Annotated in this window: 93 protein-coding genes and 3 pseudogenes; 29 read left to right on the top strand and 67 right to left on the bottom strand. The window is 71.8% G+C overall.

Features of this window, described 5'->3' with window-relative positions; translation table 11 throughout:
* Positions 1 to 411 (bottom strand): annotated as a pseudogene (locus ACWC2T_RS29415) (ABC transporter permease subunit); the annotation flags it as partial.
* Between ACWC2T_RS29415 and ACWC2T_RS29410 the strand changes: the two are divergent.
* Together ACWC2T_RS29410 and ACWC2T_RS29405 are read left to right on the top strand one after the other, a co-directional pair.
* Positions 299 to 694: an ROK family protein gene (locus ACWC2T_RS29410; protein WP_450673370.1), complete on the top strand. Its 396-nt coding sequence runs from the start codon at positions 299 to 301 to the stop codon at positions 692 to 694. The pseudogene ACWC2T_RS29415 and the gene ACWC2T_RS29410 sit on opposite strands and share 113 nt — an antisense overlap.
* Positions 645 to 1,928: an SGNH/GDSL hydrolase family protein gene (locus ACWC2T_RS29405; RefSeq protein ID WP_450673369.1), complete on the top strand. Its 1,284-nt coding sequence runs from the start codon at positions 645 to 647 to the stop codon at positions 1,926 to 1,928. Before ACWC2T_RS29410 ends, ACWC2T_RS29405 begins: the two co-directional genes overlap by 50 nt.
* A gap of 34 nt (positions 1,929 to 1,962) precedes the next feature.
* Here ACWC2T_RS29405 and ACWC2T_RS29400 read toward each other — a convergent pair whose 3' ends face one another.
* The 4 genes from ACWC2T_RS29400 to ACWC2T_RS29385 form a co-directional block, all read right to left on the bottom strand.
* A complete protein-coding gene (locus tag ACWC2T_RS29400) occupies positions 1,963 to 2,802 on the bottom strand; it encodes a class I SAM-dependent methyltransferase (protein WP_450673368.1) in 840 nt (279 codons plus the stop codon).
* Positions 2,803 to 2,836: 34 nt separating this feature from the next.
* Positions 2,837 to 3,820 carry an XdhC family protein gene (locus ACWC2T_RS29395; protein WP_450673367.1) on the bottom strand — a complete coding sequence of 328 codons (984 nt, stop codon included), beginning with the start codon at positions 3,818 to 3,820 and terminating at the stop codon, positions 2,837 to 2,839.
* A gap of 81 nt (positions 3,821 to 3,901) precedes the next feature.
* Entirely contained in the window at positions 3,902 to 4,945 is a 1,044-nt protein-coding gene (denD, locus tag ACWC2T_RS29390; protein WP_450673366.1) for a D-erythronate dehydrogenase, read from the bottom strand.
* Between the two features lie 327 nt (positions 4,946 to 5,272).
* On the bottom strand, positions 5,273 to 5,545 hold the full coding sequence (locus ACWC2T_RS29385) for a hypothetical protein (protein WP_450673365.1): 273 nt from the start codon (positions 5,543 to 5,545) through the stop codon (positions 5,273 to 5,275).
* Between the two features lie 312 nt (positions 5,546 to 5,857).
* On the opposite strand from ACWC2T_RS29385, the gene ACWC2T_RS29380 reads away from it, so the two are divergent.
* The 4 genes from ACWC2T_RS29380 (at position 5,858) to pyrF (ending at position 10,784) form a co-directional block, all read left to right on the top strand.
* Positions 5,858 to 7,030 (top strand): NAD(P)/FAD-dependent oxidoreductase, encoded by a 1,173-nt coding sequence (locus ACWC2T_RS29380; RefSeq protein ID WP_450673364.1) that lies wholly within the window; start codon positions 5,858 to 5,860, stop codon positions 7,028 to 7,030.
* Positions 7,031 to 7,114: 84 nt separating this feature from the next.
* A complete protein-coding gene (gene hglS, locus ACWC2T_RS29375; RefSeq protein ID WP_450673363.1) occupies positions 7,115 to 8,509 on the top strand; it encodes a 2-oxoadipate dioxygenase/decarboxylase in 1,395 nt (464 codons plus the stop codon).
* Positions 8,510 to 8,532: 23 nt separating this feature from the next.
* Complete coding sequence (gene amaB, locus ACWC2T_RS29370) at positions 8,533 to 10,062, top strand: L-piperidine-6-carboxylate dehydrogenase (RefSeq protein ID WP_450673362.1); 1,530 nt, start codon at positions 8,533 to 8,535, stop codon at positions 10,060 to 10,062.
* A gap of 26 nt (positions 10,063 to 10,088) precedes the next feature.
* The gene (pyrF, locus tag ACWC2T_RS29365) at positions 10,089 to 10,784 is read left to right on the top strand and encodes an orotidine-5'-phosphate decarboxylase (protein ID WP_450673361.1); all 696 of its coding nucleotides are present in this window, start codon (positions 10,089 to 10,091) and stop codon (positions 10,782 to 10,784) included.
* A gap of 459 nt (positions 10,785 to 11,243) precedes the next feature.
* Here the strand turns inward: pyrF and ACWC2T_RS29360 are convergent, their stop codons facing one another.
* From ACWC2T_RS29360 to ACWC2T_RS29335, 6 genes are all read right to left on the bottom strand, one after another.
* Positions 11,244 to 13,628 carry a phosphoketolase family protein gene (locus ACWC2T_RS29360; protein WP_450673360.1) on the bottom strand — a complete coding sequence of 795 codons (2,385 nt, stop codon included), beginning with the start codon at positions 13,626 to 13,628 and terminating at the stop codon, positions 11,244 to 11,246.
* Between the two features lie 259 nt (positions 13,629 to 13,887).
* Complete coding sequence (locus ACWC2T_RS29355; RefSeq protein ID WP_450673359.1) at positions 13,888 to 14,082, bottom strand: hypothetical protein; 195 nt, start codon at positions 14,080 to 14,082, stop codon at positions 13,888 to 13,890.
* Positions 14,083 to 14,409: 327 nt separating this feature from the next.
* Positions 14,410 to 14,928 (bottom strand): DUF3291 domain-containing protein, encoded by a 519-nt coding sequence (locus tag ACWC2T_RS29350; protein ID WP_450673358.1) that lies wholly within the window; start codon positions 14,926 to 14,928, stop codon positions 14,410 to 14,412.
* Positions 14,929 to 14,997: 69 nt separating this feature from the next.
* Positions 14,998 to 15,285: a metal-sensitive transcriptional regulator gene (locus ACWC2T_RS29345; protein ID WP_351213386.1), complete on the bottom strand. Its 288-nt coding sequence runs from the start codon at positions 15,283 to 15,285 to the stop codon at positions 14,998 to 15,000.
* A gap of 153 nt (positions 15,286 to 15,438) precedes the next feature.
* Positions 15,439 to 15,732 (bottom strand): hypothetical protein, encoded by a 294-nt coding sequence (locus tag ACWC2T_RS29340; RefSeq protein WP_450673357.1) that lies wholly within the window; start codon positions 15,730 to 15,732, stop codon positions 15,439 to 15,441.
* A 162-nt stretch (positions 15,733 to 15,894) separates the two neighbouring features.
* Complete coding sequence (locus tag ACWC2T_RS29335) at positions 15,895 to 16,083, bottom strand: hypothetical protein (protein ID WP_450673356.1); 189 nt, start codon at positions 16,081 to 16,083, stop codon at positions 15,895 to 15,897.
* A 191-nt stretch (positions 16,084 to 16,274) separates the two neighbouring features.
* Between ACWC2T_RS29335 and ACWC2T_RS29330 the strand changes: the two genes are divergently transcribed.
* Positions 16,275 to 16,718, top strand: coding sequence for a universal stress protein (locus ACWC2T_RS29330; RefSeq protein ID WP_450673355.1), 444 nt, complete (start codon positions 16,275 to 16,277; stop codon positions 16,716 to 16,718).
* A gap of 52 nt (positions 16,719 to 16,770) precedes the next feature.
* Here the strand turns inward: ACWC2T_RS29330 and ACWC2T_RS29325 are convergent, their stop codons facing one another.
* Both ACWC2T_RS29325 and ACWC2T_RS29320 read right to left on the bottom strand, forming a co-directional pair.
* Positions 16,771 to 17,211: a CBS domain-containing protein gene (locus ACWC2T_RS29325; protein WP_450673354.1), complete on the bottom strand. Its 441-nt coding sequence runs from the start codon at positions 17,209 to 17,211 to the stop codon at positions 16,771 to 16,773.
* 60 nt (positions 17,212 to 17,271) lie between these two features.
* Positions 17,272 to 18,261 (bottom strand): Acg family FMN-binding oxidoreductase, encoded by a 990-nt coding sequence (locus tag ACWC2T_RS29320; protein WP_450673353.1) that lies wholly within the window; start codon positions 18,259 to 18,261, stop codon positions 17,272 to 17,274.
* Positions 18,262 to 18,644: 383 nt separating this feature from the next.
* On the opposite strand from ACWC2T_RS29320, the gene ACWC2T_RS29315 reads away from it, so the two are divergent.
* Complete coding sequence (locus ACWC2T_RS29315; protein WP_450673352.1) at positions 18,645 to 19,049, top strand: Hsp20/alpha crystallin family protein; 405 nt, start codon at positions 18,645 to 18,647, stop codon at positions 19,047 to 19,049.
* Between the two features lie 105 nt (positions 19,050 to 19,154).
* Here ACWC2T_RS29315 and ACWC2T_RS29310 read toward each other — a convergent pair whose 3' ends face one another.
* On the bottom strand, positions 19,155 to 19,859 hold the full coding sequence (locus ACWC2T_RS29310) for a response regulator (protein WP_450673351.1): 705 nt from the start codon (positions 19,857 to 19,859) through the stop codon (positions 19,155 to 19,157).
* 79 nt (positions 19,860 to 19,938) lie between these two features.
* Positions 19,939 to 20,619, bottom strand: a complete 681-nt coding sequence (locus ACWC2T_RS29305) for a CBS domain-containing protein (protein ID WP_450673350.1) — start codon at positions 20,617 to 20,619, stop codon at positions 19,939 to 19,941.
* Positions 20,620 to 20,805: 186 nt separating this feature from the next.
* Between ACWC2T_RS29305 and ACWC2T_RS29300 the strand changes: the two genes are divergently transcribed.
* Both ACWC2T_RS29300 and ACWC2T_RS29295 read left to right on the top strand, forming a co-directional pair.
* Complete coding sequence (locus tag ACWC2T_RS29300) at positions 20,806 to 21,711, top strand: universal stress protein (RefSeq protein ID WP_450673349.1); 906 nt, start codon at positions 20,806 to 20,808, stop codon at positions 21,709 to 21,711.
* Between the two features lie 23 nt (positions 21,712 to 21,734).
* Positions 21,735 to 22,595, top strand: coding sequence for a universal stress protein (locus ACWC2T_RS29295; protein ID WP_450673374.1), 861 nt, complete (start codon positions 21,735 to 21,737; stop codon positions 22,593 to 22,595).
* Between the two features lie 147 nt (positions 22,596 to 22,742).
* Here the strand turns inward: ACWC2T_RS29295 and ACWC2T_RS29290 are convergent, their stop codons facing one another.
* Both ACWC2T_RS29290 and ACWC2T_RS29285 read right to left on the bottom strand, forming a co-directional pair.
* Positions 22,743 to 23,315, bottom strand: a complete 573-nt coding sequence (locus ACWC2T_RS29290) for an Rv1733c family protein (RefSeq protein ID WP_450673348.1) — start codon at positions 23,313 to 23,315, stop codon at positions 22,743 to 22,745.
* On the bottom strand, positions 23,315 to 23,713 hold the full coding sequence (locus tag ACWC2T_RS29285; protein ID WP_450673347.1) for an STAS domain-containing protein: 399 nt from the start codon (positions 23,711 to 23,713) through the stop codon (positions 23,315 to 23,317). Before ACWC2T_RS29285 ends, ACWC2T_RS29290 begins: the two co-directional genes overlap by 1 nt.
* A 279-nt stretch (positions 23,714 to 23,992) precedes the next feature.
* Between ACWC2T_RS29285 and ACWC2T_RS29280 the strand changes: the two genes are divergently transcribed.
* The 3 genes from ACWC2T_RS29280 (at position 23,993) to ACWC2T_RS29270 (ending at position 27,733) form a co-directional block, all read left to right on the top strand.
* A complete protein-coding gene (locus tag ACWC2T_RS29280) occupies positions 23,993 to 25,063 on the top strand; it encodes a zinc-dependent alcohol dehydrogenase family protein (RefSeq protein WP_450673346.1) in 1,071 nt (356 codons plus the stop codon).
* A 78-nt stretch (positions 25,064 to 25,141) separates the two neighbouring features.
* The gene (locus ACWC2T_RS29275; RefSeq protein ID WP_450673345.1) at positions 25,142 to 26,887 is read left to right on the top strand and encodes a sensor histidine kinase; all 1,746 of its coding nucleotides are present in this window, start codon (positions 25,142 to 25,144) and stop codon (positions 26,885 to 26,887) included.
* Positions 26,888 to 27,031: 144 nt separating this feature from the next.
* Entirely contained in the window at positions 27,032 to 27,733 is a 702-nt protein-coding gene (locus ACWC2T_RS29270; protein WP_450673344.1) for a CBS domain-containing protein, read from the top strand.
* 85 nt (positions 27,734 to 27,818) lie between these two features.
* Here ACWC2T_RS29270 and ACWC2T_RS29265 read toward each other — a convergent pair whose 3' ends face one another.
* Both ACWC2T_RS29265 and ACWC2T_RS29260 read right to left on the bottom strand, forming a co-directional pair.
* Positions 27,819 to 28,472 (bottom strand): CBS domain-containing protein, encoded by a 654-nt coding sequence (locus tag ACWC2T_RS29265; RefSeq protein WP_450673343.1) that lies wholly within the window; start codon positions 28,470 to 28,472, stop codon positions 27,819 to 27,821.
* A 339-nt stretch (positions 28,473 to 28,811) separates the two neighbouring features.
* Complete coding sequence (locus ACWC2T_RS29260) at positions 28,812 to 29,327, bottom strand: DUF2231 domain-containing protein (RefSeq protein ID WP_450673342.1); 516 nt, start codon at positions 29,325 to 29,327, stop codon at positions 28,812 to 28,814.
* Positions 29,328 to 30,019: 692 nt separating this feature from the next.
* Here ACWC2T_RS29260 and purU point away from each other — a divergent pair.
* Complete coding sequence (purU, locus tag ACWC2T_RS29255; RefSeq protein WP_450673341.1) at positions 30,020 to 30,892, top strand: formyltetrahydrofolate deformylase; 873 nt, start codon at positions 30,020 to 30,022, stop codon at positions 30,890 to 30,892.
* A gap of 122 nt (positions 30,893 to 31,014) precedes the next feature.
* Entirely contained in the window at positions 31,015 to 31,812 is a 798-nt protein-coding gene (locus tag ACWC2T_RS29250; protein ID WP_450673340.1) for an IclR family transcriptional regulator, read from the top strand.
* 340 nt (positions 31,813 to 32,152) lie between these two features.
* Here the strand turns inward: ACWC2T_RS29250 and ACWC2T_RS29245 are convergent.
* The 13 genes and pseudogenes from ACWC2T_RS29245 to betA all read right to left on the bottom strand — a co-directional run.
* Positions 32,153 to 32,338, bottom strand: a pseudogene (locus ACWC2T_RS29245) (chorismate-binding protein); the annotation flags it as partial.
* Positions 32,339 to 32,471: 133 nt separating this feature from the next.
* Positions 32,472 to 33,074 (bottom strand): sarcosine oxidase subunit gamma, encoded by a 603-nt coding sequence (locus tag ACWC2T_RS29240; protein WP_450673339.1) that lies wholly within the window; start codon positions 33,072 to 33,074, stop codon positions 32,472 to 32,474.
* Positions 33,067 to 36,345 (bottom strand): sarcosine oxidase subunit alpha family protein, encoded by a 3,279-nt coding sequence (locus tag ACWC2T_RS29235; RefSeq protein ID WP_450673338.1) that lies wholly within the window; start codon positions 36,343 to 36,345, stop codon positions 33,067 to 33,069. Before ACWC2T_RS29235 ends, ACWC2T_RS29240 begins: the two co-directional genes overlap by 8 nt.
* 11 nt (positions 36,346 to 36,356) lie before the next feature.
* Positions 36,357 to 37,589, bottom strand: coding sequence for a sarcosine oxidase subunit beta family protein (locus ACWC2T_RS29230; protein WP_450673337.1), 1,233 nt, complete (start codon positions 37,587 to 37,589; stop codon positions 36,357 to 36,359).
* Positions 37,586 to 38,872, bottom strand: coding sequence for a serine hydroxymethyltransferase (glyA, locus tag ACWC2T_RS29225; RefSeq protein ID WP_450673336.1), 1,287 nt, complete (start codon positions 38,870 to 38,872; stop codon positions 37,586 to 37,588). Before glyA ends, ACWC2T_RS29230 begins: the two co-directional genes overlap by 4 nt.
* Positions 38,869 to 39,729 carry a bifunctional methylenetetrahydrofolate dehydrogenase/methenyltetrahydrofolate cyclohydrolase gene (locus tag ACWC2T_RS29220; protein WP_450673335.1) on the bottom strand — a complete coding sequence of 287 codons (861 nt, stop codon included), beginning with the start codon at positions 39,727 to 39,729 and terminating at the stop codon, positions 38,869 to 38,871. Before ACWC2T_RS29220 ends, glyA begins: the two co-directional genes overlap by 4 nt.
* A gap of 22 nt (positions 39,730 to 39,751) precedes the next feature.
* Positions 39,752 to 42,190 carry a GcvT family protein gene (locus ACWC2T_RS29215; RefSeq protein WP_450673334.1) on the bottom strand — a complete coding sequence of 813 codons (2,439 nt, stop codon included), beginning with the start codon at positions 42,188 to 42,190 and terminating at the stop codon, positions 39,752 to 39,754.
* A gap of 208 nt (positions 42,191 to 42,398) precedes the next feature.
* On the bottom strand, positions 42,399 to 43,364 hold the full coding sequence (locus ACWC2T_RS29210) for an ABC transporter substrate-binding protein (RefSeq protein ID WP_450673333.1): 966 nt from the start codon (positions 43,362 to 43,364) through the stop codon (positions 42,399 to 42,401).
* Between the two features lie 13 nt (positions 43,365 to 43,377).
* On the bottom strand, positions 43,378 to 45,354 hold the full coding sequence (locus ACWC2T_RS29205; RefSeq protein WP_450673332.1) for an ABC transporter permease: 1,977 nt from the start codon (positions 45,352 to 45,354) through the stop codon (positions 43,378 to 43,380).
* A complete protein-coding gene (locus tag ACWC2T_RS29200; RefSeq protein WP_450673331.1) occupies positions 45,354 to 46,457 on the bottom strand; it encodes a quaternary amine ABC transporter ATP-binding protein in 1,104 nt (367 codons plus the stop codon). Before ACWC2T_RS29200 ends, ACWC2T_RS29205 begins: the two co-directional genes overlap by 1 nt.
* Positions 46,458 to 46,477: 20 nt before the next feature.
* Positions 46,478 to 47,947, bottom strand: a complete 1,470-nt coding sequence (locus tag ACWC2T_RS29195; protein ID WP_450673330.1) for an aldehyde dehydrogenase family protein — start codon at positions 47,945 to 47,947, stop codon at positions 46,478 to 46,480.
* Positions 47,948 to 48,067: 120 nt separating this feature from the next.
* Entirely contained in the window at positions 48,068 to 48,904 is an 837-nt protein-coding gene (locus ACWC2T_RS29190; RefSeq protein ID WP_450673329.1) for a 5,10-methylenetetrahydrofolate reductase, read from the bottom strand.
* A 3-nt stretch (positions 48,905 to 48,907) separates the two neighbouring features.
* On the bottom strand, positions 48,908 to 50,578 hold the full coding sequence (betA, locus tag ACWC2T_RS29185; protein ID WP_450673328.1) for a choline dehydrogenase: 1,671 nt from the start codon (positions 50,576 to 50,578) through the stop codon (positions 48,908 to 48,910).
* Positions 50,579 to 50,729: 151 nt separating this feature from the next.
* Here betA and ACWC2T_RS29180 point away from each other — a divergent pair, with 151 nt between their 5' ends.
* Positions 50,730 to 51,527, top strand: a complete 798-nt coding sequence (locus ACWC2T_RS29180; protein WP_351213326.1) for an IclR family transcriptional regulator — start codon at positions 50,730 to 50,732, stop codon at positions 51,525 to 51,527.
* A 63-nt stretch (positions 51,528 to 51,590) separates the two neighbouring features.
* Here the strand turns inward: ACWC2T_RS29180 and ACWC2T_RS29175 are convergent, their stop codons facing one another.
* The 9 genes from ACWC2T_RS29175 to ACWC2T_RS29135 all read right to left on the bottom strand — a co-directional run bounded on the left by ACWC2T_RS29175 (position 51,591) and on the right by ACWC2T_RS29135 (position 58,881).
* Positions 51,591 to 52,724, bottom strand: coding sequence for an aromatic ring-hydroxylating oxygenase subunit alpha (locus tag ACWC2T_RS29175; protein WP_450673327.1), 1,134 nt, complete (start codon positions 52,722 to 52,724; stop codon positions 51,591 to 51,593).
* 49 nt (positions 52,725 to 52,773) lie between these two features.
* Positions 52,774 to 53,937 carry an NAD(P)/FAD-dependent oxidoreductase gene (locus ACWC2T_RS29170; RefSeq protein ID WP_450673326.1) on the bottom strand — a complete coding sequence of 388 codons (1,164 nt, stop codon included), beginning with the start codon at positions 53,935 to 53,937 and terminating at the stop codon, positions 52,774 to 52,776.
* Positions 53,934 to 54,296 (bottom strand): bifunctional 3-phenylpropionate/cinnamic acid dioxygenase ferredoxin subunit, encoded by a 363-nt coding sequence (locus ACWC2T_RS29165; RefSeq protein WP_450673325.1) that lies wholly within the window; start codon positions 54,294 to 54,296, stop codon positions 53,934 to 53,936. Before ACWC2T_RS29165 ends, ACWC2T_RS29170 begins: the two co-directional genes overlap by 4 nt.
* A 257-nt stretch (positions 54,297 to 54,553) precedes the next feature.
* Positions 54,554 to 55,198 (bottom strand): MBL fold metallo-hydrolase, encoded by a 645-nt coding sequence (locus ACWC2T_RS29160; protein WP_450673324.1) that lies wholly within the window; start codon positions 55,196 to 55,198, stop codon positions 54,554 to 54,556.
* Positions 55,198 to 56,283, bottom strand: coding sequence for an S-(hydroxymethyl)mycothiol dehydrogenase (locus ACWC2T_RS29155; RefSeq protein WP_450673323.1), 1,086 nt, complete (start codon positions 56,281 to 56,283; stop codon positions 55,198 to 55,200). Before ACWC2T_RS29155 ends, ACWC2T_RS29160 begins: the two co-directional genes overlap by 1 nt.
* 174 nt (positions 56,284 to 56,457) lie before the next feature.
* Entirely contained in the window at positions 56,458 to 56,883 is a 426-nt protein-coding gene (locus ACWC2T_RS29150; RefSeq protein WP_450673322.1) for a CBS domain-containing protein, read from the bottom strand.
* Positions 56,884 to 56,918: 35 nt separating this feature from the next.
* Positions 56,919 to 57,221: a DUF5133 domain-containing protein gene (locus ACWC2T_RS29145; RefSeq protein WP_450673321.1), complete on the bottom strand. Its 303-nt coding sequence runs from the start codon at positions 57,219 to 57,221 to the stop codon at positions 56,919 to 56,921.
* 155 nt (positions 57,222 to 57,376) lie between these two features.
* Positions 57,377 to 57,670: a hypothetical protein gene (locus ACWC2T_RS29140; protein WP_450673320.1), complete on the bottom strand. Its 294-nt coding sequence runs from the start codon at positions 57,668 to 57,670 to the stop codon at positions 57,377 to 57,379.
* 89 nt (positions 57,671 to 57,759) lie between these two features.
* Entirely contained in the window at positions 57,760 to 58,881 is a 1,122-nt protein-coding gene (locus ACWC2T_RS29135; protein ID WP_450673319.1) for a CapA family protein, read from the bottom strand.
* 279 nt (positions 58,882 to 59,160) lie between these two features.
* Here ACWC2T_RS29135 and ACWC2T_RS29130 point away from each other — a divergent pair, with 279 nt between their 5' ends.
* On the top strand, positions 59,161 to 60,195 hold the full coding sequence (locus ACWC2T_RS29130) for a sphingomyelin phosphodiesterase (RefSeq protein WP_450673318.1): 1,035 nt from the start codon (positions 59,161 to 59,163) through the stop codon (positions 60,193 to 60,195).
* 213 nt (positions 60,196 to 60,408) lie between these two features.
* Here the strand turns inward: ACWC2T_RS29130 and ACWC2T_RS29125 are convergent, their stop codons facing one another.
* From ACWC2T_RS29125 to ACWC2T_RS29100, 6 genes are all read right to left on the bottom strand, one after another.
* Positions 60,409 to 61,272: an LLM class flavin-dependent oxidoreductase gene (locus ACWC2T_RS29125; protein ID WP_450673317.1), complete on the bottom strand. Its 864-nt coding sequence runs from the start codon at positions 61,270 to 61,272 to the stop codon at positions 60,409 to 60,411.
* 116 nt (positions 61,273 to 61,388) lie between these two features.
* Entirely contained in the window at positions 61,389 to 61,664 is a 276-nt protein-coding gene (locus ACWC2T_RS29120) for a hypothetical protein (protein WP_450673316.1), read from the bottom strand.
* Positions 61,665 to 61,710: 46 nt separating this feature from the next.
* On the bottom strand, positions 61,711 to 62,304 hold the full coding sequence (locus ACWC2T_RS29115; RefSeq protein WP_450673315.1) for a CBS domain-containing protein: 594 nt from the start codon (positions 62,302 to 62,304) through the stop codon (positions 61,711 to 61,713).
* Between the two features lie 24 nt (positions 62,305 to 62,328).
* Positions 62,329 to 63,234, bottom strand: a complete 906-nt coding sequence (locus ACWC2T_RS29110; RefSeq protein ID WP_450673314.1) for a universal stress protein — start codon at positions 63,232 to 63,234, stop codon at positions 62,329 to 62,331.
* Positions 63,235 to 63,411: 177 nt separating this feature from the next.
* On the bottom strand, positions 63,412 to 64,050 hold the full coding sequence (locus tag ACWC2T_RS29105; protein WP_450673313.1) for a hypothetical protein: 639 nt from the start codon (positions 64,048 to 64,050) through the stop codon (positions 63,412 to 63,414).
* A gap of 23 nt (positions 64,051 to 64,073) precedes the next feature.
* Positions 64,074 to 65,102, bottom strand: a complete 1,029-nt coding sequence (locus ACWC2T_RS29100) for an alcohol dehydrogenase catalytic domain-containing protein (protein WP_450673373.1) — start codon at positions 65,100 to 65,102, stop codon at positions 64,074 to 64,076.
* Between the two features lie 192 nt (positions 65,103 to 65,294).
* On the opposite strand from ACWC2T_RS29100, the gene ACWC2T_RS29095 reads away from it, so the two are divergent.
* Entirely contained in the window at positions 65,295 to 66,215 is a 921-nt protein-coding gene (locus ACWC2T_RS29095; RefSeq protein WP_450673312.1) for a pyridoxamine 5'-phosphate oxidase family protein, read from the top strand.
* Here ACWC2T_RS29095 and ACWC2T_RS29090 read toward each other — a convergent pair.
* The 7 genes and pseudogenes from ACWC2T_RS29090 to ACWC2T_RS29060 form a co-directional block, all read right to left on the bottom strand.
* Complete coding sequence (locus ACWC2T_RS29090) at positions 66,196 to 67,647, bottom strand: FAD-binding oxidoreductase (protein WP_450673311.1); 1,452 nt, start codon at positions 67,645 to 67,647, stop codon at positions 66,196 to 66,198. The two genes, ACWC2T_RS29095 and ACWC2T_RS29090, sit on opposite strands and share 20 nt — an antisense overlap.
* Positions 67,644 to 68,396, bottom strand: a complete 753-nt coding sequence (locus ACWC2T_RS29085) for a class I SAM-dependent methyltransferase (protein ID WP_450673310.1) — start codon at positions 68,394 to 68,396, stop codon at positions 67,644 to 67,646. The genes ACWC2T_RS29090 and ACWC2T_RS29085 overlap by 4 nt, the downstream gene beginning before the upstream one ends.
* A 91-nt stretch (positions 68,397 to 68,487) precedes the next feature.
* A pseudogene (locus ACWC2T_RS29080) lies at positions 68,488 to 68,670 on the bottom strand (transcriptional regulator); the annotation flags it as partial.
* Between the two features lie 251 nt (positions 68,671 to 68,921).
* Complete coding sequence (locus tag ACWC2T_RS29075) at positions 68,922 to 71,672, bottom strand: alkaline phosphatase family protein (protein WP_450673309.1); 2,751 nt, start codon at positions 71,670 to 71,672, stop codon at positions 68,922 to 68,924.
* A 4-nt stretch (positions 71,673 to 71,676) separates the two neighbouring features.
* Positions 71,677 to 73,047: an ABC transporter permease gene (locus ACWC2T_RS29070; protein ID WP_450673308.1), complete on the bottom strand. Its 1,371-nt coding sequence runs from the start codon at positions 73,045 to 73,047 to the stop codon at positions 71,677 to 71,679.
* The gene (locus ACWC2T_RS29065; protein WP_450673307.1) at positions 73,044 to 74,030 is read right to left on the bottom strand and encodes an ABC transporter ATP-binding protein; all 987 of its coding nucleotides are present in this window, start codon (positions 74,028 to 74,030) and stop codon (positions 73,044 to 73,046) included. The genes ACWC2T_RS29070 and ACWC2T_RS29065 overlap by 4 nt, the downstream gene beginning before the upstream one ends.
* Positions 74,031 to 74,211: 181 nt before the next feature.
* Entirely contained in the window at positions 74,212 to 75,192 is a 981-nt protein-coding gene (locus ACWC2T_RS29060) for an asparaginase (protein ID WP_450673306.1), read from the bottom strand.
* 327 nt (positions 75,193 to 75,519) lie between these two features.
* Between ACWC2T_RS29060 and ACWC2T_RS29055 the strand changes: the two genes are divergently transcribed.
* Positions 75,520 to 75,999: an HIT family protein gene (locus ACWC2T_RS29055; RefSeq protein ID WP_450673305.1), complete on the top strand. Its 480-nt coding sequence runs from the start codon at positions 75,520 to 75,522 to the stop codon at positions 75,997 to 75,999.
* Between the two features lie 60 nt (positions 76,000 to 76,059).
* Here ACWC2T_RS29055 and ACWC2T_RS29050 read toward each other — a convergent pair whose 3' ends face one another.
* Positions 76,060 to 77,469 (bottom strand): hypothetical protein, encoded by a 1,410-nt coding sequence (locus ACWC2T_RS29050; protein WP_450673304.1) that lies wholly within the window; start codon positions 77,467 to 77,469, stop codon positions 76,060 to 76,062.
* Between the two features lie 196 nt (positions 77,470 to 77,665).
* On the opposite strand from ACWC2T_RS29050, the gene ACWC2T_RS29045 reads away from it, so the two are divergent.
* On the top strand, positions 77,666 to 78,574 hold the full coding sequence (locus ACWC2T_RS29045) for a hypothetical protein (RefSeq protein ID WP_450673303.1): 909 nt from the start codon (positions 77,666 to 77,668) through the stop codon (positions 78,572 to 78,574).
* A gap of 48 nt (positions 78,575 to 78,622) precedes the next feature.
* Here the strand turns inward: ACWC2T_RS29045 and ACWC2T_RS29040 are convergent, their stop codons facing one another.
* Entirely contained in the window at positions 78,623 to 79,186 is a 564-nt protein-coding gene (locus ACWC2T_RS29040) for a hypothetical protein (protein WP_450673302.1), read from the bottom strand.
* 107 nt (positions 79,187 to 79,293) lie between these two features.
* Between ACWC2T_RS29040 and ACWC2T_RS29035 the strand changes: the two genes are divergently transcribed.
* Positions 79,294 to 79,947, top strand: coding sequence for a M15 family metallopeptidase (locus ACWC2T_RS29035; RefSeq protein ID WP_450673301.1), 654 nt, complete (start codon positions 79,294 to 79,296; stop codon positions 79,945 to 79,947).
* A gap of 62 nt (positions 79,948 to 80,009) precedes the next feature.
* Positions 80,010 to 80,981: an alpha/beta hydrolase gene (locus tag ACWC2T_RS29030; RefSeq protein WP_450673300.1), complete on the top strand. Its 972-nt coding sequence runs from the start codon at positions 80,010 to 80,012 to the stop codon at positions 80,979 to 80,981.
* On the opposite strand, the gene ACWC2T_RS29025 is transcribed toward ACWC2T_RS29030, so the two are convergent.
* The 5 genes from ACWC2T_RS29025 to ACWC2T_RS29005 all read right to left on the bottom strand — a co-directional run bounded on the left by ACWC2T_RS29025 (position 80,965) and on the right by ACWC2T_RS29005 (position 83,830).
* Positions 80,965 to 81,123, bottom strand: a complete 159-nt coding sequence (locus tag ACWC2T_RS29025) for a hypothetical protein (RefSeq protein ID WP_450673299.1) — start codon at positions 81,121 to 81,123, stop codon at positions 80,965 to 80,967. The genes ACWC2T_RS29030 and ACWC2T_RS29025 overlap by 17 nt on opposite strands.
* Positions 81,124 to 81,275: 152 nt before the next feature.
* Complete coding sequence (locus ACWC2T_RS29020) at positions 81,276 to 81,542, bottom strand: hypothetical protein (RefSeq protein WP_450673298.1); 267 nt, start codon at positions 81,540 to 81,542, stop codon at positions 81,276 to 81,278.
* Positions 81,543 to 81,579: 37 nt separating this feature from the next.
* A complete protein-coding gene (locus ACWC2T_RS29015) occupies positions 81,580 to 82,437 on the bottom strand; it encodes a 5-oxoprolinase subunit C family protein (protein WP_450673297.1) in 858 nt (285 codons plus the stop codon).
* The gene (locus ACWC2T_RS29010) at positions 82,434 to 83,081 is read right to left on the bottom strand and encodes a 5-oxoprolinase subunit B family protein (protein ID WP_450673296.1); all 648 of its coding nucleotides are present in this window, start codon (positions 83,079 to 83,081) and stop codon (positions 82,434 to 82,436) included. Before ACWC2T_RS29010 ends, ACWC2T_RS29015 begins: the two co-directional genes overlap by 4 nt.
* Complete coding sequence (locus ACWC2T_RS29005) at positions 83,078 to 83,830, bottom strand: LamB/YcsF family protein (protein WP_450673295.1); 753 nt, start codon at positions 83,828 to 83,830, stop codon at positions 83,078 to 83,080. The genes ACWC2T_RS29010 and ACWC2T_RS29005 overlap by 4 nt, the downstream gene beginning before the upstream one ends.
* A 169-nt stretch (positions 83,831 to 83,999) precedes the next feature.
* Between ACWC2T_RS29005 and ACWC2T_RS29000 the strand changes: the two genes are divergently transcribed.
* Genes ACWC2T_RS29000 through pcp form a run of 3 tightly spaced genes read left to right on the top strand, consistent with a single transcriptional unit; the run spans position 84,000 to position 86,388 of the window.
* On the top strand, positions 84,000 to 84,719 hold the full coding sequence (locus ACWC2T_RS29000; protein ID WP_450673294.1) for a DUF969 domain-containing protein: 720 nt from the start codon (positions 84,000 to 84,002) through the stop codon (positions 84,717 to 84,719).
* The gene (locus ACWC2T_RS28995; RefSeq protein WP_450673293.1) at positions 84,716 to 85,690 is read left to right on the top strand and encodes a DUF979 domain-containing protein; all 975 of its coding nucleotides are present in this window, start codon (positions 84,716 to 84,718) and stop codon (positions 85,688 to 85,690) included. Before ACWC2T_RS29000 ends, ACWC2T_RS28995 begins: the two co-directional genes overlap by 4 nt.
* Positions 85,691 to 85,737: 47 nt before the next feature.
* Positions 85,738 to 86,388 carry a pyroglutamyl-peptidase I gene (pcp, locus tag ACWC2T_RS28990; protein ID WP_450673292.1) on the top strand — a complete coding sequence of 217 codons (651 nt, stop codon included), beginning with the start codon at positions 85,738 to 85,740 and terminating at the stop codon, positions 86,386 to 86,388.
* 262 nt (positions 86,389 to 86,650) lie between these two features.
* Here the strand turns inward: pcp and ACWC2T_RS28985 are convergent, their stop codons facing one another.
* The 5 genes from ACWC2T_RS28985 to ACWC2T_RS28965 form a co-directional block, all read right to left on the bottom strand.
* On the bottom strand, positions 86,651 to 86,989 hold the full coding sequence (locus tag ACWC2T_RS28985; protein WP_450673291.1) for a GNAT family N-acetyltransferase: 339 nt from the start codon (positions 86,987 to 86,989) through the stop codon (positions 86,651 to 86,653).
* Between the two features lie 42 nt (positions 86,990 to 87,031).
* Positions 87,032 to 88,021: a pirin family protein gene (locus tag ACWC2T_RS28980; protein ID WP_450673290.1), complete on the bottom strand. Its 990-nt coding sequence runs from the start codon at positions 88,019 to 88,021 to the stop codon at positions 87,032 to 87,034.
* Between the two features lie 240 nt (positions 88,022 to 88,261).
* Complete coding sequence (locus ACWC2T_RS28975) at positions 88,262 to 89,254, bottom strand: NADPH:quinone reductase (protein WP_450673289.1); 993 nt, start codon at positions 89,252 to 89,254, stop codon at positions 88,262 to 88,264.
* A gap of 51 nt (positions 89,255 to 89,305) precedes the next feature.
* Complete coding sequence (locus ACWC2T_RS28970; RefSeq protein WP_450673288.1) at positions 89,306 to 90,193, bottom strand: MBL fold metallo-hydrolase; 888 nt, start codon at positions 90,191 to 90,193, stop codon at positions 89,306 to 89,308.
* Positions 90,194 to 90,368: 175 nt separating this feature from the next.
* Positions 90,369 to 91,559 (bottom strand): acyl-CoA dehydrogenase family protein, encoded by a 1,191-nt coding sequence (locus ACWC2T_RS28965; protein ID WP_450673287.1) that lies wholly within the window; start codon positions 91,557 to 91,559, stop codon positions 90,369 to 90,371.
* A gap of 322 nt (positions 91,560 to 91,881) precedes the next feature.
* On the opposite strand from ACWC2T_RS28965, the gene ACWC2T_RS28960 reads away from it, so the two are divergent.
* On the top strand, positions 91,882 to 92,268 hold the full coding sequence (locus tag ACWC2T_RS28960) for a DUF2267 domain-containing protein (protein WP_450673286.1): 387 nt from the start codon (positions 91,882 to 91,884) through the stop codon (positions 92,266 to 92,268).
* Between the two features lie 57 nt (positions 92,269 to 92,325).
* Here ACWC2T_RS28960 and ACWC2T_RS28955 read toward each other — a convergent pair whose 3' ends face one another.
* Entirely contained in the window at positions 92,326 to 92,994 is a 669-nt protein-coding gene (locus tag ACWC2T_RS28955; protein ID WP_450673372.1) for a dienelactone hydrolase family protein, read from the bottom strand.
* A gap of 200 nt (positions 92,995 to 93,194) precedes the next feature.
* On the opposite strand from ACWC2T_RS28955, the gene ACWC2T_RS28950 reads away from it, so the two are divergent.
* The 3 genes from ACWC2T_RS28950 to ACWC2T_RS28940 form a co-directional block, all read left to right on the top strand.
* On the top strand, positions 93,195 to 93,656 hold the full coding sequence (locus ACWC2T_RS28950; RefSeq protein WP_450673285.1) for a MarR family winged helix-turn-helix transcriptional regulator: 462 nt from the start codon (positions 93,195 to 93,197) through the stop codon (positions 93,654 to 93,656).
* A 56-nt stretch (positions 93,657 to 93,712) separates the two neighbouring features.
* A complete protein-coding gene (locus tag ACWC2T_RS28945) occupies positions 93,713 to 95,434 on the top strand; it encodes an MFS transporter (protein WP_450673284.1) in 1,722 nt (573 codons plus the stop codon).
* A gap of 116 nt (positions 95,435 to 95,550) precedes the next feature.
* A partial coding sequence (locus ACWC2T_RS28940; protein ID WP_450673371.1) for a mannosyltransferase family protein occupies positions 95,551 to 96,250 on the top strand: 700 nt, incomplete at its 3' end.

The following is a 96,250-nucleotide window of genomic DNA, read 5'->3' as shown; positions in this document are numbered from 1 at the left end:
AACGAGGACGCGAAGACCTTCCTGGCCTGGTTGAAGCCGTCCATGTCGCTGATGTCGTCGGTGGCGACGTTGCCGGTGACCAGCTTGGTCACGGCCAGGTTCACGCCCTGCAGGATCAGGAAGGTACCGAGGGTGATCAGGAAACTGGGCAGGCCCGTCCTGACCACCATCCACCCGTTGAAGGCGCCTGTCCTCAGTGGCACCAAGAACCGCCGGCTGACAGTCGAACTCGCCGCCGATCATCAGCAGGGCCACTGGGAGCGCCATGATGCCGATGGTCGAGGACTGGTAGAGAACCGTGGCCATCGCGCCGCCCTCGCGCACCGGCCCGCTGTGCCACTGCGGCAACCGGGCGTGTGTGGAGGCGATCTCGGCGGATCCGGCGATACTCCGCGCAGTGCGCGCGGCCACGGGCAGGCAGGTCAGCGACGCGGCCGAGGTGCTGGCGCCGACCCACGGCGAGGACCCCGGGGGCAGAGAGGTCTGCACACGAGCGGGCGAAGCCATCGGCAAGGCCATCGGCTTCCTGGCGAACATCCTCGGTCCCGCACGTTGCGGAGGATCAGCCTCAAGCCTGGAGAGTCGGTCACGTTGGGCAGATTCGGGTGAGGAAGCGGACCTCGAGAAGAGCGGAGAGATCGAGCATGTCCCAGGAAGAGAGATGCGCGACGGCGGGTCGCCGGCCGCGCCGTAGCACCCTGCTGGTCGTGTTCGGCGCGCTGACCGGCCTGGCCCTGACGGCCGTTCCGCCGGGCACCGCGTATGCGGCGAGCGCCGCCACGCCCTCGTCGCAGGGCAGGGGCACCCGGGTCAGCGCCTGGTCGCCCAGCATGACGACCGGCGGCTGGTCCTTCACCGACCGGACCATCCGGATGGTGGTCCACAGCAGCGTGGCGGGCTCGGGCGCACGCATCACCCTGTCCAACCGGTACAGCGCCACCGCGCTCGTTGTCAGTGCCGTGGACGTGGCCGTTCAGGCGAGCGGTGGCGGGGCGACGCGCGGCACCACGCGCAAGGTCACCTTCAGCGGGTCCCGCCACGCCACGATCCCGGCGGGCGAAGAGGCGGTCAGCGACGTCGTCCCGGTATCGGTCGGCGCCGGGGAGAACCTGCTCGTCAGTCTCTACGTGCCCGGTACGACGGGGGTGTCGACCTGGCACTCCGACGCGTTCGACACCACCTACATCGCCTCCGGGAACCACACCGGTGACGACAGCGCCGCCGCCTTCGGCACCACCACGACCTCCTGGTACTACCTGGCGGGGCTCGACGTCGTGTCACCTACCGCCCGCGGCACCGTCGTTGCTTTCGGTGACTCCATCACCGACGGCTACCACTCCTCGACCGGCACCTACAGCCGCTGGCCCGACTTCCTCGGGCGCCGGTTGGGCGCCGGACCGGGCCCGCAGAAGCTGAGCGTCGTCGACGCCGGCATCGGCGGCAACCGGGTCCTCACCGATGGACCGAACCCGCGGCAGGGCATCAGCGCCCTCAAGCGGTTCGGACATGACGCCCTCGGCCAACCGGGCGTCAAGGACGTGATCCTCTTCGAAGGCATCAACGACATCGGCAACAACGCCGGCCCCGGCGGCCGCCCGTTGACCGCCCAGGACGTCATCAACGGCTACCGCAGGCTGATCCACGAGGCGCATGCCGCCCACGTCCATGTCATCGGCGCGACCCTGATGCCCGACGAGGGCAACGGCTACTACACCCCTGCCGCCGAGACGATCCGCCGGAGCGTCAACCGGTGGATCCGCAACAGCGGCGCCTTCGACGGCGTCATCGACTTCGACCGGGCCATGCGCGACCCGGCGAACCCGGCCGCCCTCGACCCGGCGTACGACTCCGGCGACCACCTCCACCCCAGCGACGAGGGTATGAAGGCCATGGCGGACGCGACGGACCTGCGACTCCTGCGCACCTGACGCCCAGCCCGCCGGGCGCGCGGCCCAGGGGCGGTCACCGACGCCGTGACACGCCCAGGTCGATGAGGTAACGCTTGGTCACCCGGCCGCCGAACCGGCTGTCGATCAGTGCGGCGATGCACTCCAACAGCCCGGTTCTGGCGGCTTCCGGGAGAGCCCGGTGGCCCGAGTAGGTGCGCAACAGTTGGAGATAGTCCGCCGTGGCGTAGGTGAGATCCTGCTCGTAGCGGCGGATGACGGTGGGACCGAAACGGCCGCTGCGGGCCACCTCCTCCGCATGGTCGGAGCCGTCGATGTCCGCGGCCGCGGGAGGCCGCAGCCCGGGCGGCGTCCCGGGCTCGAAGCGCTCGTAGCAGCGCTGGACCGCCAGGAAGAACTCCTCGGTGCCGCCCCGCACATGCTGGGTGCGCACCACGGCGAGCGCGCCCCCCGGACGCAACGCGTCGGCGGCCTTGGCCACCCGCACCGCCGGGTCGATCCAGTGGAACGCCGTCGCCGAGAGGACCGCGTCGAACGGCTCGTCAGGCAGCGACCACTTCTCGAACTCCGCCGTCACCACCTCGGCCGTGCCGACCCCGGCCAGGTTGCGGCGGGCCAACGCGGCCATGCTCGGTCCCGCCTCGACGGCCGTGATCCGACAGCCCCGCCGGGCCAGTGGCACGGTCACCTGGCCGGTCCCGCAGCCCACTTCCAGTACGCGGCTGCCGGGGCGGACACCCGCAAGGTCCGCGAGGTCGTCGTACAGCTCCGGCGGATATCCCGGCCTGGCCCGGTCGTACAGCTCCGCGTCCTCGTCGAAGGTCCGGCTCAGGCGTACCCGACTGGATTCCTCGGGCCTGTCGTCGCGTCGCGCGTACGTGATGTCGTCGGCCACACGCAACAGACTAGCCAGATCCGCGCGGTGGCCGTCAGCGCGAGCGTCCCTCGCGCAGCACGCGGACCTCGCTGCCGTCGAGGGCGGCGAGCACCTCGGCGCAGATCGCCAGTGCCGTCTCCGCCGGAGTGCGAGCGCCCAGGTCGAGGCCGATGGGGCCGTGGATGCGCCCGAGGAGTTCCTCGTCGAGGCCGGCCTTGGCGAGATCCGCGGCACGGCGGGACTGGGTATGGCGTGAGCCCAGCGCACCGACGTAAGGGACGCCGGTGGTCAGCGCGGCGGACAGGACGGGGACGTCGACGTCCGGCTCATGGCTGAGGACGATCAAGCAGGCGGCGGCCGGACGCCGGGCGAGCAGCCGTACGGCGTCCTCGGCGCCGGACTCCACCGTGGCGTGCCAGTCGAGCAGGCGGGCCTGCGCGGCGAGCAGTTCGGCCAGCTCGCCGCCTCCCACGACAACCAGATGGGGTACGGCCGGGAACGTCTCGATGAGGACGAGTCCGTCGTCCGTGGAGCGGATGTCCCGGCCGGTCCGACGGCGGCCGAGGAGCTCACGGGCGCGTTCGATGGCCTCTGCGGGCCCGTCGGCATCCTCCGGCGCGGGTGTCGCGACGGTGCTGGCCGCCCGGGTCCGCGCCTGGTCCACCCGGGTGATCAGCGCGGCGTCGGCTCCCTCCGCCAGCAGGTCCCACCAGCGGGCGGGCACGGTGTGCAGCGACTGCAGCAGCACCTCGGCCCGGCCTCCGCAGGTCAGCCCCGCCCGCTGCACCTCGTCGTCGTGGACGGACACCGCGCGCACGCCCGCGGTGTGGTCCGCGGGCAGGGCAGCGGCCTCCGCCGCCAGGTACGCGTCGAACGCGCCGCCGTACAGCGTCCCGTGGCACTGACGGTCCTGGTCGATCAGGAGGGCGTCGGCAGGGCGCCGGGGGCCGAAGCCCTGCTCGGTGAGAGGGCGGGCGAGGACGCCCGTACGTCCCTGGGCCGCCCACTGCCGTGCCGTCTCGGCCAGTTCACGCATGATCGCGCCCCTCCTCGGGTGGGGGTCGGCACCGGGAGCCGTCTGGTCGGTGATGCCACCGTGACCGGAATTCTAGAATGATCACGGATTTCGGTGCTGCACCTGCCGCGAGTAGGAGTCGATGCGGACCGCGTCGCCGTGCTCGGCGATGTAGTCCTGTACGACCGACAGGAAGCTCGGGTCGGGCTGCAGACCGAGTGCGGCGGCGCGTCTGTTGTCGAAGGCGGCGGGCCATGAGGCCACGATGGCTTCGACCGCCGGGTCGGGCCTGATGCTCACCAGGTCGGCGACGGCGTCACCGGCCACCTGTCGCAGGGTGGCGAGCATGGTGGCGACCGAGACCGTGAGCGCCGGAAGGTTGACCGGCGCCGTCCCTTCGAGCCGTCCCGGTCCGGTACCGCGCTCTGCCCCGGCGATGCGGAGCAGTCCGTCGACCGTGCGGCGTGGTGAGGACAGGGCCACCCGCAGTTCGGGGCGCACCGGGCAGGTCGCCGGGAGTCCCGCGAGCGGTTCGCGGATGATGCCGGACAGGAAACCGGATGCGGCGGCGTTCGGTTTCCCGGGCCGTACCGAGACGGTCATCAGGCGGGCGATGCGTCCGTCGAGGAAGCCGTGGCGGGTGTGGTCGGCGATCAGGTGCTCGCAGATGAGCTTCTGTGTCCCGTAGCTCGACTGCGGCACGGGCAGGGTCGATTCGTCGACGACCGGGGGCAGGGGCAGTTCGGGGCTGGCGCCGTAGACGGCGAGGCTGCTGGCGAACACCACCCGCGGCCTCGGGCCGCCGGAGGCCGACTGTGCCCGGGCGGCGTCGAGCAGGGCGCGGGTGGTGTCCACATTGGCGCGCATGCCGAGATCGACGTCGGCCTCGCACTCGGCCGACACCGCGGCGGCGAGGTGGAACAGCACATCGACCGGCTCCGCGAACAGGTCGTCCAGGCGATCGATGAGGTCGCCGTGCACGACATCCACGAGGGGATCGGTGGCCGGTGGTGAGCCGAGCTGTACGGCCCGGTCGGCGAGCACCAGTCGTTCGATCGGTGTGCCGCCGAACGTCCGCGTCCGCAGCAGCGCGGTGGCGAGCCGACGGCCCAGGAAGCCGAACCCACCGGTGATGACGACCCTCACTGACGACTCCTCGTAGTGGCCCGGCCGTCCGGGCCCCCTGTATTTCTGCCCGTCCGCGCCCGGCCGTAAAGGCATTCAGCCGACCGGCCGGGCAGGGGGGCGGAGGGTGGGTCCGGTTCCGGGTCTGAGGGCCTTCAGCGGGCGCGGACGCTGGTGAGCGAGTCCGCCGGCACCGGCGGGGTCGTCGCCCACCTGCGTGCCGGTACTCAGGGAGGCCGCGCGCCTGATCGCCTTTCCGCTGTCCGCCGACCGAGGCCGTTCACGGACGCGCGCGGCTCGCCGACCGCAGGCTGCTGCGAAGGGTGCGCGGCGACCGGGCAACGGCGGTCACGGGGCATCCCCGTCCCAGTCGAAGCGGCGGGGATCGCCGGGGCGCGGGGCGTACATCGCCCGGCCGCCGGTACCGAACCGCCCCAGCTCGGTGGGGAGGGCCGCGCCGGTGGCGATCTCGTGCTGCTCCCAGTCGGTTGTGTCGAGCAGGAGCCCGTCCAGCGGCCCGCCGACCAGTTCGACATACCGCCGTCCCGGCCGCGGGCCCGGACGGTCGTGGTCCTGGCCGTAGACCCGGCCGCGCAGCAGTTGCTCGTCGTCCCTGTCCATCTGGCCAGCCTCGCAGCCACCACTGACATCGCCGGGATCCGGGTGCGCTCCAGTGCTTCCACGGCCTCGGCTTCCGCGACCGCGGTGATGGTGCCACGTCTGGTCAGTGCCACCAGCCAACGCAGCTGCGCACTCGTCCAGTCCACAGAGCAACCCCAAGAAATCGGAAGCACCAACCGTTGATGGACGTCAACGGTTGGTGTGCTGCACGATGACGCACAGACAGCTGATCGGCATCGCTCTGTCACTGACAGTCCCGCCGTCCCGGAGACGGACCGTCCGGCCGGGCGGCCTCCGGAAGGGAGTGGCCCGTTGTCCTCCTCCGCCTTCCGCACCGTTCCGCCCTCCGCCGATGTGGTGATCATCGGTGGCGGCGTCATGGGTGCGAGCACCGCGTTCCACCTCGCCGAAGCCGGCGTGACCGACGTCGTCGTCGTCGAGCGCGGCGATCTCGGCTGCGGCAGTTCGGGCAAGCCGATCGGCGGCGTACGGGCCCAGTTCTCCGACCCGCTCAACATCGAGCTGGGCAGCCGCAGCCTGCGCGCCTTCCAGGACTTCCCGCAACATCCCGGCGCCGACATCCGGCTCGATGCGGTCGGCTACCTCTTCCTGCTCGACAGCGAACAGCAGGCGAGCGACTTCGAGGCCGGCGTCAAGCTGCAGAACGGTCTGGGCGTGCCGAGCCGCATGATCAGTCCCGCCGAGGCCCGGCGCCTGTGTCCCTACCTCAGCACCAACGGACTCGTGGCCGCCGTGTACGCCCCCACCGACGGGCACGCCCGCCCCGGGCTGGTCGTCCAGGGGTACGCGCAGGCCGCCGCCCGGGCTGGCGTCGCCATCGCCACCCACACCGAGGTCCGCGGTATCGACACGGCCGGGGACCGCGTCGTCGGTGTGCACACCAGCCGGGGCCGCATCGCCTGTACCACCGTCATCTGCACGGCAGGGGCCTGGTCGGCGCGGATCGGCGAGATGGCGGGCGTCCCCCTCCCGGTGCGGCCCGTGAAACGGCAGTTGGCGTTCACCGCGCCGCTCACGCCGCCCGCTCCGCGTATCCCGTTCACCATCGACTTCTCCTCGACCGCCTACTTCCACAACAGCGACGACGGCCTGCTGTTCGGGCTGGCCGACCCCGGCCAGGAGGACGGCTTCGACACCACCTGGACCCCTGAGTGGCTGGAGTTGTTCCGCACCGTCGCCCGCCACCGCGCCCCGGCCCTGGCCGGCATGGAGACCGTCGCGGGATGGGCGGGCCTGTACGAGGTCACACCGGACCACAACGCGCTGATCGGCCGCTCCGGCGAACTGCACGGCTTCCTGTACGCCACCGGGTTCTCCGGCCACGGCTTCCTGCAGGCGCCCGCGGTCGGCGAGGTCATGCGCGACCTGTACCTGGAGCGCGAGCCGTGCACCGACATCTCCCCGCTCAGTGCCGACCGGTTCCGCCACGGCGCCGGCGTCCGCCCCGAAGCACACGTGGTGTGACCAGAAGACCCAGGCGGTGCGACTGCCGATGGCTCGCTTGGTGTGAACCCCGATGGGTGTGAACCCCGATCGAAAGGCCGATTCATGTCGACGATCAGTCAGTGGCAGCTGCGGGCCGCATTCGCAGAACGGCTGTCGCACATGTACGGGCAGGAGGTCCCCGCCTACACCACGCTCGTGGACGTCTCCCGCGAGGTCAACGAGGACGTCCTGCGCGCGCAGGGAGCCGACGCCGAACGCCTCGGCTCCATCGGCCGGGTGACCGCCGAGCGGCACGGCGCCATCAGGGTCGGCACGCCCCGGGAGCTGCAGCAGGTCGCCCGCGTCTTCGGCGCCCTCGGCATGCACCCGGTCGGGTTCTACGACCTGCGGGAGGCCGCGGCCAGCGCCGTACCCGTCGTCTCCACGGCGTTCCGGCCGGTCGACGGCGAGGAGCTGGCACGCAACCCCTTCCGGGTGTTCACCTCCCTGCTCACCCCGGCCGACCCGCGTTTCTTCGACGCCGACCTGCGCACACGCCTCGAGTCCTTCCTCGCCGACCGCGAACTCTTTCCGCCCGAGCTGCTCACACTGGCCGACCGTGCCGCAGCCGAGCGGGAACTGCCCGAGGACGAGGCCGAACGCTTCCTCCAACTGGCCGTGCGGGCATTCGAGTTGTCTCCCGAGCCGGTCGACAGGGCCTGGTACGAGACCCTGGAGCGGATCTCCGCCGTCGCCGCGGACATCGGCGGCGTGCGCAGTACCCACATCAACCACCTCACCCCGCGCGTCCTGGACATCGACGAGCTGTACCGGCGCATGACCGAGCGCGGCATCGAGATGATCGACGCCATCCAGGGCCCGCCGGCCTGGAAGGGCCCCGACGTGCTGCTGCGGCAGACCTCCTTCCGGGCCCTGGCCGAGCCCCGCGCGATGCGCACCCCGGACGGCAGCGTCGTCCGCGGCGCCCTGCGGGTCCGTTTCGGCGAGGTGGAGGCCCGTGGCATCGCCCTCACGCGCGAGGGCCGCGCCCTGTACGACGAACTCCTCGACCACGTGGACGAGCAGGCGTCCCAGCACCCCTCGAAGGCCCGCAGCGACATCGCGCGGGCCGTGTGGGAGCGGCACATGCCCGGCAGCGAACAGGAACTCGCCGCCGAGGGACTGGCCTACTTCACCTACCGGGTCCACCCCGACCGGCCGCGTGACCGTCGGCCACCCGCGGACCTCGAGGGTCTGGTGCGGGAGGGCTGGGTGCGCGCCGAGCCCATCGTCTACGAGGACTTCCTGCCCCGCTCCGCCGCCGGCATCTTCCAGTCCAACCTCAGCGGCGAGGGCACCCGCGACAACGACCGGCAGGGCACGGCCTACGACGCCGTCTGGCTCTCCGGCGCCCTCGGCCGCGAGGTCCTGGACCCCTTCGACCTCTACGAGCAGCAGCAGAACCGCTCCCTGGCCCACGTCGCCCGGGAACTCGACCTCCCGCGCGCCATCGGCTGACTCCTCACACCTCAAGGACCGCCATGACCACCACCGCACTGCCCACCACGGACGACCTCCGCGCCCGCGCCCGTGCCGCCCTCGAGCACATCGGCGTCGAGGTGGCCGAGGGCACCGGCTTCCCCGCGCGCACGCCCGTGACCGGCGAGAACCTCTTCGGTCTGCCGGCGGCCACGGCCGCCGACGCCGAAGAGGCCATCGCCGCCGCCCGCACGGCCTTCCTCACCTGGCGCACCACCCCGGCCCCGCGCCGCGGTGAACTCGTGCGCCGTCTGGGTGAGTTGCTGCGCGAGCACAAGAGCGAACTGGCCGACCTCGTCACCATCGAGGCGGGCAAGATCCGCTCCGAGGCGCTCGGCGAGATCCAGGAGATGATCGACATCTGCGACTTCGCCGTGGGCCTGTCCCGTCAGCTCTACGGCCGTACGATCGCCTCCGAACGCCCCGGCCACCGGCTGGCCGAGACCTGGCATCCGCTCGGTGTGGTCGGTGTCATCTCCGCCTTCAACTTCCCCGCCGCCGTGTGGTCCTGGAACACCGCCGTCGCCCTCGTCTGCGGTGACACCGTGGTCTGGAAGCCCTCGGAGCTCACCCCGCTGATCTCCCTGGCCTGCGACCACCTGCTCGCCCGTGCCGCGGCGGAGGCCGGAGCGCCGCGTGACGTCCACCGTCTGCTCCTCGGTGACCGCGCGGTCGGCGAGAGGCTGGTCGACGACCGCCGCGTGGCGCTGGTCAGTGCCACCGGCTCCACCCGCATGGGCCGCGAGGTCGGTCCCCGCGTCGCCGCCCGCTTCGGCCGCAGTCTGCTGGAACTCGGCGGCAACAACGCCGCGATCGTCGCTCCTTCTGCCGACCTCGACCTCGCCGTCCCGGCCATCGTCTTCGCCGCGGCCGGCACCGCGGGGCAGCGCTGTACGACGCTGCGCCGCCTCATCGTCCACCGCGACATCGCCGACACCCTCGTCGAGCGCCTGACCGCCGCCTACACCAAGCTGCCCATCGGCAACCCGTTCGACGACGCCACGCTGGTCGGCCCGCTCGTCTCCACCGCGGCCCTCGACGCCATGCGGGGCGCCCTGACCCGGATCCAGGCCCAGGGCGGCAAGATCCTGGCCGGCGGAAATCGGCGCCTCGCCGAGGCCGCGCCTGCCGCGGCGTACGCCGAGCCCGTCCTCGTCCGCGTCGACGAACAGACCGACGTCGTACGGGAGGAGACCTTCGCCCCGATCCTGTACATCCTCACCTACGACACCCTGGACGAGGCGATCGCCCTGCACAACGACGTCCCCCAGGGCCTGTCCTCCAGCATCTTCACCCGCGACCAGCAGGAGGCCGAGATCTTCCTGTCCGCCGCCGGCTCCGACTGCGGCATCGCCAACGTCAACATCGGCACCTCCGGAGCCGAGATCGGCGGTGCCTTCGGCGGCGAGAAGGACACCGGCGGCGGCCGGGAGTCCGGCTCGGACGCCTGGAAGTCCTACATGCGCTCGGCCACCAACACCATCAACTACTCCGGCGAACTCAACCTGGCCCAGGGAGTCAGGTTCCTCTGAACAGGATGAACGGGCACAATGCCGTCGTGGATCGAGAGAACCGGGTCATCGTCGCCCTGGACTGCGACAACCGTGGCACCGCCGAGAGCATCGTCGATCAGCTGGGCGAGGAGTGCCGTTTCTACAAGGTCGGCCTGGAACTGCTCACCACGGCCGGTCCCGGCTTCGTCAAGCGCCTTGTGGCGCAGGGCAAGGAGGTCTTCCTGGACCTCAAACTCTTCGAGATCCCCCACTCGGTCGCCGGTGCGGTCCGCGCCGCAGGGAACCTGGGCGTCTCCATGGTGACCGTGCACGGCATGGGCGGTACGGGCATCCTGAGCGCCGCCGTCGATGCCGCCCGCGCCTTTCCGGACCTGCGGATCCTCGCCCTGACCGTGGTCACCAGCATGACCGACGAGGACCTCGCCGACATCGGCGTCAGCGGCCCGGTCGACGAGCAGGTCCTCAGACTGGCCCGCCTGGCGGGCAAGGCCGGCTGTCACGGGGTGATCGCCTCGCCCCAGGACGTCGCGGCCCTGCGCGGCACACTGGGGGCCGATCCCCTGATCGTCACTCCGGGAGTCGCTCTCCCCGGTGACGATCCGGCCGACCATGCCCGCCCCGGAACACCGCGTGCCGCCATGGCCGCCGGAGCCTCGCACGTCGTCGTGGGGCGAACGGTCACGCGTGCCGGGGACCCGGCGGCCGCCTTCCGTGTCGTCCGCGGCAGTCTCGTACCGTGAGCGCCATGTGCTCTCTCGGCGCACGGCGTTCTGCCGTGGGCCAGGATCGTCGCACCGCGCAGGGTGTGAGGGACAGGATCGTCGCATGCAGCCGGTCTTCGTTCTCCTGCACAGTCCTTCCGTGGGCCCCTCGACGTGGCGGCCTGTGGCCGAACATCTGACGGCGGAGGGGTACCAGGTCCGTGTGCCGTCTCTGCTGCACATCGGCGCCGGTGCTCGGCCGTTCTGGCCCCGCGTCGTCAGCGCGGTCCGCGACGACCTCCGGCAGGTCCCGGCCGACCGTCCTGTGACGCTGGTGGCACACAGCGACGCCGGGCTGTTCCTCCCGACCGTTCGCTCAGCTCTCGACCATCCGGTGACCGGCTCGATCTTCGTCGACGCCGCACTGCCGGCGCGGACCGAGCCCGCAGCCCACCCTCCCGCTCTCCTGCTACGAGCAGCGCGTCCCGGTTCGGCGGTTCAGCCGTCCCACGACCAGTCGGCCACCTCGGGCAGGTCCGCGCCGTGTTCATGGATCCAGAGGTGGTGGCGCTGCCGGGCGTCCGCCATCCGCTGACGTACGGCCGCCGCCCGCACCGCCAGACCGGGGACGCGATCGATGACGTCCATCACGAGCCGGTAGCGGTCGAGGTCGTTGCGGACCACCATGTCGAACGGCGTCGTCGTGGTGCCGATCTCCTTGTAGCCGCGCACATGCAGGTTGCGGTGCCCGGTGCGGCGGTAGGCGAGACGGTGGATCAGCCACGGGTAGCCGTGGTAGGCGAAGATCACCGGCTTGTCGGCGGTGAAGAGACCGTCGTACTCGAAGTCGGTCATCCCGTGCGGATGTTCCTCGCTCGGCAGCAGACGCGCGATGTCGACGACGTTCACCACCCGTACCGCCAGCTCGGGCAGTTCCCGGCGCAGCACCTGGGCCGCTGCCAGCACCTCCTGGGTGGGCACGTCACCCGCGCAGCCCAGTACCACATCGGGCTCGCGGGTGCCGTCCTCGGTGCCGGCCCACTCCCAGATGCCGGCGCCCCGCGCGCAGTGCACCTTCGCCTCCTCCATCGACAGCCAGTCGAAGCACGGCTGTTTGCCGGCCACGACGACGTTGACGTAGTCACGGCTGCGCAGGACGTGGTCGGCCACCGACAGCAGGGTGTTGGCGTCCGGCGGGAAGTAGACCCGTACCGCCTCCGGGCTCTTGTTGAGGACGTGGTCGACGAACCCGGGGTCCTGGTGGGAGAAGCCGTTGTGGTCCTGGCGCCACACGTGCGAGGTGAGCAGGTAGTTGAGGGAGGCGATGGGGGCGCGCCAGGGCAGACGACGGGTGGTGCGCAGCCACTTGATGTGCTGGTTGACCATCGAGTCGACGATGTGCACGAACGCCTCGTAGCAGGAGAACAGCCCGTGCCGGCCGGTGAGGAGATACCCCTCCAGCCAGCCCTGGCAGGTGTGTTCGGACAGGATCTCCATCACCCGGCCGTGCCGGTCGAGGTGTTCGTCGACGGGCAGGATCGCGGCCTGCCAGGCCTTGCCGCTCGCGCCGTAGACGGCCTGCAGGCGGTTGGAGGCGGTCTCGTCGGGGCCGACCAGGCGGAAGTCGCGGCGGTGGGCGGTGGCCGCCATGACGTCCTGGAGCAGGTCGCCGAGGACGCGGGTCGGTTCGTGCAGGGTGGCACCGGGCTTGTCGACCGCCACAGCGTACTTCTCCAGCGGCGGCAGGGGCAGCTCACGCAGCAGCAGCCCACCGTTGGCGTGCGGGGTGACCCCCAACCTCCGGGCTCCCTCGGGGATGCAGGCGACCACCTCCGGGCGCGGGGAGCCGCCCTCGTCGAACAGTTCCTCGGGCCGGTACGACCGAAGCCACTGCTCCAGCTGCCGCAGGTGCTCGGGGTTGTCCCGGACGGCGGCGAGCGGCACCTGGTGGGACCGCCAGGTGCCCTCGACCGGCTGCCCGTCGACCTCGGCCGGGCCGGTCCATCCCTTCGGGGTGCGCAGCACGATGACGGGCCAGCGGGGCCGGTCGGTGACCCCGTCCTCACGGGCGGCGCGCTGCAGGGCGGTGATGCGGTCGACGGCGGTGTCCATCGCCGCGGCCATCGCGCGGTGCACGGCCGCCGGGTCGTCGCCGGTGACATGGATCGGCTCGTGGCCGTAGCCCCTGAGCAGGTCGTCGAGTTCCGTCTCGGGGAGCCGGGACAGCACGGTCGGGTTGGCGATCTTGTAGCCGTTGAGGTGCAGGATCGGCAGGACCGCACCGTCGTCGACCGGGTCGAGAAACTTGTTGGAGTGCCAGGAGGCGGCCAGTGGCCCGGTCTCCGCCTCGCCGTCACCGATCACGCAGGCGACCAGCAGGTTCGGGTTGTCGAGGGCGGCGCCGTAGGCGTGGGAGAGCGAGTAGCCGAGCTCGCCGCCCTCGTGGATCGAGCCCGGCGTCTCCGGTGCGACATGGCTGGGCACCCCGCCGGGAAAGGAGAACTGCTTGAACAGCCGGGCCATGCCCGCCGCGTCCCGCGTGATGTCCGGATAGGTCTCGGTGTACGAGCCCTCCAGCCAGGAGTTGGCCAACACGGCCGGACCACCGTGACCCGGTCCCCAGATGCACAGGGCGTCCAGGCCGCGGGCCTTGATGACACGGTTGAGGTGGGTGTGCACCAGGTTCAGGCCGGGCGACGTACCCCAGTGGCCCAGCAGCCGCGGCTTGACGTGTTCCGGGCGCAGCGGTTCGGTCAGCAGCGGATTGGCCATCAGGTAGATCTGGCCGACGGAGAGGTAGTTCGCGGCGCGCCAGTGTGCGTCCAGCGTGGCGAGCTCCTGGTCCGTGAGCCCGGCGGGCGCCTGCTGCGTGTCGACGGACATCGGGGTTCCTTCCGGATCGGACGGCGGTCGGGCGTGACACGTGCCCGGGCGGGCACAGCACCCACCCTGGGGCGGACCGCCGGGTACCCGACAGGGCCGTTCGGGGTACGGCCGCCGGCAACACGGCCTCTTCGCGCCGGCACAGGGCTGAGGTCCACCCCGTACAGCGTCCGTCCGCCCCCGACCGTCGGCCCGGTGACCGGCTCCGACTGGGTGTACGGCCGCTGTTGGCGGGACGGGGTCTTGGACCGCCCCGGTCCTACGGCACGTACGACATCGCGGGACGGGCTCGGCGCCTCAGCTCGTAGGCCCGGGCGGGGTCACCGGCGGCCCGGTCGAGCCGTGCGGCGTGGCGGGCGGTCAGCACGACGGTGCGGGAGCGCTGCAGGTCGACGCCCGCCTGGCGCCATTCCCAGCTCGGGAGGGTCCGCCAGACCTCGGGTGCGGGCGGCACCCGCATGCCCATCGGCGCGGGACCGGGCGCCGGCTCCGCATCGGCCGGACCAGACGGCCGAAGGACGCGGCGGCGTCGGGGCCGATCAGGCGCTGTTCGATGATCGCCGGGACGATCGCTTCGACACGCAGGCCCGGCATGCGCCGGCGGGCGGCCCGGAGGACCGGATGCCGGGGTCGGAACAGGTCGGGCCGGTCGCTCGCGCCCAGTTCGGCCAGTTCGGTGCGGATGCGGTCGACGAGTTCGGCGGCCCGGCTCCCCATGCGTCGATGTGGAGGTCGTCCAGGCGCTGCTGGCGGATGCGGTACGTCACCGGTCCGGAGGGCGTCAGCGCCGTACAGCACAGGGCGCCCTCGGCCTCGACGCGGTGCGTGGGGTCGTCACGGCCACGGCGGAGACCCTCCGACGCCCGCCCGGTCGCGCACGGCCGACGCCGGCCGGGGGCACGGCGGCGGTATAGGGCAGGGACACCACACCCAGTCCAGCATCAACATGCAGGTCCGCCAGCCGTTCCATGGCCTCGTCGAGGGTCGGGAGGTGACCGGCGGGGACCCACCAGAGCACCAGGTGCGCCTCGACGTGCCGTTCGAACCAGTCGCGGCGCCGCTGCATCGGCTCCAGGTGCCCGCTGCGGTAGGTGAAGTCCCACAGTGCCTGCTGCGTCTCCCACACGGACACGGTGACGATGACGTTCTCGCCCGCCGGGCGCAGGCCGGTGGCGTCGGCCTTCCCCTCCTCCACGAGCCGCCACACGAAGCCGGGCGCGCCGTCGGCGGCGGCGTTGACCGGTTCGCGGCTGCCGGGCTCGGCCCCGCCATGCTGGGCGTTGACGGCCGCCTTCGCCACCCGCCCTGGCCAGCGCCCTCGGCATGCGGATACGGGCGGCGGTGCGAGGACGTCCGGAACCGCGATCGCCTACGCCAGCGACAGGAACAGCTTCTCCAGCCGCGCGCGCATCGCCTCCGTGTCCTCACCGTTCCGGCGGCCCGATTCGATGTCGGCCACGCACTGCTGCAGACCGGTGGCGATGATCGCGAAGCCGGCCCGGTCCAACGCGCGCGAGGCGGCGGCCAACTGTGTGATGACGTCCTCGCAGTCCCGCCCCTCCTCGATCATCCGGATCACGCCGGAGATCTGGCCCTGCGCACGCCGCAGCCGGTTCAGCACGGCCCTCAGGGACGCACCCTCAAGCTCCAGTTCCACGATCACTCCTCGAAAAATACCCCTAGGGGTACTGTACGTCCCGGTTCGGGACAGCGGCGACGATTGAAGATCGCGGCCCTCTCACCGACGGCACCAGCGCCCGGGCCGGCTGGAGCCTGGAGCGGCAGGTGGACGTCACCGCCGACTCGCGTGTTACGCAGTGCTGTTGCGCGGCCCGGCGTCGGCGGGCCGGTCGGCCGCGCCGATCCGCTGAAGGAGCAGGCGGGCCAGACCCCGCGCCTCGTCCGGGGTGAGTGCCGCCCACACTCCCGGTTCGCCGCCCTGGTCCTCCCCCACGGCCAGAGCGATCCGGCTGACGGGCCGGTCCGGATGTCCGAGGCTCAGACACCGTACGTCGATCCTGCGTCCGCACCTCGTCACCAGAGGGGTCTGTTCGGTACGGCTGTCGTCGGTCCTGTAGAGCCGGTCACTCCCTGCCGTCGCCATCGGTCTCACGCTCCTCCGCCGCTCGGTTCCCTCCCCAGCAGCCGCCACTCCAGCGGCTCTCATACCCGGTCGGGTATCAGTGACAGCACCTGGTGCGCAGGAGTTGTTCCCGCTCGGATTCCTCGGACCGTGGCGACAAGCCATGGGGGCGCCACCGTGTACTCAGCCGAACAGACTGCGCACCCTGATCGTCTCGACGTGCCGCCACGAGCCGCCGGGCAGCAGCAGCCAGTCGCTCTTCGGCGACGAGGCCCTGCGTACGACGGGAGTGCGCGCCGCCCTGCGCGTCGGCAGCCGAGAGCCACAGCCTTCCACCGCGACCCGCGGCCTGGCGAACGCCCCCTTGCTCATGGCTCCTCCCACCACGTGAGGCGCGGTACTTCGCCCGCGTTGCCCTGCCGGAGCACTCACCTCATCATCGTCCCTTTCACCGGGGATCGCCCTCGGACGCGTTGCCCTGGCGAGATCGAGCGACCGCGTGCAGCGTGGAAACGAGCGTGGCCGATCGGCGGGGTGGAAGAGCCGTAGGAGAGGTGGGACACATGGACAGGGATGCCTCCGAGCCCCGGGTGGTCGTCGGTGTCGACGGATCGCCGTCCTCGTACGAGGCGCTGCGCTGGGCCGTCCGGTACGCGGGCCTCGTCGGCGGCACCGTGGAGGCGGTCGCGGTGTGGGAGCTGCCGGGGCTGTACGGCTGGTCGGCGCCCGCCGTGGACATGGACGTCGACGAGGAGGAGACCCGGCAGCGGATGCGGAAGGAGCTGACCGACGTGCTCGGCGCGGCAGCGGCCGACTCGGTCCACAGCCACGTGGTGCACGGCAATGCCGCCGATGTGCTGCTGCGGGCCGCCGAGGGAGCCGAGGTCCTGGTCGTCGGCAGTCGCGGCAGGGGCGGATTCGCCGCCGCCCTGCTCGGCTCGGTCAGCCAGCATGTGTCGCAGCACGCGAGCTGCCCGGTCGTGATCGTGCGCGCTCGGCAGCAGTGACCTGCTCCGGCAGGCGACGACCTGCTGCCCGGCGCCGGGAAACCCCGCCTGTTCAGCGCACGTACGACGCCGTTTCCGCTCCCGGCGGTCCCGGCGGTTCCCGCAGCACGCTCCAGGCGACCGGACCCAGCAGGTCGGCCAGCCGCCGGAAGACGTCCAGCAGGAGGTCGTCGATCGTCACCACGCCCACCAGGCGCTGCCCGTCCAGCACCGGCAGGCGGCGCGCGCCGATACGGCGGAAGGTGCGATAAGCCTCCTGGACGTCGTCCGCGGCGTCGACCGTGACGACCCCCGCGGACATCACCGCTTCGACCGCTGTGGTCGGGGGCAGCCCGCCGCCCAGCCCGCGGACCGCAATGTCGCGGTCGGTGACGATGCCGCGCAGCGTCCCGTCCTCGACGACGAGGACGGAACCCACGCCGGACTCCGACATCCTCCGGGTCACCTGCGTCAGGGAGACGTGCGGTGGGACGGCGACCGCGGGAGCGGTCATCACCTCGGACACCTTCACCCGGATCCTCCCTCCGGTCGGACGCCCGTGGGCATCGCCGTCTCAGACGACGTCCAGCACGTCGGCGACGGGCCGACGGGGACTCGGTCGTCCTTCGGGCCCGTAGCCGAGCCGGATGACCATCTGGACGTGGGCCATGGCCGAGCCGGGGTCGCGGACGGCCCACCGCAACTCGGCCCATTCCAGGGGCTGGGACGTCAGCGAGGCGACGAGTCCGTCCGTGGTGGCCCGGAGCAGGACGCGCTCCAGCGCCTGGCCCGCGCACAGCCAGTCCGCAGGCCGGTCGTGGGCGGTGCCGAGCAGAGCTACCTGGGGGTTCCGTTCGAAGCCCGCCCAGCCGCGACCGGGTACCACCCGCCCCGCGGCGAGATCGCGCACCGGAGCGGCAGTGCGGCGGCTGCGGGGCCCGAACGCCTCCGCGGGGATGCCGTCCCGGGCCTCGGCTCCGCTCGTGGGTCGCGTTCCGGTCCAGCGCGCCGTCTCACCCCGTACGCCGGGATCCGCGGCCTCCCGGCCCTCGGCGTCGCGCACCAGCTCCAGCAGCAACGCCACATGCCAGGGGCCCGGGAACAGCAGCTCCGCTCCCTCGGCACGGGCCGCCTCGCGCAACCGGTCCTTGAGCGCGCCCGGTATCTCCTCCTCGTGGTAGGGATGACGGCTGGAGTGCCGACGGCTGATCGCCGGCTCCAGTACGGCGAGGGCCTCATCGGGGTGGGCCGGGCCGCCGAGGTCCAGTTCGGCCAGCAGCTCCGGATCGGCCGGGTCGGGCAGCAGCCGGACCACCGGATCCAGGCCGGCCGCCGCCGCGGCCACGCGCAGATTGAGCAGCGCCGCGCCGCAGCCCAGGTACAGGCCGCGGTTGTCCGGGTCGGTTCGCGGCAGGGCGCGCTCCAGGTCGGCGAAGAGGCACAGGACCCTGCTGTCGCGCCGGTAACGGAACCTCCAGGGTTGCGCGTTGTGCAGCGAGGGGGCTGCCGCGGCGTCGGTCACGAGGGCGGTGATGTCGTACGAGGTGCGGGGTGGCGTGATCACGATGGCCTCCCTGGATGGCTGGCCCGGCCGTCGTACGGGGCGACGACCCACACCGGGCTGCAGGCCGGCATACCGGGTCCTCTCCCCAGCCTGGGTGACGCTCACCGTCCTCGGCAGGGGCCGCCCGGACCCGGCCCAGGGCCGAACGGCCCGAGGCACAGAACCCGTTGCGCACGGAAAGGACCGATCCGCCCATCGGCTCGTCGCGTCGACGCTGTGAGCCCGAGAGACACTGCGCACCCGCCTGTCCCCCTCCCCCGGCGTGTAGGCCATGGTCACTTCGCAGAAGGGACCTCGAGGGCCATGACAGGGCCTGTTGGACTCGGCACGCGAATGCCGGGCGCGTTGTACTGGAAGCAGGCGAAGACCGAGGAGGTACGGTCATGGGCACACTCACCCGCAGGCAGAGGATCCCCTTCCCGGACATGACGGACTGGTTCGAGACCATTCCGAGCAGGTTCGCGATGCCCTCTGTCCGTATCGAGGACTACACGGAGAACGACCGTTACATCGTGCGTGCCGAGCTTCCCGGCGTGTCTCCCAAGGACATCGACGTCGCCATCGGCGACGGGGTGCTCACGGTGAAGGCCGAGCGCACCGAACGGGACGTCGACAAGAACCACAGCGAGATCCGGTACGGCGCGCTGAGCCGCAGCGTGACGCTGCCGGCCGGCGCCGACGAGGAGGACGTCACGGCCGACTACACCGACGGCATGCTCACCGTCAGCGTGGGCCTGGGCGCCGAGAAGGCGGAGGCCAGGCATGTCGAGATCAGGCACCACGGCTGACGGACCTTCCCTTCACCGGCGGACCTCGCGTGGGCCCGCCGGTGTGATGGGGCGGCGAGGTGCTCCGCTGGGAGGGCCGAGTGCCCTCAGCCCTCGACTCTCCTTTCAGCCCCTCAACTCTCCTTCCCCGGAGCTCGGCGGCTCCAGGTGGGACGCGAGGACCGCAGCCTGGACCCGGCGCTGGACTCCCAGCTTCGCCAGCATCCGCGAGATGTGGTTCTTGACGGTCTTCTCCGACAGGTACAGCCGCTTGCCGATCTCGCGGTTGGTGAGACCGTCCCCGATCAGGGCGAGGATGTCCCGTTCGCGCGGCGACAGCGTTGCCAGCTCGGACGGCGGCGACGGTGACCTGGCCGGGTCGGTGCGCAGGGAGCGCATCAGGCGGGCCGTGGTCGCCGGGTCGAGCATCGACTGTCCCGAGGCGACGGTACGCACGGCGGAGACGAGGTCGGAGCCCTTGATCTGCTTCAGCACATAGCCGGAGGCGCCTGCCATGATGGCGTCCAGCAGGGCGTCCTCGTCGTCGAACGAGGTCAGCATCAGACACGCCAGCTGCGGGATCCGGCTGCGCAGCTCCCGGCAGACCGAGATGCCGTCGCCGTCCGGAAGCCGTACGTCGAGCACGGCGACGTCCGGGCGCACCGCGGGCCCGCGGGTGAGGGCGTGCTCGGCGGTGTCGGCGTCACCGACCACGCAGATGTCCGGTTCGGCGTCGAGCAGGTCGGCCAGGCCGCGCCGTACGACCTCGTGGTCGTCCAGCAGGAACACCCGGATCGGGTTCTGCTCGGTGAAAGTGCGCGTCTCGGTCATGACGACCTCTCGTTCCCCGGGAAGGGCGGACCGCGCCCTGTCCACAAGGCCGATCATCCGTCCGGCGGTGCCGTTCGGACTAGGGCCGAGCGGCCCCAGTCACTCCGTGGTCGTGGTGGTCGTCGTGTGCGAGGTCGAACTGCACGTCCACCACGCCCTCCACGGCCCGCACCAGGCGTGCGGCCACCGGGATCAGGGCGGGATCGTGGACCCGGCCCGTCAGCGTGACGACTCCGTCGTGCACGTCCGCCTGGATCGCCGAGGCCGGCGGCGGGAAGAGGTACGACACGATCTCGCGCCGGACCTCCTCGGCGATGGCGTCGTCGTCGCGCAGGAAGACCCTGAGCAGGTCGCCGCGGCTCACGATGCCCGCCAGCAGACCGGACGCGTCCACCACCGGCAGCCTCTTGACGCCCTCCTGCGCCATCGTGCGCGCGGCCTCGGCGAGAGTGGCGTTCGCCCGGACCGTGACGGCGGGCGACGACATCAGGTCAGCCGCGGTCAGTGCGCCGGCCTTCGCCATGTCGGCCGGCCGGCGCCGCAGGTAGCCGGTCTCCGGGTCGTCCCGCAGTTCCTCCTTGGGCAGCAGGTCGGCCTCGGAGACCACGCCGACCACCCGGCCCTCGCCCTCGATCACCGGCAGGGCGCTGACCTGCCAGTCCTGCATGAGCCGCACGATCTCCTTGAAGGGGGCGCGACGGCCCACGGCGGCGACCGTGTGGGTCATGACATCGCTGACGATGTGCGGGACGCCGTACATGGTGACCTCCGTACGGTCCTGTCGGCCGGTCCGTTTCCAGCATGTGCCGGTGCCGGAGGGCCGGCCAGGGGCCACCGGTCCCCTGGGTGGGCCGTTCGGACCTGTAGGGGGACGTGCGGCCCCTGATCCCGCGGGCGCGGCGGCACCACGCTGGAGCTGGATCCCTCGCCCCGGGAGGTGGAGACGATGAATCGAACGGTCACGGTAGGTCTCGACGGCTCGCCCGAGAGCCGGGCCGCCGCCGAGTGGGCGGCCCGGGAAGCGGCGTTGTGCGGTCTTCCCCTGAAGATCGTCCACGTCTGGGAGCCGGTGCCCGAACCCGTGGCCCAGGCCCCGCTGCTCGGCGGCGAGACCCGGCAGCACTGGACCGAGGAGGTTCCCCGTGAGGCCGCCGAAGGGCTGCGGCTGCGCCATCCCGGCCTGGAGGTGGTCACCGACCGGCTCACCGGGAATCCCGCCCGCGCCCTGACCGAGGCGGCCGACTCCGCCGAGCTGATGGTGCTGGGCTCACGCGGCTTCGGCGGGATCACCGGCTTCGTGGTCGGCTCGGTCAGCCTGGCCGTCCTCGCCCACGCCGAACGTCCGGTCGTGCTGGTCCGGGCCGGAGAGCAGGCCGCCGACGAGCACAAGCCGGACCCGGCGGGCGTGCCGTCCGCAGCGACCCCCTTCCGGCCGGTCGTCCTCGGCCTCGACCTCGGCACCCCCGACGAGACCCTGCTCGGATTCGCCTTCGACGCCGCCGCCCGGCGCGGTGCACCCCTGCGGGTCGTGCACGCCTGGAGCGAGCCGCCCACCTCGTTCTACCGCTTCTACGGTGACGCCGAGCTCGCCGAGGAGCTCACCCGCGGGCAGGCCAAGGCCCTGACCGAGCTGCTGCGCTCCTGGCGGCAGAAGTTCCCCGACGTGCAGGTGATCGAGGCGAGCCGGTGCGGCAGCGCCGCACAGGTGCTCGTCGATGCCTCGCGCGAGGCCTCCCTCGTCGTCGTGGGCCGGCGCGTCCGAACCAGCCCGCTCGGCGCCCACATCGGCCACGTCACGCATGCCGTGCTGCACCACGTCGTGGCCCCGGTCGCCGTCGTTCCGCACGTCTGATGCCTCGAGGAGCGATGAACACGATGGACCTTCCGATCGTCGTCGGTGTCGACGGGTCCGAGCCGAGCCTGCGGGCGGTCGACTGGGCGGCCGACGAGGCCGCCCTGCGCGGGGCCCCGCTCCGGCTGGTGTACGCCTCCCTGTGGGACCGCTACGAAGGCGCCCTGCTCGCGCAGGAGCTCGACAAGCCGCTGGAGGAGGTGATGGCCCGGGACGTCGTCGGTGCCGCGCAGGAGCGCGCCCGATGCCGCCGGCCGGAGGTGAAGGTCACCACCGAGGTGCTGCCCGAGCAGCCGGAGCACGGGCTCGTACGGGAGAGCGGCAGCGCCCTCGCCCTGGTGCTGGGGTGTCGTGGCCGCAGCGGCATGGCCGAGGCGCTGCTGGGTTCCATCAGCCTCGCGGTCGCCGGACACGCGCACTGTCCGGTGATCGTGCTGCGCGGCAGCCACGACAACGAGGCCGGCACCGGGATCCGGGGACGGATCGCGCTGGGGGTGGGCGAGCAGCCGGCCGGCTCGGCCGCCGTACGGTTCGCGGTCGAGGAGGCCCGCCTGCGCAAGGTGCCCCTGGAAGCCGTACGGGCCTGGCGGCAGCCCGCGCACGCGGCCACTGGTCACCGCGAACCGGCGCAGTTGCAGCGTCGGCAGGCCGTCGAGCTGCTGGCGGAGGCCCTGCACGACGCACCGGCCGGGCTGGAGGTGGACCGCCGCACGGTCGAGGGCCATGCCCGCGACGCCCTGATCGCCGTCTCCCGCGAGGCCGACCTGCTCGTCGTCGGCGCCCGGCGCAGGCACGGTCGCTTCGGCCCCCGGCTCGGGCGCGTCGCCCACGGGGTGCTGCACCAGGCGGCCTGCCCGGTGGCCGTCGTACCGGAACCCGCCTGACCTCCTGGAGCACACGATCGCAGCCACCGGGTCGGGCCACGGCGCCGTACGAGCCGTTCGCTCACCGCGCGTGCGGGCGGCTCCTTGGCGCCATGTCGGCGGCAGGTGCGTGCGGCGGCACGCCTGCGCTTACGACGGCGGTCCGGATCAGCCCGTCCTGTGGCCCCAGCGGGGTTCCACCAGGTCCCACTCACGCTCCCAGCGGGCCATGCGCCGCCGGTCGAGCCACAGCCGTCCGAGCGCTCCTGCCCCGTACACCGGGGCGGCGGCGGCCAGGGCGGCCGCGACGCCGAAGACACCGGCCTCGATCGCGCCCTCGGTGGGGTTCGTCGGCTTCGCCGGAGTGAGGCTTCCGTGGTCGTCCTGCCAGGCGGCCACCCGGGCGCCGGCCCTCAGCCCGCTGCCGACCAGCGTGTCACCGGTGCGGGGAGTGCCGTCCGGTGCGCTCCAGCGCACCCTCGCCCGGACCAGGCCGTCCGCCGGCCAGGCGGATGCGGCGCCATGCGGTGGGTCGGCGAGCAGAACGGCGCGGACGGGATGCCGGTGGGCGCGCTGCGCCGCGAACACGTCCCCGGCGGCACGTGCCGTCAGCACCCCGGCCACGGCCCCGGCGACCACGACGAGCATCCATACGGCCAGGACGAGCCAGGCCTCCACCACGTCCTCGCGTCGCCGCAGCGGATTGCACCGCCAACGCCACAGCCCCGGCTTCGCGTTCATCACGCCGCTCCTCCCTGGGCCCCCGGCAGCGGGTGGGGCAGTCGTGTGTGCACCTCGAAGACGTCCCCCAGTCCCGTGACCCGCAGGATCCGCCGGAAGCCCGCGCTCTCCGTGATCAGCCGCAGCCGGCCCTGCCGGGCCGACGTCCGGTTGCGGGCGCGGCACAGGACCCCGAGTCCGGCGCAGTCGATGAACGTGACGGGCCGCAGGTCGAGCACCAGATCGGGCCGGGAGCAGGCGGTGAGCGCGTCGAGCCGCCGCGACAGCGCGGGAGCGGTCAGCAGGTCGATCTCGCCGTGCAGGACCACGACGGTTGCTCCGTCGGCCACCCGGTGGGCCGCGAGTGCTTCCGGTGCGGTGCGGTGCTCTGTCCCGCGGGCCGCGTCGTTATCGGGCATGTCTCGAGCGAAGCGGGCGTGGTGGACGGGACGGAAGGGCCGTCCGGCCCCGGCTGCGGGTCCGTACGGGGCACCCGCCCGCCCGGATGACCGCCGCGACCCTGCTCGCGCTGCCTGGCCCCGGGGCGAGCCGGGCGGCCCAGGCGCGCCCCGGGCGAGGGCCGGACGGCCCAGGCGGCACCGGTGCCCACCGGCCAGACTGAAGGTGCGGGCGATCCCGGCATCGTGCCGGAACCGCGATGCCGCGGCGGAGCCGACGAAGACCGACGAGGAGCTGCCATGAAGGGCTTCGTGTTCCACGGTCCGGGGCAGGCGTCCTGGCAGGACGTCCCGGACCCCGCCATCAAGGAACCCACCGACGCCATCGTGAAGGCCGGCGTCGTGACCATCTGCGGGACGGATCTGCACATCCTCAAGGGCGACGTGCCCGAGGTCCGCTCGGGCACGGTGCTCGGGCACGAGGCGGTCGGTGAGATCGTCGAGGTCGGCAGCGATGTGCGCACCGTACGGCCGGGGGACCGGGTGCTGGTGTCCTGCATCACCTCGTGCGGCCGGTGCCGGTTCTGCCGGGAGGGCTCGTACGGCCAGTGCCGGGGCGGCGGAGGCTGGATCCTCGGCCACCTGATCGACGGCACGCAGGCCGAGTACGTCCGCGTTCCCCACGCCGACCTGTCCGTGCACCCGCTGCCCGCCGCCGTGCCCAGCGAGGACGCCGTCCTGCTCGCGGACATCTTCCCCACCTCCTACGAGGTCGGTGTCCGCAACGGGCGGGTGCGCCCCGGTGACACCGTCGCCATCGTCGGCGCCGGACCCATCGGACTCGCGGCCGTCGCCACGGCGCGCCTGTTCGCCCCCGAACGGATCATCTCGGTCGACCTGGCACCGGCCCGGCTGGAGGCCGCCCGGCGGCTCGGCGCCGACGCCGTCGCCGATGTCCGCGAGGAACCCGCCCAACTGGTCGCCGATCTGACCGAGGGGCTCGGCGCGGACGTGGTCATGGAGGCGGTCGGCGCCCCGGAGAGCTTCGAGCTGTGCACCCGCATGGTCCGCCCCGGCGGCCACGTGGCCAACATCGGGGTGCACGGCAAGCCCGCCACGCTGCACCTGGAGGACCTCTGGATGAAGAACGTGACCATCACGACCGGCCTGGTGGACACCTCCTCCACGCCCACCCTGCTGCGGATGGCCGCCGCCGGCCGGCTGCCGACCCGGCAACTGGTCACCCACACCTTCCCGTTGGGCCACATGGAGGAGGCCTACGACGTCTTCTCCGAGGCCGCCGAGACCGGCGCGCTCAAGATCGTGCTCGGCGGGGAACAGCACGCGGAGGTGGCCGTTCCCGCGGCCTGACGGAGAGGTTGCCGGATCGCCTGCCCGCCCGGCCCGGGAAAGGGATACGGTGTGCAGGGAACCCCTCGGTTCGCAGCCATGAGCCGATGGGCGCTGGAGGGCGTGGTGACCGGTGCGGAGGAACCCCGCGTACGACTGCCCCAGCTGAAGCTCGACGAGCTGCTGGAGGAGTTGCAGGCCCGGATCGACGCGGCCCGTGGCACGCAGGACCGCGTGCAGGGTCTGCTGGAGGCGGTCCTCTCCGTCGGCCGGGAGCTGAACCTGGAGCAGGTCCTGCACTCCATCGTGGAGGCGGCAGCGGTGCTCGTCTCCGCCGAGTACGCGGCCCTCGGCGTCATCGGACCGGACGGCACCCGGCTGTCCGCCTTCCACACGGTGGGCGTCACCGAGCAGCAGATCGCCGTGATCGGCCCCTACCCGGAAGGGCACGGCATCCTGGGTGAGTTGATCCGGCACCCGCAGCCGCTCCGGCTCGGCAAGATCTCCGAACACCCCTCCTCCTACGGCTTCCCGCCGGGCCACCCGCCGATGAACAGTTTCCTCGGCGTCCCGATCCGGGTCCGTGACCAGGTCTTCGGCAACCTCTATCTGACCGAGAAACGCGGCGGGCGGGAGTTCGACGAGGAGGACGAGTCGGTGCTGTCCACGCTGGCTGTGGCGGCCGGCGTGGCCATCGACAACGCGCGCCTGTACGAGGACTCCCGGTTGCGCGAGCGCTGGCAGCGGGCGAACGCGGAGATCGGCCACAGCCTGATGTCCGGCACCGACCGGGCCGAGACCCTGGGCCTGATCGCCGAACGTGCCCGGGAGATCTCGGGCTCCGCCCTGGCCGCTGTGGCCATGCCCATGGAGGGCACGAAGTCGCTCACCGTCGAGATCGCCGTCGGCGTGGACGCGGAGGCGCACCGGGGACTGGTGCTGCCCATGGACGCAAGCCTCATGGGGCTGGCGTACACGGCAACCGCCCCGGTCACCAGCGACGACGTGATCCATGACGCGCGGATCACCCCCGAGCCCCCGCGCTTCGAGGGGCTCGGCCCCGCCGTGGCCGTCCCGATCGGCTCGGACGAGAGCGGCGTGCGTGGCGTGGTGCTGGTGGCCCGCGAGGTCGGCCGGCCACCCTTTCTCCAGAAGGAGACCGAGTTGCTGCAGGGGTTCGCCGCCCAGGCCGCGATCGCGATGGAGCTGGCCGACCGCAGGCGGGACGCCCAGCAGATCGCGCTGCTGGAGGACCGCGACCGCATCGCCCGGGACCTGCACGACCTCGCCATCCAGCGGCTGTTCGCCACAGGGATGACCTTGCAGAGTGCGGGCCGCTTCATCGAACATGCCGAGGCCTCGGAGCGGGTGCTGCGGGCCGTGGACGACCTCGACGAGACCATCAAGATCATCAGGTCGACCATCTTCGGGCTGCGGTCACGCACGGGCGTCGTCGGCAGCGGGCTGCGGGCGCGGGTCGTCCGCGCCACCGGTGAGGCCGCCCCGGTGCTGGGCTTCGCCCCCAGCGTGCGCATGGAGGGGCTGGTCGACACCGATGTGCCGCCGGAGATCGCCGACCACGTCGTGGCCGTGCTGACCGAGGCCCTCACCAACGTCGCCCGGCACGCCCACGCCGACCGAACCCAGGTCGTCCTGACGGCCGGCGGCGGCGAGGTGCGCCTGAGGGTCTCGGACAACGGCGTGGGCATCCCCTCCGGCGGTCGGCGCAGCGGGCTGCTCAACATGGCCGAACGGGCGGAGAACCTCGGCGGAGGGCTCGAGGTGACCAGCCCGGAGGAAGGCGGTTCGGCACTGGACTGGCACGTCCCGCTGCCCGCCGAATAGGCCGCGTCCCTCCTCGGTCCCCTCGCGCGCGGCGGCAGGGCCGACGGGGCACGGGATCGGGACCACTCGGCCCATGCCGGGAACTGCTCCGCCGTCCCAGCCTGAAGGTGTCCGACGACGGCACCCCCGCCCCTGGAGGACGCCATGAACGGCACTCCGGCCCTCGTGAACGACGTGATGACGCACCAGGTCGTCGCCCTGCGCGCGGGCGCCGCCTTCAAGGACATTGTGAAGGTCATGCGCGAGTGGCAGGTGAGCGCCCTGCCGGTGCTGGACGACGCCGGCCGGGTCGTCGGCGTCGTCTCCGAGGGCGATCTGCTGGCCAAGGAGGAGTACCAGGACGGTGGCATAGGCCGGTACGAGCAGGTGCGGTACCCCGCCGAGGCCGGCAAGGCGGACGCGGTGACCGCGGCCGGGCTGATGACCGCCCCGGCCGTCACCGTCGCGCCCGGGGCCACGCTCGCACATGCCGCGCGCCTCATGGCCCGCACCGGGGTCAAGCGGCTGCCGGTCGTCGGCCGTGACGGCACTCTGCGTGGCATCGTCAGCCGCTCCGACCTGCTGAGGGTCTTTCTCCGGGACGACGAGGACATCGCCGAGGAGGTCCGGCGCGAGGTCGTCGTACGCCTCTTCGGTCCGCGCGCCGTCACCGTCCGGGTGGAGGTGCGCGACGGTGTCGTCACGCTGGCGGGCGGGGTCCGTGAGACGGCCCTGGTCCCGCTCGCGGCGCGGCTCGCACGGGCTGTGCCGGGCGTGGTGGACGTGCACTGCGCGCTGGCCGGACCGCCCCGCCGTCCGGACCTCGACCCCGACCACCCCGAGGCCGACAGGACGCCCACGCCCTGACAGACCGACTCGGCGCCAAGGCACACGACGGCGGTGCGGCCCTCGGTTCGTCACCGACGGCCGCACCGGTCTCTCCTCGCTCGGCTCACTCGACGTCGGCCGCGGTGAGCCGGCAGTCCACCCCCACGACGCCCTCGACGCCGCGTGTGAGGCGTGCGGCGAGCGGGATCCGCGCGCCGTCCCGCACCCGCCCGGTCAGGGTCGCGACGCCGTCGGTGACCACGACATGGACCGGCTCGACGGGGGCCGGGAAGAGCGGGTCGAGGACCTCGCGCCGGATCTCGTCGGCCAGGTCGTTGTCCGGCCGCAGGAACACCTTCAGCAGGTCCCCGCGGCTGACCACGCCCTCCAGCACACCCTCCGCGTTCACGACGGGCAGCCGTTTGACGTGCCGCAGCGCCATGATGCGTGCGGCCTCGGCCAGCGTGGCGTCGGCGTGCACGGTGACGGCCGGGGTGCTCATCAGCTCCTCGGCGCACACGGCCCCCGCCTTGGCGAGGTCCCCCAGTCGGCGCCGTTGCGTGAACCGGTCCGGGTCGCTGTCCCGGAACTCCTCCTTGGGCAGCAGATCGGCCTCGGACACCACGCCGACCACCCGGCCGTCGCCCTCCAGCACGGGCAGGGCGCTGACCTGCCACTGCTCCATGCGCTCCACGATGTCCTTGAAGCGCGCCGTGCGGCCCACGGCGACGGCGGCTCGCGTCATCACGTCACTGACCCGGTGCGGGCTGTTGTCCATGGCGTTCTCCTCACAGGACCCGGTCAGGTGAGACTGCCGCTGCCGTAGGGGGCGTAGAGGTCGATGCGCATCAGCCGTTCGCGGTGCCCGGGTCCAAGAGCCGCGCTCATGGTGGTGGAGGTCATCGCACCGGCTCCCTTCGGGTTTCTGCACCCAGCGTGGGCGCATCCGGCACAGAGCGCCACGGGCCACTCGGGCCGGGCCTGGGGTCCTTCGGCCCCGAGCCGGAGGAGGGGGTGGGCCGTGGTGCGCCGGGCACCTGCACGCGCCGAGAGCCCCGGCGCGGAGTTCCGCACCGGGGCTCTCTCGGGTGGTCCGGGCCGACGGGTGGGCGCCGGATCAGTCGCCGTGGCTCTGCGAGCCCGTCGCCGTCTTGGAGTAGGCGTCGTGCCAGGCGGCCTTCGCGCCGGAGTCGCCGATCCGGTAGACGTCCACGACCGCTCCCGCCGCGACGGCCAGCGAGAGCACGCCGACGACGATGCGCACCGGCAGGGCGGCCCAGCGCGTGCCGCTGCCCTGTCCGCGCTGCTCCGCAGAGCGCCGCCCCGCCCACCACACGACCGCCGCCAGCACGAAGAGGCCCAGGGCCCATGGCAGCAGTCCGTCGCCGAGCTCGGTGTGGCGGCGAACCAGGGCGTCATCGGCCACGTGCCGTTCGAGCCACTCGCCGGCGTGCGTGGTCACCGGCACGCTGGCCAGGGCCAGGAAGGCGAGCACCGGCAGCAGGACGCCCAGCCGCCGGGCGACGCGCGGCCAGAGCGCGGCCGTCACCAGGGCCAGCGCGGTGAGGGGTATCAGCACGACGACCACATGGACGAACAGGACATGGGCGGGCAGACCGTTGATCAGAGTCATCCAGGGGCTCCTGAAGGGGGGTGTGGGCGCGCGCCACCCTGGCACAGCCACCTCTCAGTCAGCTCTGAGCCACCTCTTGTCGTCGGGGCGCCGGAAGACATGCGGCCGTCATAGCCGTCATCGGGCAGGCGGCCCGGGGAGGCGGCGCTCGTGCAGGGCCGCGGCGTACACGTCCGCCGTCGTCGCCGCGGCCGTGTCCCAGTCGAACCGACGGGCGTGCCGGGCCGAGCCGCCGAGATGATGCTGAGCAGATAGCCGTCGAGGAAGGGGCCACCTGCGCAGGCCCAGGTGAGTTTGCCGTGGAATCTGCTCAGCGGTGCCTCGTCGATGCACGGATCGACATCGGATCTCCTGGTCTGGGGACCGGGACCAAGTTGCGCCAACTAAAACGCGTCTCTATATACGCAACTGAACATAGATAGCGTTTCGACGTCAAGACAAGCGACGGAAGCTCTCGTGACAGCAGCGGCGTACGGCGGCCCAGCGGGAGGCCGCCGCACTGGTACGGAAGGCAGCCCAGGACATCTCCGGCCGGCTCGGCCATCTCGACCGCCCCTGAGGCCCGGATTGTTGCGCATGGCGCATCTTCTCGCACCTTTGGGAACAAGCCTCTTGACCGGCCGCCGTCCACGCTGGACGATGTTGCGTATCACTCTCATCGTTGCGTATTACGCGCTCATGGAGGATGTGCCATGTCCCCTCGCCCGCAGCCCGGCCGCGAGTTCGTCCTCACCCTCTCGTGCCCCGACCGGGCCGGCCTCGTCCACGCGGTCACCAGCTTTCTCGTGAACCAGTCGGGCAACATCCTTGAGAGCCAGCAGTTCGACGACCGGCTGCAGGACCGCTTCTTCATGCGGGTGCACTTCGAGGTCTCGCATCCGGCCACGTCCCTGGAGCAGCTGCGCACCGCCTTCAGCCCGGTCGCCGAGGCGTACCGGATCACCTGGCAGCTGCACGACGTCACGACCCCGACCCGCACCCTGATCATGGTGTCGAAGTTCGGCCACTGCCTGAACGACCTGCTCTTCCGCCAGTCCACGGGCTCGCTCAACATCGAGATCCCGGCGATCGTCTCCAACCACCGCGACTTCGAGCCGCTGGCCCGCAACTACGGAATCCCCTTCCACCACATCCCGGTGACGCGGGAGACCAAGGCCGAGGCGGAGGCCCGGCTGCTGGAGCTCGTCGCCGAACTCGACGTCGACCTGGTGGTGCTCGCCCGCTACATGCAGATCCTCTCCGACGACCTGTGCAAGCGGCTCGACGGCCGGGCCATCAACATCCACCACTCCTTCCTGCCGAGCTTCAAGGGCGCCCGGCCGTATGTGCAGGCGCACCAGCGCGGCGTGAAGCTCGTCGGAGCCACCGCGCACTACGTCACCCCCGACCTCGACGAGGGCCCGATCATCGAGCAGGACGTGGTCCGCGTGGACCACTCCCACACCCCGGACGAACTCGTCACCATGGGCCGCGACGTCGAGGCCCGGGTCCTCGCGCGCGCCGTGCAGTGGCACAGCGAGAGCCGGGTGCTGACCAACGGCCACTGCACGGTCGTCTTCCGCTGAGACCGCCGTCGCCCGGCCCGCGATTACACCCACGACGACGGCTCCCCTGCCCGAGGAGCCGTCGTATACCCTCCCTCTGCGAACCACGGACCCCAGCGGTCGGCAGTGCGTATAGTTGCGCCATGAGCAACTACACCGCAGATGGCGAAACAACGGCTCCGGCGGTGAGCGGGGTGCAGTCCGTCGACCGTGCCGTCAGCGTCCTGGAGATCCTGGCCCAGCGCGGGGACGCGGGTGTCAGCGAGGTCGCCGCCGAGATCGACGTGCACAAGTCCACCGCGTTCCGGCTGCTCGGGGCGCTGGAGGCGCGCGGTCTGGTCGAGCAGACGGCCGAACGCGGCAAGTACCGGCTCGGCTTCGGGATCGTGCGCCTGGCCGGCGCGGTCACGGGGCGCCTCGACATCACACAGCAGGGCCGCGAGGTGTGCGAGCGGCTCAGCGAGGAGATCGGCGAGACCGTCAACATCGCCGTCCTGCAGGAGCACTACGCCGTCAACCTCTACCAGGTGCGCGGCCCTGGCGCCGTCGGCACCCACAACTGGGTCGGGCAGCTCACCCCGGTGCATGCCACGTCCAGCGGGAAGATCCTGCTCGCGCACCTGCCGGCGAAGGAACGCGCCGAGGTGCTCGCGGCCTCCGGGCTGCAGGGGCTCACGCCGCGCACCCTGACCACGCGGACGAAGCTGGAGAAGAACCTCGCCGAGGCACAGGACCGCGGGTACGCGGTGACGCTGGAGGAGCTCGAGATCGGGCTCCACGCCATGGCGGCCCCGATCCGCTCGCACCACGGCGAGGTCGTCGCCGCCCTCAGCGCCTCCGGCCCCGCGTACCGTTTCACCGAGGAGCGCATGCACGAGTTGGCGCCCCTGCTGCTCAAGGGCGCGGAGCAGATCAGCCACCGGATGGGGTACGTGGGCTGAGTCCCCCGGGGTCGCCTGGACCGGCATCAGACACCCAGGTGTTGCCGGTGAAGCTGTGCCGGGCCGTCGGCTCGGCGCCCCAACGGGCCGTCACCCGTACGGCGTCGAGGGTGGAGCCCACGTCGTGTGTCGGATCGGCCGGCGCCTGGCCCAGGAACGACTTGCGGGAGACGCCCACGAGAGCGGGACGGCCCAGCGCGCGGACCTCCCCAGCCGGGCGGCAGCTCCCAGTTGTGCCCGGGCGCGCGCGGACACTCCGCAGGCATGCAGGCGAACGCCCGCTACGACGACGCTACCGACGTGGTCGACGAGCTGCGGCTGAGGATCGACGCCCCACTGGAGGGGGCGGCGCGGGCACCGGCTCCTCGCGTACGTCGGCGAAGCGGGCGCAGGTCAGCCGCCCCTCGAAGTCCGCGCACACGGCCCAGAAGCCCGCGGAGTCCAGGGCGGCCGGATCGCTGGTCACATCGAGCAGGCCGGTGGCGGCCCGGTCGCCGAAACCGGCCAGGGGGACCATGTCGCGCACGGCTGCGTGCCTTTCTCGTGCCGTTACGTCAAGCAGGCGGCCCGGGGGCCGTGGGCAGGGAACGGCGGTGCCGGGCCGACCGTCCGCGTCGGCCCGGCACCGCCGGGTCATCACCACTGCCCTGCCGGGCCGCTCACCGGTATTCGACGGCCGCATCCAGCAGCCAGTCCGCCAGGTAGCCGGCGAAGGAGGAGCGCACCAGCACCCAGAATCCGGCCCTGGGCTCGTCGCGGGCCACCAGGACGACCTGGGTACGGGCCAGCGTCGTCTGGGCGCAGCGGCCGGGGCCGAAGGCACGCGGGTGCAGGTCCAGCGCACAGCCGTGGGCCAGCAGGTCGCGGGCGCGGGGTCCGCCGACCAGGAGGGCGGTGCGCTGGGCGGAGACGTCGGTGACGGAGACCGGTTCGTCCCCCGCCGCCGAGCGGATCCGGCCCTCCAGGTCCCGCTCGGTGCCGGCCAGGCCCACCACGAGCCATTCGTCGGGGCCGAGCCACATCGCGGTCACGTCCCCCGCGTGCACGACGGTGTTGGGTTCCAGGGGCAGTTGCAGTCCCAGGGCCAGTCCGACGGCGTCCGCCGCCGGGCCCTTGGCGTCGAGGCGGACGTTCACCTGTGCCAGGAAGGGGAGTTCGGCCAGCCGGATCGCGCCCCGGGAGGAGCGGGTCGCGGCGGCCAGGCGGTGGGCGGCGTCGGCCAGGGGGCTGCGCTGCCATGCGGTCAGGACGGTGTCAGCCATCGCGGCGGGCTCCCTCGGGGTCGTAGAGGACGGGGCCGGCGACGGTCACCGGGACCAGCCGGTCGCCCACGGGGGCGTACAGCCGCTCGCCGATGCGGTTCCGGCCGCCCTTGATCAGGGCGAGCGCGAAGGTCCGGCCCAGCGCCGCGCTGCGGTAGCTGGAGGTGACGTGGCCGAGCATCGGCACGGGCGGGGCGGGCAGTTCGCCGTCGGCGACCAGGTGCGTGCCCTCCGGGAGGAAGACGGCCGGGTCCTCGGGGAGGAGCCCGACGAGGTGCTTGCGGTCGGGGCGGACGGTGTCGGCGCGGGCGTAGGAGCGCTTGCCGATGAAGTCGGGCTTCTTCTTGGAGACCGCCCAGCCCATGCCGAGGTCCTGCGGGGTGACCGTGCCGTCGGTGTCCTGGCCGACGATCGGGTAGCCCTTCTCGGCGCGCAGCACGTGCATGGTCTCGGTGCCGTACGGCGTGATGCCGTACGGGGCGCCGGCCTCGTACAGCGCCTCCCACAGGGCGAGGGCGTGCCACGGTGACACGTTGATCTCGTAGGCGAGTTCGCCGGAGAAGCTGATCCGGCACACGCGCGCGTCGATGCTGGCGACGGTGGTCTCCCGCCACGCCATGAACGGGAAGTCGTCGTTGGACACGGCGAGTTGAGGCGCGACCGAGCCGAGGACCGCGCGGGACTTCGGGCCGACCAGGGCCACGGTCGCCCACTGCTCGGTGACCGAGGTGCAGTGGACCCGCAGGTCGGGCCACTCGGTCTGCAGCCACTCCTCCATCCAGTCCAGGACGGCCGCCGCGTTGCCGGTCGTGGTGGTGACCAGAAAGCGGTCCTGGGCGAGCCGGATGACCGTGCCGTCGTCGAAGATCATCCCGTCCGGGCGGCACATCACGCCGTAGCGGATCATGCCGACTTTCAGGGTGCTCATCATGTTGGTGTAGAGCCGGTCGAGGAAGAGCGCCGCGTCCGGGCCCTGCACGTCGATCTTGCCGAGGGTGGAGGCGTCCATGAAGGCCACGCCCTCGCGGGCGGCGCGGCACTCGCGCAGCACGGCGGCCTCCATGTCCTCGCCGACTTGCGGGTAGTACCAGGGCCGCTTCCACTGGCCGACGTTCTCGAACAGGGCGCCGTGCGCCACATGCCATGTGTGCAGCGCCGTCGTGCGGACCGGGTCGCTCAGCGCGCCGCGGTCGCGCCCGGCGAGGGCGGCGAAGGAGACCGGGGTGTACGGCGGCCGGAAGGTGGGCAGGCCGAGCGCCGAGATGTCCACGCCGAGGAGTTCGGCGACGACTCCGCTGGCCAGGACGCCGGCCGTCCTGCCCTGGTCACCGCCGGTTCCGGCGGTCGTGTACCGCTTGGTGTGCTCCACCGAGCGCAGTCCCGCGCCGGTCGCCCGCGCCAGGTCGTCCACCGTGACGTCGCGCTGGAGGTCCACGAACCGGGGAGCTCCGGTGTCGGTGGGGATGGTGAACACCTGCATGGGCGGGGTGTACGGCTGGTCGGCCACGGCCGGGAGGGCGGGCGTCTCGGCCGTGTAGCCCTCCGCCTCGACGGCGCGGGTCCCGGCCGCCGCGCCCTCGGCGAGGCATCTGGCGAGGTCGAAGGCACCGTTCGCGCTGCCCGCGACCTCCACCGCCTGACGGCCGATGTCGGGCACGAACGCGCCGAGGGCGTCGTCGTGGCGGAGCTTGCCGCCCGCCTGGCTGAACAGGTGCGCGACCGGGTTCCAGCCACCGGAGACCAGCAGCAGGTCGACGGCGAACTCCCGCCGGCCGGCGGACTCCCCGTACGGGGCGACCGTCACGGCGGTGAGGCGGGCCCCGCCCTCCGTGCCGGTGACCGCGTGCCCGGCGAGCACCTCGATCCCGGCGGACCGGGCGCGCTCGGCCCACTCCCCCGGCTCGGGCCGGGTGTCGACGATCGCCGCGATGTCGACGCCTGCGGCCGACAGGTCGAGTGCCGCAGCGTAGGCGCTGTCGTTGGTGGTGAACACGACGGCGTGGCGGCCGGGCAGCACGGCGTACCGGTGGAGGTACGTCCGGGCCGAGGACGCCAGCATCACTCCGGGGCGGTCGTTGTCGCCGAAGGCCAGCGAGCGCTCATGGGCGCCTGTGGCGAGTACGACGTGCCGGGCGCGGATCCGCCAGACGCGCTCGCGGGACACGTTCGCCGGGGCCTCGGCGCCGAGGTGGTTGGTGCGGCGCTCGACGGCGAGGAGGTGGTTGTCGTCGTAGTGGCCGAACACGGTGGTGCGGGGCAGGACGCGCACCTCGGGGGCCGCTTCGAGCCGGGCACGCGTCGCCTCGACCCAGTCGAGGTGCTCGCCGGTGCCGAGCAGGCTGCCGCCGAGCTCCGGCTGGTCGTCGGCGAGGATGACGCGGGCACCGCTGCGCGCGGCCGCCGCGGCGGCGGCGAGACCGGCCGGGCCCGCGCCTACGACCAGCAGGTCGCAGTGGGCGTGGACGGCGTCGTAGCGGGCGGGGTCCGGTTCGGTGGCGAGGCGGCCCTGTCCCGGGAGACTGCTCGCGACCAGGCCGTCGTAGAGCTCGATGGTCGTCGCGGGGAGCATCGGCTCGGGGAAGGGTTCCTCGATCTGGACTACCGCGTTGGGTTCTTCGACGCCGGCCGAGAAGATGCCTCGGGGGCGGCCGAACTTGATGCTGGTGGCGGCCTGGATGACGCCGCCCGCGAGGAGGGCGGAGGCGAGGGTGTCACCGCGGCAGCCCTGGTATTCGGTGCCGTCGAAGGTGAAGGTGAGGGGGGTGTCGCGGTCGATGCGGCCGCCGGTGGGGGTGCGGAAGGGATGGTCGCCCCCGCCGCCCCTACCCGTCCCGTCCTGAAGGGGCTCCGCCCCTTCGACCCCGCCAGGGGGCTGCGCCCCCTGGACCCCCGTCGGCCCTGAACAGGCCTTGTCCTCAAGCGCCGGACGGGCTGGTACTGCCGGACCCGGCTGAGACGTGACCGTGCGCGGCTGCGAGGTGATCGGACGCGGTTCCGGCGTCTCCGGACGCAGCTCCCCCGCCTTGTACACGGCGAGGATCTCGTTCGTCGCCGTGTTCCGCACGGCGTTGAACCATCTGCGGCAGCCCGCCGCATGGCTCCAGCGCTCGGCAAAGGGCCCCTTGGGGTTGTCGCGGAAGAACAGGTAGCGCGCCCACTCCTCGTCGGTGAGGGCGGCGGGGTCCTCGGGGTAGGGGACGTGGGCCTGGCCACCGTAGTGGAACTCGGCCTCGTCACGGGGCCCGCACCAAGGGCAGGGGATGAGCAGCATGGTTCGGCTCCCTAGTGGGCCACCGCGGCCGCGCCGTGCTCGTCGACGAGCGCGCCGGTGGTGAAACGGTCGAGCGAGAAGGGGGCGTTCAGGGCGTGCGGGGTGTCGTGGGCGATGGTGTGGGCGTAGACCCAGCCGACACCCGGGGTGGCCTTGAAACCGCCGGTCCCCCAGCCGCAGTTGAGGTACAGGTTGTCGACGGGGCTGAGGCCGACGATGGGGGAGGCGTCGGGGCTGACGTCGACGATGCCGCCCCAGGTGCGGAGCACATGGGCGCGGGCGAACACCGGGAAGAGCTCCAGGGCCGCCGACATCTGCTCCTCGATGATGTGGAACGCGCCGCGCTGGGTGTAGGAGTTGTAGGCGTCGATGCCCGCGCCCATCACCAGTTCGCCCTTGTGCGCCTGGCTGACGTACACATGCACGGCGTTGGACATCACCACCGTGGGGTGCACCGGCTCCAGCAGTTCGGAGACGAGGGCCTGCAACGGGTGGCTCTGGATGGGCAGTTCGATGCCCGCCATGGCGGCGAGGACCGAGGTGTGGCCGGCCGAGCACAGGGCCACCCTGCCCGCGGCGATGGGGCCGAGCGTGGTCTGCACGCCGACGACCCGGCCGCCGACCACGTCCACTCCGGTGACCTCGCAGTTCTGGATGATGTCGATGCCGGCGGCGTCCGCGGAGCGGGCGAAGCCCCAGGCGACGTAGTCGTGCTTGGCGATGCCGGCGCGCGGCTGGTAGGTGCCGCCGAGGACCGGGTAGCGCACGTCGGGTGAGGTGTTGACGATCGGGCAGACCTCTTTGACCGCTTGCGCGTCGAGCCACTCGGCGTCGACGCCGTTGAGCCGGTTGGCCTCGGCCCGGCGGACGCTGTCGCGGACGTCCTGCAGGCTGTGGGCGAGGTTCAGCACGCCGCGCTGGGAGAAGAGGATCGGGTAGTCGAGCTCCTCCTCCAGTCCTTCCCACAGCTTGAGGGCGTGCTCGTAGATGCCGGCGCTCTCGTCCCACAGGTAGTTGGAGCGGATGATGGTGGTGTTGCGGGCCATGTTGCCGCCCGCGAGCCAGCCCTTCTCCAGGACCGCGACGTTGGTGATGCCGTGGTTCTTCGCCAGGTAGTGGGCGGTGGCCAGGCCGTGGCCGCCGCCGCCCACGATCACCACGTCGTACGACCGCTTGGGCTCGGGGGTGCGCCAGAGCCAGTCGGGGTGGTCGGGCAGGTCGGCGCCGGGGGTGCGAGGAGTCATCGGGCGTCTCCTGAAGGGCCGGAGAGGTGCGGGTAGAGCGGGTGCCTGGCCGCCAGCGCCTCGGTGCGGGCGCGCAGGGCGGCCACGTCCGGCTCGGGCTGGAGGGCCAGCGCGATCACGTCGGCGACCTCGGCGAAATCCGCCTCGGTGAAGCCCCTGGTGGCCAGGGCGGGTGTGCCGATGCGCAGGCCGGAGGTGACCATGGGCGGGCGCGGGTCGAAGGGGACGGCGTTGCGGTTGACGGTGATACCGATCTCGTGCAGGAGGTCCTCTGCGCGCTTGCCGTCGAGTTCGGAGTCGCGCAGGTCGACGAGGACGAGGTGGACGTCCGTGCCGCCCGTCAGCACCTTCACTCCTGCCGTGGCCGCGTCGGGGCGGGTGAGGCGTTCGGCGAGGATGCGGGCGCCGGCCAGGGTGCGGGCCTGGCGCTCGGCGAACTCGGGCGACGCCGCGACCTTGAAGGAGACCGCCTTGGCCGCGATGACGTGCTCCAGCGGGCCGCCCTGCATGCCCGGGAAGACGGCCGAGTTGATCTTCTTGGCGAGGTCGGCGGCGTCGGTGAGGATCACCCCGCCGCGGGGACCGCCGAGGGTCTTGTGCGTGGTGGTGGTGACCACGTGCGCGTGCGGGACGGGGCTCGGGTGCAGTCCGGCGGCGACCAGGCCCGCGAAGTGGGCCATGTCGACCATGAGGAGGGCACCGACCTCGTCGGCGATACGGCGGAAGGCCGCGAAGTCCAGCTGCCTGGGGTACGCCGACCAGCCCGCGATGATCATCTTGGGGCGGTGCTCCTTGGCGAGCCGCTCCACCTCGTCCATGTCGACGAGGTTGTCCGCCTCGGCGACGTGGTAGGGCACGACGTTCAGCATCTTGCCGCTGTAGTTGATGCGCATGCCGTGCGTGAGGTGGCCGCCGTGCGCGAGGTCCAGGCCGAGGACGGTGTCGCCGGGCTGGAGGAGGGCGAAGAACACAGCCGTGTTCGCCTGGGCGCCCGAGTGCGGCTGGACGTTGGCGTAGGCCGCCCCGAAGAGGGACTTGACCCGCTCGATGGCCAGGCGCTCGGTGACATCGACGTGTTCGCAGCCGCCGTAGTAGCGGCGGCCGGGGTAGCCCTCGGCGTACTTGTTGGTCGCGACCGAGCCCTGCGCCTCCATCACGGCGGTGGGCGCGAAGTTCTCGGAGGCGATCATCTCCAGGGTGGACTGCTGGCGGTGCAGCTCGGCGCGGAGGGCTGTGTGGACCTCCGGGTCCAGCTCGGCCAGGGGCGTGTTCAGGGCGTTCATACGGCGGTCGCATTCCTCTCGGCGGCCTCGACGACGTTGGCGAGCAGCATGGCCCGGGTCATGGGTCCCACTCCCCCGGGCATCGGTGCGAGCCATCCGGCGACCTCGGCGGCCTCGGGGTGGACATCGCCGACGAGCCCGTGCTCGGTGCGGGTGATGCCGACGTCCAGGACGGCCGCGCCGGGGCGCAGCATGTCCTTGGTGATCAGTCCGGGCGAGCCGGCCGCCGCGACGACGACGTCCGCCTCGCGTACGTGCCAGGCGAGGCCCTTGGTGCCGGTGTGGCAGAGGGTGACGGTGGCGTTCTCGGAGCGGCGGGTAAGCAGGAGTCCGATGGGCCGTCCGACTGTGATGCCCCGGCCGACGACGCACACCCGTGCTCCGGCGAGCGGGACGTCGTGGCGGCGGAGCAGTTCGACGATGCCGCGCGGGGTGCACGGCAGGGGCGCCTCGACGCCGAGGGTGAGCCGGCCGAGGTTGACCGGGTGCAGTCCGTCGGCGTCCTTGGCGGGGTCCATGCGCTCCAGGACGGCATTGGTGTCCAGGTGGCGCGGCAGCGGCAGCTGGACGATGTATCCGGTGCAGGCCGGGTCGGCGTTGAGTTCGTCGATGACGTCCTCGACCTGCTGCCGGCTTGCGTCGGCGGGCAGTTCGCGGCGCAGGGAGGTGATGCCCACCTGTGCGCAGTCGCGGTGCTTTCCGGCGACGTAGGCGTGGCTGCCGGGGTCGTCGCCGACCAGGACGGTACCGAGGCCCGGCGGGCGTCCGGTGGTGGCGGTCAACTTGGCCACGCTTTCGGCGAGTTCACGACGGATGGCGGCGGCGGTCGCCTTGCCGTCGAGGAGTTGTGCGGTCACCGGTGGTGTTCCTTCCCCTCGGCTAGCCACGGAGGCGGGACATGGACGGGTCGAACAGCGGCTCCTCGGTCACGACCGCCTCGATGCGCTGGTCGAAGTAGCCGATGTGCACGGTCGTGCCGGGCTCGGCCAGTTCCGCCGGGAGCCAGGCGTAGGCGATGCCCTTGCCGATGGTGTAGCCGTACGCGGCGCTGGTGACGTAGCCGACGGCGCGGTCGCCGTCGTACACCGGCTCCTTGCCCATGACGACCGCCCGCGGGTCGTCGATGGTGAGGCAGCTCAGCCTGCGTCGCACGTCGCTCTTGCGCCGCTCCAGCGCGGCCTTGCCGATGAAGTCGCCCTTGTCGAGCTTGACGGCGAAGCCGACACCGGCCTCGTACGGGTCGTGCTCGTAGGTCATGTCGGTGCCGAAGGAGCGGTAGCCCTTCTCCAGGCGGAGGCTGTTGAAGGCGCCGCGGCCGGCGACGATGCCGCCCAGCGGCTCGGCCGCCTGCCACAGGGTGTCCCACAGCTTCAGGCCCTGGTCGGCGGTCGTGTAGAGCTCCCAGCCCAGCTCGCCGACGTACGACAGACGCATCGCCGTGACCGGGACGCTGCCGATGTAGGCGCGCTTGGCGCGGAAGTACTTCAGGCCGTCGTTCGAGAAGTCCTCGTCGGTCAGCGGCTGCAGCACCTCGCGGGCGAGCGGGCCCCACAGGCCGATGCAGCAGGTGCCGGCGGTGATGTCGCGGACCTGGACGCGGCCGTCGGCCGGCAGGTGGCGGGTGAACCAGTCGAGGTCCAGGTTGCCGTTGGCACCGACCTGGAAGAGGTCGCGGGCGAGGCGGGCGACGGTGATGTCACTGCGGATGCCGCCGTCGTGGTCCAGGAGCAGGGTGTACGTCACCGAGCCGACGGACTTGGCGACCTTGCCGGTGACCAGGCCCTCCAGGAAGTCGGCGGCTCCGGGGCCGCTGACCTCCAGGCGCTTGAGGGCGGTCATGTCGTAGAGGGCGACCTTCTCGCGGGTGACCTGGGCCTCGGCGCCGACGATCGGGGACCAGTACTGCGCTGCCCAGTCGTTGGGCGTGGGGATGGAACGGCCCTGCACCCGGCCCGCGTTGGCCTCGTACCACTGGGGCCGCTCCCAGCCGTTCGCCTCCAGGAAGAACGCGCCGTGCTCCTGCTGGCGGACGTAGAACGGGCTGGTGCGGATCGGGCGCGGCTCACCCGAAGGCTGGAGGGGGTGGAGGATGTCGTAGACCTCGACGAAGTTCTGGCAGTCGCGGGCCAGGACGTACTCCGGGGAGAGCTGGTGCGGCTCGAAGCGGTTGACGTCGCACTCGTGCAGGTCGAAGGAGGAGCAGTAGCCGTCGACCAGCCATTCGGCGACGGCCCGGCCGACGCCCGCGGAGTGGGTGACCCAGACGGCCTCGGCGACCCAGAAGCCCTTGACGTCCGGGGACTCGCCGAGCAGCGGGTAGCCGTCGGTGGTGAAGGAGAACAGGCCGTTGATGCCCTCCTCGACCTTGGCCTCGCGGGTCGCGGGCAGCAGGGACTGCGTCTCGGTCCAGGCGGGCACGAAGTCCTCCTCGGTGAACTTCAGGACCGAGGGCATCTGTTCGGCCTGGTCCACGGAGAGGATGTCGTCGGCGGAGACCGGCATCGGGCAGTGTCCGTAGTAGCCGATGCCGAGGCCGTCGAAGCGGTCGCGGTAGTAGAGGTCGGCGTCCTGGTGGCGCAGGATCGGGCGGATGGCCTCCTCGGTCTGGCCGGCCATGGCGGGGACCGGGCCGGTCCAGGCGAGCTGGTGGGCGAGCGGGGTGAGCGGCAGGTTCATCCCGACCATGCGGGCGATCTTCGGGCCCCAGATGCCGGCGCAGCACACGACGATGTCGGCTTCGATCTCGCCCTGGTCGGTCACCACCGCGGTGACGCGGCCCTCGCTCTGGCGCACGTCCAGGACCTCGTGGCGGGCGAGGAAGCGCACGCCGCGCTCGGTGGCCCGGCGGATCTGGGCCTCGACGGCGAGGACGGCCTTGGCGAGGCCGTCGGTGGGGACGAGGAGGCCGCCGAGGATCTTGTCGCGGTCGACCAGCGGGTGCTTCGCCACGCACTCGTCCGGGGTCAGCAGGCGCGCCTCGATGCCCCAGGCGGTGATCCAGCCGTGGCGGCGCCTCAGTTCGGCGAGGCGCTCGGGGCCGGTCGCCACCTCCAGGCCGCCGACCTGGAGGAAGCAGGGCTTGCCGTCCACCTCGAGGGAGCAGAACTTCTCGACGGTGTACCGGGCCAGCTCGGTCATGGTCTTCGAGGGGTTCGTCTGGAAGACCAGGCCCGGGGCGTGCGAGCTGGAGCCCCCGGTCGCCGGGAGGGGGCCCTGGTCGACCACGGTCACCTCGGTCCAGCCGCGGGCGGAGATCTCGTCCGCCAGGGCGGCTCCCACGACGCCCGCTCCGATGATGACCACTCGGGGTCCCGCCATCGCCCAACCTCCGAACTTGAGACCGATTCAGTTGCTTGTTGCGCAACTTGACTCAGGTTGCGCAACTCAATGTGCCTGGCGTCGAGGGGGGTGTCAAGGGGTCGGTGACGCAAGGAAAACGGCCCGGAACACGGCAATGCCCGGCGGGCGGTGCGCACAGGTGCACACCGCCCGCCGGGCGTCCTCGGCCGGCTCTTCCCGACTCGTGCTACTTCAGCCAGACAGCGACCTTGTCACGGTTGGCGTCGACCCACTTCTTGGCCGCCGCGTCGTCCGACATCTTGTCCACGGCGATGTACTTGGCCACCGTGTTCTGGTCGTCGTTCGTCCAGTGGAAGTTCTTCACCAGCTTGTACGCCGGGCTGCCCGACTTGGCGAACTGCGCGCTGACGATCTTGTCCAGGTCGTAGACGGGATAGTCGCAGGCCACCTTCGCCGCGTCGGCGTCGCAGCCCTTGGTGTACGCGGGCAGGTTGACCTTCACGAGCGGCACTTCCGACATGAACCACTGCGGCTCGTAGAAGTAGCCGATCACCCACTGCTTGTTCTTCTCGGCGGTGCGGTAGGCCTGGATGAGCGCGGTCTCGCTGCCCGCGTACACCACCTTGAAGTTCAGCTTCAGGTTCGTGACGAGGGCGGCGTCATTGGTGACGTACGACGGGTCCCCGTCGAGCAGCTGGCCCTTGCCGCCCGACTCGGAGGTCTTGAATTTGTCGGCGTACTTGTTCAGGTTCTTCCAGTCGGTGATGTCCGGGTGGGCCTTGGCCAGCCACGGCGGCACGAACCAGCCGATGACACCCTTGTTGCCCGTCGAGCCCGCCTCCACGGCGGTCTTCTGCCCGGTGATGTACTTCTGCTTCAGGTCGTCGTGGCCCCAGTTCTCCAGGACGGCGTCGACCTCGCCGGTCCCGAAGCCCTGCCAGGCGATCTCCTCCTTCAGGTCCTTCTTGTTGACCGTACAGCCGAGGTCGTGCTGCGCCACGTACGCGACGACCGCCGCGTCCGCCTCGTAGCCGACCCACGGGTTGACCGCCAGATTGAAGGTGCCGCACTTGCCGCCCGAGGACTTCGAGCCGGCCGAGGTGCTGTCGCCGACCTTCGCGCCCGAGCAGGCCGTGAGGGTGAGGCCGAGTACGGCCAGGCCGGCCGCGCCGGCTCGCCAGTGTCTTGCCATGGTGTCGTGCTCCTTATGCCCTGGTGCGTCGCGCCGCAGCCTGAGTGATCCGGTCGAACATGACTCCCAGCAGTACGATGGCGATCCCTGCCGCCAGCCCCTTCCCGTACAGCTGTCCCTGCGAGAATCCGGCCACGACGTCGTAGCCGAGGGCGCCCGCCCCTACCAGGCCGCCCACCACAACCATCGACAGCACATAGATCAGGCCCTGGTTGGTCGCGAGGGTCAGGGCGCTGCGTGCCATCGGCAGCTGGACCTTGGTGATGATCTGCCAGGTGTTGCACCCGGCGGAGGTGGCCGCCTCCACGGTGGACTCGGACACGTTCCGCACACCGTCCGCGATGATCTTGATGGCGACGGGCGCCGCGTAGACGACGGCCGCGACGATCGCGGTGAACCGGGTGGCGCCGAAGAGGGCCAGGAACGGCACGAGATAGACGAACGGCGGCATGACCTGTGCGGCGTCCAGAGTGGGCCGCACGATCCGGTCCACGAGTTGACTGCGCCCCATCCACACACCGAAGACGACGCCGAACAGCATCACGAGCACCGTGGCCACGGCGGTCGAGGCAAGGGTCGTCATGCTGTCCGACCACACACCCGTGCCGACGAGCAGCCCCACGCACACGGCGGCCGTGGCTACGGCACGCCGGCCGCCGAGCACCGCGCCGAGCCCGACCAGGGTGACACCGACGAGCCACCACGGGGAGTCGGTGAGCAGCGTCTGGAACGGGTTCAGCAGACCGTTGGTGATGACGTCCCGGACGCCGTTGGTCAGTCCCGAGAAATGGTCCTGCAGCCAGGTGGTCGTCGTGTCGGCCGCGCTCGCGATGTGGCTGCCGGTGCTGCCGTTGCCGGGGAACTCGGCCGCCCAGACATAGGTGTGGGACAGGTAGACGAGGACGGCGGCGCCGGCCCCGCCCGCCACCAGCAGGGGACGGCGCCACCGCGCCAGGCGGCCGGTGCTGCGCCGGGCGGTGTCGGCGCGTCCGGCCGCCGCGGTGGTGACCCGGTCGAGCACGATGGCCATGACGACGATGGCCAGGCCTGCGTTGAAGGCCGTGCCGACGTCGAGCGACTGCAGGGCCTGTACGACGGTCTTGCCGAGGCCGGGCGCGTCGATCAGGGCGGCGATGGTCACCATGGCCAGGGCGGCCATGATGGTCTGGTTGACGCCCATGACCACCGTCCGCTTCGACATCGGCAGCAGCACCTTCAGCAGTTGCTGCGAGCGCGTGGTGCCGAGCGAGTCCGCCGCCTCGACGGTGGTCTTCGGCACCGAGCGGATGGCGTGCGCGGTGATGCGGATGGCGGGCGGTGCCGCGTAGATCACCGTGGTGATGACGGCGGAGGCCCCGCCGATGAGGAAGATCAGGGTCAGCGGGGCGAGGTAGACGAAGGTCGGCATCGTCTGCATGAAGTCCAGGAAGGGCGTCATGATCCGGTTGAACCGGTCGGAGAGACCGGCCCACACGCCCAGCGGGATGCCGATGAGCAGCGCCACCAGGACCGCCGACAGGGTCAGCGCCAGGGTGTCCATGCTCTCCTGCCACAGGCCCTGCAGCCCGAAGAAGGTGAAGCCCGCGACGGCCAGCAGCGCGACCCGCCAGTTGCCCACGGCCCAGGAGACATAGCCGGTGAGTCCGACGACGCCGAGCCAGCCGATCTGCGGGACCGGGCGGGTGCCGGCGGGCTGGGAGATCAGGGACTGGACGAAGGTGACCAGGTTGTCGATGACCAGCCGGATCTCGTTGAAGAAGTACAGGAAGAGCGGGTTGGAGTTGCGGTTGGCCCCGATGCTGTCGTTGAGGTCGTTCAGCCGGCGGTGCAGGCTCGTGAGGTCGGCGGCGGCGAGGGTCAGCGTCTGCCGGCCGCGCAGTACGGCGAAGAGCACCAGCCAGGCCAGCAGGATCGCCGCCACCAGCATGGGGCGGCTGACCTTCCTGCGCAGCGTCGCGACCGGCGCGGTCGCGTCGGCGACGGCGGCCATCACGCACCGCCTTCCTGACCGGCTGCCTGTCCTGCGACGACGGAGAGGATCTCCTCGTCGCCGACGATGCCGAGCAGCTTGCCGTTCTCCACGACCCTGACCGGCCGGTGGGCGGCCAGCACGGTCCGGGTGGCCTCGCGCACCACGACATCGGGGCCCAACTCCGGTCCGTCGAGGGCGTCTTCGGGTTCCACCGGGCGCATGATCCAGCGCAGGGTGAGGACGTCGCCGCGCGGCACGTCCTTCACGAAGTCGCGTACGTAGTCGTCCGCCGGGGCGCCGACGAGTTCGTCGCCGGTGCCGCACTGGACCATCTTCCCGTCCCGCATGATCAGGATGCGGTCGCCGAGCTTCAGGGCCTCGGACAGGTCGTGGGTGATGAACACCATGGTCTTGCCGACCTCGTGGTGCAGGCGGATGACCTCGCTCTGCATGTCGCGGCGGATCAGGGGGTCGAGCGCGGAGAACGGCTCGTCGAAGAAGAGGACGTCGGGATCGCCGGCGAGGGCGCGGGCGAGGCCGACGCGTTGCTGCATGCCGCCGGAGAGCTGGTCGGGGTAGGAGTTCTCGTATCCGGCGAGGCCCACCAGCTCGACGACCTCCAGGGCCTTCTTGGTGCGCTCGGCCTTGCCCATGCCCCGTATCTCCAGGCCGAACGCCACGTTGTCGACGACCCTGCGGTGTGGCAGCAGACCGAAGTGCTGGAAGACCATGGAGAACTTGCTGCGCCGCAGTTCGCGCAGCCGCCTCGGGTCGGCGCCACGGATGTCCTCGCCCTCGAAGACGACTTCTCCGGCGGTGGGTTCGATCAGCCGGGTCAGACATCGCACCAGGGTGGACTTGCCGGAGCCGGACAGGCCCATCACCACGAAGACCTCGCCGGGCGACACCTCGAAGTCGACGTCCCGCACGGCGGCGGTGCATCCGGTGCGGTCCATGAGCTCGCGGCGGGTGAGTCCGCACAGCTCCTTCGAGCCCGGCACTTCGTCGGCCTTGGGCCCGAACACCTTCCACAGCCGGCGCACGGAGATGACCGGGGTGCGGTCCTTGGGGTCCTGGGACGTGTCGCGCCGCTGCGACACCTCGGTCTGTGCTGGGGTCATGATCGACCTCTCTTCGGCGTTCAGCCGCGGAACCAGTGCTGCGGCCGGGGTTGGATGTTCTGCCAGACGTGCTTGGGCTCTCGGTACTCGTCGAGGCCGGTCGGCCCCAGCTCGCGGCCCACGCCCGAGCGCCCGAACCCACCCCATTCCGCTTGCGGCACATAGGGGTGGTAGTCGTTGATCCACACGGTGCCGTGGCGCAGCCTGCGGGCCACCCGCTGGGCCCTGCCCGCGTCCTGCGTCCAGACGGCTCCGGCGAGGCCGTACTCCGTGTCGTTGGCGATGCGGACGGCGTCGTCCTCGTCGTGGAAGCGCTCGACGGTGAGCACGGGTCCGAAGGACTCCTCGTGCACCACGCGCATGTCCTGCCGGCACTCGTCGAGGACGGTGGGCGGGTAGTAGAAGCCGCCCGCGAGCGCGGGATCGTCGGGGCGTGCGCCGCCGCAGCGCAGTACGGCGCCCTCGGCGAGACCGGCGGCGACGTAGGCCTCGACCTTCTCCCGGTGCTGTGCGGAGATCAGCGGTCCGGTCTCGGCCTCGGGGTCGAAGGGTCCGCCGAGGCGGATGAGCCGGGCGCGGCGCACGACCTCGTCGACGAAGGCGTCGTGGACCGAGTCCTCGACGATCAGGCGGGCGCCGGCCGAGCAGACCTGCCCGGAGTGCAGGAAGACGGCGGTGAGCGCGAAGTCGACGGCCGTTTCGAAGTCGGCGTCGGCGAAGACCACGTTGGGGTTCTTCCCGCCGAGTTCCAGCGCGACCTTCTTCACCGTCGCCGCCGCGGTGGCCATGATGTGCCGCCCCGTCTCCAGGCCTCCCGTGAAGGACACCATGTCGACGGCCGGGTGGTCGGCCAGCGGCGCTCCCGCCTCGGCTCCGGCGCCCAGCACCAGATTGGCGGCGCCCGCCGGGAGCCCCGCCTCCTCAAGGGCCTTCATCAGCAGGATGGAGGTGGAGGGGGTCAGCTCGCTGGGCTTGAGGACCACGGTGTTGCCGGCGAGAAGGGCCGGGGCGATCTTCCAACTGGCCTGGAGCAGCGGGTAGTTCCAGGGGGTGATCAGTCCGCACACGCCGACGGGCTCGTAGGTGACCCGGCTGAGGGCGTCGTCGCGTCCGGTGTCGACCACCCGTCCGGCGCTGGTGCCGGCGATGCCGCCGTAGTAGCGGAAGCAGGCGACGACGTCGGCGATGTCGTACTCGCTCTCGACCAGGCGCTTGCCGGTGTCGAGCGACTCGGCGCGGGCGAACTCCTTGGCGTCGCGCTCGATGACGTCGGCCGTGCGCAGCAGCAGTGCGCCGCGCTCCCGCTCGGGGGTGCGGGGCCAGGGGCCTTCGTCGAAGGCGCGCCGGGCGGCGGCGATCGCCGCCTCGGTGTCGGGGCGGGTCGCCTCCGAGACCGTCGCGACCGGCGTGCCGTCCGCCGGGCAGCGGATCTCCCGGTGGCCGCCGGCCACCGCAGCGCGCCATTCTCCGTCCACGTACAGATCTGCCACGGCCGCGCCCTTCGAAGGAGCTCGTTGCGTATTCGTTGCGTATTGCGCACTGCATTGCTTGTGGTGGAACACCCTGTCCGACCGGGCCGACGCCCGTCAAGGGGTCGGCGGATGCCGATTTCAGGCGGCGAGCCGGTCCAGCAGGGCCCGGCGCCAGCGCTCTGTCTCGGCGATCTGGTTGAAGGTGAACAGGTGCAGGCCGGCCACCGCGGCCGCGGGTCCGGTCAGCGCCTCGGCTCCGCGGCCGAGCAGCCGCTCGGGGGCGTATCCGCCGGGTGCCGCGAACCGCAGGAACCAGGAGGGGTGCCGGGTGAGAAAGCGCGTCGACTCCCCCACTCCGATCTTCGTCGCCATGGCCAGCAGCTTCGTCCGCTGCACGGGTCCGGCGACGCCCACGTACACGGGCAGGGTGATGCGGCGGCGCCGGATCCTGGTGAGCCAGTCGCCGAGGACGCGCGGGTCGAAGCACAGGTTGCTGACGATGTACGTGGCGTGCGTCCGCTTGTCCCACATCGACTGGATGGTGATGTCGTCGTGGATGAACGGATGGCTCTCCGGATAGCCCGTGATGCCCAGGTCGGCGAAGGGGCTGCCCAGGTCGCCGAGACCGCGCAGCACCGGCAGAGCCCCGTCGTACGGCCCGGCCGGCGGATCGGCGTCGCCGGCCGGCACGAAGACGTCGTCGACACCCGCCGCACGCAGCCGTTCGGCCACGTCCTTCAGTTGTGCGTCGTCCCGCAGCAGCCGTGCGGGCACGTGCGGGACGACGCGGTAGCCGTGCGCCGCGAGCCGCTCGGTGAGGCCGAGCGTCGGCTCCAGCCCCCTGACCGGCGACGCCGTGACGGTGACCACGACGTCGCGGGGCACATGGGCGAGGACCTTCTCCTCGGTCGCCCTCGCCGGCAGCACCTCGTAGCGGACGCGGCCGAGCAGCGCCCGCAGGGCCTCGGCGCCCATGGTCTACCCGGCCTGCTTCTGGGCGTCGCGGTGCCGGTAGTACACGGCCTTCGACGGCTCCAGCGGCTCCTTGCCGAGGATGAGGTCGGCCGCCTTCTCGGCGATCATCATCACCGGTGCGTAGATGTTGCCGTTGGTGACGTACGGCATCACCGAGGCGTCCACCACGCGCAGCCCGGCGAGGCCGTGCACCCGCATGCTCTGCGGGTCGACGACGGACATCTCGTCGGTGCCCATCTTGCAGGTGCACGAGGGGTGCAGGGCGGTCTCGCCCTCCTTGGCCACCCAGGCGAGGATCTCCTCGTCGGTCTCGACGGAGGGTCCGGGCGAGACCTCGCCGTCGTTGTAGGGGGCGAGGGCGGGCTGGTTGAGGATCCTGCGGGCGACGCGGATGGCCTCGACCCATTCCCGGCGGTCCTGCTCGGTGGAGAGGTAGTTGAAGCGCAGCGCCGGCTTCTCCCGCGGGTCCCTGCTCCTGATCTTCACCGAGCCGATGGCGTCCGAGTACATGGGCCCGACGTGCACCTGGTACCCGTGGCCGCCGGCCGGCGAGGAGCCGTCGTAGCGGACGGCGACCGGCAGGAAGTGGAACATCAGGTTGGGGTAGTCCACGTCCTCGTTGCTGCGGGCGAAGCCGCCCGCCTCGAAGTGGTTGGTGGCCGCGGGGCCCGTGCGGAACAGCCACTGCAGGCCGATGAAGGGGGCGCGCCACTTCGCCATGTACGGCTGCATGGAGACCGGCTGCTTGCAGGCGTACTGGACGTACACCTCCAGGTGGTCCTGCATGTTCTCGCCGACGCCCGGCAGGTCGTGGACGACGTCGATGCCGAGGGCGGACAGTTCGGCGGCGTTGCCGACACCGGAGAGCTGCAGCAGCTGCGGGGAGTTGATCGCGCCGCCGCACAGGATGACCTCGCCGGCCCGGACCTGCTGGGGGGCGCCCCTGCCGCGCCGGAACTCAACCCCGACGGCCCGCTTGCCCTCGAAGAGCACCCGGGTGACCAGGGCACGCGTCCTCACCGTGAGGTTCGGCCGCTTCATCGCGGGCTTGAGGTAGGCCTTGGAGGCCGACAGCCGGCGCCCGCGGTGGACGTTGCGGTCGAACTTGGCGAAGCCTTCCTGGCGGTAGCCGTTGACGTCGTCCGTCGGGGCGTAGCCCGCCTCCTGGGTGGCCTTGAGGAAGGCGGTGAAGAGCGGGTTGGTCGCGGGCCCGCGCTCGAGGACGAGGGGGCCGTCATGGCCGCGGAACTCGTCGTCCGGGTCGGCCGCCAGACAGTTCTCCATCCGGCGGAAGTACGGCAGGCAGTGGGCGTAGTCCCAGGTTTCCATGCCGGGGTCGGCCGCCCAGCGCTCGTAGTCCATGGGGTTGCCGCGCTGGAAGATCATGCCGTTGATGCTGCTGGAACCGCCGAGCACCTTGCCGCGGGCGTGGTAGATGCGCCGGCCGCCCATGTGGGGCTCGGGCTCGGACTCGTACTTCCAGTCGTAGAAGCGGCTGCCTATGGGGTAGGTCAGCGCCGCGGGCATGTGGATGAAGACGTCCCAGGGGTAGTCGGAGCGGCCGGCCTCCAGGACGAGCACCCGGTTGCCGGGGTCGGCCGAGAGCCGGTTCGCCAGTGCGCTGCCGGCCGACCCACCGCCGACGATGACGAAGTCGTACTGCAAGGGAGCCATGGTGCCTCGTCTCGCTCGCGTCGTTGATGTGCCGGGCATGCTAGTACGGGTATCGCTATGCGCACTAGGTTGCGGACGGCGCAACTTGTAAGATCTTTGTTCACAGCGCGTTACTTGCTAGAGGGTTGTTTACTGCGCGTATAGTTTCGCTATGAGCAACTACAGTCCGGATACCGAAACGAACGGCTCGCCACCCGGCGGAGTGCAGTCCGTCGACCGCGCCATCAGCGTCCTGGAGATCCTGGCCCAGCGTGGCGAGGCCGGCGTCAGCGAGGTGGCCGGCGAGATCGATGTGCACAAGTCGACCGCGTTCCGCCTGCTCGGCGCCCTGGAGGCGCGCGGTCTCGTGGAGCAGTCGGGCGAGCGCGGAAAGTACCGGCTCGGCTTCGGCATCGTACGCCTGGCGGGCGCCGTCACGGGACGCATCGACATCACCCAGCAGGGGCGTCCGGTGTGCGAGCGCCTGGCCGAGGAGATCGGCGAGACCGTCAACATCGCCGTGATGCAGGAGCACTATGCGATCAACCTCTACCAGGTGCGCGGCACGGCCGCCGTCACCGCGCACAACTGGGTCGGCCAGCTGACCCCGCTGCACGCCACCTCCAGCGGCAAGATCATGCTGGCCCACCTGCCCGCCAAGGAGCGCGCCGCGCTGCTGACGGATGCCGGCCTGAAGAAGCTGACCCCCCACACGATCTCCTCGAAGGCGAAGCTGGAGAAGAACCTCGCCGCGGCCCGCGAGCGCGGCTACGCCTGGACGCTGGAGGAGCTGGAGATCGGGCTGCACGCCATGGCCGCCCCGATCCGTGACCGGGAGGGTCAGGTCATCGCGTCGATCAGCGCCTCGGGGCCCTCCTACCGCTTCACCGAGGAGCGCATGCACGAGCTGGCTCCGGTGCTGGTCAAGGGCGCGGAGGAGATCAGCCACCGGATGGGATACCTCGGCTGAGCGCACGGAGCACGACCGCCGCACGGCCCGCGTACGCCCCCCGCGCGGGCCACGGGCGCTCCGTCACTCCGGATGGCGCGTACCGAGACGCTCGTTCACCCAGCCGTGGAAGGCGCCGATGTGGTGCTCGCTGGGCACGAGCACGCCGCCCTTGGCGTACAGCCGTGAGCTCATCCCCGGCTGGGTGCGTTCGCAGGCGTCGAAGTCCTGGCGGTTGACCCGGTCGAAGAGCTCCACGGAGCGGCTGACGTCCTTGCCGCTCTCCACGACGTGCGGCAGGTAGAGCCAGTCGCACTCGACGACCGTGCGGTCGACGGCCACCGGGTACATGCGGTGGAAGATCACATGGTCGGGGACGAGGTTGATGAAGACCTGCGGCTTGACGGTGATCGCGTAGTAGCGGCGGTCCTGGTCCTCGGACACGCCGGGAATGCGGTCCAGGCCCTCGCTGCCGTCGACGGTGAAGCCCTGGATCTCCTCGCCGAACTCCGCGCCGTGGCCGACGTAGTACTGGGCCGCGTAGCCGTCCGCGAACTCCGGGAGGACTTCGGTCAGTTCGGGGTGGATCGTGGCGCAGTGGTAGCACTCCATGAAGTTCTCGATGATGAGCTTCCAGTTCGCCTTGACGTCGTAGACGATCCGCTTGCCGACCGAGAGGTTCTCGACGTCGTAGCGCTCGATCGACTCGACATCGCCGAGGCGTTCGACGACCGCGCCGATCACGTCCTCCTCGAAGGAGGGCGGGTTCTCCGCGAGGCACACCCAGACATAGCCGAGCCATTCGCGGACGGCCACGCTCACCAGGCCGTACTCGGTGCGGCCGACGTCGGGCATCTTTGTCAGGTTGGGGGCCGCGACGAGCTTGCCGTTCAGGTCGTAGGTCCAGGCGTGGTAGGGGCACTGGAAGGCCCGCTTGACCTCGCCCGTCTCGTCGGTGCAGAGCTTGGCTCCGCGGTGCCGGCACACGTTGAAGTAGGCGCGGACGGAGTTGTCCCGGGCACGGGTGACCAGGATGCTCTCGCGGCCCACGTCCACGGTGCGGAAGGCACCGGGCCTGGCCAGGTCGGAGGAGCGGGCGACGCAGAACCACATCGCCTCGAAGATGCGCTCCTGTTCCTGGGCGAAGATGCCGGGATCCGTGTAGGCGGAGCCGGGGAGAGTGGCGATCAGGCTGTCCGGCAGGCTGGTCGAGGTCACAGTGCACTCCTCGGGAATGTGGCCCCTTGGGAGGGGCAAGGGGGTGGTGTCACGACGCGGCGGAGGCGAACTGCTTGCGCCGGCGGGTGAACAGCCGCGGCTGGTTCATGCCGAGCACGGCGACCGGCCGGTCGGCCCTGCGGTAGACCGCCAGAAAACTGCGGTCGTCGGTCGAGCCCTCCTCGACCGTCACGCTGTCGGCCCCGGCGGCGTGGCCGACGAACTGGATCTTCACGCCGTACTGATCGGACCAGAAGTACGGCGGCCGGGGCACACCCGGCTCCGTCGCACCGTGGGCGAGGAGAGCGGCGACGGCGGCGTCCGGCCGTTCCAGCGCGCCGGTCCAGTGCTCGACCCGGCGGTGGACCCCGGTGTGCGGGTCGTACCAGCTGGCGCAGTCGCCGACGGCGACCACCCCGGCGACACTGGTGCGGCCGTCGGCACCGCACTTCACGCCGTTGTCGAGGGCGACACCGGATCCCTCCAGCCACTCGACACAGGGGCGCGCGCCCACGCCGACGACGACGGTGTCGGCGGGGATGCTGCGCCCGTCCTCCAGCAGCACGGCGTCCACCCGGCGCTCCCCGCTCAGCCCCTTCACGCCGACCCCGCACAGCAGCCGCACACCGTGATCGGCATGGAGGGCGGAGACGATCCTGCCCATGGCCTCGCCGAGCGGTCCGGCCAGCGGCGTCGGCGCCGCCTCGACCACCGTCACGTCGAGGCCGAGGGCGTACGCCGTGGAGGCGACCTCGGCGCCGACGAACCCGCCGCCGATCACCACCACCCGTCCGCCCCGGGCCAGGTCGTCCCTCAGGGCCCGGGCGTCGTCCAGCGTGCGCAGCACATGGACGCCGGCGAGGCCTTCGGTGCCGGGCAGGGTGCGGGCGGCGGCGCCGGTCGCGATGACCACGCCGTCGGCGCGCAGCTCCCGGCCGTCGGCGAGCCGGATCGCCCGCTCGGTGCGGTCGAGTCCGGTGGCACGGGCGCCGAGCACCCACTCGGCCTGGAGCTCCTCGTCGTCCCGCTCCAGGGCCAGTTCCGCCTCGCCGACGGCACCGGTGAGGAACTCCTTGGACAACGGCGGTCTGTCGTAGGGGCGGTGGAGCTCGGCGCCGACGACGACCAGCCGGCCGTCGTACCCCCGCTTGCGCAGCGAGCGCGCGGCCGACAGGCCGGCCAGCGAGGCGCCCACCACGGCGACGGTCCTCACGCGGGGCCTCCGGCCAGGCGGGCGGCGACGCACGGCGGCAGGTTGGGTGCCTCGGTGGACAGCCGCACGTAGACCATGCCGTCCTCGACCACGACCTCGTGGGTGCGGACCGGGAGCTTGGCCGGCGGGGCGTCCACGGCCCCGGACCGCAGGTCGAACTTGGAGGCGTGCAGGGGACATTCCACCTCGCAGCCCTCCAGCCAGCCGTCGGCGAGCGACGCGTCCTGGTGGGTGCAGGTGTCGTCGATGGCGAAGAGCTCGCCGTCGTCGGTGTGGAACACCGAAACGGGCGGGTCGATGTCGAGCCGGTGGGCCTCGCCTCGCGGCAGATCCACGAGTCGGCACGCGGGAATCATCATGACACCTCGGTGCGTATAGCGAAACGGATTGCGATTAGCGCAACGCCAGTGTGCTGGCCGCTCTGAAGCGTTGTCAAGGCGTCCAGAGGCCTGTTTGCACGGTGTCCGGCGACCGATTTCCGGGCACGCCGGAGCGACCTCGAAAGTGCAGGTCAGCAGGCGGATCAGCGGGGGGTGGCGGGGTGCGGCGACGGCCCTGCCGCCGGTGCCGTCCACGTCGGTCCGTCACCGGGGCAGGGCCGCTTCTCGCCGGGCGGTCAGAAGCCGCGCTCGATCCACTCCTGAAGGTGCGGCGCCTCGGCGCCGATGGTGGTGGCGTCGCCGTGACCGGTGTGCACGACGGTGTCGTCCGGCAGGGCCAGGAGGCGTTCCCTGATCGAACGGATGATGGTGGGGAAGTCGCTGTACGACCGTCCCGTCGCCCCCGGCCCGCCGGCGAACAGGGTGTCGCCGCTGAACAGCGCGGACAGGCGCGGGGCGTACAGGCACACGGCTCCGGGGGCATGTCCCGGGGTGTGCAGCACGGTCAGCTCCACTCCGGCGACGGTGAGGCGCTGCCCGTCGGTCAGCTCGCCGTCGGGCGCCCGCTCGGGGTGGGTCTGTTTCCACAGCGGCAGATCGTCGGGGTGCAGCAGGATCGGGGCGCCGGTCCGGGCCGCGAGGTCGGGTGCGGCGTCGATGTGGTCGTTGTGCGCGTGGGTGCACACGATCGCCCGCAGGGTGCGCTCGCCGATGGCCCGGGCGATGGCATCGGCGTCGTGAGCGGCGTCGATCACGACCGCCTCGGTGTCGTCACCCACGATCCACACGTTGTTGTCGACGTCCCAGGTGCCGCCGTCCAGAGAGAACGTCCCCGAGGTGACGAGTCGTTCGACGCGGGCGCCCGCCGTCCCGCCCGGCATCACAGGACCACCACGGAACGCAGCACGTCCCCGCCGTGCATCCGCTCGAAGGCCTTCTCGACCTCGTCCAGCGCGATGGTCTCGGTGACGAAGGCGTCCAGGTCGAGCCGGCCCTGCAGATAGAGGTCGATGAGCATCGGGAAGTCACGCGAGGGCAGACAGTCGCCGTACCAGGACGACTTGAGGGCGCCGCCGCGGCCGAAGACGTCCAGCAGGGGCAGTTCGAGCTTCATCTCGGGGGTGGGGACGCCGACGAGGACGACGGTGCCGGCGAGGTCGCGGGCGTAGAAGGCCTGCCGGTACGTCTCCGGGCGGCCGACGGCCTCGATGACGACGTCGGCGCCGAAGCCACCGGTCAGCTCGCGCACCGCGTCGACCGCGTCGGCCTGCCTGGAGTTGACCGTGTGGGTCGCGCCCAGCTTCTTCGCGGTGTCCAGCTTGCGGTCGTCGATGTCCACGGCGATGATCCTCGCCGCACCCGCCAGCCTCGATCCGACGACCGCCGCGGCTCCCACACCGCCACACCCGATCACGGCGACGGTGTCCCCACGGCCCACGTTCCCCGTGTTGATGGCCGCGCCGAGGCCGGCCATGACGCCGCAGCCGAGCAGCCCGGCCGCGGCGGGCGAGGCGGCCCGGTCGACCTTGGTGCACTGGCCGGCCGCTACGAGCGTCTTCTCGGCGAAGGCGCCGATGCCGAGCGCCGGCGACAGCTCCGTGCCGTCCGCCAGGGTCATCCTCTGCTTGGCATTGTGCGTGTTGAAGCAGTACCAGGGCCGCCCGCGCAGACAGGCCCTGCACTGACCGCACACGGCACGCCAGTTCAGGATCACGAAGTCACCGGGCGCCACCTCGGTGACCCCCGCACCGACCGCCTCGACCACGCCCGCGGCCTCATGCCCCAACAGGTACGGGAACTCGTCGCCGATACCGCCCTCGCGATAGTGCAGATCGGTGTGGCAGACCCCGCAGGCCTCGATCTTGACCAGCGCCTCGCCCGGCCCCGGATCGGGCACGACGATGGTTTCCAGACTGACAGGGGCACCCTTGCTCCGCGCGACGACACCACGGACCTGCTGGGACATGGCCACTCCTCGGCTCACAGCGGATCGAGACGTTGCCTATTACGGCACACCTCTCACGTTTCGCAACACAGCATCGCGGAGGCCGAAGCGGCGGTCAAGGATCCGTCAGCCGTCAAAGAGTTCGCCAACGACTCGGCCGGCCGAGTCGTTGGCGATGGGGTGCCCCTTCCGCGATCAGGCGGGCGCGTACACCCGGTGGACGAACTCCGCGAGCTTGTCGTCGCTGAGGTGCCGGGCGATGTCGGTCTCGCTGATCATGCCGATCATGCGCTTGTTCTCGACCACCGGCAGGCGCTTGATCTGGTGGCCCTCCATCTCCCGCAGAGCGTCCGAGATGTCGGCGGCGGCGTCGATCCAGCGCGGCGTGCCCTCGCACAGGTCACCGCACGTCATCCGCGCGGGGTCATGGCCCGAGGCGACACACTTCACCACGATGTCGCGGTCGGTGATGATGCCGCACATACGGTCGCCGTTGGCCGGGTCGCTGACCGGAAGTGCGCCCAGTCCGTGGTCCCGCATCATCTGCGCGGCCCGGTCCAGCGTCTCGTGCCGGGGTATCCACTGGGCGCCCCGGCTCATGATGTCCTTCGCAGTCGTCATCGCTCGTCCCTTCACGGCTGTGCCGGTGCGAGCCGTCAGCCCGCCCGGGAATCCTGGGTCCTCGAAGTGGATCGCCGCGGCCTCCGGCCGACGGAGGCCGCCCGGATCCGGACGTTGCGCTCCCTCAGGTAAGTGACCAGGTCGGTGCGCAGATAGCGCCGGGCCGCCTCGGCCGCCTCCCGCGGGGTGCGCTCGCCCATCAGCACGCACAGGGTGTAGCCCGAGTCCTCGAGGGCGGCACGCGAGGCGAGATCGGCGGGTGCCGCGACCGTGGCCCGCTCGCACAGTCGGTAGCGCCGCAGCAGGCGGCGTACTTCGGATTTCGCCGGCAGGAGCATGGTGCAGTTCACCACCCCAGGGGGCTCGGCGGACTTCCGCTGGTGGCGCCGATGCCGCGGCGCACGAACCCCGTCCATGGCCCGAACAAGGCCTTCAGCCATGGTGCACGAGGTGCGTGGCGCTGTCTTGTTGGCGTTTCAATCGGCTTGCCCGGTCAGCCCGCCGAGAGTGGCCCTGTCCTGCGTCCCCGCCCCCAGGGAACGCGGTGGCGGCGGTGACGGTGCCGGTGGGTACCACCCGCGGCCGTCATCGCCAGGCCCAGGCAGAAGATGAGCGCCAGCGCGAGGCCCGAGCTGAACAGCGCGAGGCCGTTCATCGTGGCGATGTCATGGCCGAGGACGGACACGGTGTACCCGGGCCCGCCGGACAGGTTGCCGATGATCGCCAGGGCCGTGAAGGCACCCGCGCCCACGAGCAGGAGCAGTCCGAGGAACAGCATCGGGGTCATCTCCTCAGGAAACGTCTGCCACCGCACGGGTACCCGCGACTCTCCGGCCATACCCCCACTGCACCGTGTGACGCCCGGCGCCCGCGACCTCACCGGCCCCCGCCCGCAAACCCCTCGACGCCGAGCGTGCCGTCGGCCTCCAGGCCGATGTGCAGGCCGCGGCTGAGCCGGTCGAGGGTCGAGCGCAGCCATGCGCGGTCCCGGTCCTCGGCGGGCTCCAGCCGCATCCGCCGCGCCTGCCACGGGAAGATCCGCAGGCCGGTCGCGCGCCCCGTGTCCGCCTCGACCGAGACGAGGTAGCCGAGCCGGAGGTCGTCGCGGTACTCCTCGTAGCCCGAGATGCCCTCGTAGTCGTCGATGAAGTCGCCGCAGCCGTAGAGGATCAGCCGGTCCCGGTAGAGCTCGACGGGGCGGGGATGGTGCGAGGAGTGCCCGTGGACGATGTCGACGCCGCCGTCGACCAGGGCATGCGCGAAGCGCGTCTGCTCGCGGGGGACGAGATAGCCCCAGTTGGAGCCCCAGTGCACCGACAGGACCACGACGTCGCCCGGTTGTCCGTCCCGCCGCACCCGCTGCAGGGCCGCCTCGGCCGCCGCCGCCGACAGCTCGTGGGCGTAGGCGACGCCGGGGAGGTCCGTGGTCGCAGCCCAGTCGGGCGGGATGCCGCTGGACAGTGCGCCCAGGGCGTGGACCAGGATGCGACGGCCGGGCCCGACAGGGATGGCCACGGGGGCGTAGGCCTCCTCGGCGGTACGCCCCGCACCCACAGCCCGCAGGCCCGCACCGGCGAGTGCGTCCAGCGTTTCCTCCAGCCCCGGCCGGCCGAAGTCCAGCACGTGGTTGTTGGACAGGACGCACACATCGGGCCGGGCCACCGTCAGGGCGGGGAGATTGGCCGGGTGCATCCGGTAGTGCACCGCCTTCCCCGGCATGAACGCGTCACTGCACGTGACAGCCGTCTCCAGATTCACGATCCGGGCATCCGGCGCGACCTCGTCCAGCAGCCCCAGCGCCTCGCCCCACGGCCAGGCCGGGTCGACCGGCGCGGGGATCGGACCGCTGACCGCCTCGGCCAGTTCCACGTACGACCGGGCATCCGTGACGTAGCCCTCGCGCAGCACCGGACTTCCGGGGTGCGGGAGGATCTGGTCGACGCCGCGCCCGAGCATCACGTCACCGCACAGAAACAGCGTCACCACACCGCCGCTCATACACCCACCCTAGGCGCACCCTAGGCGACCCTAGGCGGCGTCCCCCGGACACGGTCCGGCCCAGCGTCCGTGTGAGCAGACGGCATACGAGCAGAAGGCGTCGGCCTGTCGGATTCACTTCGCACGGGACGAACTTGTCCAGACACCTTTTCTCCACGAGGCGATCGAACGAAGTTCTCTCGGGCGTACCGGTGAGCGCCCTAGAGTCGGCGCTGTCATGTACGCAACCGGAGCGTCCGGTCGCGCCCCGGGGACTACCCCACCTCACCAGGAGAGCGCATGGTCTCGCGTCGTACAGCTACCGCCCTCACCTCCGCAGCGGCAGCTCTGCTGCTCGGCTTCAGCGGCTACGCGGCCCCCGCCGCGAGCGCGGGCACCGGCACCGGCCTCTCGGTGTTCGCCTGGAACGTCGACCTCGGCACCGCGATCGTCGACAGCACCCAGAACGAGAAGGCGGCGCAACGCACCCCGACCATCGAGTCGATCATCCGTCAGCACAGCGCGGACGTCGTGGTGCTGGACGAGGACTTCAACAACAGCGCGACCGCCGACATCACCAGCAAGCTCGCCGACCTCTACCCGTACCACACCCCCGTCGTCGGCCAGACCTGTTCCGGCGGCGGCTGGACGGGCATCAGCGGTGACTGTTCCAACTCGTGGTTCGTCATCAACGGCGGCACCATGATCCTCTCCAAGTACCCGATCACCGCCCAGTACGCCCATGTCTTCAGCAACTCCACCTACGGCACCTGGGACTACCACGCCAACAAGGGCGCGGCGCTGGTGCAGATCCAGAAGGACGGTGTGAAGAGCTGGGTGGTCGGCACCCATCTGCAGGCCGACGAGTCCGACACCTCCACGGACACCACACAGTCCACCCGGCTCGCCCAGCTCGGCGAGATCCGCACCTGGGTGGACGGCATCGCCGGCTCGACCGCGCCGGTGCTGATCGGCGGAGACCTGAACGTGGAGTACTACGGCGGCTCGTCGCGCGGTGACTACACCAACGCCCAGACCGCGGTGAACGGCGTGCTCGGCACCCCGGCCACCGACTCCGGTCAGCCCCTGAGGACCATGGACTGCCCGGTCTCCGCCTGGTGCCAGTACATGTCCGGCATCGAGTCCTTCCCGAAGGACTACCGGGACGACCTCGACTACATCGGCTATCTCAACGCGCCGGGCCGCCCGACGCCGACCGCGCTGCCCACCGTCCAGGTGGACTTCGATCCGCAGTCCGGCTGGACCGCGGGCCAGACCGACACCAACGCTCCGAGCGACCACTACCCGGTCGAGGCGACCTTCCAACTCGGCTGACGGCGGGCGCGTCCGACCGGCCGGACCGCGGAGAACCCCCGGGACACCGACGCCCGGGGGTTCGGGAATCAGGTTGTGCGGTGAACGGTCCCCGCCCTGACACGCCTTCACTGAAAGACTCGACATTGCGCGTCAACGACGGCTCACGCGGCATCGACCCGGTCTTCGAACAGGCTCGGCGCCGTCTGCGCCTCGGGGATGGCGACGATGAATTCAGGACATCGGTGGGCCCGCCTCGACGCGGCGCAGCACCGGTGCCAGACGGTCCAGGTCGGGGCCGGTCTGGACCTGCCGCTCGTCCCACCAGGTGGCGCCGGCGTCGTACAGCGGACCGATCACGTCCCTGGCCCTGGCCGGGTCCGGCGGCGTGGCACCGCCGAGCACGAACTCGAAGGGGCGCTCGCTTCCGGCCGTACGCTGCTTGCGCACGTAGCCGACCAGTTCCCGTACCTCCGCCGCATCCGGCACATGCCCGTGCCGGGCCGTCTCGAAGAGCGGCACCGCGCCGTCCCACCGCGCCGCTCGGCGCATGGGCGGGCGGCGCGGCCAGAACCCGCCGATCCACACCGGCGGTCCGGGCCGCTGCACGGTGGCGGGCACCAGCGTCACGTCCCGCGCCTCGTAGTGCCGGCCGTGGTGGTTCACCGGCTCGCCGGACCACAGCCGCCGCAACAGCTCGAGTCCCTCGTCCAGCCGCCCGGCGAGGAGGCGTGGATCGGTGGTGTCGCCGAAGCTGCCGTACTCGTCCTCGATCGGCCCTCCCAGGCCCGCGGCGAAGATCACCCGGCCGCCGCTGAGATGGTCCAACGTGGCCACCTGGCGGGCGAGTTGCTGCGGACGGTAACGCGGGACCGGCGTCAGCAGGGTGCCGAGCCGGATCCGGGAGGTCGCCAGTGCGGCGGCGGTCAGCAGCATCCAGGGGTCCCCGAAGGGACGGTCCTGGTGGTGCCGGTGCAACACGTGGTCCCAGACGAACAGCCCGTCCCAGCCCGCCGCTTCGGCCGCAGCCGCCACGGTCGCGACGTTACGGGGATCGGCGAAGTCGCCGAAGTTGGGGATGTTGATGGAGAACCGCATCCCAGCAGGATGCGCGCCCGGCGGCGGAGGGGCAATCCGGTTTACGCCCCGGCGACTTGGGGGCCGCCCGGCCCGGCGTACGGTATCGGCCCGCGCCACCGGTCACGGCCGGTTCCTCAGAGTCGGGGGACGGTGGAGCCGCCGCCCGCCCTGACCGCCTCCACGGCAGCCTGATGCAGGTGCCGGCTCTGCACCTCGGAACGGCAGGGCACAGGGCTTCCGGTCAGGGTGAACCATTCGGAGGTGCCCGTGTACTGGACCGACACGTCGGCCTCGTTGCCGTCCCAGGTGGTGTGGACGGTCAGGTCGCCGACGACGATCCCCGCCTCCTCGGTTCGCGTGCCGCCCGGGCCGGTGAAGACCCCGGGGGTGGTCCATGATGCCCAGACCATGACATCAGCCTCCCTTCATGAGCGAGCGGCCCCGTGAGCCGAACCGCTACGGAATGACGATTCCGCGTGCCTGTGCCGCGCGGCGCGGTGGCAGCCCGTCCAGGGCGGCCCGTGCGGGATGCCGGTCGCCGGACTCGGCGCGGGTGTGCAGGCCTGCGGCGGCGGCCACGTAGTGCCGGGCCGTGAGCAGGCCGACCAGCCGCCCGCGTGAATCCGTGACCGGCAGGGCGTCGAGGTGTTCCTCGGTCATCACGGCTGCCGCCCGCAGAACCGACTCCTCGGGGTGGACCGTGACCGTCCGCCGCGCGTGCACGAGCTCGCGGACCTTGCTGCGGGACAGTGTCGCAGCCGCGGCGGCACAGGCCACCGCGACCTCGGCGCGGTCCAGCACCCCGGCGCAGCAGCCGTCCGCACGGACCACCGGGAGCTGACACTGCTCGGACCTCTCCATCACCTCCCAGGCCATCAGCACGCTCTCGTCGTCGCCGACCGAGTACGGGGCGGCATCCATCAGACTCCGCACCGCGAGTTGCTCGTCCATGGTCGCCTCCTCGTGGCCCCTTTCACCCTCGCCGGACGGGTGGCCCCTGTCATGGGGCCGCATGGCCTCTTCCGGTCCGTTGGCCTCACGCTCGGCCATGGGTCTCCTCCTCGCAGTGGCGGGTCAGCCGTGTGCGACGACCGCGACGGAGGCGGCGACGTGGTGGATGGCGGCGTGCGTGACATGGCCGATGCGGGCGCCGAGGAAGCCGGTGCGGATACGCCGGCCGACGACGGCCAGTGAGGCGTCGCGGGAGTCCTCGACGAGGTTCTGTGCCGCGCTGCCGCTCCGGCTCGCCTCGATCACCTCCACGTCCGGGAACTTCTGCCGCCACGGTCGCAGCACCTTGCTCATCAGGTCGGCCTGTCCGCGCGCCGGCGAGTCGTCGAGCGCGGTGTCACCGGCGAAGCGGTGGAAGGAGGTCGGTGGCTCGGGCCGGCTGTGGACGACCCGCAAGGGGGCTTTCCGACGTGCGGCGGCGTCGAAGGCGAACTCCAGCAGGGTGTCGTTCGGATCGTCGATGTCGAGACCGAGCACGACGGGCCGGAAGGGCGCCGCAGTGGGCGGCACGCCCGCGCGCTGCGTCTCGTGCTCGGCCGAGGCGTGCTCCCCTGCCCGCACCAGCACCACCGGACGCTCGGCGCGGGCCACGACGGCCAGGCTCACCGAGCCGCCCAGGAACCCACCGACCGCCCCGAGTCCCCGTGAGCCGAGCACCAGCAGTTCGGCTAGACCCGCCGCCTCGCACAGGGTGTCGGCGACCGTTCCGGTGAGCTGCTCGACGACCACCGCGATGCCCGGGTGACGCAGCCGGATGCCGTCGGCGGACTCCCGCACCATCTGCTCGGCCCAGTGCTGGTAGGTCTCGGGGGCCAGCAGCGGGTTCTGGGCCAGGTGTCGGGGCACCGGCTCGCTGACGTGCACGATCTTCAGCGGCAGGCCGCGCAGCAGCGCCTCGCGCGCCGCCCACTCGGCCGCGGCCCGGCTCTCGGGCGAGCCGTCGATGCCGGCCATGACGGTTCCGGGCATGGTCTCCGCCTCCAGGGTGAGGGTTTCCGTCTCCAGGCCGGCGCCGCGCCGGGGGCGGCATCAGGGGCCGCATGACCCCGGCGGGGGCCGACCGGCGTCCGGGGGGGGTCGGCCGGGTCTTTGAGGCCGGCCTGCTCGGCGGCGGGGCCCTGGAGGACTTCGCGCAGGCGCAAGCGCTCATGACCGGCCTCCTTCGGCACCGCGTGCGGGCAGGACGTACGTGCGGCCCTCCCGGCCCCACTCCCCGAACTCGGGGGTCAGACCTGCGTCCATCGCACGGAGGCAAGGGCGGCCGATGTGCGCGTACACCAGGCGCCCGACCCGGTTTCCGGCCGCCTCCGCGCCGACGTCCCGTACGGGTGCGTGCCCGCCCACTCCGCCGCGGAAGCGGATGGGGCGGTCCCAGGACGAGGCTTCGGCGAACATCAGATCCGCCTCGGCGGCCCAGGCCGGGAAGGTCCGGAACTCCGGTGCCCACACCACCTCCCCCGGCTCCGACTCGATGCGGTACCCGCAGGTGGGGTGGGAGGTGTGCGCGACCGGCAGCGCGCGGATGCGCAGCTCGCCGAGGTCCAGGTCCGTCATGTGCGGCACCAGCCCGCGCGCGGCGGCGAGGCGCCGCAGGGCGGAGCGCAGTTCGGCGTGCTCATCGGTGACGAGCCAGGCGTCCAGCCGGCCCTCGGGGGGCTCCGCGCCGGGACCGCCGTCGAACGCGACGCGCCGGAGGCCGTAGGCGACCAGCAGGCCGGCCGGGGCGAACCGCGGGGACGCCATGGCGCCCACACCCAGCAGCGTGAGCCGGAGCCGGAGCGTCATACCCGTCACCTCCCGGGAACCCTTCACTGACGGTGCAGTACGACCTTCAGGGCGCCCGTGCCGACGCCGCGCGCGAACACGTCGTACGCGTCCTCCATCCGGTCCAGGCCGAAGGTGTGGGTGACCAACCCGGCGACGGGCAGGCGCCGGAACCTCATCAACTCGAGCAGCCGCGGGGTGGAGGACGTGTCCACCTGGCCCGTGCTGATCGTCACGTTCTTGCGCCACAGGGACTCGAGATGCAGCGTCACCGGTCTGCCGTGCGCACCGATGTTGGCGATGTGCCCGCCCGTGCGGACCGCTCGGGTGCACAGGACGAAGCCCTCCGGTTCCCCGGACGCCTCGATGACCACGTCGGCGCCGGGTCCCTCGGACAGTTCGGCGAGCATCCTCCCCGGTGACTCGGCGGCATCGGCGCCCACGCGGACGGCGGTCTCCAGCCGGGCGCCGGCCAGGTCCACCGCGATGATCCTGCGGGGAGAGTAGAGCCGGGAGGTGACCACGGCCGCCAGGCCGACGGGTCCCGCGCCCACCACGACCACGGTGTCCCCCGGCGACACACGGCCGTTGCGCACCCCGACCTCGTAGGCGGTCGGAAGGAGTTCGGCGAGCAGCACCGCGTCGTCGAGCGGGACGTCGCAAGGGCATCGGGTGGTGGACTGATCGGCGAAGGGAACCCGTACCAACTCGGCATGGGTCCCGTTGATCAGGCCTCCCAGAAGCCATCCGCCGCCCCCGGCGCACTGGCCGTACATCCCGTCGCGGCACGCCCAGCACCCGCCGCAGGCCGAGACCGACGACACGATCACCTGGTCGCCGGGACGCAGGTGATGGACCTCGCCACCGACCTCCACGACCTCGCCCACGGCCTCGTGACCGAGGACCGTTCCCGGCTTCACCTCGGGGAGGTCCCCGCGGAGGATGTGGAGATCGCTGCCGCAGATGGTGGTGGCGTCGACGCGCACGACCGCGTCGGTCGGCTCCTCGATCACAGGATCGGGGACCGTGTCCCACGAGGTCTCCGCCGGGCCGTGGTAGACGAGCGCTCGCACGGTGCTCACTTCCTCGCTCTTCCCTCCTCCACGGTCACGCCCACGGGTCTTCCGGGCAACACGACCGCCCGCCGACCCCGGCCGGCCTTGCCTCCGGGGCGGAGGGGGACAGGTGCGAAGCGTCCATGAGGCGGGCGGGCCCGACGCGTGGCAGGTTGGATACGGCAGCACTCTGCGGATAGGGCGGCGATCATGCGAGCTCACCTCGGCGACCAGCTCATCGTGGAGAGTCCGGCGACCGGTGCCACCAGGCGCGACGGCGAGATCATCGGCCTGCACCATGCGGACGGCACGCCTCCCTACGACGTGCGCTGGTCGGACACGGACGAAGTGACCCTGGTGTTCCCCGGACCCGACGCACACATCCGCCCGCTGCACCACGAACAGGCCCCGACCGCGCACGAGCCACCACGGGACACGGGTGACATGACCACCCTGTCCCGCACCGCTCCACCCTCAGGGGCGGCCAACCCCGGTGACATCGGCCGGCGCGTGGCCCTCGAACGCAGGAGACAGGGCCTCAGCCGCGAGGAGACGGCCGGACGTGCGCGGATGTCGCCCGACTATCTGGCGTACCTCGAGGAACGGCCCGCCGATCCGACCCTGGCGACGCTCGTCAGGCTGGCCGACGCGCTGGGCACCACGGTCGCCGCCCTGCGCGGCGGGGGCATCGATCTCCCACCCGGCCAGGGCCACGCACTGCTCCGTCCCGAATTGCGCGACCTCGCCCCGGAGGAATGCCGCTCACTGCTGTCCACGCACGGCGTGGGGCGTGTCTCGGTGTCGACGGCAGACGGCCGGCCGGCGGTCGTCCCGGTCAACTACGACGTCGTTGACGACGCCATCGTGTTCCGGACCGCACCCGACTCCGTGGCCGCGGCGGCCGCCGAACGGGAGGTCGCCTTCGAGGTCGACCACCTGGACGAGGCCCTGAGCCAGGGCTGGAGCGTCCTCGCCGTCGGCCGGGCGAGCGTCGTGACGGACCCGGCCACCGTACGGGCACTCACCCGGCGCGCCCACACCCCGCCCTGGGCGGGCGGCGAGCGCGAGATGTGGGTGTCGATCCGGCCCACGAGCCTCACGGGCCGCAGGATCACTCCGGCCGGGCGGTAGACGCCGCCGGCCCCGGCCGACGGCCCGGACGAGGTGAGTCCGGGGCCGGTGGGATGTTCTGGTTGGCGTGGAACAGGTTGTCCGGGTCGTAGGCGCGCTTGACCGACGCCAGCCGGTCGTAGTGGCCGCGATAGGTGGCCCGCACCCGGTCCTGGCTCTCCTCGGAGCCGATGAAGTTGACGTAGGAGCCGCCCATGGAGTGCGGGTGCAGGTCGGTCCAGTAGTCGACGCACCACTGCCGGATCCCTTCCGCGTGGGCGGGGTCAGGGTCGATGCCGGCGACCACACCCGACCAGCGGGCGTCCCGGTAGGCCCACGCGGTGCCGTCCGCGTCGGCGTCATGGGCCGCCCCGTCCACCGGGTACAGGTGCATGGTCGACAGGCCGGTCGGGATGTTCTGCCCGTACCTGTGGTGCACGTCGATCGCGGCGTCGGAGATGGCCTCGAAGAAGTCGCCGCGCCAGTACCACTGCAGTCCCTTGCGGAGCAGTTCGTCGAACATGGTCTGGAGGGCAGGGTAGGGCATCGGGGTGGCGAAGTGGAAGGCCGGCCGCGCCGGCTCGTTCACCACGGCGAACACCTCCGCCAGGTGTTCTTCGGAGAGGTCGCCCGTGTAGCACCACACGACACCGCACATCTTCTGCCCGTGGATCGGCTCGGGGAAGGGCGGGCCGGGCGGTACGACGAGGAGGGCGAAGAAACCGCTGAGCACGTCCGGCGCGGCGGGCAGGAACTCCCGGTACCAGCGCAGCACTTCGGGGGTGCGGTCGACCGGCCACACCGTCACGGCGACCCCGACGGTGCCGGCCGGGTGCAGCCGGAAGGTGAACGACGTCACCACGCCGAAGTTGCCGCCCCCGCCCCGCAACGCCCAGAACAGCTCCGGGTGGCTCTTCGGGGACGCGGTGACATAGCTGCCGTCGGCGAGGACGACGTCTGCCGACAGCAGGCTGTCGACCGTCAGGCCGTATCTGCGGGTCAGGTGGCCGTGCCCGCCGCCGAGGGTGAGACCGCCGACGCCCGTGGTCGACATGATCCCGGACGGTACGGCGCGCCCGACGGCGTGGGTCGCGTGGTCGACGTCTCCGAGCAGGCTGCCGCCGCCCACCTGGACGGTGTCCGACTCCGGGTCCACCCTGACCCAGCGCATCGGGGACAGATCGAGGACGAGTCCGTCGTCGACCAGGCACAGACCCGGGCCGCTGTGGCCGCCGCCGCGCACGGCGAGCTCGACGCCGGTGTGCCGGGCGAAGGAGATCACCGCCTGCACGTCCGCCAGGTCCACGCACTGGGCGAAGGCGGCCGGCCGCCGGTCGATCATGGCGTTGTAGATGCTGCGGGCCGCGTCGTAGCCGGGGTCACGCGGTGTGATCACGGATCCCCGCAGTGCCTCGCGCAGACCGCCGAGGGCCGTCGCGTCGATGGTGTTCATGGCCGGGTGCCCTTGGTAGCCACATAGTAGACGTTGATCGGGTCGCCCTCCACCGACTTGACGTCGACGGTCCCGAACCCCGCCTCCCGGAGCATCCGCAGGGCCGTTTCCCGGCCCCACACCGTGCCCAGACCGGCACCGCCCGTGCTGAGCGAGGTCGTCATGCAGTAGAAGACGGAGAATCCGTAGAGCGCGGGGCCGAGGGGATGGCCGATGTTCTGCTCGAGTCGGCTGGAGGCGGCGATGTCACCCATGAGGAACGTGCCAGCGGGGCGCAGGGCGCGGGCGATGGCCGTGAGGGTCTCGGCCGGCCGGGCCAGGTCGTGGATGACGTCGAAAGCGGTGATGAGGTCGTACTCGCCGGTGATCTGTGTCGCGTCGGCGACGATGTGGTCCAGGTTGTGCAGACGTGCACAGGCCGCCTCGGCCCGTGCCGCCCCGATCGCCGCCTCCGACTGGTCCAGGCCGAGGAAGCGGCTCGCGGGAAACGCCTTCGCCAGCACGAGCGGGGCATGGCCCTGCCCCGTGCCGACGTCGAGCACGTCGATGCCGGACCGCAGGCGCTCGGGCAGCCCCGGCACCAGCGGCACGATCACATCGACCAGGGCGACGTCGTAGATCCGGGCGGTCTCCTGCGCCCGCAGCGCCTGGAAGCGCGGATACGCCGAGTACGGCACTCCTCCGCCCCGGCGGAAGCACTGCACGACCTGTTGCTCGACCTCGCCCATGAGCGCGACGTACGGCATCATGGCGGCCACGTTGTCCGGGCCCCGCCGCCGTGGTCAGTGACGCGGCGTGCTCCGCCGGCAGCACATAGGTGTCCCTCGCGGGGTCGTACTCGACGAGTCCGCCGACGACCATGCCGCCCAGCCACTCCCGCACATACCGTTCGTCGAGGTCCGCCGCCCTGGCCAGGTCGGCGCTGGACGACGGGGGCAGGCCGGCCAGGGTGTCGAACAGGCCGCACTGGTGACCGACGCTGGTGAGCAGGGCCAGTGCCGCCTTGTTCAGGACGTCGACCATCTCGGCCGCGAACGCCTCCTGCCGGGCGGGGTCCGGTGGCGCCTGCCGCTCCTGGGAAACCGACATGTTTCCTCCTTAACCGGTGAGGTGCGGCGATCTTCACCGGGGGTGCGGTGACACACTGCCCGCGAATCCGCCCATTCATCAGGCTATGCCCGATGGGATCTCCGGTCTTTGCGAGGGCGCGCGGGAACGGCGAGGGCCCCTGGCGGCGTGCGGGCGGCCAGGGGTCCTCGTTGGGTCAGTCCGCGTCAGCCGTCGGACTCCGACGACGGGATGTAGGCACCCGGCACGTCGTTCGGCGCGTAGATCTTCTTCTCGCCGGGGTACGGCGTCGTCCAGTTGTGCGTCTGATACCACGTGAGGTGGTTCAATTGCGCGGGGTTGGCGTAGTCGGGAACGGCGTTCGGCCCGGTCAGCCGCTGCTTCGCCTTCCAGCTGTCCCACTCGGCGGCCAGCTTCCGCATGTCCGACGGGACCTTCGCCGACGGCACGGCCGCCGCCTTGAGGTCCTGCTTCGCCGGGGTGTCCACGCCGCAGGACGGCGGCGTGCTCAGACCGTCGGTCAGCGAGGTGCGGTTGGGCAGCGCCGTGAACGGCGTGTAGTCCGGGTGCTGGGTGAAGGCGCCCCGCATCGGGGTGGCCGCGGTGTCCTTCTGGTTCATCGGGCGGATCCCGAGGATCTGCTCGATGGTGCGGATCATGGTGATCTGCGAGTAGTAGTGGCTGTCGACCTTGTCGTGCTGGGCCCAGGGGCTGATGATCTGGATCGGCGCCCGGTGCCCGTCGACGTGGTCGAGACCGGCCTGGGAGTCGTCCTCGACGACGAAGATCGCCGAGTCCTTCCAGTACTTGCTGTGCGAGATCTCGTCGACGATCCTGCCGGTCGCGAGGTCGTTGTCGGCGACCTGGGCGGCGGGGCTGGCCGGACCACCGGTGTGGTCGCTGGAGAGCCAGAACATGTTGAGGTTCGCCGGACCGTTCTTCTCGAAGTCCTGCTTCCAGATCTGCTCCCGGTAGACGTCCGGGACGCTGGTGTCGAACTTCGGGAAGCCGGGCACCGACACGCTGTTGAGCGACGGGATCGGCGAGGAGGAGTTCAAGGGGTAGGCGGTGCCCTGCCCGGTCGCCGCCATGTTCTTGGCGTCGCAGTACAGGTTCTGCCAGCTCGCGCCGGACGGCTTGGTCAGGAACTGCTGGAACTCGCCGAAGTCCCGCACGGTCTTGCCCGCCGCCTGTGCGCCGGTCCACAGGAAGCCGGTCTTCTGGTGGCCGAGCGCGTCGTCCTCGGTGTCGTAGCTGCGCTGGTACTCACCGGCCGAGGACTCGGTGTACTCGGGATTGTCGGCCTGCATCAGCCAGTTGTGGCCCTCGGCCGAGTTCGTGCCGATGTCGTAGGTGTTGTCGTAGAGCCCGAACTGCTCGGCGAGCGCGTGCTGGTTGGGCGTGACGTTCTCACCGAACTGGGTCAGCGACGGGTCGCCGTTGCCCTTCGCGATGTCGCCGTAGACCTGGTCGTAGGTCCGGTTCTCCTTGACGATCAGGAAGACGTGCTTGATCGTCGAGCGGTCGCCGAGCCGCGCCGGGACCGGCACCGGCTTGGCGTTGCTGTGCTTGTCGGCGTACCTCACCGAGCCTTCGGTCCAGCCGTTCTGCTGGAAGACCTTGGCGGTCTCGGACCGGATGACACGGTCGCTGGGCAGCGCGAACTGCGTGAGGCTGGAGGTCGTGTCGTGGGTGCCGTGGCCGGCGCTGTCGGGGCGGCGGGCGTCCACACCACGGGTGTTGGAGACGACCACGGTCTTGCCCACGGTGGTGATCTCCGCGGGGAAGTAGTCCGTCGGGAGCAGGCCGACGTAGGAGACCGGTTCCTGCGGGGAGGTGTAGCGGTAGACCGCGACGGCGTTGGCGCGGCCGAGCGTCACCAGCAGATGGCCGTCGTCGGTGAGCGTCACCGCGTTGGGCTCGTAGCCGACCGAGGCCTCCGGCCACGGCTGGGTGGAGATGGTCTGTACGACCTTGTCGTTCCTGGTGTTGATGACCGACACGTTGTTGTCGGCGGTGTTGGTGACGAACACCGCGCCGTTCTTGGCGTACACGGCGGTCGGGTGCAGACCGACGTCGATGGTCCCGACGGCCGCGGAGGGGTTGGCCAGGTCGATGACGCTGACCGTGCCGGTGGTGGTGGCAGCGGTCTTGGGGTCGGCCGGCACCTGGGTGCCGTAGGAGTTGATCGTGGTGTCGCCGGTCCTGGCCGGACGCCCGCCCTCGTTGCTGACGTAGAGCTTGTCGCCGACCTGGGCCATGCCGCGCGGGGCGTTGCCCACGGTCCAGCTCTGCTTGACGGCGCCGGTGGCCGCGTCGATGGCGACGACCCGGTTCTGGCCGTTGACCGCCGAGTACACGGTGGAGCCGTCCGCGGAGAACACGGCCGCGCTCGCCAGGGCGTGCTTGGTGCCGTCGGCCGGGATCGGGACGGTCACCGGGTCGGCGAGGGTGCCGTCGGCGTTCACCGTGAACTTCGTGTAGCCGTCGGTCTGGCCCAGCCAGAGCTGCTTGCCGTCGGGCGAGTACGTCGGGCCTTCCTGGCCGACAGAGCCGTTCTTGATGCGCAGGTCGTCCGCCGCGTTGGTGCCGACCTTCTGCTTCACCTGCCCGGTCTTGAGGTCCACGACGACCAGTGCGGCATCGCCGTCGGCGACCGCGGCCGCGAGGTGGCTGCCGTCCGGGCTGACGGTCGAGGACATGATCTTGCCGTCGTTGATGACCAGCCGGCTGCCGTACGGGGAGATGTACTGGTCGCCGGAGACGACCTGGCCCTTGTCGGTGACCTGGCCGACCTGGTCGGTGCCGAACTGGTGGGTCGAGGCGACGGCCGTGCCGGTGGCCAGGGCGACCGTGGTGATGCATGCCGTGAGCAGCGCTGCCCGGCGGCCGACCCGTCTGCCGAGCAGGTCGAAGTACTCCCTCTCGACGTGCCGGCGGCGGCGCGTTATCTGCATGACGTCATCCCTTCGGGGAGGTGGAGAGAAGTCCGACGCTGCCGTCGAACTGCCAGAGGGGGTTGGGTGCGTCTCCGGTCGAAGTCCGCACCAGGAAGTAGCCGTTCACTTCCTTCGGTCCGTCGCCGTCGGCCACGAACCGCCCGTCCGCGGTGATGTCGAGCTGGTAGACGGCCTGCCCTGCGGTCTGGGTGCCGGGCAGATGCCAGGAGACGACGCAGCGCCAGTCGTTGCCGGCGCCCTCCGCGCCGTCCGCGACGCCGCCCTTGGTGCAGGCGGCCGTTGACTTCAGCTGTGCCTCGGTGACGGCCGGCCGGTTGAGCTGTGCGGTCTGCATCCGGTACAGGTGCGCGAAGGCAGTGGCGAGCGAACGCTGAACCTTGTCCTGCTGGATCCCGGAGCCGGTGCTCGCCCCGGTCACCGCCGCGACCACGGCGACCGTGACGGCGACGAGCCCGGCGAGCGGAAGGAGTCCGGCGGTGACCGCGCGGCGGCCCGAGCCGTCGTCGGTCGGGTTGGAGAAGTCGCGCCGCAGGAAGAGCAGACAGGCCAGCGCCGTCGCGACGACCGCCCACACCAGGCTGACGACGATGCCGATGATCAACGGGCCGAGTTGTGCCGGGCTGGTGAACAGCCCGTTCCAGGCGATGAACGCCCAGCTGGGCAGCGCGAGTCGTACGGCGACGGGGAGCGGCAGCATCTGGGCGAGCTGCATCGCGAGCGCGACGACCGCCGGGAGCAGCAGGCCCATCGGGGACCGCCCCAGCACGACGGACCCGAGGAGGCCGATCCCGGCCAGAGCCAGCGTCGGGGCGAGCACACAGGCCCAGGCGAGCAGCACCTTGCCGGCGGCGTCCCCCGGGGCCAGCAGATGGCCGTCGAGGCCGACCAGCGGGTGGTTGCCGACCGCCGCGAGGCCGCCGACGGTACTCGAGCCGGCCAGCCCGGCCACGAGCAGCAGGATCACGGTGGCACTGGCCAGCGCCTTCGCCACGAAGATCCGGCGAGGCGAGCGGATCGCCACGAGCAGGTGACGCCAGGTGCCGAGCCGGTCCTCGGAGGCGAAGACGTCACCGGCGACGACGGACGTCAGCAGCGGCAGTGCCCAGGTGCCCGAGAAGCCGAGGATCACCAGGGGTCCGGCCCAACCCGTGGCGAGCATCCAGCGGCCGAAGAGGGTGTCGGCAGGGAGGGTGCTCTGCTGGCTCACCCCGGCGACGAAGAGCGCCGGCGCGATCCAGCAGGCGAGGACCAGCAGGCGGATCCGCCATTGCGAGACGAGCTTGACGAGTTCGAAGCGGTAGGCGCGGGCCACGGAGACGCGGTCGGTGCCGGTAGTGGGGGTGGTGGCGGCGACGGTTGCGGTCGCGGTCATCGGCCGGCCTCCTGCGGCTGGGCATCGGTCACCCGCGGCCGGGTGCCGGTGTTCTGCTGCTGCTCGGTGAGGGCCAGGAACGCGGCCTCGAGCGGGGACACCACGGGGGCGAGTTCGCGCAGGGCGATGCCCGACTGCACGAGCCGCACCACCAGTTCGTCGAGGGCCGGCACCAGGGCGCGTACGACGAGCCCGTCGGCCCCGTGACGTCCCGCGGCCTCGTCGACGAGACGGACGCCGGGCATGCCGGCAGCCAGCCCGCGGGCGGTCTGCGGGTCGGAGGTGAGCAATCGGTAGTCGAGTTCACGGTTCTCGGCGGCCAGCTTGTTCAGCGGCCCGGAGAACACGACCCGTCCGGTGGCGAGGATGGTGACGTCGGAACACAGCGCCTCGAGGTCGTCCATGCGGTGGCTCGACAGCACGACGCTCGTCCCCCCGGCGGCGAGCCGGGCGAGGACGCCGTGCACGTGCTTCTTCCCGGCCGGGTCGAGGCCGTTGGACGGCTCGTCGAGCACGAGCAGCCGGGGCTCGGTGAGCAAGGCGGCGGCGAGCCCGAGCCGTTGCCGCATGCCCAGGGAGAAGCCGCGGATCTTATCGTCGGCGACATCGGTGAGCCCGACCTGGTCGAGTACGTCGTCGATGCCCGCCGTGCGCGCGTCCCGGCCGCGCAGTGCGGCGAGCGCACCGAGATTCTGCCGGGCGGTGAGCGAGGGGTAGAGCCCCGGCCCGTCCACGAACCCGGCGACGCCGTCGGGAGCGGCGAACCTCCTGCCCACCGGCGCACCGAGGATCTCGAGTCGGCCGCTGTCGGCCACGGCCAGGCCGAGCAGGAGCCCGAGAAGCGTCGTCTTGCCGGCACCGTTCGGTCCGACCAGGCCGTGGATCTGTCCCTGCGCCACATCCAGACCGATGCCGTCGAGTGCGACGACATCGCCGAAACACTTGGTGATCCCGCGCGCCCGGATCGCGAGGAGTGAGTCCATGAGCCCCTTCTTTCGAAAGCCTCAAGGACCCTAAGGAGAGGACACCACACTCACAGGAATCGCCAGTTGAACGCTCAGGGAACGGAAGAAAACAGGCATGCGCCGCGCCGATAACCGGTAGATTCCTCAACTCCTCGGGTTTACAGGCAGCCTGACTGTACGTCAGTGATGCAGGGCGACGTCAGAACACCGCGCACACCTCCCCCACCTCCTCCCCGCCACCCAGCACCGGCGTACGGCCGACGCGGTCCACGACGGGTGCCGTCACCCCCATCCGGCGCAACGCACGGGCCAGGACGGGGCCCAGGGCCCGGACTCCACCGTCCTCGACCTTCAGGGCCAGGGAACGACCGTCGGCCAGGGCCAGGGCCTGCACGGCTTCGGCGCCGACCTTTGACAGGGCGCCCGGTATGTCCCGCATGAGCCAGGTGTCGTGACGGCGGGTGCCGGCGACGTACTCGGGGTGGGCCCGCATGGCGTCGGCGACCCGGCGTTCGGGTGTACCAGGTGCGGCGACGACGAAGGAGCGGAAGGCGCGGGCGAGGCCGGTCAGGCTGATCGCCATCAGCGGCGCCCCGCAGCCGTCCACACCGACGGCGGCCACCCGTTCACCCGCCGTCTCCTCCACGACCGCGCGGATGACGCGCTGGAGCGGATGGTCCGGGTCGAGGTAGGAGTCCAGCGGCCAGCCCCGCAGCGCGGCGGCCGCCAGCATCGCCGTGTGTTTGCCGGAGCAGTTCATGGCCACGCGCTCACGCCGGCCGCCGACCGCCAGGCAGGCCTCCAGCTCCTTCTGGTCCAGCGGGAGGGCGGGCGGGCACTGAAGGTGCTCTGGGGACAACCCGTGCTCGTCGAGCATCGCGCGCACCAGGTCGCGATAGAACGCCTCGCCGGAATGACTCGCGGCGGCCAGGGCCAGCCGTTCTCCCCCGAGGTCGAGGCCGGCCCGCAGCACGCCCGCCGCCTGCATGGGCTTGTTGGCGGAACGTGGGAAGACGGGGGAGGTCACGTCACCCACCGCCCACTCCACCGTGCCGTCCGCGGCGAGCACCACCACGCTGCCCCGGTGCCGCCCCTCGACGAATCCGGAGCGGACGACCTCGGCGAGGACCGGGGCGCTCGACGTGCTCGCGACGGGGGTGGTGAGGGTGGGCTCGGACATCGGCGGTCACCTTCCGGACGGGAATCGGCTCGGACCCGCCCGGCCGTCCCGGGATCGCCGGATGGGCCGGCCGATGAGCGGGTCGCTCCGCACCGTACCCGGGCCCGAGTCGCCCACCGCAGGCAGTCGGCATGACGCTCCGCTGTGCGCGCCGTCGCACCGGGCGTGACCGGCTTTCCCGTCGGTACGAAGTCCGAGAAATGGACCTGGCCGGTCGGTCACGGCGGACGGGTCGAGCAGCCCGCAGGCCATGAACGCCACCCGCGTGCAGGCGACAGTCGCCCGCTGCACCCGCAGGACCTCGACCGCGCCATCTAGGTTGGGGCCATGAGTCATGACTGGCGCACGGATCGGATCGGGGCTGCGCTGCGGGGCGAGAACCCCACGGTGCTACGGCGGCTTCGGGCGGGGTTCGCGGTGATCGGCGACGTGCAGTTCCTGCCCGGATACTCGGTCCTCCTGGTGGACGAGCCGGGTGTGCACCGGCTGTCCGACCTGCCGAAGGCCAAGCGGCTGGCGTTCCTGTCCGACCTGGACCGGCTCGGAGAGGCCGTCGAACGGGCCTGCCGGCGGCTGGACCCCGCCTTCCTCAGGGTGAACCTGGAGATTCTCGGCAACACGGACCCGTTCCTGCACGCTCACGTCTGGCCTCGGTTCGGGTGGGAGCCGCCCGAGGCGGTCGGGAAGCCCGTATGGCTGTATCCGCCGGAGCGGTGGCGGGACGAGCGGTTCCGGCTCGGCCGGCGGCACGACGCGCTGCGGGATGCGATCGGAAGTGAGCTGGACCGCCTCGGCTCCAGTGCCTGACGGGTGTGCGCGCCGATGCCGGGCAGGAAGGGGCTCGGCATCGGCGCACGGCTCGCGGACTCAGTTCAGCGTGAGCGTCGCGGAGTCGTTGCGGCCGTTCGGGTCGAAAGCCGGCCGTCTGGAGTGCGCCGGATCCGGGCCCCAGACCAGCTGGACGCCGCCCTTGGCATGCGTGACGACGTCGTCCACCCGGAGGGTCAGGCTGAAGTCGGTGACCTGCCCCTTGGGCAGGACGATGCCGGGCGGGCCGCAGACATACGGGCCGTGGTCCTTGGCCGTCGCGTTGTTGTCCTGCCACGGCCTGCAGTTGGCCGAGTGACCGACGACGGTGGTGCCGGACGGCGGCGTCACCCAGGCGGTGGGCACACCCTCACCGCCGCTGCGGTCGTACAGGGTGGCCGGGCCGTTGGCAGACAGGTGGAAGGCGAAGGCCGCCTTCTCGCCCTGCCCGGCCCGCGCGCTCGCTCCGGTGACCCCGAAGTCGGCGGTGTTGTGGGCCTGGAGGGAGGTGATCCGGTAGTCGGTGGTGTTGTCGGACTGCGGCAAGGAGACGGAACCGGCCGGGGCCGAGGACGTCCGGCCCGCCTTGATCACCTTCAGCTCGAGACCGGCCCCCTTGCCCCAGGTCCACTTGAGGCCCTGGTCGTCCGGCCAGCCCGGCTGACCGAGCGGCGCGGTCATCGTGTCCAGGTACGTGAACAGCGCGGCGGAGTTCACCCGCAGACGCACCGGTGCGGCCAGGGCGGCCGTCTCTCCGATGTTGATCGCGCCCTTGGGGTAGCACTCCGCGAAGTGGATCGTGCCGTTGTACGCGTACTTGCAGTTCGCGTGGTGGTCGGCGAAGTCCAGGCCGGGTGAGGCGGCCAGGACGGTCTGGACACCCTTGGCCGGCCGGTTGCCCACGTTGGTGAACCGGACCGGTTCGCTGACGGTGCTGCCGACCTTCAGGCCGGTGTGGTCGGTGAGCTCGGCGAGGCCGAAGGAGGGACCTCCCACCTCGACCCTGCCGGTGCCGCCCACGATCTGCGCGTGCGCGGACCTGCCGGTGACCTTGTACGTGCCCGTGGCACCGAGCGCGGCGCCCTTCAGCGGGGTCAGGGTCAGCCGGGTCTCGGACCCCATGTGGGTGGTGGGCGAGGAGTCGGACTGGAACATCTCCGAGCACGTGGCCACCAGGCCCTTGGCCGTGCAGTTGTCCGAGAAGGTCACCTTGGCGATCTTCGACAGGCCCCGGGCGTCCACGGTCAGCGTGGCGTCGTACGCCTGAAGGTTCTTGGCCTTTGTCTGAAAGGTGAAGGACACGTCCGCCGTGGCGGGCGCGGCCGGCAGGGCCACCGGCACGGGACTGTCGAGGGTGATCACCGGCCGGCCGGTGACGGCGCCGGCCGGGGCGGTGCCCAGCAGCGCGGCGGCGAGCCCAGCAGTGGATATGAGCGCTGCGGCCGTCCCGGTGAGGGATCTTCGTCTCATCTATGTCCTTTGGTCGGAAGGAGTTTCACGACGATCGACTGAACGATCGGCTGAACGGTCAACTGAACGATCAGCCGGACCTTATCCCCTGTGTTACGCCCCTGTGACACCGAACGGACAATTCGAAGATCAGAACCTGTCAGGCTCGGCTACACCGAACGACCTGACCAGTCCTTGTTCCTGGGGGAATTCAGCCATGACCACCCGTACCCGCACCATGGCGGCCGCCATCGCCGTGGCCGCAGCCGTCACCGGCACCGCACTGCTGGGCGCCTCCGGCGCCGCCTCGGCCGCGCCCACCGCCTCGCACGGCACCCTGACCGTCAGCAACGGCACCAAGTACGTGCTGATCGGCGGCCACAAGGTGAACTTCGGCGTGCCGGTCCGGGACCTCGCCTGGTCTCCGGACGGCAAGAAGGCCGCCTTCGTGGACGGCTCCGGCAACCTGGACATCGCCAACCCCGACGGCAGCGGGCGCGTGGTCGTCGCCAAGAACCCCGGCAACCAGAACTGGTCCCACCCGACCTGGCAGGTGGCCGCGAAGGACACCCAGAACGGCATCCCCGCCAAGGACAACCTCATCTTCGCGGCGCGCGCGGGCGGTGTGTCGCGGCTGAAGTACATCTCCGCCAAGTCCGTGGGGGGCACGCCCAAGACGCTGTCCCTGTACGGCGAACCGGGTCCGGGCGGTGCCCTGCCGCAGACCGGCAACGTCTGGCCGAACGCGGCCGGCCACTACGGCACCGCAGTGTACGCCAACGACCACGACGGCACGGTCTACATCCGCGACGACTACCTGCGCCAGCAGGGCAGCAAGCTCACCAAGGGCTCCGAGCCGGCCCTGTCCCCGAACGAGGAGGAGGTCGTCTTCGTGCGCTCGGTCGCCGGCCACGACCACGTGCTCGTGGAGGACTTCATGCACGGCAACCACATCAAGGACCTCACGCCGCACGCCACGACCGACTACACCGAGCCGGCCTGGTCCCCCGACGGCAAGACCCTCGCGGTGCGCACCCCGTCCGGCACGGTGACCCTGCCGGCCGACGGCACGGGTCGTCCGACGAAGGTCACCTCGACGACCGGCCTGGCGGCGTACCGCCCCTGACGCCGTACGAGAGGTCGGGCCGGGCGCGTTTGGGCCGGGGAGCGCGGGTCACTTCGCGGTCCGGGCGAGCTCGGCCCGCAGTTCGTCCAGGTGCGCGTCGGCGGTGTCGTGCGGCAGGAACTCGACGACGTCGAGGAACCGGAAGAGCACCCGGCTGCCGGTGACGGCGTACTCGTACTCGCCGAACCCCACCACCGCGCCCAGCGCGCCCCGGACGGCGCCCCGCACCACGTGCGAGGTCATGTCGTCCGGCTCCGCCGCCGACATGCCGCGCCGGGCGTTGGGCCGGGCCAGATACGGGCACACCATCGAGGCGTACAGCATGCACGCCCGGTGCCCCGGTCCTTCGAGGGTGGGCGCGAGATTGCGATAGGGGCGCCGGGCGGCCAGCGCCTCCCCGATCGCCGCGCTCTCCGCGGCCCCCACCACACGCCACACCGGCCCCTGCGGCATGCCCTGGTTGCACACCGAGCACAGACGGTTGCGCGCGCACGCGGCGCTGCGGTCGTAGTCGGTCAGCGCGAACTGGGGCTCCTCACCTTCCCAGGGGGTGATCGCCGGCACCGGATACCCACGAGCGTCGCGGGGCCGTGCCTCGACCGCCGCCGGCATGGGAACACTCTCGAATCGCACAGGCCATGACTACCAGGACCAACGGCTTCAGGCCAAGGCCGTGCAAGACGGCCGCTGCTGAACGGCCGGCCGGAGAGGATCAGTGCATGAACGAGATCGTGCTGATGGCGGATCCCAGGGTCGCGGCCGTCCCCGTGACCGACTGCGGCGAACCGCTCGTCGACGTCCGGCTGCGGGATTCCCTCGCCGTGGATGCGCGCAGGGCGGAACCGTCCGGGGCGTTCGCGCATCTGCGGGAAGGGGTTCTGATCCGTCTCCTCAGGGCGCAGCAACTCCTCCCGGACGGCCTGCGTCTGCTGCTTGTCGAGGGGTACCGGCCGCCCGCGCTGCAGCGCGAGTACTTCGATCGGTACGCCGGCACGCTGCGGGCCGCTCACCCGGACTGGTCGCCAGAGCGGCTGCGCGAGGCCGCGAGCCGGTTTGTGTCGCCGCCGGAGATCGCCCCGCACAGCGCGGGCGCCGCGGTGGACCTCACGCTCGTCGGCCCCGACGGGCGCGAACTCGACATGGGAACGCGGGTGAACGCCGACCCGGAGGAGAGTGACGGCGCCTGTTACACGGACGCCGCCACGATCGGCCCGGAGGCGCGGACCAACCGGCGGGTGCTCGGTGCCGCGCTGGGTGCCGTCGGCCTCGTCAACTACCCCACGGAATGGTGGCATTGGTCCTACGGCGACCGCTACTGGGCGCTCACCACCCAAGCCGGCTCTGCCTTGTACGGCCCGCGGGAACTCGGATGAGCCGTGCCGCGGCCGACCCGCCCGCCGGCCCGAGCCGGGCACGTGGTGCACGGGGCCGCCTCGTGCCCCCGTTGGATCCCGAACTGGCCGAGGCACTGGCCCGGTCGGGAGCCGCGGCGCGGGAGCCGATCACCCCGGAGAACCTTGCGGCCCGGCGGGAACGGGATGCTGCAACGCGCCCCAGGCCGACGGTCGGTGAGCTGCGGGCCGACGGCCGCTTCGAGGTGGAGGAGCTGCGGGTGCCGGGGCCGCCGGGCGGCCCGGACGTCACGCTCGTGAGCGCACGGCTCGCCGGAATCACCGGGCCGCTGCCTCTCCTGTACTACCTGCACGGCGGCGGAATGATCACGGGCAACGCGTGGTCCGTGCTGCCGCGGCTCCTGCGCGAGTGGGCCGCGCCCCTGGAGTTGGCCATCGTCTCCGTCGAGTACCGGCTGGCACCCGAGGCGCGGTACCCCGCGGCGGTGGAGGACTGTTACGCGGGGCTCGTCGGGGTGGCCGGGCACGCGGCGGAGCTGGGCATCGACGCCGAGCGTGTCGTCGTCGGGGGAAAGAGCGCCGGCGGTGGACTCGCCGCCGCACTCGCCCTGCTCACCCGTGACCGGGGCGGACCCGTCCCGATCGGGCAACTGCTCCTGTCCCCGATGCTCGACGACCGCAACGACACCGTCTCCAGCCATCAGTTGGCCGGCGTCGACACCTGGGACCGGACCTCCAACGCGACCGCGTGGCAGGCGGTGCTGGGTGACCGGTACGGCACCGCGAACCTGCCGCCCTACGCGGCTCCCGCCCGCGCGAGAGATCTGTCCGGGCTGCCTCCGGCCTATGTCGAGGTCGGGTCGGCCGAGACCCTGCGGGACGAGACGGTGGCGTACGCCCAGGCAATCTGGCGGGCCGGCGGCCGGGCCGAACTGCACGTGTGGCCCGGCGCCTGCCACGGCTTCGACACCTTCGCGCCACGGGCGGCACTCAGCCAGGACGCCCGCGCCGCCCGTACCCGCTGGCTGCGGCGCATCCTCACGCGCATGCGATGACCCCGTAGGTGACCAGGCCGTAGGCGAGGTGCCAGATCGCGTCCGAGGCCCCGTCGACGGGCGACCAGGTGCACGGGTAGCTGATGTCCAGGCCGGCTGTCGGCGCGTCGGCGAGCGTCATCGCCAGGCCCCCGGTCAGCACGGCGCCCAGCCAGGCGCGCGGCCGTGGACCGGCACGGTGGAGCAGGGACAGGACGGCGCCCGTCCGGGTGTCCCGCCTTGGTGGTGACCTTCTCCACCACGGCCTCGGGGATGCTGCTCGAAGGGCGGCCGCGCAGCGCCGTCTCGGCACGGTCATGGCGTGTGCGGGCCCTGTCCGGGCTCCGGGCCGCAGTGTGCGATCCGTGTCAGGTCGGTCATCAGCGAGTCGAGCCAGGACACGGTCGCGTAGTACAGGCGCGGGGCGCCGGTCGGCTCGGCGACAGGGCCCACGCGCACCGGATCCATCAGCGGAGTCCGCCCGGTCGGCGTGTCCGCTCCGGGATCCAGGGCCGCCGGGATCAGCAGCATCCGCCCGGCCACGCGGTCCCCCAGGATCACCCACCGCCGAACGCCCGGCACGCCGGCACCGGGCGCGGCGGAACGCCGCGGGGGCCGGTCAGCCCGGGGTGAAGCGGATCGGCGTGCCGGCCGCGGCCTGCGCGGCGGCCGCCAGGGCGGGCTCGGCGACGACACCGATCACCGGGTAGCCCCCCGTGGTCGGGTGGTCGTGCAGGAACACCACCGGGCGCCCGTCGGGGGGCACCTGCACGGCGCCGAGGACCATGCCCTCGCTCGGCAGCTCACCGGCCGACACGCGGTCCAGCTCCGGCCCTTCGGTGCGCAGGCCGATGCGGTTGCTGCGCTGCGACACGCGGTACGTCGCCGAGGTGAGGGTGCGCAGCGCGCCGGGGGTGAACCAGTCGGCGCGGGGGCCGAGCCGCAGCGGGAGGGTCAGTTCGGTCGGCGGCGCGGGCCAGGGAGCACTGTCGGGCGGCACCGGCTGCCGGGCGGCAGCGCCCAGCGGGAGGACGTCCCCGTCGCGCACCGGCGCGGGGCCGAGTCCGGAGAGCAGGTCCGTGGAACGGCTGCCGAGGACCGGCTCGACGGCGATGCCGCCGGCGACGGCGACGTACGAGCGCACGCCCGCGGTCACCGCGCCCACGTCCAGGACGGCGCCCGCGGGCACCCGCACGGGCACGCCCCAGGCGGCCGGCCTGCCGTCGACCTTCACCGGGCACGGCGCGCCGCCGACCACGACGGTCACGGCGCGGTCGGGACGCAGGGCGCAGCCGGTCAGCGTGGCCTCCAGGACGGCGGCGCCGGGCGCGTTGCCGAGCAGCAGGTTGGCCAGTGTCATGGCTCCGGCGTCCAGGGCGCCGGAGCGGGGAACGCCCAGGTGGGCATGGCCACGCCGGCCGCTGTCCTGGACCGTGGTGAGGGCGCCGGAGCGCACGACGGTGAGTCTGCCGGTCATGATGTGCCGTCCTCTGCCACGAACCGGACGCGCGTTCCCGGCGTGAGGAGGGCGGGTTCCGCCCGGCTGAGGTCCCACAGCGGTTCGGGGTCCGGCATGGTGCCGATCAGCTGCCAGCCGCCGGGGGTGGCGCGCGGGTACACCGCGCTGTAGGGGCCGGCGAGCGCGACCGCGCCGGCCGGGACGCGGGTGCGCGGTGTGTCACGGCGCGGCACGTGCAGGTGTGCGGGCAGGCCGGTGAGGTAGCCGAAGCCGGGGGCGAAGCCGCAGAAGGCGACGCGGAAGGTGTGGGAGGAGTGCCGGGTGGCGACCTCGTGCACGGCGACGCCCCACAGGGCGGCCACCCGGGCCAGGTCGGGGCCGTCGTACCGTACGGGGATCTCCACGACTCCCCTGTCGTCGGCGGCCCGCGCCGGCACGTCCCAGTGGGGGATGCGCCGGGCCAGCTCCTCCGGGTGTGCGACACCGTCCAGGAGGACGGTCCGCGCGCCCGGCACGATGTCCGTGACGGGCGGCAGGGTGCCAGCCGCCCGCCGCCGCAGGAGTTCGGCGTGGAAGGCGTCGGTGTGCTCGGCGTCCGGCAGCTCGACGAGCACCGCGTGCCGCCCGGCGAGGCGCACCTGCAGAGACCGGCTCTCCGTCATGCGAACGCCCCGACCTCGATCCCGGCCGCCTCCAGAGCCGTGCGCACCCGCGCCGCGATCCGGGCGGCGCCCGGGGTGTCGCCGTGCACACACAGGGAGCGGGCGGTCACCACGACCGTCGTACCGTCCACGGCCTCGACCGCACCGTCCACCGCGAACCCCAGCGCGCGCCGGACCACCACGTCCTCGTCGGTCACCACGGCGTTCGTCTCGCGCCGCGACACGAGCGTGCCCGCAGCGGTGTAGGCGCGGTCGGCGAAGGCCTCCGGTACGGCGGTGAGGCCCGCGTCCCCGGCCGCGGCGAGCAGCTCCGAGCCCGGCAGGCCGAGCACGGACAGCGCGCCGCCCGCCAGTTTCACGCCCTCGACCACGGCCGCGGCCTGCTCGGCGTCGTGCACGGTGCGGTTGTACAGCGCGCCGTGCGGCTTGACGTAGGCCACCTCGGCCCCGGCGGCCTGTGCGAAGACCCGCAATGCCCCGATCTGGTAGGCCGTCTCGGCGGCCAGTTCGTCGGCGGGTACGTCCATGGCCCGGCGGCCGAATCCGGCAAGGTCGCGGTAGGACACCTGAGCCCCGATCCGCACCCCGCGTTCGGCGGCGAGGTCGCAGACGCGGCGCATCACCGCCGGGTCGCCCGCGTGGAAGCTGCAGGCGACGTTGGCGCTGGTCACGACGGAGAGCAGGGCGTCGTCGTCGGTGAGGGTCCAGCGGCCGAAGCCTTCACCGAGATCTGCGTTGAGGTCGATCACAGCCAGAACGTAATCGATTGTTGAACGATCCGACAAGGGATTGATTTACCGAACGCCCCCTTGTTCGATCGTTGAACGATCCCCTAGGGTCCCGGGCATCCCTCACGGATCCGGGCCTCCGGATCCGCGCCGCTCGGGCGTCCCGCCCGCTCACGCCTAAGGCCACCGCATGATCGTTCTTCTCGGCGTCGTCGTGGTGATCCTCGGATTCGTCACACGCCGCAACACCGTCCTCGTGGTGGGCGTCGCCGGTGTCTTCACCGGACTGATCGGCGGAATGAACCCGGCGGAGGTCCTCGCGGCCTTCGGCCGGTCCTTCGCCGACAGCCGCTCGGTCACCGTCTTCGCCGTGGTCCTCCCCGTGATCGGCCTCCTGGAGCGCTACGGCCTGCGCGAACAGGCCCGCAGACTCATCGGCCGGCTCGCCGGGCTCAGCGCCGGCCGGTTCCTCACCGTCTACCTGCTGGCCCGCCAGATCACCGCGGCCTTCGGCCTCACCAGCATCGGCGGTCCCGCACAGACGGTACGGCCGCTCGTCGCGCCCATGGCCGAGGCCGCCGCCGAGCGCTCGACGGGCGGGGCGCTGCCGGAGCGCCTGCGGGAGAAGGTGCGCTCCTACGCCGCGTCCGCCGACACCGTGGGCCTCTTCTTCGGCGAGGACTGCTTCATCGCGATCGGCTCCATCCTGCTGATCACCGGCTTCGTCAACTCGACGTACCACCAGAACCTCGAGCCGACCCAGCTCGCCCTGTGGGCGATCCCCGTCGCCGCCTGTGCCTTCCTCGTCCACGGCGCCCGCCTGCTGCTCCTGGACCGGCAGCTTCACCGGGAGATGGCACTCGCCACCGCCGAACACGATCTGTCGCTGCCGAAGGAGAGCAACAAGTGATCAAGGTCGAATGGCTCTACTGGCTGGTGGGCCTCGTCTTCGTCGTCATGGCCGCGCAGATGGCCGCCGACCGCAGCAACCCCCGGCGTTGGACGACCGCCGCGTTCTGGGGCCTGCTCGGGCTCACCTTCCCCTACGGCACCGGCGTCGCCGACGCCACCGCGAAGAACGGCGGCTGGACCCTGCCCGCCGAACCGCTCGGCATCGCGGTCCTCGTCCTGATCGTGCTCGCCGGATTCAACTTCCTCGGCAAGGGCGTCCCGGTCACCGGCACCAGCGAGGAACGCGAGGCCTCCGCCGCCCGGCTCGGCAGCAGGATCTTCGTCCCCGCCCTGACGATCCCGCTCGTCGCCATCGTCTGCGCCTCCTTCCTCGACAAGTCCGGCCTGTTCGAGACCGGCAAGGCCACCCTGCTCGGGCTCGGCGTCGGCTGCCTTGTCGCCCTGGTCGTCGGCATGCTGGTCACCGGCGAGCGGAGGCTGTCGGTGCCGCTCCACGCCGGGCGCTCGATGCTGGAGGCGATGGGCTCCGCCCTGCTGCTGCCCCAGCTCCTCGCCGTACTGGGCTCGATCTTCGCGCTGGCCGGGGTCGGCACCCAGGTGGGCAGGATCGTGCACGACGTGCTGCCGGACCACTCGAAGTACCTGGCCGTCGTCGCGTACTGCGTGGGCATGTTCCTGTTCACCGTGGTCATGGGCAACGCGTTCGCCGCGTTCCCCGTGATGACCGCGGCGATCGGCTGGCCCGTCCTCATCCAGCAGATGCACGGCCATCCGCCGGCGATCCTCGCGATCGGCATGCTGGCCGGCTTCTCCGGCACGCTGTGCACTCCGATGGCCGCCAACTACAACATCGTCCCGGCGACCCTGCTCGAACTGAAGGACCAGTACGGCCCCATCAAGGCCCAGATCCCGACCGCCGTCCCGCTCCTGGTGTGCGCCACCACGATCATGGCGCTGTTCGCGTTCTGAGTGGCGTGCCGAGCTCCGCCCCCCTCGCCTCCCGGGAAGGAAGTGCCATGACCCGCGTGCTCGTCACCGGCTTCGCCCCCTTCGACGGTCAGGAGGTCAACCCGTCCTGGCGGGCGGCCTGTCTGGTGGCCGCCGAGCCGCCCGCCGGACTCACGGTCACCGCCGCCGAACTCCCCTGTGTCTTCGGCAAGTCCCTCGACACACTGCGCGACGCCATCCGCGCGTCCACGCCCGACCTGGTCCTGTGTCTGGGCCAGGCGGGCGGCCGCCCCGGCGTCACCGTCGAACGCGTCGGCATCAACGTCGACGACGCGCGCATCCCCGACAACGCGGGCAACCAGCCCATCGACGAACCCGTGGTCCCGGGCGGCCCCGCCGCGTACTTCTCCACCCTTCCCCTCAAGGCCTGCGTCGCCGCCCTGCGCGCGGCAGGCGTACCGGCCGCGGTCTCCAACACAGCCGGCACGTTCGTCTGCAACCACGTCGCCTACGGCCTCGGCCACCTGATCGCCACCGAGTTCCCGCACGCCCGCGGCGGTTTCGTGCATGTGCCCTGGGCCCCGGAGCAGGTCACCGACGGCTCGGCCCCGGCTCTGGAACCCACCACGGTCGCCCACGGACTGCGCGCCCTGCTGGTCACCGCCGCCGGCACCCCGGCGGGGCACGACCTGAAGGTCACCGAGGGAGCCACCCACTGACACCGCTCCCCGCCCACGCGCCCGGCTCCGCCCGGCGTCCCGCCCCGGCCGACGTGCCGGGCTGACGGCGGGCGGCGGGCGGCGGGCGGCGGCAGGTCCAACTGACGGAGGGCGGCGGCGTGTCCGGCTGACGGTGGGCGGTGTGGCCGACCAGCGGCCGCCGCGAAGGCGCCGCTTCCGCCGGGGGACGGGACCGCTCTGAGAGCCGAGCGTACGGCGGTCACCGGCGACAGCACCAACGGGACCGCTCTCAGGGCCGCGATCAGGCCAGTGCGGAGTCCAGCCAGTGCAGGACGTCCGGGGTGACGGGGTCGGTGATGTCGGCGAACTCCTCGTGCTTGTTCAGGAACTTGGCTACATACGGGCAGACGGGCACGATCCGCTTGCCGGACTCGCGCACGTCGCTGAGCGCCTCCTTGACCAGCCGGGCGGCGAGCCCCCGTCCGGCGAAGGCGTCGTCGACCTCGGTGTGGTAGAAGACGCGCTGTTCACCGCGGTCGCGGTACGCGGTCAGTCCGGCGCGCTCGCCGTCGACGAGGATTTCGTACCGGTTCTCGGCGTCATTGCGCTCGACGGTCGGAGCGGCGGAGGGCTGGCTCATGGGATGCCTTTCGGATGGGGGCCGGTGCACGGGTGGGACGGGTCAGTGGCGCGGTGGATTCCTGCGCGGTGTGATGACGGCGTTCGGGAGTGCGGGAGCGGGGAGACGATCTCCCGGATACCCCTCGACGACGCCGAAGCGATCGGAGGCGTTCTGCCAGTCCTCCCGGGCCTGGGCGATGTCCTCGTGGCTGCGCCCGATGAAGTTCCACCACATGACGATTTCCTCCTCGAACGGGGTTCCGCCGAGCAGTACCGTGCGGGCGACGTCGTCCGACTCGTTCGTCAGCGTCAACGTGTCGCGGCCCGGGGGGAGATGGCCCAGCTCCGAGGGGCCCACCGAGGTGCCGGCCAGGCGCACCTCTCCCTGGTCGACCAGAAGGCCGTGCTCGAAGTCCGGGTCCACGGCGAGCGTGAGGGTCGCGCGTGGCCGGAGGAGGATCTCCGCGCCGAGCAGGGGTGTGAAGGTCGTCACCGGGGAGACGCTGCCGGCGAGGGAGCCGAGGAACACCCTGGTCTCGGCCCCCTCGGTCAGCACGGGTTCGGGCGCGTAGTGCTGGAAGTCCCGTTCGGTGTTGCGGTGTTCCTGTGGCAGCGCCACCCACAGCTGCACACCGTGCAGGACGGTGGTCCGCGGGGTGGAGACCTCGGAGTGGCTGATGCCGTATCCGCCGGTCATGAGGTTCAGCTCGCCGGGCCGGACCAGGGCGTGGTTGCCCATGCTGTCCCGATGCTCGATCTCTCCGGTGAACAGCCAGCTCACGGTCTGCAGCCCGGTGTGGGGATGCGGGGCGACGTTCATGCCGCCCGTCACCGAGACATCGTCGGGGCCGTAGTGGTCGGCGAAGCACCAGGCGCCGATCAGGGTCCGGGCCCGCTGCGGCAGGGTCCGCCGTACGGTCATCGCCCGGGGGCCGCCGAGGGGCACATCGCGCGGGGTCAGGACGTCGACCCGGGCCGTCTCGGCCGGCCGCTCGCCGTCCACCACACCGCCGCACCGCAGTTCCGCGGGTTTCGTTTCGACGTTGCTCACCGTGGACCGCCTCCCGAAGAAATAGTTCTATGTTCAACTATCATGCCATGATCGTAGCCCGCCGGCACGCGATCTCCGCCGATACCGACCCCTGGCTCATCCACACATCTGTAACTCTGACCAACCTACGCGTTCTGGCGGAAACCGCCCGGTACGGCCTTCGTGGACGGGCGCTTCCCCTCCCGCCGAGGTCGTGGCACTGCTGCGGCACATCAACCGATCGGCAGACGACCGGGGAGGTCAGCCGGCGGAGGTGAGCTCCGTACGCAGGACAGCCCGCCGTCCGTGCAGTTCGCCCCGCTCCATCCGGGCGTGCACGTCGGCGGCCGCGCCGAGGGGGAAGACCTCGATGCTGCGCGGGCGCAGAGCACCCCGGCCGAGCAGGTCGTTGATGTACACAGCGGCTTCCGCGAGTTCGTCCGGTGTCGCGTGGGAGATCACGAACCCCACGATGGAACGGTCGTTCATGTACAGCGCCCCGGCGGGCAGCACGGGGCGGGTCCGGGCGCCGGCCAGCAGCACCACGCGGCCCCTGCGGGCGAGCAGGTCGACCGTCGTCTCCAGGTCGTTGACGCCCGCTGTGTCGACGTACAGGTCGAGCCCCGACGGCGCCGCGCTGCGGATCTTCTCGGTGAGTTCCGGATCCCGGTAGTCGAACACCTCGCACGCGCCCAGCTCCGCGCAGTACCGTGCGTCCCGCGCGCCGGCCGTGGCGAGGACGCGGGCGCCGGCCCCCACCGCCATCGTCACCAAGGCGCTGCCCACGTTGCCCGCGGCGCCCGCGACCAGCACGGTCTCACCCACGCGGAGCCGCCCATGGACGAACAGCGCCAGATAGGCGGTCGCCGCCGGGTGGAACGCGGCCACCGCCGCGTACGGATCGACTCCCTCGGGCAGGTGGTACAGCCGGTCGGCCGCCACCACCGCCTGCTCCGCTGCCGCACCCTGCCTCCCCCCGTGCCCGAGGCTGTTGCACCACACCCGCTCCCCCGTACGGAAGCCGCCGGCACCGGGGCCCGCCGCGGCGACCGTGCCGACCAGATCACGGCCCACGACGAAGGGAAAGTCGACCTGCGTGGGGAAGCGCCCCGACCGCACGAACGTGTCCACCGGGTTGACCGCGGTGGCCAGGACGTCCACCACCACGTCGGTGGGGCCGGGACGGGGCGCGGCGATCTCGCCGAACCGGATGACGTCGGCGGAACCGAGCTCCTCGATGTACGCGGCACGCATGGCACCCCATGTTTCCACCTCCGCCCCGGAAACCTCAGCCGGACCGGGCCGTCACCAGCGCACCGCTGTGAAATCGACGGGCCGGGGCCGCAGTTCACGGGTCCGGCCCGTCAGCCCTCGCAGGCGCCGAGCCATCTCGTCGGCGGGCAGGTGCCGGCGGTCGCCATGGCCCGGCAGCAGCCACTCGAAGCGCAGTCGGCCGGCGGTGCGCGCCAAGGAGGCGGCCAGCTCCCGGATGTCGTACCAGGTGACGCTCTCGGCCACCTCGATGTCCCCGGTGGTGCGCGACCAGTAGAAGCTGTCGCCGCTGAAGCAGTACCGGTCGTCGGCGAGGAAGAGCACGCTGCCCCGAGTGTGGCCGGGCAGGGGGTGGGCGATCACGCCTTCGGCGATCTCCACCGGGTCGGTGCCCCGCAGGACGCGGTCGGCGTCCGGGGCGGCATCGAGGTCGCCCTCGTGGATCCACAGCCGCGCGCCGAAGCGGTCGGCGTAGCGGCGGCCGTGCGCGGCGTGGTCGCGATGGGTGAGCAGTACGTCGGTGACGGGGGCGAGCCTCTCGTAGCGCGCCGCCAGTGCGGTGCTCCAGCGCGGGGTGTCCACCATCATCGCGGTGCCGTCGGGGCGGCGTAACAGGTAGGAGTTGGCTCCCGCGGTGTGCGTGGAGTTGTGTCCACACAGGTGAACGGTGTCGTCCAGGGCCATCGGGAAGGGGTCCAGGCCCGCCTCCAGCCGCCCTCCCGGGGGGCGGACGGAGCGGGTGGGGCAGGCCTGGGCGGCTGCGTGGAGTTGCCGCGCCTCGGCCCCGTCCCGCGGCTGCCGCAGCACCGCCGAGCGCCCGTCGACCTCACCGATCAGGCCGGGCGCGAGTTGCCTGGCGACATCGCAGTTGGTGCACCGCTCGTCCACGTACCAGCCGTCCTCGAACCGTTCACCGCTCATGGCCCGTTCCCTCCGCATCGTGTCCGTCGACCGGCCTCTCGCCCTCCAGGGGTATCCGACGCCGAGCGGATTGGGGAAGGGCGGGTGGTCGAAACCCCCCATGGCCACCCGCCTGAAGTACCGCTTCACGAAGTGGCAGGACCGAGTGAGGCAGGCGCGTAGAAGGCCGGCCGGGTCAGCGCCTCGGCTCCGAGCTCTCCACGCCGAGTGCCCAGGCCCCGTACGCCGTCCCGGTGGTCTCGAAGGAGAAGATCACGTGGGACGCGGCGGTGTTGACGTCGCGCCAGAACCGCTGGACCGGGTCGGCCTCGAAGTGGCCCGTCGTCCCGGTGCCGCGGAAGAGCCGTTCGACCGCCGACACCGACAACTCGACCGCCAGCGCGAGGTCCCGCGGACCGCGGACCGCCGCCTCGCCCTCCCTGGTCTCCTCGATGCCGTCGGCGACCCGAGCGGCCCGCTGGACGAGGAGTTCGGCGGCGTCCACCTCGGCGGCCGAGCGCGCCAGGTCGATCTGCACCGACGGCTTCTCGCGCAGCGGGGCGCCCCGCCGGTCGGCCCGCCGGAGGTTCTGCTCGGCCGCGGTCCGCACGGCACCCCGCGCGGCACCCACCACGGGCACGGCGAGCGGCAGCGCGTTCACCGCGTTCACGGGGACCGTGTGGCAGCGGGCCTCGGAGGCGGTCGCCCGGCCCGCGTTGATGTCGAACCTCGACAGGGTCAGATGTTCGGGTACGAAGACGTCGTCCAGGACCATGGTGTCGCTGCCGGTCCCGCGCATGCCCAGCGTGAACCAGGTGTCCTTGACGGTGATGTCGGCCTGCGGCACCGCGAAGAACCGCACCTCGCCCCGCCCGTCCGGGCCCACCACGCCGGGTACGGCGGAGCAGGCGAAGACCCAGTCGGCGAAGCGCACCCCGCTGATGTACTTCCATTCGCCGCTGAGCCGCCAGCCACCGGAGACGGGCTCGGCCTTCCCGGCCGGCATGAGCGCGCCCGCCATGAGGGCGTCCGGCCCGTCGCCCCAGATCACCGCCTGTCCCTCCGGGGGCAGGTACGCGCCGTACCGGGCCGCGTAGGCGGACAGCGAGGCCGCCCAGGCAGCCGAGGCGCAGCCCTCGCCGACGAGGGCCACCGCCGAGGTCATGTCCACGAACCGGCCTTCCGTGCCGCCGAAGGCCGCGGGCACGAAGTGCCGGGCGAAGCCGGCCTCCCGCACAGCCTCGACCACCTCGGGCGCAAGGCACCGGTCGGCCTCCGTCTCGCCGCTGCACCGCGCCGCGATCTGCGCCACGCGCGGAGCCCCGGCGACCACCGCCGCCACGCCCGGCCTCTCGGCAAGGATCGTCGCTGTGCTGTCGCTGAGCATATGTTCGCCACCTCCGTTGGGATGGCCGCAGTCTCTCCGGCCAAGCGCGCGGCAGGCGGCACCCAGGCCGGGACCGGCCCGTCAATCACCCGACCGGCTTCACTTCCCCCGCACCTGCTCGGCCCCGCCGGGCCATGTTCGCACCTGGCACCCGACTGGTCGGAGCCGATGTCGAGACCTTCCTCCGGTTCCTCCCGGCCTGTGACCGGCGAACCTACAATGACGACATCACCCGTGTCCGTCGGCCGCTCCGGATCCGGCCGCGGCGGACGGGGAGGGTGCGGCTCGCCGTGATGGCCTGCGACGACAGTGGGAGGCCGCCGTGCAATTGGAAGAATTCCTGGCCCAGGTCCGCGACCGGGGCGAGTACCGCAGCCGCGAGGAGGCCGAGCACGTCTGCGAGGCGGTCCTGTGGGTGCTCGCGACCCGGATCGCCCCGGAAGAGGCCGACGATCTGGCTGCTCGGTTGCCCTCCCCGCTGGACGAGGCCCTGCATCTGGACCGAGGGCGGCCCGAGACGTTCGACTGTGACGAGTTCCTTCGGCGGGTGTCCATGCAGACCGGCGCCCGGCCCCGCACGGCCGAGTGGGACGCGGACGCCGTCCTGTCCACGGTGGCCGACGCGGTGCCCACCCGGCAGCTCGACCACCTCCTGTCCTGCCTGCCGGACCGCTACGCCGAGTTCTTCGGCAGGCCGAGTCCGAGCTGACCGAGCTGACGGGCGACTTCGCGGACAGCCCCGCGTCAGCGCTGTCCGCGCGAGCGGTCACTCGCCCTGCTGCACGGTCTGCTCGGTCAGTCGTTCGTCGCACCACTGCCGGGCCACCGCGGCGACCTCCTCCAGGGCGCCGGGTTCCCCGAACAAGTGGGTCGCCCCGGGAACGACGTGGAGGGCATGCGGCGCCCGCACATACCTGGCCGCCTCCTCGTTCAGCTCCTGCACCTGCGGGTCCATGCCGCCGACGATGAGCAGCACCGGGGCCCGCACCTGGCCCAGGGCGTCGCCCGCCAGGTCGGGCCGGCCGCCTCGCGAGACCACGGTCAGCACCCGGTCGGGGCGCTGGGCCGCGGCCACCAGCGCCGCGGCGGCGCCCGTGCTGGCGCCGAACAGGACCACGGGAAGGCCGCGGGCGTCGGGCTGTGTGTCCAGCCAGTCGATCGCGGCCACGAGCCGTCGGCCGAGGAGCGGAATGTCGAAGCGGTGCTCGCCGGTCAGCGCGTCGTGCCGTTCCTCCCGTTCGCTGAGCAGGTCCATCAGCAGCGTGCCGAACCCGGCGGTGCGCAGTTCGGCGGCCACCATCCGGTTGCGCGGACTGTGCCGGGAACTGCCGCTGCCGTGCGCGAAGAGCACCACGGCCCGCGCCGCCGTCGGGACCACGAGGTCACCGGAGAGTGTGGCGTCGCTGGTGGGAACCAGAACCATGTCGGAGATCATCGGCATCACTTCTTCCACGCCTGCCGACCATCGGATCACCGCGGATCACGAGGATCCGGGATCCCTCGCGTCCACCATATCGAAGCGATACATGTCATGTCTTTTCACACAAAACTCCCTGCCGGCTGGAGGAACGGGGCCGGCGGGTGCGGCGACCCGACACACTTGATGCGTACTACATCTATCTACATAATGGCGTTATGCACAAGCAGGTCATGGCCTCTGCCCGCCCCGTGGACGTATCTGCCGAGCATCTGATGCTCGCCGTGGAGGAGATCGTCCGGTACGTGCGCCGCAGCGCCACCACCGGCGGCCTGAGCACCGCGGCCTCGTCCGCGCTCAGCCGGCTGGGGCGCGAAGGCCCGCAGCGGCTGACCGAACTGGCCCGCGCCGAGAACGCCTCCCAGCCCAACATGACCCAGCTCGTCACCCGCATGGAGCGAGCCGGACTGGTGCGGCGCACCGCCGACCGCACCGACGGCCGCGGGGTGCTGGTGGAGGCGACCGACACGGGTCTGGAGGTCTTCCGGCAACGGCGGGCCGAACGCGCCGACGCCCTGGAACAGCTCGTCGAGGAGCTGACCGAGCCGGAGCGGCACGCCGTGGCGATCGCGCTGCCCGCGCTGGCCCGGGTGATCCAGGACCGCCCGGCGCGTTCCTGAACCTGTCCGTCCCCTTGTACCCAACCTCCCCGGAGAGAACTGGAGTTGAAGCGGTCATGAGCGCACCGCAAGGAAGGACCGCCAGCCCGTTCCGGCAGCCCAGGGCTGTCTGGGCCGTGGCGTTCGCCTGCGTGATCTCGTTCATGGGCATCGGCCTGGTCGACCCGATCCTGCCCGCCCTCGCCCAGAGCCTGCACGCCTCGCCCAGCCAGGTCTCGCTGCTGTTCAGCAGCTATCTGATCGTCACCGCGGTGGCGATGCTGGTCGTCGGCTGGTTCTCCAGCCGGTTCGGCGCCAAGCGCACCCTGGTCATCGGCCTGGCCGTCATCGTGGTCTTCGCCGCGCTGGCCGGCTCCACGGACTCCATCGACGGCATCGTCGGCTTCCGCGCCGGCTGGGGCCTGGGCAACGCCCTCTTCATCGCCACCTCGCTCGCGGTCATCGTCGCCTCGGCGAGCGGCGGCTTCGGCGGCGCGATCATCCTCTACGAGACCGCCCTGGGCCTCGGTATCGCCGTAGGGCCGCTGCTGGGAGGCGAGTTGGGCGCGATCAGCTGGCGCGGCCCGTTCTTCGGCGTCGCCGTCCTGATGGGCATAGCCCTCGTCGCGACCCTCGCCTTCGTACCGTCACTACCCAAGCCCACCCGGCCCACCTCTCCCATGGCCCCGCTCAAGGCGCTGCGCCACCGCGGTCTGCTGACCATGGGCCTCATGGCCCTGCTCTACAACTGGGGCTTCTTCACCATGCTCGGCTACGCCCCCTATCCGATGAAGCTGAGCGCCCACGAGCTGGGTCTCGTCTTCACCGGCTGGGGACTGCTGGTGGCCGCCTTCAGCGTCTTCTTCGCCCCGCGCCTGCAGGCCCGCTTCGGCACCGCTCCGGTTCTCTACGTCAACCTCGTCGGCCTCGGCATCGTGATGGCGGTCATCGCCGCCGGCGTGCGGACACCGGCCGTCGTCATCGTCGCGGTCATCGTCAGCGGCGCCTTCATCGGCATCAACAACACCCTCACCACGCAGGCCGTCATGCTCGTCTCCCCCGTGGAGCGCCCCGTGGCCTCCTCCGCGTACGGCTTCCTGCGTTTCATCGGCGGCGGCCTGGCACCGTACGCCGCCGGCAAGCTCGCCGACGCCACCGATCTGAGCGTGCCCTTCTACCTCGGTGCCGCCACCTTCGTCCTGGCCGTCCCCGTCCTGGCCAGTGGGCACGGCCTGCTGCGCCGGGCCGAGACGGACACCGGTGACAGCGAACCCATGGCGCCCTCGCTGACGCCCGTCGGCGCCCTGGCCGCCGTAGACACCCCGCCGGTCATCGTCGCGGTGGGCGCGCACGACCGGGCCGCCGCCATCGTCGACGCGGCGGCCCGCCTCGCGCGGGACACCGGCAGTCCGCTGGAGGTCGTCCACGTCCAGCAGACGGCGGTGGTCGAGGAACAGGCCGTCGAGACCGAGACCGTCGAACAGGCCCGGGCCGCCGTGGTCGCCCACCTGGACCGGCTCGCGGGCCGAGGCATCGCCGCCACCGGTCAGATCCTCAGCAGCGTCGGTGACCACGCGGCCGCCGGCCGTGCGCTGGCCCAGCACGCGGCGCACGTGGGTGCCCGCGCGGTGGCGGTCGGCCGCTCCCCGCGTGGTCCGCTCGCCCAGTTCGCCGACGGCAGTCTCACCACGGCGCTCACCCACAGTGCCCGCTGCACGGTCGTCCTGGTCGACGCCGACGACACCCGCCGGCGCCTGACGCCGGCCGCCCTGGCGGAACTGCGCGAGACCGCGGCCTGAGGTCCGCTCTCCGCGGGCCGGAGTGCGGGGCGGCGCGCCGGGCGCACGCGACACGCCCTTCCGGTGTGTTCCGGATTGCGCTCGTGTGCGCGGCCGCTCATGGTCGGAGGGTGAGCATGTCACCCGCGCTGCGGCCGCCCGACAGCCCTCGTGAGACCGGCCGCGGTCGGGTGCAGGGTGCCCCGGGCGTTCTCCGGGCCCTCGCCGTGTTCGCAGCCGTCCGGTTCACCGGGGTCCTCCTGCTGATCGTGGTCGACGCACTGGCCGGCCGCCCGTTCGGCAAGAGCCTGGTCCATGCGTGGGACTCGGTCTGGTACCTGCACATCGCCGAACACGGCTACGGAACCAAGCTGCACATCACCAGCACGGGCGCGGTCCAGACCGACTGGGCCTTCTTCCCGCTGTATCCGGCCCTCATCCGGGCCCTGCGCGGCTTACTCCCGCTGACCGCCGGACAGGCCGCGCTGCTGATCGCCTGGAGTTGCGCGCTGCTCGCCGTCTACGGCATCTACACGATCGTCCATCACCTCCACGGGCGGACTGTCGCGACCGCCGTCGTAGCCCTGTGGGCCGTGGTGCCGCAATCCGTCGCCCTCACCGTGGCGTACACGGAACCGCTCTTCACCGCGTGCGCCGCCTGGTCCCTGTACGCCGTGCTGCGCCGCCGCTGGCCGGCCGCGGGCTCGCTGGCACTGCTGGCGGGCCTCACCCGGCCGACCGGGATCGCGGTCGCCGCGGCCGGGTCGACCTCGACCAACTGGTCGGGGCCAGCGAGCTGTTCACCCCGGCCGACATCGAATTCGCCGCCCGCAAGGG

This window comes from Streptomyces sp. NPDC001393, assembly GCF_053597455.1.
The sequence above is the reverse complement of the archived record's forward strand: the minus strand, read 5'-3'. Positions and strand labels throughout refer to the sequence as shown.

What these genes read in the sequence shown, in the direction of transcription:
- ACWC2T_RS29405 (WP_450673369.1), top strand. Translation starts at nt 645, where the DNA reads ATGTCCCAGGAAGAGAGATGCGCGACGGCGGGTCGCCGGCCGCGCCGT.
- ACWC2T_RS29395 (WP_450673367.1), bottom strand. Translation starts at nt 3,820, where the DNA reads ATGCGTGAACTGGCCGAGACGGCACGGCAGTGGGCGGCCCAGGGACGT.
- ACWC2T_RS29385 (WP_450673365.1), bottom strand. Translation starts at nt 5,545, where the DNA reads ATGGACAGGGACGACGAGCAACTGCTGCGCGGCCGGGTCTACGGCCAG.
- hglS (WP_450673363.1), top strand. Translation starts at nt 7,115, where the DNA reads ATGTCGACGATCAGTCAGTGGCAGCTGCGGGCCGCATTCGCAGAACGG.
- amaB (WP_450673362.1), top strand. Translation starts at nt 8,533, where the DNA reads ATGACCACCACCGCACTGCCCACCACGGACGACCTCCGCGCCCGCGCC.
- ACWC2T_RS29360 (WP_450673360.1), bottom strand. Translation starts at nt 13,628, where the DNA reads ATGTCCGTCGACACGCAGCAGGCGCCCGCCGGGCTCACGGACCAGGAG.
- ACWC2T_RS29340 (WP_450673357.1), bottom strand. Translation starts at nt 15,732, where the DNA reads ATGGCGACGGCAGGGAGTGACCGGCTCTACAGGACCGACGACAGCCGT.
- ACWC2T_RS29335 (WP_450673356.1), bottom strand. Translation starts at nt 16,083, where the DNA reads ATGAGCAAGGGGGCGTTCGCCAGGCCGCGGGTCGCGGTGGAAGGCTGT.
- ACWC2T_RS29330 (WP_450673355.1), top strand. Translation starts at nt 16,275, where the DNA reads ATGGACAGGGATGCCTCCGAGCCCCGGGTGGTCGTCGGTGTCGACGGA.
- ACWC2T_RS29325 (WP_450673354.1), bottom strand. Translation starts at nt 17,211, where the DNA reads ATGACCGCTCCCGCGGTCGCCGTCCCACCGCACGTCTCCCTGACGCAG.
- ACWC2T_RS29315 (WP_450673352.1), top strand. Translation starts at nt 18,645, where the DNA reads ATGGGCACACTCACCCGCAGGCAGAGGATCCCCTTCCCGGACATGACG.
- ACWC2T_RS29310 (WP_450673351.1), bottom strand. Translation starts at nt 19,859, where the DNA reads ATGACCGAGACGCGCACTTTCACCGAGCAGAACCCGATCCGGGTGTTC.
- ACWC2T_RS29305 (WP_450673350.1), bottom strand. Translation starts at nt 20,619, where the DNA reads ATGTACGGCGTCCCGCACATCGTCAGCGATGTCATGACCCACACGGTC.
- ACWC2T_RS29300 (WP_450673349.1), top strand. Translation starts at nt 20,806, where the DNA reads ATGAATCGAACGGTCACGGTAGGTCTCGACGGCTCGCCCGAGAGCCGG.
- ACWC2T_RS29295 (WP_450673374.1), top strand. Translation starts at nt 21,735, where the DNA reads ATGGACCTTCCGATCGTCGTCGGTGTCGACGGGTCCGAGCCGAGCCTG.
- ACWC2T_RS29290 (WP_450673348.1), bottom strand. Translation starts at nt 23,315, where the DNA reads ATGAACGCGAAGCCGGGGCTGTGGCGTTGGCGGTGCAATCCGCTGCGG.
- ACWC2T_RS29285 (WP_450673347.1), bottom strand. Translation starts at nt 23,713, where the DNA reads ATGCCCGATAACGACGCGGCCCGCGGGACAGAGCACCGCACCGCACCG.
- ACWC2T_RS29280 (WP_450673346.1), top strand. Translation starts at nt 23,993, where the DNA reads ATGAAGGGCTTCGTGTTCCACGGTCCGGGGCAGGCGTCCTGGCAGGAC.
- ACWC2T_RS29275 (WP_450673345.1), top strand. Translation starts at nt 25,142, where the DNA reads ATGAGCCGATGGGCGCTGGAGGGCGTGGTGACCGGTGCGGAGGAACCC.
- ACWC2T_RS29270 (WP_450673344.1), top strand. Translation starts at nt 27,032, where the DNA reads ATGAACGGCACTCCGGCCCTCGTGAACGACGTGATGACGCACCAGGTC.
- ACWC2T_RS29265 (WP_450673343.1), bottom strand. Translation starts at nt 28,472, where the DNA reads ATGGACAACAGCCCGCACCGGGTCAGTGACGTGATGACGCGAGCCGCC.
- ACWC2T_RS29260 (WP_450673342.1), bottom strand. Translation starts at nt 29,327, where the DNA reads ATGACTCTGATCAACGGTCTGCCCGCCCATGTCCTGTTCGTCCATGTG.
- purU (WP_450673341.1), top strand. Translation starts at nt 30,020, where the DNA reads ATGTCCCCTCGCCCGCAGCCCGGCCGCGAGTTCGTCCTCACCCTCTCG.
- ACWC2T_RS29250 (WP_450673340.1), top strand. Translation starts at nt 31,015, where the DNA reads ATGAGCAACTACACCGCAGATGGCGAAACAACGGCTCCGGCGGTGAGC.
- ACWC2T_RS29240 (WP_450673339.1), bottom strand. Translation starts at nt 33,074, where the DNA reads ATGGCTGACACCGTCCTGACCGCATGGCAGCGCAGCCCCCTGGCCGAC.
- ACWC2T_RS29235 (WP_450673338.1), bottom strand. Translation starts at nt 36,345, where the DNA reads ATGCTGCTCATCCCCTGCCCTTGGTGCGGGCCCCGTGACGAGGCCGAG.
- ACWC2T_RS29230 (WP_450673337.1), bottom strand. Translation starts at nt 37,589, where the DNA reads ATGACTCCTCGCACCCCCGGCGCCGACCTGCCCGACCACCCCGACTGG.
- glyA (WP_450673336.1), bottom strand. Translation starts at nt 38,872, where the DNA reads ATGAACGCCCTGAACACGCCCCTGGCCGAGCTGGACCCGGAGGTCCAC.
- ACWC2T_RS29215 (WP_450673334.1), bottom strand. Translation starts at nt 42,190, where the DNA reads ATGGCGGGACCCCGAGTGGTCATCATCGGAGCGGGCGTCGTGGGAGCC.
- ACWC2T_RS29210 (WP_450673333.1), bottom strand. Translation starts at nt 43,364, where the DNA reads ATGGCAAGACACTGGCGAGCCGGCGCGGCCGGCCTGGCCGTACTCGGC.
- ACWC2T_RS29205 (WP_450673332.1), bottom strand. Translation starts at nt 45,354, where the DNA reads ATGGCCGCCGTCGCCGACGCGACCGCGCCGGTCGCGACGCTGCGCAGG.
- ACWC2T_RS29200 (WP_450673331.1), bottom strand. Translation starts at nt 46,457, where the DNA reads ATGACCCCAGCACAGACCGAGGTGTCGCAGCGGCGCGACACGTCCCAG.
- ACWC2T_RS29190 (WP_450673329.1), bottom strand. Translation starts at nt 48,904, where the DNA reads ATGGGCGCCGAGGCCCTGCGGGCGCTGCTCGGCCGCGTCCGCTACGAG.
- betA (WP_450673328.1), bottom strand. Translation starts at nt 50,578, where the DNA reads ATGGCTCCCTTGCAGTACGACTTCGTCATCGTCGGCGGTGGGTCGGCC.
- ACWC2T_RS29180 (WP_351213326.1), top strand. Translation starts at nt 50,730, where the DNA reads ATGAGCAACTACAGTCCGGATACCGAAACGAACGGCTCGCCACCCGGC.
- ACWC2T_RS29165 (WP_450673325.1), bottom strand. Translation starts at nt 54,296, where the DNA reads ATGATGATTCCCGCGTGCCGACTCGTGGATCTGCCGCGAGGCGAGGCC.
- ACWC2T_RS29160 (WP_450673324.1), bottom strand. Translation starts at nt 55,198, where the DNA reads ATGCCGGGCGGGACGGCGGGCGCCCGCGTCGAACGACTCGTCACCTCG.
- ACWC2T_RS29155 (WP_450673323.1), bottom strand. Translation starts at nt 56,283, where the DNA reads ATGTCCCAGCAGGTCCGTGGTGTCGTCGCGCGGAGCAAGGGTGCCCCT.
- ACWC2T_RS29150 (WP_450673322.1), bottom strand. Translation starts at nt 56,883, where the DNA reads ATGACGACTGCGAAGGACATCATGAGCCGGGGCGCCCAGTGGATACCC.
- ACWC2T_RS29145 (WP_450673321.1), bottom strand. Translation starts at nt 57,221, where the DNA reads ATGCTCCTGCCGGCGAAATCCGAAGTACGCCGCCTGCTGCGGCGCTAC.
- ACWC2T_RS29140 (WP_450673320.1), bottom strand. Translation starts at nt 57,670, where the DNA reads ATGACCCCGATGCTGTTCCTCGGACTGCTCCTGCTCGTGGGCGCGGGT.
- ACWC2T_RS29135 (WP_450673319.1), bottom strand. Translation starts at nt 58,881, where the DNA reads ATGAGCGGCGGTGTGGTGACGCTGTTTCTGTGCGGTGACGTGATGCTC.
- ACWC2T_RS29130 (WP_450673318.1), top strand. Translation starts at nt 59,161, where the DNA reads ATGGTCTCGCGTCGTACAGCTACCGCCCTCACCTCCGCAGCGGCAGCT.
- ACWC2T_RS29125 (WP_450673317.1), bottom strand. Translation starts at nt 61,272, where the DNA reads ATGCGGTTCTCCATCAACATCCCCAACTTCGGCGACTTCGCCGATCCC.
- ACWC2T_RS29120 (WP_450673316.1), bottom strand. Translation starts at nt 61,664, where the DNA reads ATGGTCTGGGCATCATGGACCACCCCCGGGGTCTTCACCGGCCCGGGC.
- ACWC2T_RS29115 (WP_450673315.1), bottom strand. Translation starts at nt 62,304, where the DNA reads ATGGCCGAGCGTGAGGCCAACGGACCGGAAGAGGCCATGCGGCCCCAT.
- ACWC2T_RS29110 (WP_450673314.1), bottom strand. Translation starts at nt 63,234, where the DNA reads ATGCCCGGAACCGTCATGGCCGGCATCGACGGCTCGCCCGAGAGCCGG.
- ACWC2T_RS29105 (WP_450673313.1), bottom strand. Translation starts at nt 64,050, where the DNA reads ATGACGCTCCGGCTCCGGCTCACGCTGCTGGGTGTGGGCGCCATGGCG.
- ACWC2T_RS29095 (WP_450673312.1), top strand. Translation starts at nt 65,295, where the DNA reads ATGCGAGCTCACCTCGGCGACCAGCTCATCGTGGAGAGTCCGGCGACC.
- ACWC2T_RS29090 (WP_450673311.1), bottom strand. Translation starts at nt 67,647, where the DNA reads ATGAACACCATCGACGCGACGGCCCTCGGCGGTCTGCGCGAGGCACTG.
- ACWC2T_RS29085 (WP_450673310.1), bottom strand. Translation starts at nt 68,396, where the DNA reads ATGATGCCGTACGTCGCGCTCATGGGCGAGGTCGAGCAACAGGTCGTG.
- ACWC2T_RS29075 (WP_450673309.1), bottom strand. Translation starts at nt 71,672, where the DNA reads ATGCAGATAACGCGCCGCCGCCGGCACGTCGAGAGGGAGTACTTCGAC.
- ACWC2T_RS29070 (WP_450673308.1), bottom strand. Translation starts at nt 73,047, where the DNA reads ATGACCGCGACCGCAACCGTCGCCGCCACCACCCCCACTACCGGCACC.
- ACWC2T_RS29065 (WP_450673307.1), bottom strand. Translation starts at nt 74,030, where the DNA reads ATGGACTCACTCCTCGCGATCCGGGCGCGCGGGATCACCAAGTGTTTC.
- ACWC2T_RS29060 (WP_450673306.1), bottom strand. Translation starts at nt 75,192, where the DNA reads ATGTCCGAGCCCACCCTCACCACCCCCGTCGCGAGCACGTCGAGCGCC.
- ACWC2T_RS29055 (WP_450673305.1), top strand. Translation starts at nt 75,520, where the DNA reads ATGAGTCATGACTGGCGCACGGATCGGATCGGGGCTGCGCTGCGGGGC.
- ACWC2T_RS29050 (WP_450673304.1), bottom strand. Translation starts at nt 77,469, where the DNA reads ATGAGACGAAGATCCCTCACCGGGACGGCCGCAGCGCTCATATCCACT.
- ACWC2T_RS29045 (WP_450673303.1), top strand. Translation starts at nt 77,666, where the DNA reads ATGACCACCCGTACCCGCACCATGGCGGCCGCCATCGCCGTGGCCGCA.
- ACWC2T_RS29040 (WP_450673302.1), bottom strand. Translation starts at nt 79,186, where the DNA reads ATGCCGGCGGCGGTCGAGGCACGGCCCCGCGACGCTCGTGGGTATCCG.
- ACWC2T_RS29035 (WP_450673301.1), top strand. Translation starts at nt 79,294, where the DNA reads ATGAACGAGATCGTGCTGATGGCGGATCCCAGGGTCGCGGCCGTCCCC.
- ACWC2T_RS29015 (WP_450673297.1), bottom strand. Translation starts at nt 82,437, where the DNA reads ATGACCGGCAGACTCACCGTCGTGCGCTCCGGCGCCCTCACCACGGTC.
- ACWC2T_RS29010 (WP_450673296.1), bottom strand. Translation starts at nt 83,081, where the DNA reads ATGACGGAGAGCCGGTCTCTGCAGGTGCGCCTCGCCGGGCGGCACGCG.
- ACWC2T_RS29000 (WP_450673294.1), top strand. Translation starts at nt 84,000, where the DNA reads ATGATCGTTCTTCTCGGCGTCGTCGTGGTGATCCTCGGATTCGTCACA.
- pcp (WP_450673292.1), top strand. Translation starts at nt 85,738, where the DNA reads ATGACCCGCGTGCTCGTCACCGGCTTCGCCCCCTTCGACGGTCAGGAG.
- ACWC2T_RS28985 (WP_450673291.1), bottom strand. Translation starts at nt 86,989, where the DNA reads ATGAGCCAGCCCTCCGCCGCTCCGACCGTCGAGCGCAATGACGCCGAG.
- ACWC2T_RS28975 (WP_450673289.1), bottom strand. Translation starts at nt 89,254, where the DNA reads ATGCGTGCCGCGTACATCGAGGAGCTCGGTTCCGCCGACGTCATCCGG.
- ACWC2T_RS28970 (WP_450673288.1), bottom strand. Translation starts at nt 90,193, where the DNA reads ATGAGCGGTGAACGGTTCGAGGACGGCTGGTACGTGGACGAGCGGTGC.
- ACWC2T_RS28965 (WP_450673287.1), bottom strand. Translation starts at nt 91,559, where the DNA reads ATGCTCAGCGACAGCACAGCGACGATCCTTGCCGAGAGGCCGGGCGTG.
- ACWC2T_RS28955 (WP_450673372.1), bottom strand. Translation starts at nt 92,994, where the DNA reads ATGATCTCCGACATGGTTCTGGTTCCCACCAGCGACGCCACACTCTCC.
- ACWC2T_RS28950 (WP_450673285.1), top strand. Translation starts at nt 93,195, where the DNA reads ATGCACAAGCAGGTCATGGCCTCTGCCCGCCCCGTGGACGTATCTGCC.
- ACWC2T_RS28945 (WP_450673284.1), top strand. Translation starts at nt 93,713, where the DNA reads ATGAGCGCACCGCAAGGAAGGACCGCCAGCCCGTTCCGGCAGCCCAGG.